Source organism: Streptomyces sp. NPDC031554, from assembly GCF_055580685.1.
Genome location: NZ_JBVIKX010000006.1, coordinates 145,292 through 258,537, shown reverse-complemented (window position 1 = coordinate 258,537; position 113,246 = coordinate 145,292). Strand labels below are relative to the sequence as shown.

Genomic DNA, 113,246 nt, shown 5'->3' with positions numbered 1-113,246 from the left:
ACCGGCTCGGGCAAGACGATCGTCGGCGAGTTCGCCGTCCACCTCGCCCTGCAACAGGGCAAGAAGTGCTTCTACACGACACCCATCAAGGCGCTGTCGAACCAGAAGTACTCCGACCTGTGCCGCCGCTACGGCGCCGACAAGGTCGGTCTGCTGACCGGCGACAACAGTGTCAACTCCGACGCCCCGGTGATCGTGATGACCACCGAGGTCCTGCGGAACATGCTGTACGCCGGCTCGCAGACCCTCCTCGGCCTCGGTCACGTGGTGATGGACGAGGTGCACTACCTCTCCGACCGCTTCCGGGGCGCCGTGTGGGAAGAGGTGATCATCCACCTTCCCGCATCGGTGACCCTGGTCTCCCTGTCGGCGACCGTGTCCAACGCCGAGGAGTTCGGCGACTGGCTCGACACCGTGCGCGGCGACACCGAGGTGATCGTCTCCGAGCACCGGCCCGTGCCGCTGTTCCAGCACGTGCTGGCCGGACGGCGGATGTACGACCTCTTCGAGGAGGGCGAGGGCCACCGCAAGGCCGTCAACCCCGACCTCGCGCGGCTGGCCCGCATGGAGGCGAGCCGGCCGTCGTACCAGGACCGCAGGCGCGGCCGGAACATGCGCGAGGCCGACCGCGAGCGCGAGCGCAGACAGCGGTCGCGGGTGTGGACGCCCGGACGCCCCGAGGTCATCGAGCGGCTCGACGCCGAGGGCCTGCTGCCCGCGATCACCTTCATCTTCAGCCGTGCCGCCTGCGAGGCCGCCGTCCAGCAGTGCCTGTACGCCGGGCTGCGGCTCAACGACGACGACGCGCGCGAACGGGTCCGGGCCCTGGTGGAGGAGCGCACCGCCGCCATCCCCCACGAGGACCTGCACGTCCTGGGCTACTACGAGTGGCTGGAGGGCCTGGAGCGGGGCATCGCCGCCCACCACGCGGGCATGCTGCCGACCTTCAAGGAGGTCGTCGAGGAGCTGTTCGTCCGCGGCCTGGTCAAGGCCGTCTTCGCCACCGAGACCCTCGCCCTCGGCATCAACATGCCCGCCCGCTCGGTCGTGCTGGAGAAGCTCGTCAAATGGAACGGCGAACAGCACGCCGACATCACCCCCGGCGAGTACACGCAGCTCACCGGCCGCGCGGGACGCCGTGGCATCGATGTCGAGGGACACGCCGTCGTGCTGTGGCAGCGCGGCATGAACCCCGACCACCTGGCCGGTCTGGCCGGTACCCGCACCTATCCGCTGCGCTCCAGCTTCAAGCCGTCGTACAACATGGCGGTCAACCTGGTCCAGCAGTTCGGCCGGCACCGCTCGCGCGAGCTGCTGGAGACCTCCTTCGCGCAGTTCCAGGCCGACCGCTCGGTCGTCGGGATCTCCCGGCAGGTGCAGCGCAACGAGGAGGGACTGGAGGGCTACAAGGCCTCCATGACCTGCCACCTCGGCGACTTCGAGGAGTACGCGCGGCTGCGCCGCGAACTCAAGGACCGTGAGACGGAGCTGGCCAAGCAGGGCGCGGCCCAGCGGCGGGCCGAGGCGGCGGTGGCGCTGGAGAAGCTGAAGCCGGGCGACGTCATCCACGTGCCCACCGGCAAGTACGCCGGACTGGCACTGGTCCTCGATCCGGGCCTGCCCGCCGGCCGGGCCAACGGCCATCGCGGCTTCGACCACCAGGACGGACCGCGCCCGCTCGTGCTGACCGCCGAACGGCAGGTCAAGCGGCTCGCCGCGATGGACTTCCCGGTGCCCGTCGAGGCGCTGGAGCGGATGCGCATCCCGAAGACGTTCAACCCGCGCTCGCCGCAGTCCCGCCGGGACCTCGCCTCCGCGCTGCGCACCAAGGCCGGGCACATCACGCCCGAGCGCGCCCGCAGGGGCCGGTCCCAGGCCGCCGACGACCGCGAGATCGCCCGTCTGCGCGCCGCGCTGCGCGCCCACCCCTGCCACGGCTGCTCCGAGCGCGAGGACCACGCCCGCTGGGCCGAGCGCTACCACCGGCTGCTGCGCGACACCTCACAGCTCGAGCGCCGCATCGAGGGCCGGACGAACACCATCGCCCGCACCTTCGACCGGATCGTGGCCCTGCTGACCGAACTGGACTACCTGCGCGGCAACGAGGTCACCGAGCACGGCAAGCGGCTCGCCCGGCTGTACGGCGAGCTGGACCTGCTGGCGAGCGAATGCCTGCGGGCCGGCGTCTGGGAGGGCCTGACACCGGCCGAACTCGCCGCCTGCGTCTCGGCGCTGGTGTTCGAGGCCCGCTCCGGCGACGACGCGATGGCGCCGAAGCTGCCCGCGGGCAGGGCCAAGACCGCGCTCGGCGAGATGGTGCGGATCTGGGGCCGGCTGGACGCCCTGGAGGAGGACTTCCGGATCAGCCAGACCGAGGGCGTCGGCCAGCGCGAGCCCGACCTCGGCTTCGCCTGGGCCGCCCACATGTGGGCCTCGGGCAAGGGCCTCGACGAGGTCCTGCGGGAGGTCGAGATGCCGGCCGGGGACTTCGTGCGCTGGTGCAAGCAGGTCATCGACGTCCTCGGACAGATCGCGGCGGCCGCGCCCCCGGAGAGTTCGTCGGTGGCGAGGAACGCCCGCAAGGCGGTCGACGCGCTGCTGCGGGGCGTCGTGGCGTACTCGTCGGTCGGCTGAGCGGGAGCGGACGGCGGCCCCGGCCGGGGCGACGGCTCCGGCCGGGGCCGCACCTGTGCCGCCGCCCGAGCGGGCCGGGCCCGTGACGGGTACCGCCCGCCCGAGCGCAGGCGCCACGTCGCTGAGTGGGACGGCGGCGGGGCTCCGTCGACGGTCCGTCACCGGGGCCGCACGGCGGGCACGGCGCCCGTTCCGGTGAGCGCCTTCCCCGGCACCGACCGCGTGCGCGGGCGCCGTCCGGCCCCGGCCCGGCCCCGTCGTCGGGAGGCCCGGCGGCTCCGCCCCGCCGCCGGGCCGCCGCACTCGTCCGCGGGGACGGGACGCCGGATGCCGGCGAGGCCGCCCGCAGGACCCGGGGCGGGTCCGCGACACGGAGGAGCCGTGGCCGCGCGTACTTCGGGGACGTCGGCACGACGCGTACGACGCGTACGACGGCACGGTGCGTACGCGGGGGCGATCGGTGTCCGGACCCGGTCGTCGGCCGGTCGGCGCCGAGCTCGGACGGCGGGCCTGATCTCCCTTTCCCCGCACCGTACTTCGCGCTGACGGCACCCCACGGTGACCCCGCGTCCCGAGGGTGCCCCGCGGCAGCCCCGCACCCCCTGATTCACCTGTCCAGGTGAAGAGTTCCGTACGCACGTTCGTCGTCACTCGGTGTGTGCGAACGAATTCCGAGCGTGCGAAACGCCCGAGGTTACTCCAGGTACGGGTGTGGTTTCAGGCGGTTGCCGAATACGAAGCGGCGATGATCCGGTCGGACTAGGCTCGCCCGCGGCGCACCGGCTTGAGGCGTATTCGTGCGCTTGTTCCCGATGTCCCGATGATGCCGACAGATCCCCTACAGAGGGTGCCCACATGGTGAGTGTTCAGTCCCCACCCGGTCGCCGTGAACTGGCCTACATCCGGACGGTGTTGCTGCCGGCGACAGTGATGGCCGCGGCGACCGGAGCGGCCGTCGCCCTGGTGGCGGCCCCGGCCCGGACGGCCGTCGGCGTCTGCGGAGCCGTCGCCGGCCTCCTGGTGGTCCTCGCCGGCACCGAGTCGGCGCGTCGCGGCCGTCGACTGGAGGAACTGCGCGCGGAGAAGGACCGCCGGATCGCGAACCTGGAGCGCCGGGTCGCCGGCCACGAGGAACAGAACCTCCGGCTCGCCGACTTCTTCGTCCCCCAGGCGGTGGCCTGGCTGCGCGCCGGCAACTCGCCCCGGGAGGTGATGCTCCACTTCACCGACGTGGACGCCGACTACCGCGAACTCGGCGAGGGGCAGCGCAAGGTGGTCAAGACGATCCTCGAGATCGTCGACCACGAGGAGGCCCTGCGCGACTCCGCCCAGCGCTCGTTCGTCAGCGTCGCCCGGCGCGTCCAGGCCATCGTGCACCAGCAGGCCGCGGAACTGAGGGAGATGGAGGAGGACCACGGCCGCAACCCCGAGGTCTTCGACGACCTCCTGCGCATCGACCACGGCACCGCCCTGATCGGCCGGCTCGCCGACTCCATCGGCGTGCTCGGCGGCGGCCGCCCCGGCCGCAACTGGCCCCAGCCCGTGCCGCTCTACAGCGTGCTGCGCGGCGCCATGTCCCGCATCCTGGAGTACCGCCGCATCCAGCTCGACTCCATCGCCAAGGTCAACATCCGCGGCCTGTCCGTCGAGCCGCTGATCCACGCGCTCGCCGAACTCCTCGACAACTCGACCCGCTACTCGCCGCCCACCAGCAAGGTGCACGTCAACGCCGTAGAGGTGCAGACCGGCATCGCGATCGAGATCGAGGACGCCGGCGTCAGCCTCAGCGCGGAGGCCCGCGCCAAGGCCGAGCACATGCTGGAACAGGCCATGGCCGGTGTCGACATCCAGGACGTCGGCGGCACCCCGCGCCTCGGGCTCGCGGTCGTCGGCCGCCTCTGCACGGCGTTCGACATGCAGGTCTCCCTGCGCACCTCGGCCTACGGCGGCGTCCGTGCCGTACTGATCGCGCCGAGCGAGATGGTCACCTCCGACCCCGCGCCCGGTTTCGCCCACGGCATCGGCGCCACCGCCGTACCCCAGATCGACCTGGGCGACATCGAGGGCCCGAAGCGGCCTCCGAAGAGGCGCCGCCCCACCAACCCGAGGATCCCGGCGGGTGTCTCCCTGGACGACGACGAGGTGCCCGAGGTCACCGAGTGGACCGACAAGGGCCTGCCGCAGCGCCGCAGCAAGACCACCGTCCCGATCAGCCAGCGCTACCGCGAGGCGTACGCCGCCCAGGCGGCCGCACGCGCCGGCGAGCCGGACCCGTTCGCACGGCCCGCGCCCGAACCCGAGCCCGGCGTCAAGCGGCAGGAGCCCGGCGTCGCCTTCGAGGCGTTCTGGGAGGGCCTGAAGAAGGAGGCCCCTCCCGGGCACCACCCGACGGACTTCACCCGCAACCCCACCGCATACCTGCATCTGCTCAAGGACAAGACCGGGCTCGAGGCCGACGACGAAGGGGACCTCACGTGATCCAGCAGCGCCAAAACTTCGACTGGCTGCTCAAGGAACTGTACGACGGGGTTCCGGGCATCGAGATGATCGTCGTGCTCTCGGCCGACGGGCTGCGCATCGCCCGCTACGCCGGTGATCCCGACGCCGCCGACCGGGTCGCGGCGGCCTGCGCCGGCCTCCAGAGCCTGGCCAACGCCGTCGCCCAGGAGATCCACTCCAGCGACGGCGAGATGAACCTGGTCATGATCGAGCTGAACGGCGGCTACTTCTACATGATGTCCGCCGGCGCCAACGCCTACCTCGCCGTCCTCGCCGACGTGCGCTGCGAGGCCGGCCGGATGAGCGCCATGATGCGCGACCTCGTGGTGCGGATCGGGGCCCATCTGACCAGCCCGCCCCGGCGGAACGGGCAGAGCGTATGACGCCTCCGCAACGCCGGCGGCGCGACCCCGCCCCGGAACCGCCCCCGCCGAAGGAGCCGAAGGAAGGGGAGGGCAAGAACCCCGAACGGCTGTACATCATCACCGGCCCGGACGGCGAACGCGCCCCGCTCGACCTCGTCACCCTGATCGTGGCGCGCGCCGAACCGCTCTCCTCCGCCGCCCCCGAGCAGTCGGCGGTGCTGCGGATGTGCCGGGCCCCGCTGTCGGTGGCCGAGGTGTCGGCCTACCTCGGCCTGCCGTTCAGCGTGGTGACGGTGCTGCTCACCGAGATGCTGGCGGCCGAACTCGTCCAGGCGCGCGCCCCGATCGTCCGGCAGCACCTCCCCGACCGTTCCCTCCTCGAAGCGGTGATGCATGGACTTCAACGGCTCTGACACCCTCCCCGGCCCACGCGCCGAGGACCACCTGCCGCAGACCACCACGGCGGCGGCCAAGATCGTCATCGTGGGCGGCTTCGGCGTCGGCAAGACGACCATGGTCGGGTCGGTCAGCGAGATCAAGCCGCTGACCACCGAGGAGACCATGACGCAGGCCGGTATCGGCGTCGACGACGACTACGGCTCCGACAGCAAGACCGCCACCACCGTCGCCATGGACTTCGGCCGCATCCGCATCACGGACCAGGTCGTGCTCTACCTCTTCGGCACCCCCGGCCAGGAGCGGTTCTGGTTCCTGTGGAACGGCCTGTTCGAAGGCGCCCTCGGCGCGGTCGTCCTGGTCGACACCCGCCGCCTGGAGGTCAGCTTCGAGGTCATGGGCCGGCTGGAGGAACGCGGCGTGCCCTTCGTGGTCGCCGTCAACTCCTTCCCCGACGGCCCCCGTTACCCGCTGGAGGACCTGAGGGGCGCCCTCGACCTGCCGCCCGAGATCCCGATCGTGGAGTGCGACGTGCGCCGCCGGGCCTCCAGCCGCGACGTGCTGATGACGCTGACACGTTTCCTGCACGACCTCGTGCGGACCGGCAGCCTGACCTGACGCCCGCCCGGCCCGACCTCTGCGGCCCCTCCCGGACCTCTTCCCCGGCCCCTTCCGGACCCCTTTCCCGGCCCCTTCCGGACCCCTTTCGGAGCGACCCAGTGACGCCTGACCACCCCACGACGACGACCGGTCCGCACGACCTGGCCCCGGCCCCGCCGCCCGGCTGCCCCGCGCACGGCCGCGGCCCCGGCGGACTGCACCGGCTCTACGGGCCCGGCGCGGAGGACCTGGACGGCCTCTACGAGCGACTGCGCGAGAAACACGGCCCGGTGGCCCCCGTACTGCTCCACGACGACGTGCCGATGTGGGTGGTCCTCGGCCACGCCGAGAACATGCACATGGTCCGTACGCCCTCCCAGTACAGCCGCGACAGCCGCATCTGGACGCCCCTGGTGGACGGCGCGGTCAAGCCCGACCACCCGCTCATGCCGCACATCGCCTGGCAGCCCATCTGCTCCCACGCCGAGGGCGAGGAGCACAAGCGGCTGCGCGGCGCGGTCACCGCCGCCATGGCGACCATCGACGACCGCAGCCTGCGCCGGCACATCTACCGGTCCACCCAGCGCCTGGTCAACCGCTTCTGCGAGCGGGGCCGCGCCGAGCTGGTCGGCCAGTTCGCCGAGCACCTCCCGATGGCCGTGATGTGCCATGTCCTCGGTATGCCCGAGGAGTACGACGACCGCATGGTCCACGCCGCCCGGGACGCGCTCAAGGGCACCGGGACCGCGATCGCCAGCCACACCTACGTCATGGAGGCGCTGAACCGGCTCACCGCCCGCCGCCGCGCCGCACCCCAGGACGACTTCACCAGCCATCTCGTGCTGGACCCGGCGGGGCTCACCGACGACGAGGTGCGGGAACACCTGCGGCTGGTGCTCTTCGCCGCCTACGAGGCCACGGTCAACCTGCTCTCCAACGCCCTGCGGATGGTCCTCACCGACCCGCGGTTCCTCGCCCGGCTCAACGGCGGGCAGATGACGGTGCCGGAGGCGGTCGAGCAGTCCCTGTGGGACGAGCCGCCGTTCAGCACCGTCTTCGCCTACTTCGCCAAGCAGGACACCGAACTGGGCGGTCAGCGCATCCGCCGGGGCGACGGCCTCCTCTTCGCCCCCGCTCCCGGCAACGTGGACCCGCGGGTCCGGCCCGACCTGTCCGCCGGCATGCAGGGCAACCGCGCCCACCTCGCCTTCGGCGGCGGCCCGCACGAGTGCCCCGGCCAGGACATCGGGCGCGCCATCGCCGACGTCGGCGTCGACGCCCTGCTCACCCGCCTGCCGGACGTCCAGCTCGCCTGCGCGGAGGAGGACCTGCGCTGGACGACGTCGATCGCCTCGCGGCACCTCATGGAGCTGCCGGTCCGCTTCGAGCCGAAGTCCCCGCAGGACGTCATGGTCAGGCCGTCCCACGGTGCGCTCCCGCCGCCGCGTCCGATCGTCCCGGTGACCCCCGGCGCCACCTCGGCGCCCGGTGCCGTACCCGCCGCCCCGCCTCCGGCCACCCGCCTGCCGCCGCCCGCCGAACCCCGGCCGGCGGGCGTCCCCCGGCCCCGGTCCCAGCCGCAGCCCCGGCCGGAGTCCCGGCCTCAGCCGGAGTCCCGGCCCCGGCCCGCGCCGGCTCGCACCTCCGAACCGGTCCGCCGGCCGAGCGCCTGGCGGCGCCTCCTCGACTGGTGGCGCGGCTACTGACCCCCGGTGCGCCCGCCGCCCCGGCCGTCGGGCGCCGACCAGGCGGCCAGCGTCCGCCGGCTCCGTAGCCGGTGCTCCACCCCCGTCACCGGATCGGTGAACTCCAGCTCCCGCGCCAGTAGTTGCAGCGGACGCCGGAAGTCGCCGGCCGGTCCGGGGGCGGTCACCTCGGGGTAGAGGGGGTCACCGAGGACGGGCAGGCCCAGCGCGCTCATGTGCACCCGCAACTGGTGTGTCTGCCCGGTCAGCGGGACCAGCCGGTAGCGGGCGAGCCCGTCCGGCCGGTGCCCGACCAGCTCGACCCGGCTGACCGCGTTGGGCTCGCCCGGCACCTCGCGGGCGGTCAGCGTCCCGCGTTCCTTCACGATCCGGCTGCGCACGGTCACCGGCAGGGCCAGCCCCGGATCGTACGGAGCGACGGCCTCGTACACCTTGCGGACCAGGCGGTCGCGGAACAGGGCCTGGTAGGCGCCGCGTTCCTCGGGGCGCACGGTGAACAGCACCAGGCCCGCGGTGAGGCGGTCCAGGCGGTGGGCGGCGCCCAGCGCGGGCAGCTCCAGCTCCCGCCGCAGCCGGGCCAGCGCGGTCTCGGTGACATGGCCGCCGCGCGGTGTGGTGGCGAGGAAGTGGGGCTTGTCGGCCACGACGACGTGCTCGTCGCGGTACACGACCTCCAGCGCGAACGGCACCGGCTCCTCGGCGGGCAGGTCCCGGTGGAACCAGACGAACGTCCCCGGCACGTACGCCGTGTCCGCCGCCACCGCCCGCCCGTCGGCCCCGACGACCCGCCCCGCCGCGAACAGCGCGTCCACGGCCCCGGCCCGCTCCGGGCCGAAGCGCTCCGCCAGATGCTCCCGCACGGTCGCCCAGTGACCGCCGCCCGGCAGCCGCACCCGGACCGGATCGACCCCTTCGCGCTGCGGGAGGGGGGACGGCGGGGGAGGGGTGCGGCGTCTCATCGGGATCCACCCTACGGCCGCCGCGAAAACCCGTTGGCAGGCTCCCGCCCGGTGGGCAGGATGCCGGTCATGCCCTTCCTGACCGGTCCCGTCCTGCCCGCCGGCACCCTCGCCCTGTCCCCGCAGCCGGTCCTGTCCACCGGCGACGGCCTCCTCCTGCGGCCCTGGCGGGCCACGGACGCACCCGCCGTCCACGCCGCCTTCCAGGACCCGCTGCTGCACCGGTGGCACCTGCGGTCCGCCGACTCCGTCGCCGAGGTCACCGGCTGGATCGAGGAGTGGCGGACCGAGTGGGCCGGGGAACGGACCGCCCAGTGGGCCGTCGTCGACGCGGACACCGACGCGCTGCGCGGACGCGTGGCGCTGCGCTGCATCGAACTCGGCGACGGCGAGGCCGAGGTGGCCTACTGGACGACGGCGGCCGCCCGGGGCCGGCGGGTGGCCGCCCGCGCCACGGGCACCCTGGCGCGGTGGGCCCTCGACGAGATCGGCTTCCAGCGCCTGGAACTGCTGCACGCCACGTCCAACGAGGCCTCCTGCCGCGTGGCCGCCCGGGCCGGCTTCCTCCTGGAGGGCACCAAACGCGGCGCGGGCCTCCACCAGGACGGCTGGCACGACATGCACCTGCACGCCCGGGTGCGGGGCGACTGACCGGTCCCGGTCCGGCCTTTCGACGGTCACCGCCCTCGTCCGGGACACGGACCCCGCCCGTGACGGCGGTCCGCCGGCGTTCGCCGCGGCGGCCGTGCGGCTCTCGATCCGCACGGCCGTGCCTGCCGGTCCGTGCGACCGCGCGGCGCCTCGTGCCGCGGCACGGCGTCGGGGACGGAGGACCGCCCCGACGCGGGCAGCCGCCACGGTGTCAGGCGGTTGGAGCGGCGTTCTCCTGCTCGGCCTCCACGCGCGCGTTCCACTCCCGCTTGCCGGCCTGCCAGCCGTCCTCGTCGTGGCCGAGCCGCCAGTAGCCGGAGACCGACAGGTCCTCGCGGGGGACCTGCAGCTCGACCCGCAGCAGCTTGCGCAGCTCCTTCACGAAGGTGGCCTCGCCGTGCACGAAGGCGTGCAGCCGGCCCGCGGGGAACTCCAGCGCGCGGACGGCCGCCACGAGCCGCTCGCCGACCGGACGCTCGCCGCGGTGCAGCCAGACGACCTCCACGTCGGAGTCGATCTTCTGCTCCTCCTCGGGGCCGGAGACCTCGATGAAGGCGTGTGCCACGGCGCCGGCGGGCAGCGACTCCAGCGCCGCCGCGATGGCGGGCAGCGCGCTCTCGTCACCGGCCAGCAGGTGCCAGTCGGCGGCCGGGTCGGGGGCGTAGGCGCCACCGGGGCCCAGGAAACGGACGGTCTCGCCCGGCCGGACGCGGGCCGCCCACGGTCCGGCGAGGCCCTCGTCGCCGTGCAGCACGAAGTCCAGGGTCAGCTCGCGGTGCTCGGTGTCCCAGTGGCGCACCGTGTACGTCCGCGTCACGGGCCACTGCTCACGGGGGAACTCCGCGCGGATGCGCTCCAGGTCGAAGGGCTCCGGGTAGGTCACGCCCGCGGGCCCGAACAGCAGCTTCACGTAGTGGTCGGTGCAGGTGCCGGCGGTGAACTCGGCCAGCCCCTCCCCGCCGAGGACGACGCGCTGCATGTGGGGGGTGAGCCGCTCGGTGCGGACGACCTGCGCGGAATGGGGCTTCCGCGGCTTCCGTGCCGGACGTTCTGCCATGACGGCCTCCCAAGCCTCTGTTGGTTAGGTTTGCCTAAGTTAGCACCTCGCGCCGTCGTGGTGCGCCGCCGCGGGCCGCCGGCCGCCCGCGGGGCCGGCGCCTACCCGCCGAGCGTGTCCAGCAGCCGCTGCAGCGACCCGCCGAGCCCCCGGCTCTCCGCCAGTTCCCGCAGCACCGCGGGTTCCCGCGCGGCACGCGGGAGGCGGGTCGACACCGCCGGCAGCGGCACGTCGTCGGCGACCCTGACCACCTTCGGCGCGACGGCGAGGTAGGGCCGGGCCCCGTCGAGCCGCTTGCGCTGCGTGGGCGTGAGCCTGGCCGCCGGATCGTCGACGGCCGCCAGGATCCCGGCCAGGTCGCCGAACTCGGCCAGCAGCTTGGCCGCCGTCTTCTCGCCGATGCCCGGCACGCCGGGCAGGCCGTCGCTCGGGTCGCCGCGCAGCAGCGCCAGATCCGCGTACCCGCGCCCGTCGACGCCATACTTCTCGCGCAGCCACGCCTCGTCCGTGGTCTGGAGCGTGCCGACGCCCTTCAGCGGGTACAGCACCCGCACCCCGCGCGCGTCGTCCACCAGCTGGTACAGGTCGCGGTCGCCGGTGACGATGTCGACCGGGCCCTTCGCGCGTGCGGTGAAGGTGCCGATCACGTCGTCCGCCTCGTAGCCGGCGACGCCGACGCGGGCGATGCCCAGCGCGTCCAGGACCGCCTCGATCACCGGCACCTGCGGTGCGAGCGTGTCCGGCACCTGCTCCTCGTCCGGGCCCGCCCCGTGCTCCTCGGCGACCCGGTGCGCCTTGTAGGAGGGGATGAGGTCGACCCGCCACCGCGGCCGCCAGTCGGCGTCCATGCAGGCGACCAGGTCGTCGGGCCGGTGGTCCTTGACCAGGCGGTCGATGAAGTCCAGCAGCCCGCGCACGGCGTTCACCGGCATGCCGTCCGGGGCCTTCACGGACTCCGGGACGCCGAAGTAGGCGCGGAAGTACAGCGAGGCGGTGTCGAGGAGCATCAGTCGTCCGGTCACGCCACGCATCATGCCGCACCTCCCCGCCGGGGAGCCGCCGCGGTTCACTCGCGTGGCAGGTGTGAAGGGTCTGTGAACTGGCCCACGGGCGTGTTTGCCCATGTCGGCCCTGGGCAGGTGCCGCGTCGGAGCGGCGCCGGTTGCACATTCAACTGATGTTGTCTCCGGCGGGCCGCACCCCGGCCCCGCCGCTCCCGCCCCTGCCCCCGACCCGAGAAGGTATGTGTGTCCTCCAGGCTTCAGGCCGACCGCCTCTACAAGGTGTTCGGCAGACGACAGGACGAGGCGGTCGAGCGACTGCGTCACGGCGCCGACCGGGAGGAGCTGCGGACCGACGGCACCACCGCCGCGGTGATCGACGCCTCCTTCACCGTGGACCCCGGCCAGATCTTCGTCGTCATGGGCCTGTCCGGCTCCGGGAAGTCCACCCTGCTGCGCATGCTCAACGGACTGCTGGAGCCCACCGCGGGACGCGTCCTCTTCGACGGTGAGGACCTCACCGCGCTCGGCGACCGCGAACTGCGCGAGGTCCGCGCCAGGAAGATCAGCATGGTCTTCCAGCACTTCGCGCTCTTCCCGCACCGCAGCGTCCTCGACAACGCCGGCTACGGCCTCGCCGTGCAGGGCGTCCCGCGCGCCGAACGCGAGGAGCGCGCCGGCGAGGCCCTGCGGCTGTGCGGTCTGGCCGGCTGGGAGAAGTCCTGGCCGGACGAGCTGTCCGGCGGCATGCAGCAGCGGGTGGGTCTCGCCCGCGCCCTCGCCACCGACGCCGACCTGCTCCTGATGGACGAGTCCTTCAGCGCGCTGGACCCCCTGATCCGCCGTGACATGCAGGACCAGCTGCTCACGCTCCAGAAGACCCTGAAGAAGACGATCGTCTTCATCACCCACGACCTCAACGAGGCCATGCGCCTGGGCGACCGCATCGCCGTCATGCGCGACGGCCGCATCGTGCAGAACGGCACCGCCGAGGACATCCTCGTCCGCCCGGCCGACGACTACGTCGCCTCCTTCATCCAGGACGTCGACCGCTCCCGCGTGCTGACCGCGTCCGCCGTCATGGACACCGCCGTCCGCGGCGACGAGGCCGACTGCGGCTGCGCCACCGCGGACCCCGACACCCCGTTCACCGAACTGTGCGCGCTCAGCGCCCGCACGGCGCACCCGGTCGCCGTCGTGGACGCGCGGCGCGAACTCGTCGGCGTGGTCCCGCGCCGGCGTCTCGTCGGCTTCCTCGGCGACGAGCACGGGGAGCCCGCCGCCTGCGCCGACCCGCGCGACGAGGGGAAGGTGACCGCCCGTGCCCAGGCTGCACCTCGGTGACTGGGTCGACTCCGGCGTCGACTGGCTCGTCACCCACATGTCCTGGCTGTTCGACGCCGTCAAGGCGGTCGTCGAAGGCATGTACGACGGCATCGACGCCGTCCTGACCGCCCCCGAGCCCCTGCTGCTCGCCGGCATCCTCGCCGTCCTCGCCTGGTGGCTGCGCGGCCTGGTCGCGGGCGTCCTCGGCTTCGCCGGCTTCGCGCTCGTCGACTCCCTCGACCTGTGGGAGGAGGCGATGTCCACCCTGTCGCTGGTGTTGGTCGCCACGGTGATCGCCCTGGTGATCTCGGTCCCGCTGGGCATCTGGGCGGCCCGCTCCAAGACCGTGAGCGCCGCCCTGCGGCCGGTCCTGGACCTGCTCCAGACCATGCCGTCGATGGTCCTGCTGATCCCCGCGATCCTCTTCTTCGGCATGGGCGTGCCCGCCGGTGTGATCGCCACCCTGATCTTCGCGCTCGCCCCCGGCGTGCGCATGACCGAGCTCGGCATCCGCCAGGTCGACGCCGAACTCGTCGAGGCCGCGGAGGCCTTCGGCACGACACCCCGCGACACCCTCTGGCGGGTCCAGCTGCCGCTCGCCCTGCCCACGATCATGGCGGGCGTCAACCAGGTCATCATGCTCGGCCTGTCGATGGTCGTCATCGCCGGCATGGTCGGCACCGGCGGCCTCGGCGGCTCCGTCAACGAGGCCATCGGCCGGCTCGACATCGGGCTCGGCTTCGAGGCCGGCCTCGGCATCGTCGTGCTCGCCATCTACCTGGACCGCATGACCGGCGCCCTGGGCACCCGCATCTCCCCGCTCGGCCGCCGCGCCGCCGCCAAGGCCCGCCCCACCGTGTGGAGCCACCGTCCCCGCCCGGCCGTGGCCGTGGTCGGCGTGGTCGTCCTCGCGCTCGTCGCCGGCGGCATGGGCGTCTTCGGCTCGAACTCCGGCACCGCCGAGGCCTCCGCCGCGAACGTCGGCGAGGGCGAGGAGATCACCATCGGCTACATCCCCTGGGACGAGGGCATCGCCTCCACCTACCTGTGGAAGGAACTGCTGGAGGAACGCGGCTTCGAGGTGAAGACCACCCAGTACGCCGCCGGCCCGCTCTACACCGGCCTCGCCACCGGCCAGATCGACTTCCAGACCGACTCCTGGCTGCCCACCACGCACGCCGAGTACTGGAAGAAGTACGGCGACCGGCTCGACGACCTCGGCACGTGGTACGGCCCCACGTCCCTGGAGCTGAGCGTCCCGGCGTACATGAAGGACGTGAACACCCTCGCCGACCTGAAGGCCAGGTCGGCCGAGTTCGGCGGCCGGATCACCGGCATCGAGCCCAGCGCCGGGATGATGGGCCTGCTCAAGGACAAGGTGGTCGAGGAGTACGGCCTCGACGGCTACCAGGTCGTCGACGGTTCGACCCCGGCGATGCTCGCCGAGCTGAAGCGGGCGTACGCCAGGAAGGCCCCGATCGTCGTCACGCTCTGGTCGCCGCACTGGGCCTACAGCGAGTACGACCTCAAGAAGCTGAAGGACCCCCGGGGCGCGTGGGGCAAGGGCGACGGCGTGCACACCCTGTCCCGCGAGGGCTTCGCCGCCGACCACCCCGAGGTCGGAGCCTGGCTGAAGGACTTCTCCATGACCGAGGAGCAGCTCACCGGTCTGGAGGCGCGGATCCAGAAGTCCGGCAAGGGCAAGGAGCAGGACGCCGTCCGCGCCTGGCTGAAGGAGAACCCCGGCCTGCTCGACCGGTGGGCACCGGTCGACGGCGCGGGGCGGGAGAGCAGGGCGGCCGGGTGACCTGACAGCACCCGGGCCGTCCCGCGCGGGGCGGGCCCCGGCAGACGTCCGCGAGACGTGGCCGGGGCCCGCCCCGCGCCGCCGTTCGCACGGCACGGATCCGGCCAACCGCGCAGCGTCACGTCCGGGCCCGGACCGGCGGTCGTCCGGCCGCCGGCGCCGGCCGTTCCACCAGCCGGATCACGCCGCGCGAACGGCACGGGAACACCAGGGGGACGCCGGGCATTGAACCGAAGGACACCAGGAAGCGGCACCGCCCGCGGATGATCGACTGGCGCGAACCGTCAGTTCCCGTGCGACGACGGATGCCCTCGATGTGACGGGCTCGTGAAACGGTTTGCCGAACATGCGTAGGGTGCAAGAGAACTCATCAGAGGACATGCGCCCGCGACGGGGCACTCGGCAGTCGGACCGACGAGCACAGGAGGGAGCCGGAGCGATGGGCGACCACAAAGAACAGCCTCTGCGGGTGGGCGCGGCCGTCCGGCGGCGGCGCCGGTCCCTGGACCTCACGCTCGCCGTCGTGGCCGAGCGCAGCGGCCTGTCGGTCCCGTTCCTGAGCCAGATCGAGAACGACCGGGCGCGGCCCAGCACCGGTTCCCTGGAGAAGGTCGCCGACGCCCTGCGCACCACGGCCGTCGAGCTCCTCGCGGCCGCCGACCCGGCGTGCAGCGTCGACGTCGTGCGCGCCGAGATCACCGGGCCCGCGCCCGGTCCGCGCTCCCGCTCGCTGGTGCGCGGCCACCACCAGATGCACGCCTCGGAGTTCACCGGCGACCACGAGGCCGGCCGCGAGTTCCAGTACCGCAACGACCAGTTGATGTACGTCGCCGACGGCGCGGTGGAGATCGAGGCCGAGGGCCGGGCCTACCGTCTCGGCCGCGGCGACACCCTGTACCTCACCGGCGGGGTGCGGCACCGCTGGCGCGCGACCGTGCCGGACACCCGCGTCGTGGTCGTCGCCGTGGCGGAGCACATCGAGGCGGTCCGCGACCGCAAGCGGTAGTGCGGGCCGCCTCCCCGGTGCCCTCGCTCACGGAGGCGGCGGCCGCGACCCTGGCCAGCGTCCTGGCCGGCGCCCCCGACCGGTGCACCCACCCGGCGGGCCTCGACGTCGCCCGGGTGGGCGGCACCGAGAACCCCGTGACCGACCGGATCGCCGCCCTCGCGCCCGACCTCGTGATCGCCGACGAGGAGGAGAACCGCGGGCCCGACCTTTCCGCCCTCCGGGACGCCGGCACCGAGGTCCTGGTCACCGAGTGCGCGACGTGCCGCAGGCCTTCCGGGAGCCGGCCCGCGTACCGGCGGTCCGCGGGGCCCGCTCACGCCCCCGCCGGCTCGACGACGCCGAGGAGGCCTGGAGCGCCCCGCGGTCGCCCGGCCGTCGTGCCGCCCGGCCGTCGTGCCGCCCGGCCGTCGTGCCGCCCGGCCGTCGTGCCGCCCGGCCGTCGTGCCGGTCCGGCGGCGGCCGTGGACGGTCCCGGGCCGCGACATATTCGCCGGGGACGTCCCCGCCCGCCTCGGGGTGGACCACCCGCACACCGGCCCACCGGGACCGCCACCCCGAGGTCACGGCGCGGGAACTGCGGGCGGCCGCCCCGGACCTGGTCGTCCTCCCCGACGAGCCCTACCGCTTCACCGCCGACGACGGCCCGCAGGCGCTCCCCGGACTGCCGTGCGCCCTCGTCAGCGGACGGCGCCCGACGTGGTACGGCCCCTCGCTCACCGAGGCTCCCCGCGTGCCGGCCGGGGCGCTGTGAGCAGCTCACCGCTGACCAGCCCCCGCACGGTGCGCGCGGCACCAGTGGGGCCGGGACGGCGGACCGCGGCGGCGCGCGGGCGCGGCCGCGGGCCCGCGACGGAGGCGGAGGAGGGGCGGGGGAGGGGGCGGGCCGGACTGCGGTGACCGTGATCCCACCGTTTCGCCCGCGGACGCCCGCGACCAGGGACGATGTGTCCATGAGGGCATAAGCTGACCTTATGAGCGGCGACGAGACGACGCACGAACCCCCGGGGGAGCGGCCCGGCGGCTCGATCGCGCACCGGGTCCCCGACCTCGGGGCCCTGGAGCTGCTGCTCGCCGTGGCCCGGCTCGGCAGCCTCGGGGCGGCCGCCCGTGAGCTGGGCATCACCCAGCCGGCCGCGAGCAGCCGCGTCCGCACGATGGAGCGCCAGCTCGGGGTGGCCCTAGTGGACCGTTCCCCGCGCGGCTCCCGGCTCACCGACGCCGGAGCGCTGGTCACCGACTGGGCACGGCGGATCGTCGAGGCGGCGGCGGCCTTCGACGCGGGCGCGCAGGCCCTGCGCGACCGGCGCGATTCACGGCTGCGGGTCGCGGCGAGCATGACCATCGCCGAGTACCTGCTGCCCGGCTGGCTCCTGGCGCTGCGCGCGCAACGCCCGGACACGGCGGTCTCGCTGCTCGCGGGCAACTCGACGGCGGTGGCCGAACGCCTGCTGTCCGGCGACGCCGACCTCGGTTTCGTCGAGGGGCTCAGCGTGCCGACGGGCCTGGACTCGACGGTCGTCGCCCACGACCGGCTGATCGTCGTCGCCGCGCCGGCACACCCGTGGGCGCGGCGCCGGCGGGCGGTGTCCGCACCGGAACTGGCCTCGACGCCGCTGATCCTGCGGGAGGAGGGCTCCGGGACGCGACAGGTCCTCGAGGCGGCCCTCGGCGGGCCGGCCCGCCCCCTGATCGAGCTGTCCTCGACGACGGCGGTGAAGGCGGCCGCGGTCGGCGGCGCGGGGCCCGCGGTCCTGAGCGAGCTGGTGGTGAGGGAGGAACTGGGCCTGCGGCGCCTGGTGTCCGTCCCGGTGGACGGCGTCCGCCTGGCCCGGGACCTGCGGGCGGTCTGGCCCGCGGGCCACCGCCCCACGGGCCCGGCCCGCGACCTGCTGTCGCTGACGCGGGGGTAGGGGAGACCCGGAGGGCAGGGGAGACCCGGGGCGGGGCAGAGGCCCGGCCCGGCCGCGCTCATCCCGCCGCCGTCACCAGCCCCCGCATCACCCGCAGGTCCTGCCCCATCTCCGGATGCCACTGCACCCCCAGCACCCACCGTCCGCCCGTGGACGGGAGCTCGACGGCCTCCACCGTCCCGTCCCCGGCGTACGCGGACACCACCAGTCCCGCCCCCAGCCGCTCCACCGCCTGGTGGTGGAAGGTGGGCACCGAGGCCTCCTCGGGCACCAGAGCGGCGTACCGGGTGCCCGGCACGGGCTTCACCGCGTGCCGCCCGACCACGCCGGGCGCCGCCGCGTGCCCGGGCAGGTGCTGCACGAGCGACCCCCCGAGCGCCACGTTCAGCAGCTGCATCCCCCGGCAGATCCCCAGCAGCGGGAGTCCCGCCTCCAGCGCCGCCCCGATCAGCGCCAGTTCCCAGACGTCCCGCTCCGGCGCGGGCGGTCCCGTCCGGGGGTCGCGCTCGGCGCCGTACCGCGCGGGCTCGACGTCGGGCCCACCCGCGATCACCAGCCCGTCCAGCCGGGCCACGGCGGACGCCGCGTGCCCGGGCGCGTCCGGCGGCAGCATCGCCGCCAGCGCGCCCGCCCGCTGCACGAGCCGCGGGTACCCGGCCGGCAGCAGCGCCGCCTCCAGCTCCCACCCGCCCCACCGCGTGCGGGCCTCCAGATAGGTGCTGACGCCGATCAGCGGCCTGCCCGTCCCGTTCGCCACGCCCCGCCCTCCGTCCCGCCGCCCCACACCGGCCCCCGCCTCCGCAGGAACCCAATGGACCGGGCGTGAACCATTGAACACGTCCGCGGGTCAGGCGAGGAAGCCCCGCAGCAGCGCGGCCGTCCCGGCGCAGTGCTCGCGCATGATCTCCCGCGCCCCGTCCGCGTCGCCGTCCAGCACCGCCCCCACCAGCGCCGTGTGCTGGCGCTGCGAGTGCTCCAGGTTGCGCACCAGCAGCGGGATGCAGTCCAGCAGGTCGTTGAGGGTGGCCCGGACCGCCGCGTACTGCGCCGCCAGCGACGGGGAGCCGCACAGCTCGGCGAGGGTGAGGTGCAGCATCGTGTCGCGGCGGCGGTAGTCCGCCGGCGGGGCGTCCCCGGTGCGCGCCAGTGCCGCCCGCAACCGCTCCGCCCGCTCCGCCGTCAGGCCGTGCGCCGCGCACAGACCCGCCGCGCCGACCTCCAGCACCTCCCGGAACCGGAGCACGTCCTCCATGCCGGCCTCGGTGGTCCGCCGGCGCAGCGCGTCCCCGCCGGCCGCCTCCGCGCGCGGCAGCACGAACGTCCCGCCGTACCTGCCCCGGCGGGACTCCACGAGCCCCTGGTCCTGGAGCACCTTCAGCACCTCGCGCAGCGTCACCCGGCTGATCCCGAGCCGTTCCGCCAGGTCCCGTTCGGCCGGCAGCCGTTCGCCGCCCGGCACCAGGCCCAGCCGCACCACCTGGAGGATCTGCTGCAGCGCCTCCTCGAAGCCGTTCCCGGCCCGCACCGGCCGAAGCACCGGTGTCAGCCGGTCCGCCGGTCCTTCCTCGGCGTCCGTCGGCATCCGGTCGCGCCCCCTTCCCAAGCAAAGGTCCCCCGGAATACCTTATGGCTCCCGGTCGCCCGGCACAGCCCCGGCGGCCAGCACAGCCCCGGCGTCTGACACAGCCCCGGCGGCCGTGGCAGCCCCGGCAGCCGGCGCCCCGCAGCCGGGGCGACAGCCCCCGCGGCAAGCCGTGGCAGTCGAGCAGTCGAGCAGTCGTAGCAGCCGAGGAAGCCTGAGGAGGCCCTCCCGTGGCAGACCGCACACCCCCGCTCGGCGTCGAGGAACTGCACGCCCTCGTCGCCGGCGGTGAGATCGACACCGTCGTCCTCGCCTTCCCCGACATGCAGGGACGTCTCCAGGGCAAGCGCTTCGCCGCCCGCTTCTTCCTCGACGAGGTCCTCGAACACGGCACCGAGGGCTGCAACTACCTCCTCGCCGTCGACACCGAGATGAACACGGTCGGCGGTTACGAGATGTCCTCCTGGGAGCGGGGCTACGGCGACTTCGCGATGCTCCCCGACCCGAGCACCCTGCGCCGCCTGCCCTGGCACCCCGGTACGGCGATGCTCCTCGCCGACCTCGCCTGGGAGGACGGCTCACCCGTGGCCGCCGCCCCCCGGCAGATCCTGCGCCGCCAGCTGGAACGCCTCGCCGACCTGGGCTGCACCGCCCAGGTCGGCACCGAGCTGGAGTTCATCGTCTTCAAGGACACCTACGAGCAGGCCTGGGACGCCCGTTACCGGGGACTCACCCCGGCCAACCAGTACAACGTCGACTACTCGATCCTCGGCACCGGCCGCGTCGAGCCCCTGCTGCGCCGCCTGCGCAACGACATGGCCGGCGCCGGTCTCACCGTCGAGTCCGCCAAGGGCGAGTGCAACCCCGGCCAGCACGAGATCGCCTTCCGCTACGACGAGGCCCTGGTCACCTGCGACCAGCACGCCGTCTACAAGACCGGCGCCAAGGAGATCGCCGCCCAGGAAGGCGTCTCCCTCACCTTCATGGCCAAGTACGACGAGCGCGAGGGCAACTCCTGCCACATCCACCTCTCCCTCGCGGACGCCGACGGGACCAACGTGATGGCCGGGCCGGACGGGATGTCCGAGACCATGCGGTACTTCCTCGCCGGACAGCTCGCCGCGCTGCGGGACTTCTCCCTGCTCTACGCCCCGCACATCAACTCCTACAAGCGGTTCCAGCCGGGCTCCTTCGCCCCGACCGCCGTCGCCTGGGGACACGACAACCGCACCTGCGCCCTGCGCGTCGTCGGCCACGGCCGCTCCCTGCGCTTCGAGAACCGGCTGCCCGGCGGCGACGTCAACCCGCACCTCGCGGTCGCCGCACTGGTGGCCGCCGGGCTGCACGGCGTCGAGCGGAAGCTGGAACTGCCCGAACCCTGCGCGGGCAACGCCTACACCGCCGACTACGCCCGCGTCCCCACCACCCTGCGCGAGGCCGCCGACCTCTGGGAGAACAGCGCCATCGCCCGGGCCGCCTTCGGGGACGAGGTCGTCGCGCACTACCGCAACATGGCCCGCGTCGAGGTGGAGGCCTTCGACGCGGCGGTCACCGACTGGGAGCTGCGCCGCTCCTTCGAACGCCTGTGAGGCCCCTCTTGCCCGACCAGCCCGCGTCCGACCAGCCCGCGTCCGACCAGCCCGCGTCCGGCCGGCCCGTGTCCGGCCGTCCCGCTTCCGGAGGGTCCGCGTCCGGCGACTCCTCCGCGGACCTGCTCCGGGTGATCAACCCGGCCACCGAGGAGGTCGTCGCCACCGTCCCCGCCGCCACCGGGGCCGACGTCCACGCGGCCGTCGCGCGCGGCACCCGGGCCCAGTCCCGCTGGGCCGCCCTCGCGCCCGGCGACCGCGCCCGGCTGCTGCGCCGGTTCGCCGCACGGGTCGACGAACACCTCGAGGAACTCGCCCGGCTGGAGGTCCGCGAGGCCGGACACACCCTCGGCAACGCCCGCTGGGAGGCGGGCAACGTCCGCGACCTGCTCGACTACGCGGCCGGCGGGGTGGAACGACTGACGGGACGTCAGATCCCGGTCGCGGGCGGCCTCGACGTCACGATCCTCGAACCGCTGGGCGTCGTCGGCGTCATCGCGCCGTGGAACTTCCCGATGCCGATCGCGGCCTGGGGCGCCGCCCCGGCGCTCGCCGCGGGCAACGCGGTGATCCTCAAGCCCGCCGAGACGACCCCGCTGACCGCCCTGCGGCTGGCCGAACTCGCCCTGGAGGCGGGCCTGCCGGAAGGCCTTCTCCAGGTACTGCCCGGCCGCGGCCCGGTCGCGGGCGACGCCCTGGTCGAGCATCCGGGCGTCGCGAAGATCGTCTTCACCGGGTCCACGACCGTCGGCAAAAGGGTGCTGGCGAAGGGCGCCGGCCTGCTCAAGCGCGTCACCCTGGAGCTCGGCGGCAAGAGCCCCAACATCGTCTTCGCCGACGCCGACATCGAGGCCGCCGCCGCGGCGGCCCCCATGGCCTTCCTCGACAACGCCGGGCAGGACTGCTGCGCCCGCACCCGCATCCTCGTCCAGCGTTCCGTCCACGACCGCTTCCTGGACCTCCTCGCCCCCGCGATCGAGTCGGTCACGGTCGGCGACCCGGCCGACGAGAGCACGGACATGGGCCCGCTGATCTCCGGCGCCCAGCTGGACCGCGTCCGTTCGTACGTGCCGGACACGCCGGCGGGCATCCGCGGCGAGGCCCCCGACGGCCCCGGCTTCTGGTTCCCGCCCACCGTCCTGACCGGCGTCGACCCCCGCGCGCGCGTCGCCGTCGAGGAGGTCTTCGGTCCGGTCGCCGTCGTCCTGCCCTTCGAGGACGAGGCGGAGGCGGTGGAACTCGCCAACGCCACCGACTACGGCCTCTCCGGCTCCGTCTGGACCTGCGACGTCGGCCGCGCCCTGCGCGTCTCACGGGCCGTGCGCGCCGGGAACCTGTCCGTCAACTCCCACTCCAGCGTCCGCTACTGGACCCCGTTCGGCGGCTTCAAACAGTCCGGCATCGGCCGCGAACTCGGCCCGGACGCCCTGACCGCCTTCACCGAGACCAAGAACGTCTTCATCAGCACGGAGGGCTCCGCACAGTGACCGAAGAGATCATCTGCCGCCGGCTCGTCGGCCGCACCGCCGTCGTCACCGGGGCCGGCAGCGGGATCGGCCTCGCCACCGCGCGCCGTCTCGCCTCCGAAGGGGCCCACGTCGTCTGCGGCGACATCGACGAGACCCGCGGACAGGCCGCCGCCGAGGAGACCGGCGGCCTGTTCGTGAAGGTCGACGTCACCGACCCCGACCAGGTGGAGGCCCTGTTCAAGGCCGCCTACGACACCTACGGCAGCGTCGACGTCGCCTTCAACAACGCCGGCATCTCACCCCCCGACGACGACTCCATCCTCGACACCGGGCTGGAGGCCTGGAAACGCGTCCAGGAGGTCAACCTCACCTCCGTCTACCTGTGCTGCAAGGCCGCCATCCCCTACATGCGGCGCCAGGGCAGGGGCTCCATCATCAACACGGCGTCCTTCGTGGCGAGGATGGGCGCCGCCACCTCCCAGATCTCCTACACGGCCTCCAAGGGCGGCGTCCTCGCCATGTCCCGAGAGCTGGGCGTGCAGTTCGCGCGGGAGGGCATCCGCGTGAACGCCCTCTGCCCCGGACCGGTCAACACCCCGCTGCTCCAGGAGCTGTTCGCCGAGGACCCCGAGCGGGCGGCCCGCCGTCTCGTGCACATCCCGGCCGGACGGTTCGCCGAGGCCGACGAGATCGCCGCCGCCGTCGCCTTCCTGGCCAGCGACGACTCCTCCTTCGTCAACGCCGCCGACTTCCTCGTCGACGGCGGCATCTCCGGGGCGTACGTCACCCCGCTGTAGGCCGCACCCCGCAGCGCCGGGACGAGCACGACGCCCCTGCCCCCTCGGCCGACGCACCACGTCCGCCTGCGGGTCACGACCGCCGAGGGGCCCGGCGGCCACGTCCGGTCCCCGGTCCTCCCCTCCAGCGCGGGCACCGAGGCCCCCGTCCTCGTCCGGTACGTCTTCGACGCGGGCGACGACGGGCCGCCGCTCGCCGACACGGACCGCATCACCGAGGGCAGCCGCCCGGCCGGCGACGCTGACACGGGCGGCGGGGCCGGCCGGCGGCATCGGACGGACGCGGTGAACCGCGCGGTCCGCGGGACCACGTCCAGGGCGTGTTGCGAAAGTCCCTCCCCCAGAGGGGGTGCCCCCAGCCCGGCGGCGTCTGGCACGCGCGCTCGCCGCGTTGTCGGGATCACCCCGATACCACCAGTATCGGGGCGACCCTCCGCCTTGCGATCGCACGCACCAGACGCCGCCGGGCCTGCCCTTCGGGCAGACGACGCCACTTTCGAAACGCGCCCTAGAGGAACGTCCGGCCCTCGCCCCGGTACGTCGGCACGGTCGCCGTCACCCGGTCGCCCTCGACCAGGTGCAGGGCCTCGAACCGCTCGCACAGCTCACCGGCCTTGGCGTGCCGGAACCACACCTTGTCGCCGATCAGCAGATCGTCGGCGGGGGAGCCGAGCAGCGGGGTCTGCACCTCGCCGGGTCCCTCCTGCGGGTCGTAGCGCAGCCCCTCCGGCAGGTACGGCACCGGCAGCCGGTCGCGGCCGGCCGCACCGGAGGCGGGGTAGCCGCCGCCGAGCACGGTGACGACGCCGACGCCCGGCCGCCGTACGACGGGCTGGGCGAACAGGGCGGCCGGACGGCCGCTGAACGACGTGTAGTTGTCGAACAGACGCGGCACGTACAGGCCCGAGCCCGCCGCGATCTCGGTGACCGCGTCCTCCGCGGCCGTGTGCTGCACACTGCCCGTGCCGCCGCCGTTGACGAACTCCAGGTCCGGCACCACGGCCCGCACCGCGCGCACCACCGCGGCGCGCCGCTCGACGAGTTCACGGCGGGCGGCGGCCTGCATCAGCCGGACCGCCCGCGACCGCAGGGGCCGGCCGGCCACCGAGTCGCCCACGCCCGCGATGTGCCCCTCGTACGCCATGATCCCCACCAGCCGGAACCCCGGCCGCCGGGCCACCGCGCGCGCCACGTCGGCGACCCGGGCCGGGGAGTGCAGCGGCGAGCGCAGCGCGCCGACCCGCACCCGGCCGCCCAGCAGCCTCAGCGAGGTGTCCAACTCCAGGCAGACCCGCACCACTTCGCCGCCCCCGCCGCGCGCGGAGTCGATGAGGTCGAGCTGGGCGACGTCGTCGACCATCACGGTGACGGCGGCGGCCAGCTCGGGGTCGCCGGCGAGTTCCGCGAAGCCGGAGCGGTCGGCCGAGGGGTAGGCGAGCAGGACGTCGTCGAAGCCCGACCGGGCCAGCCACAGCGATTCGGCCAGGGTGAAGGACATGACGCCCGCGAAACCGTCCCTGGCCAGGACCCGTTCCAGCAGGGCCCGGCAGCGGACGGACTTGCTGGCGACCCGCACCGGCTTCCCGCCCGCCCGGCGCACCAGGTCGTCCGCGTTGGCGTCGAACGCCTCGAGGTCGACGACGGCGAGGGGGGCATCGAGAAGGGCGGTGGCCCGGTCGTACCGGGCCCGGTCGGCGGCGCGCGCAGTCATGGACGCAGCCTGCCAGACCGGATTACCGCAGGGTAGGGGGACGTTCCGGGCAGATGCCCCCGCGGGCGTGGACTGGTTCCCGTCCGCGCAGGAACAAGCCGTAGAGTGACGCGCACGCACGGAGGAGGGCTCCGGCCGGTCACCCGTGCCGGGATGCCGGTCCGCCCGTGCGGGTATGCGTGCCCAGGGGGACCGGCGGGTCCGCACCGGGGCCGCCGGGCCGAGAAGACCGGTCCGCGCAGGACGACGACGGCGCGGGCACGAGGAAACGGGGGGCGCATGAGCACGGAAGCACGCCGCGCCTCGATCCCCCCGCGTCCGACGGCGCCCCCGCCCCCGGCGACCCCGCCCCGACCGCCCCACCCACCGGCGTCCGCGGACCGGGACCCGGCCCCCCGGGCGCCCGAACCGCCGCCCGCGGGGCCCCCGTCGTTCCGCACGGTCCCGCAGCCGCCGCCCGCGGTCCCGCCGGGCCCGTTCGCGTCCTCGCACCGGGTTCCCGAACCGCCCTCCACCGCGCCGGGTCCCCCGCACCTGCCGCCCGGCCCCGCGCACCCGGACCGCATGCCCCCGCCCCCCGCGTCGGCCCGCTTCCCGGACGGCCCGCCCCCCGGCGGCGGGACCGGCGGGAGCGACGACGACCCGTCCCGGACCGGGGCGCGCGGACCGCAGGACGGCCCCCGGCCGGCGGCCGCCGACGGCGGCCGCCGCGCCGCCCCGGAGGCCACGCGCCCGGCGGGACCGGCGAAACAGCGGGCCCCGCGCTCGGACGGTTTCCCTCCGGCCACCGGTCCGGACGGCGCCGCCCCCGTGACACCGGACCGCGCCACCGGCACCGGAGCGCCCGGTGCCGGTCCGGCGCGCCCCGGCGTCCCGCGCCCCGCCCGCCTGGACGGCACCCGCCCCCCGCACCCGGCCCCCGCCACCGGTCCGCAGGCGCCCCGCCCGGCCGTCCGCCGTCCGGCACGGCTGGACGCCGCCCGTCCCACGGACCCGGCCGCCGCACCCGCGGACACCCCCCGCCCGGCCGCCCCGGAGGCCACCGACCCGGACCGGACCCCCGCCCCGCCGGGACCCCCCGCCGCCCCCCGTGAGCGCGCCGCCGACCAGCCCCGCCCTCCCGCCCCCGGCACCGCCTGGACCCCCCTCCCGCGTTCCTGGGCGCCCGCGCCCGGACAGCACCGGGACGGGCTGTCGACCGCCGTTCCCGGGCGGCACCCCGAAGCGGACGCGCCGCCCGCCTGGAGCCCCGCGACACCCCTGCGCCATCCCGGCTTCGACACCCCGTCCCCGGCCGCCGGGGCCGGAGTCGACCCGGCGCTGTCGTGGAGTGCCCCGGGGCCGCCGGGCGCCACACGGCACGTCGTGACGTTCGCCGCCCCGGAGGGGTACGGCGACGTCCCGCGCGCCGGACGTCGCGGGCTGCGCGGCCGCACCGTCGCGGCGGCCGCCTGCGCGGTCCTCGGACTCGGCCTCATCGGCGGTGCCGTCACCGGCAGCTGGCTCGTCGGCGACCCCGCGGACGCGGGGGAGCGGAGCGTCTACGCCACCGCGGGCGGCCTGTGGCACAACGTGCCCGTCGACCGGCTGTTCCCCCCGGCCGTGGACGGACAGGGCGCCGGCCCCGGAGGTGCCGACCGCACCTGGACGCGGATCGCCGTCGCCCCCGACAGCGGCTGCGCCGACGCCTTCGACCCGCTGCTCGCGAAGGCCCTCGCCCCGGTCGGCTGCGCCCGCCTGCTGCGCGCGACCTACACCGACGCCACCCGCAGTTTCGTCACCACCGTGGGCCTGCTGTTCACCAAGGCCGACGCGGCCGGCATGCGCGCCCTCGACACCAGGTTCGACAAGGAGGGCCTGGCCGGCCGCACCGACCTGATGCCCCGCCCGTACGGCGCGAAGGGCACGCTCGCCGCCGCCTTCGGCGACGCGCAGCGCGCCTCGTGGACGGTGTCCGTCCTCACCGACACCCCCGTCGTCGTCTACGCCGTCTCCGGCTGGGCGGACGGCCGTACGGTCGCCGCCGCGCAGTCCGCCGTCGAGGCCACCGCCTCCGGTGCCACCACCGCCGTGGCCCAGGCGGGTGCGGGCCACGAGGCGAAGGGCCTCGCCGACCGCATCGAGCGCGGTCTGCGCAAGACCGCCGTGTCGCCCTCGGAGCCGCCGTCATGAGCGGGCGCGGAGCCCGCCGGGCCGGGGTGCTGAGCTGCCTGCTGGCCGCCGCGGTCGCCCTGGTGCCGCCCACCACCGCGTACGCGGACGGCATCCGGGCCAAGCAGTGGGGGCTGGAGGCCCTGCACACCGAAGAGGTCTGGCGGACCACCAAGGGCGCGGGCATCACCGTCGCCGTCCTGGACACCGGCGTCGAGGCCGACCACCCGGACCTCGACGGCAACGTCCTGGCCGGCCGGGACATGGTCGGTTTCGGGGCCGGCCCCGGCGACCGCGCCTGGGCCCGCCACGGCACCGCGATGGCCGGCATCATCGCCGGTCACGGCCACGGCGACGGCAACGCCGAGGGCGTCATGGGCATCGCCCCGGAGGCGAGGATCCTGCCCGTTCGGGTGATCCTGGAGGACGGCGACCCGTCCCGCACCAAGGCCCGCAACACCCGCGGCAACGCCCTCGCCGAAGGCATCCGCTGGGCCGCCGACCAGGGCGCCGACGTCATCAACCTCTCCCTCGGCGACGACTCCGCGTCGGCCCACCCCGAACCCGCCGAGGACGAGGCCGTCCAGTACGCGCTGGCGAAGGGCTCGGTCGTCGTCGCCTCGGCCGGCAACGGCGGCGAGAAGGGCGACCACATCTCCTACCCGGCGGCCTACCCGGGCGTCATCGCCGCGACCGCCGTCGACCGCTACGGCACCCGCGCCTCCTTCTCCACCCGCCGCTGGTACGCCACGGTGAGCGCCCCCGGCGTCGACGTCGTCATCGCCGACCCCGACCACAAGTACTACGAGGGCTGGGGAACCTCCGCCGCGGCGGCCTTCGTCTCCGGCGCGGCCGCCCTCGTCAGGGCCGCCCACCCGGACCTGACGCCGGCCCAGATCAAGAAGCTGCTGGAGGACACCGCCCGCAACGCCCCCACCGGCGGCCGCGACGACTCCCGCGGCTTCGGCCTCGTCGACCCGGCCGCCGCGGTCCGGGCCGCCGCCGGCCTCGAACCCGAGGGCCTGCGGGCGGCGGCGTACGGCGACGAGTACTTCGGCCCCGGCCCGGACGGGAAGAGGACCGGGGACGACGCCTCGGGGTGGGCCGGCCCCCTCGCGGGCGGCACCGGGGCCGTGCTGCTGGCGGCCGCCGTGATCCTGTGGCGGGGCCGCCGCACCCGGGACCACGAGGACGGACAGCGGCGGTACGACGTCCCGTAGGCCCCGTACCGCCGCCGTCCGTCCTCGTTCCGCCCGCCGGACCGGTCCCCTCAGGCGTCCGCGAACGCCGACAACGCCGCCCCGGCCGCCGCCTCCACCAGTGCGATCCCCTCGGCCTGCGTCCCGTTGCCGTCCGACAGCACGGCCACCAGGTACTCGCGCCCGCCGGACGTCACCCGCCCGATGCTGTTGACGTCCCACAGCCCCGTCGCCGTACGCGGCAGCCAGCCGTTCTTCAGCGCCCACGCGGACCCGTCGGCGACGGCCGAGACCCCCCAGCGCTGGCCCGCCGCGATCTGCCCCATCAGCCCCTGGAGGTACGTCCGCGAGGCCTCGCTCAGTTCCGACCCGGTGCCGAACACCTGGCCCAGCAGCGTCAGCTGGTCGGCGGCCGTGGTCCGGGTCAGTCCCCACAGCGCGCCCTCGCCGCCCCGGGTGGCGGTGAGCCCGAACCGCAGGTTCGCCGCGTCGAGCCCCGCCGCCCCGCCGATGGAGTTCCACAGCGCGGTCGCGGACGCGTTGTCGCTGTTCTCGATCATCGCGGTCGCGTACGCCTCCTCCCGCTCCGTGAGCCGCCGGCCGGTGTCCTGCGTCTGCAGGAGCAGCGCCGCCAGGATGTCCACCTTGACGATGCTCGCCGTGTCGAAGGCGCCGCTGCCGTGGACGGCGCTCTGCCCGGACTCCACGTCGAGCACGGCCACGGAGACCGCGGCGGCGTCCGGCACGGTCACCGACGCCATCGCCTCCGCCAGCAGCGCCCCGCGGTCCACCGCGGCCCCCGATCCGGTCCCGGCCTTCGAACCGGACGCGGACACGGACCCGATCACGGACTCCACCGATGCCTCCTCGCCCGCCGCCGAAGCCGACGGTGCCGCCGACGATACGGCGCCCGGACCCGCGTGCGCCTGCGTCTTCACGTACACCGTTCCCGCCGCCGAGGCGCCGAGCACGGCCACGGAGGCGAGGACGCAGGAGAGGAGGCGGCGGCGCCCGGACGGACGGGCGCGGTCGGCACGGTGTGCTCCGGAGGACTCCATGCCCGTGATGCTGGGGGTGCCGGCTGTGCGCCGCGTCGGACGGGGATGAGAGGCGCGTCAGGGCTGTCTGAGAAACCCGTGAAAGCGGTCACCGCGGTGTTCCCGGCCCCGCACCGACCCGGCGGCTTCCCCCCGATAGGGTCGGTGACCGTGGCGAACAAGAACATTCCCGACCCCGGTTTCTCCGACGACGACGGCTCCGCCGACCCCGTGCTCGGTGCGGCGCTCGCCGCCTGGGCCGAGGACCGCACCGCCGTGGGACCCGTGCTGGAGGCGCTCGAGGGCGCCCGGCTGCTCGTCCCCGTCGTCGCCGTGCTCGGGGAGGTGGAGGAGGACAGCGAGCAGGGGGGCGGGCTGCGCCGCGAGAAGACCAGCGACATGGCCGTACCGACCCTGAGGGCGGGGGACCGCACGGCGCTGCCGGCCTTCACCTCCACCGCGTCCCTCGCGCGCTGGGACCCGCAGGCCCGCCCCGTGGCCGTGCCGCTGCACCAGGCCCTTCAGGCGGCCGCGCACGAGAGGGCCGACACGATCGTCCTCGACATGGCCGGGCCGGTCACCTTCGAACTGACGGGGCCCGTGCTGCGGGCACTCGCCGAGGGCCGCACCACGACGGACCCGCTGGCCGACCCGGCGGTCGTCGAGGCGGTGCGGGCCGCGGTGGCCGCCGAACCGGCCGTCCTGCGCGCCCATCTGGTGCCCGGCCGGGCCGACGGCACCCTGGCCCTCGTGCTGGCCCCGGACGCCGCTCCCGCCGAGACCGCGCAGGCCGTGGCGGAACGCATCGCCGCCGACGAAACACTCAGGGCCCGCCTGGTGCGCGGCCTCGACCTGGCACTCCTGCCGGCCGGAACCACCCCTCCGGGCGAGCCCCTCCATCTGCGCGACTGACGGGCTCTAGCCGTAGACCGGCCCGGTGTACTTCTCGCCCGGGCCCTGGCCCGGCTCGTCCGGGACGATCGAGGCCTCGCGGAAGGCGAGCTGGAGCGACTTCAGGCCGTCGCGCAGCGGCGCCGCGTGGAAGGAGCTGATCTCGGTCGTGCTCGCGTCCAGCAGGCCGGCGAGGGCGGTGATCAGCTTGCGGGCCTCGTCCAGGTCCTTGTACTTGTCGCCCTCCTCGGTGAGGCCGAGCTTCACGGCGGACGCGCTCATCAGGTTGACGGCGACCGTCACGATCACCTCGACCGCCGGGACCTCGGCGATGTCGCGGGTCATCTCGTCGAAACCGGCGGTGCCGGAGGGCTCGGGGCTGTCCGAGGGGGAGGTCTCACTCATGCCCCACACGATAGGGCCCGCCGCACGCCCCCTTGACAGCAGGAGGCGGGAGACACCGGATTCGCGCACGCGTGAACGAGCTGCTAACCTCGTGTAACGACCGGCCGGACACGCGTGCCCCTCAGCAGGCGGGCCCGGCCCACAAGTGGAGGCTCCGAACTCCCACCCGACCACCCTCCGGGGCGGCGGGTCACCCCGGTCAGGCGGCCACCATCGTTCCGTACGGACGATGGAGTCGCCCGGTAGTGCGCCCCGCGTTCCTCGCGGCGGTGCTCCGGTAGTGCTTTGGAGCCCCGCGTGTGATCGTTCGGGGCATTTTTTGTGCTTCGGCGTGGTTGTCGACCAAACGAACACAGACGTTACGCGGCCGTTCGCCAGACTGCCGTGTGGTGCTACCGAGGAGGATCCATCAGCGCCGAGCCCCGCATCAACGACCGGATTCGCGTTCCCGAGGTGCGACTTGTCGGTCCCAGTGGCGAGCAGGTGGGCATCGTCCCCCTGGCCAAGGCACTGGAGCTTGCGCAGGAGTACGACCTGGACCTGGTCGAGGTCGCGGCTACCGCCCGCCCGCCGGTCTGCAAGCTCATGGACTACGGGAAGTTCAAGTACGAGTCGGCCATGAAGGCCCGTGAGGCGCGCAAGAACCAGGCGCACACGGTCATCAAGGAGATGAAGCTCCGGCCGAAGATCGACCCGCACGACTATGACACCAAGAAGGGTCACGTCGTCCGGTTCCTCAAGCAGGGCGACAAGGTCAAGATCACGATCATGTTCCGTGGTCGCGAGCAGTCCCGGCCCGAGCTGGGCTACCGACTGCTGCAGCGTCTGGCGGAGGACGTCCAGGATCTCGGGTTCATCGAGTCGAACCCGAAGCAGGACGGCCGCAACATGATCATGGTTCTCGGTCCGCACAAGAAGAAGACCGAGGCGATGGCCGAGGCACGTCAGGCCCAGGAGGCCCGCAAGGCCGAAGCGAAGGCCAACCCGGGCCGCTCGCAGAACGCCGCGGACTCCGACGCCGTGAACGCCGAGGGATCCGGGGACCCCGTGCAGGCCGAGTCGGCCGAGGCTTCCACCGAGGCGTGACCGCCGGGACGTCAGTCCCAGGACGTAACCGATACAAGCGACGCTCCACCCGTGCCCGGTTTCACGACCGGGCACCGGAGCGCCACCGACGAGGAGAGAACGGCGCTATGCCGAAGAACAAGTCGCACAGCGGTGCCAGCAAGCGCTTCAAGGTCACCGGCTCCGGCAAGGTGCTCCGCGAGCGCGCCGGCAAGCGCCACCTGCTCGAGCACAAGTCGTCGCGCCTGACGCGTCGCCTCACCGGCAACGCCGAGATGGCCCCGGGCGACGCCAAGAAGATCAAGAAGCTTCTCGGCAAGTGACGTACGGGCGCCCTGCCGCCGTACGTACGTCTGAACCGGGACCCAATCGTTTCCGGGCCGTGTGAGTCCCACCGCGGCCCCGCTACAAGGAGTTAAAAAGTGGCACGCGTCAAGCGGGCAGTCAACGCCCACAAGAAGCGCCGGGCGATCCTCGAGGCGGCCTCCGGCTACCGCGGTCAGCGTTCGCGCCTGTACCGCAAGGCCAAGGAGCAGGTCACCCACTCGCTGGTCTACAACTACAACGACCGCAAGAAGCGCAAGGGCGACTTCCGGCGGCTGTGGATCCAGCGCATCAACGCCGCTGCCCGCGCCAACGGCATCACGTACAACCGCTTCATCCAGGGTCTGAACGCCGCGAGCGTCGAGGTCGACCGCAAGATCCTGGCCGAGCTGGCCGTCAACGACCCGACCGCGTTCGCCGCGCTCGTCGAGGTCGCCCAGAAGGCGCTGCCGTCGGACGTGAACGCGCCGAAGGCTGCGTGACACCACGCCGGCTGAGCCGGAAGTGACATGACTCGGACCCGCAGGCCACCCGCCTGCGGGTCCGAGTGCGTCCGCCCCGAGGGCGAGAACACCGGGCCCCGTCCCGACCCCCGCCGACCCACCGAAGGTGAACCCCGATGTCCCCCGCCACCCCCGACCTGATCTCCCCCCGTTCCGCCCGCGTCCTGGCCGCCAGGCGCCTCGCGCGGCGCAACTTCCGGGGGAAGGAGCGGCTGTTCCTCGCGGAGGGCCCGCAGGCCGTGCGGGAGGCGGCCGCGCACCCGGACACCCTCGTGGAACTGTTCGCCACCCCCGAGGCCGCCGAGCGCCACGCCGACATCGTCGGCGAGGCCCGGGGCGCCGGCGCCCGCGTCCACCTCGCCGACGAGCGGGTCGTCGAGGACATCTCCACCACCGTCACCCCGCAGGGCCTCGTGGGCGTGTGCCGCTTCGTCGACACCCCCTTCGACGACGTCCTCGCCGCCCGCCCCCGGCTCGTCGCCGTCCTCGCGCACGTCCGCGACCCCGGCAACGCCGGCACCGTCCTGCGCTGCGCCGACGCGGCCGGCGCCGACGCCGTCGTCCTCACCGACGCCTCCGTCGACCTGTACAACCCCAAGGCCGTACGGGCCTCGGTCGGATCACTGTTCCACCTGCCGGTCGCCGTCGGCGTCCCCGTCGAGCGGGCCGTCGCCGGGCTGAGGGACGCCGGGGTGCGCGTCCTCGCCGCCGACGGCGCCGGCCCGGACGACCTCGACGCCGAACTGGACAAGGGCACCATGGGCGGGCCCACCGCCTGGGTCTTCGGCAACGAGGCCTGGGGACTGCCCGAGGAGACCCGGGCCCTCGCCGACGCCGTCGTCCGCGTCCCGATCCACGGAAAGGCCGAGAGCCTGAACCTCGCCACCGCCGCAGCCGTATGTCTCTACGCGTCGGCCCGTGCACAGCGCGCCTCCGGAGGGTGCCGCTCCGTGACCGACAGCTAGTAGGGTGACCAGCTCGGGGGGCCTCTTCCGGGAGGACGGGAGGTGAGGTACGGGGATGAGTGTCGGCACGAGCAGCGCACCGGGAGCCAGGGGACCGGAGCGCCCGCCCGCGGCCCGACCGGCCGGTGACCTCGCCGGACTCGGCATCGACCCCGACGACCTGCCCGACGGGCTGGTCGTCGCCGACGAGCACGGGTACGTCGTCTGCTTCAACGCCGCCGCCGAGCGCATCACCGCCGTCCCCGCCGCCGAGGCCCTCGGGCAGCGCCTCGACAAGGCCCTGCCGCTGGAGGACCTCGAGGGCCGGCGCTGGTGGCAGCTGACCGACCCGTACCGAGGGCTCGCCATCCGGGTGGGCCAGCCCGAGCGCAACCTGCTGCTGCCCGGCGGACGCGAGGTCCTCGCCTCCGCCCGGTACGTCCGCGGTGAACCCGCAGGCCCCGTCCGCCGCGTCGTCGTCTCCCTGCGCGACACCGAGGCCCGCCGCCGTACCGAGCGCAGCCACGCCGAGCTGATCGCCACCGTCGCCCACGAACTGCGCTCCCCCCTCACCTCCGTGAAGGGGTTCACCGCCACGCTCCTCGCCAAGTGGACGCGGTTCACCGACGACCAGAAGCGGCTGATGCTGGAGACCGTCGACGCCGACGCCGACCGCGTCACCCGCCTCATCGCCGAGCTCCTCGACATCTCCCGGATCGACTCGGGGCGGCTGGAGGTGCGCCGGCAGCCCGTCGACATGGGCGCCGCCGTCGGCCGCCACATCCAGGCCTACGTCGCCGCCGGGCAGCCCGTCGGCCGGTTCCTGCTGCGCATCGAACAGCCGCTGCCCGCCCTGTGGGCCGATCCCGACAAGGTCGACCAGGTGCTCAGCAACCTCATCGAAAATGCGGTGCGGCACGGCGAGGGAACCGTCACCATCGACGTCACGCCCGCCCCGTCCCCCCGCGAGGGGGAGGACACCGGCACGTCGGTCATCGTGAGCGACGAGGGCACCGGAATCCCGGATGAGTCCATGAACCGCGTCTTCACCCGCTTCTGGCGGGGCAGCAAGCGCGGTGGCACGGGCCTCGGGCTGTACATCGTCAAGGGCATCGTCGAGGCCCACGGCGGCGTCATCACGGTCGGCCGCGCCCACGGCGGCGGCGCCGAGTTCCGATTTACGCTGCCCGTGGCGGCCCCGGCCTATCTGGCCTAGCCACCGCGGGCGCATCCGCACGTCCACACCCCGTTAGACTCGGCCTTTGGCACCTTCGTGTCCCATGGACGGCCCTCCGAGTGAGTCGGTGACGGGGACATTCAGCCTGGGGGCACCTCTCAGCGGTAGCTGGGGGACAATCGGAAGCACGGGAAGAGATGTCGGCACCGAACAAGTCGTACGACCCTGTAGAGGTCGAGGCCCTGAAACCGGAAGAGATCGAGCGCATGCGGGACGAGGCGCTCGCCGCCTTCGCCGCCGCGGACTCCCTCGACGCACTCCAGGAGGCCAAGGTCGCCCACACCGGCGGCGCCTCCCCGCTGGCCCTCGCCAACCGCGAGATCGGCGCACTGCCCCCGCACGCGAAGGCCGCCGCCGGCAAGCTCGTCGGCCAGGCCCGCGGCGCGGTGAACAAGGGCCTCGCCGCCCGGCAGACCGAGCTGGAGGCCGAGCGCGACGCGCGCGTCCTGGTCGAGGAGGCGGTGGACGTCACGCTGCCCCACGACCGGGTCCCGGCCGGCGCCCGCCACCCGCTCACCACGCTCTCCGAGCGCATCGAGGACGTCTTCGTCGCCATGGGCTACGAGGTCGCCGAGGGCCCGCAGGCCGAGGCCGAGTGGTTCAACTTCGACGCCCTGAACATCGGCCCCGACCACCCGGCCCGCGGCGAGGCGGACACCTTCTTCGTCCAGGGCGCCGAGGGCGGCACCGGGTCCGGTGTGGTGCTGCGCACCCACACCTCGCCCGTGCAGATCCGCTCGCTGCTCAGCCGTGAGCTGCCGGTGTACGTGATCTGCCCCGGCCGCGTGTACCGCACCGACGAGCTGGACGCCACGCACACCCCCGTCTTCCACCAGGTCGAGCTGCTCGCCGTGGACGAGGGCCTGACCATGGCGGACCTCAAGGGCACCCTGGACCACATGGTCCAGACGCTGTTCGGCGAGGGCATGAAGACCCGGCTGCGCCCGAACTTCTTCCCCTTCACCGAGCCGTCCGCCGAGATGGACATGGTGTGCTACGTCTGCCGCGGCGAGTCCGTCGGCAACCCCGACCGGCCCTGCCGCACCTGCTCCAGCGAGGGCTGGATCGAACTGGGCGGCTGCGGCATGGTCAACCCCAAGGTGCTGACCGCCTGCGGCGTCGACCCGGAGAAGTACAGCGGCTTCGCCTTCGGGTTCGGCATCGAGCGGATGCTGATGTTCCGCCACAACGTCGAAGACATGCGAGACATGGTCGAGGGTGACGTCCGGTTCACCCGGCCGTTCGGGATGGAGATCTGATGCGGGTCCCGCTTTCCTGGCTGCGGGAGTACGTCGACCTGCCGGCCACCGAGACCGGCCGTGACGTCCAGGCCAGGCTCATCTCGGCCGGCCTCGAGGTCGAGACGGTCGAGCAGCTCGGCCACGACCTCAAGGGCCCCCTCGTCGTCGGCCAGGTGCTGACCATCGAGGAGCTGGAGGGCTTCAAGAAGCCGATCCGCTTCTGCACCGTCGACGTCGGGCGGGCCAACGGCACCGGCGAGCCGCAGGAGATCGTCTGCGGCGCCCGCAACTTCGCGGCCGGCGACAAGGTCGTCGTGGTCCTCCCGGGCGCGGTCCTGCCCGGCGGCTTCGCCATCGCCGCGCGCAAGACGTACGGCAGGACCTCCCACGGCATGATCTGCTCCAGCGACGAGCTGGGCATGGGCGACGACGGCACCAAGGGCATCATCGTGCTGCCGCCGGAGACCGAGGTCGGCAAGGACGCCGTCGAGCTGCTCGAACTCGTCGACGAGGTCCTCGACATCGCCGTCACCGCCAACCGCGGCGACTGCCTGTCCATCCGCGGCGTCGCCCGCGAGACCGCCATCGCCTACGGCCTGCCGCTGCGCGACCCGGCCCTGCTCGACGTCCCCGCGCCGAACGCCTTCGGCTACCCCGTCCAGGTCCTCGAACCGGCCGGCTGCGACCGCTTCACCGCCCGCACGGTGACCGGCCTCAGCCCCGAGGCGCGCTCCCCGATCTGGCTGAAGCGCCGGTTGCAGAAGGTCGGCATGCGCCCGATCTCGCTCGCCGTCGACGTCACCAACTACGTGATGATGGAGCTGGGCCAGCCCCTGCACGCCTACGACCGCAACCTGGTCCAGGGCACCATCGGCGTCCGCAGGGCCGAGGAGGGCGAGAAGATCGTCACCCTCGACGGTGTCGAGCGCACGCTGCACGCCGAGGACCTCGTCATCACCGACGAGCGCGGCCCCATCGGCCTCGCCGGCGTCATGGGCGGCGCCGACACGGAGATCGCCGACCACACCGAGTCCGAGGGGACGACCGACGTCGTCGTCGAGGCCGCGCACTTCGACGCGGTCTCCGTCGCCCGCACGGCCCGCCGTCACAAGCTGTCCTCCGAGGCGTCCAGGCGCTTCGAGCGCGGCGTCGACCCGCAGGCGTCGTCGGCGGCCGCGCAGCGCACGGTCGACCTGCTGGTGCTGCTCGCCGGCGGTACCGCCGAGGCCGGTGTCACCGAGGTCGTCGCCCCGTCCGCGCCGCACACCGTCACCATGCCCGCCGACCACCCGGACAAGGTCGCGGGCGTCGTCTACGGCCGCGAGACCGTGGTGCGCCGGCTCCAGGAGATCGGCTGCGACGTCCACGGACAGGACGAACTGATCGTCACCGTGCCGTCCTGGCGGCCCGACCTCGGTGAGGTCAACGACCTCGCCGAGGAGGTCATCCGGCTGGAGGGCTACGAGAACCTGCCCTCCACGCTGCCCAAGCCCCCGTCGGGCCGCGGCCTCACCCACCGTCAGCGGCTGCACCGCCGGGTCGGCCGCGCGCTGGCCGGTGCCGGCTACGTCGAGGCGCTGAACTACCCGTTCGTCGCCGAGCAGGTCTTCGACCAGCTCGGCCTGGCCGCCGACGACCCGGCCCGCCGCGTCGTCAGGCTGACCAACCCGCTCAACGACGAGGAGCCCGCGCTCCGCACGTCGCTGCTGCCGGGCCTGCTCGCCGCGCTGCGGCGCAACGACGGCCGCGGCTCGCATGACCTGGCCCTCTTCGAGACCGGGCTGGTCTTCCTCCCGCGCGACGAACAGCACGCCGCCGGTCATCTGCCGGTCGACCGCCGGCCGACCGCCGAGGAGATCGCGGCGATCGACGCCGTGCTGCCCGAGCAGCCGCGCCACGTCGCCGCCGTCCTCGCGGGAGCCCGCGAGCAGGCCGGCTGGTGGGGCAAGGGCCGCCCGGCCGACTGGGCCGACGCCGTCGAGGCGGCGCGGACGGTCGCCCGTGAGGCGGGCGCCGAACTGAGCGTCCGCAAGGGCCAGTACGGACCGTGGCACCCGGGCCGGTGCGCCGAACTGTTGGTCGTCGCCGACGGCGCCGAGCGGGTCGTCGGCCACGCCGGCGAGCTGCACCCGCGCGTGCTGAAGGCCCTCGGCCTGCCCGCGCGCACCTCGGCCATGGAGCTGGACCTGGACGTCCTGGAGCGGGTCGGCCACGACACGCCCCAGGCGCCGGGCATCTCCACCTTCCCCGTCGCCACGCAGGACGTCGCCCTCGTCGTCGACCTCCACGTCCCGCACGCCGACGTCGAGGCCGCGCTGCGGGAGGGCGCCGGCGAACTCCTCGAGGGAATCCGGCTGTTCGACGTCTACGAGAACGCGGAGCAGCTGGGCGACGGGCGCAAGTCGCTCGCGTACGCCCTGCGTTTCCGCGCGGCGGACCGGACGCTGACGGTGGACGAGGCCTCGGCCGCCCGGGACGCGGCGGTCGCCCTCGCGGGCGAGCGGACGGGCGCGGTGCTGCGCGGCTGACGTGCCGTGCGGCCGAGGCGGGTGCGGGGGCACGGTCCCCGCACCCGCCTCTCGTCCGTTCGGGTGAGTTCTCCCGGCGCCCGCACCGTCCGGCCCGGGCACCGACGCCGTCGGACCGGCCTCTCGGGGCCGGTCCGTCCGTGCTGCAGGGGGCGTGGACGCTTGGACGGGAAGCCGCCCGACGCCGTCCGGCGCCCCGGCGGGCGGACCGCAGGACGGCGTCGCGCCGCTCGCAGAGCACGACCGGCGATCGCGGCGGCCGGGCGGACGACGGCCCGGCCCGCGGAGCGAACTGCCGGGCCGCCGTTTGATGAGGGGGAGCCGGCGGCCCGGCCGGCCTCTCGCGAGGCGTTTCAGTCAACCGGACCGCGATGCCGAGCGACAGCGCGCGCACGGTACGGACGCGTGCGTCCGGTTCACACCCCGTGTGAGGACGCACCCGCTACCGTGAGTGGCGCCGTCGGCACCGAACCACCCGGGGGGCACCTCATGCAGCCCAACACCCTGCTCGACGCGATCCTGGACGAGGCGGGCGTCTCGCACGCGGGCCTCGCCGCGCACGTCAACCAGGCCGGCCGCGCCCGCGGGCTCGTGCTGCGCTACGAACACACGGCCGTCGCCCGGTGGCTCAAGGGCCAGCGCCCACGCGGGCAGGTCCCCGACCTGATCTGCGAGGTGCTCGCCCGCCGGCTGCGACGGCCCGTCACCCTCGACGACATCGGCCTCGGCGTGCCCGGCGGACACGCGGCCCCGCACGGCACCTCGCTGTCCGGGTTCGTGGAGCGGGCCACCGCCCTGTGGCGCTCCGACGAGCAGCAGCGCCCGCACGTCCTGGGCGCCCCCGCGGTCACCGGCACGCCCGCCGTGATGCCGGTGTGGGAATGGGAGAACCCGCCCGAGGACGTGGACGTCTCCCGGGGCGGCCGGCACCGGGTCACCGCCGCCGACATCGAGACGCTGCGCGCGGCCCGCGCCCACTACGAGCAGATGTACCGCAAGGCCGGCGGCGTGGCGACCCGCAGCCGCATCGTCGGTTTCCTCACCGCCGAGGCGGCCCCGCTGCTGCGCGGCGGCTACACCGACGCCACCGGCCGCCAACTGCACCGCGCGACCGGCGCCCTGGTGGCGATCGCCGGCATCTGCGCCTACGACTCCGACGCGCACGGGCTCGCCCAGCGCTACTTCCACCAGGCGCTGCGGCTCGCGAAGGCCAGCGGGGACCGGGGACTCGGGGCGTACGTCATCGCGCTGCTGGTCAACCAGTCCCTGTTCATGCGGGAGTTCCGGCAGGCCGTCGCCTTCGCGGAGGCCGCGCTGCGCACGGTCGGCAAGGACGTCACCCCCGCCCTCGCCTCCGACCTGCACGCGATGCAGGCGAAGGCGTACGCCCACCTCGGCGACGGCGCCGGCGCCCTGTCCTGCATCCGGCGGGCCGAGGCCGCCGCCGACCGCATCCGGCGCGGCACCGAACCGGACGAGACCGGCTATGTCCAGCCCGGGCTGGTCAACGTCCAGGTCGCGGAGGCCCTGTTGAGCCTCGGTGACGTCGCCGCCGCCGCGGAGCACGCCGCGGCCGCCGTGTGCACGCCCGCCCACGACCGGGGCCGGGTGCACCGGCTCGCCATGCTCAGCACCGTCGAACTGCGTCAGGGGGACGCGGACAAGGCGGTGGTCACCGCCGTGCTGATGGCGGAGCAGGCGCGGGGCATGGAGTCCCAGCGGCTGCGCGACAGACTCCGGGCGGTGCGCGAACACCTGGTGCGCAGCGGCTGCGCGGGCACGGCGGAGGCGGCCGAACTCATCGACGGCGCGCTGCGCGTACCGCTGTAGCGACCGACGCGCCTCGTCCCTGCTGCGATATTGCCCCTTACTCGACGGAAGGTGGCAGAACCGTGCAGTGGACGAAACAGAACGAACGAACTGTGTATGAAAACCGCTGGTTCCGCGTCAACCTCGCGGACGTCGGCCTGCCGGACGGCCGGCACCTCGACCACTTCCTCATACGGCTGCGGCCCGTCGCGGCGGCCACCGTGGTGAACGAGGCCAACGAGGTGCTCCTGCTGTGGCGGCACCGCTTCATCACCGACACCTGGGGATGGGAACTCGCCGCGGGCGTCGTCGAGGACGGCGAGGACGTCGCCCGCGCGGCCGCCAGGGAACTGGAGGAGGAGACCGGCTGGCGGCCGGGCCCCCTGCGCCATCTGATGAGCGTGGAACCGGCCAACGGCCTCACCGACGCCCGGCACCACATCTACTGGTCGGACGAGGGCGAGTACGTCGGGCACCCCGTGGACGACTTCGAGTCCGAGCGCCGGGAGTGGGTCCCCCTCAAACTCGCGCCCGACATGGTCGCCCGGGGAGAGGTCCCGGCCGCCGGCATGGCGGCCGCCCTCCTGCTCCTGCACCACCTCAGGCTCGGCCACGACACCGGGCGCTGACGATCCCGCGGGGTGAACGGTCCCGCGACGTGGACGGGCCCGGCACCGGGTGGGGTGCCGGGCCCGCGCGACGGGCGCCGGGGGTCAGTAGGTGTAGAAGCCCGAGCCGGTCTTGCGGCCCAGGCGGCCGGCGTCGACCATGCGCTGGAGCAGCGGGGGAGCGGCGTACAGCGGCTCCTTGTACTCCTCGTACATCGACTGCGCGACCGAGGCCACCGTGTCGAGCCCGATCAGGTCGGACAGCTTCAGCGGGCCCATCGGGTGGGCACAGCCCAGCTCCATGCCGTTGTCGATGTCCTCGCGGCTGGCGATGCCCGTCTCGAACATCCGGATCGCGGAGAGCAGGTACGGGATCAGCAGCGCGTTGACCACGAAGCCCGAGCGGTCCTGCGCGCGGATGGCGTGCTTGCCGACCGTCTTCTCGGCGAACTGCTGCGCGCGGTCGAGGGTGCTCTCGGAGGTGGTCAGCGCCGGGATCAGCTCGACGAGCTGCTGCACCGGGGCCGGGTTGAAGAAGTGGATGCCGACGACCTGGTCGGGCCGCGAGGTGGCGACCGCCAGCTTCACCAGCGGGATGGAGGAGGTGTTGGAGGCCAGGATGGCGTCCGGGCGGGTCACCACCTGGTCCAGGACCTGGAAGATCTCGGTCTTGACCTGCTCGTTCTCCACGACGGCCTCGATGACCAGGTCGCGGTCGGCGAAAGCGCCGAGATCGGTGGTGAAGCTGAGGCGCGCCTGCGTGGCGTCCCGCTCCTCCTCGCTGATCTTGCCGCGTTCGGCGGCCTTGGCCAGGGAGTTGAAGAGCCGGGTGCGGCCGAACTCCAGGGCCTCGCCGGTGGTCTCGGCGACCTTCACGTCCAGTCCGGCCCGCGCGCAGACCTCGGCGATGCCCGCCCCCATCTGGCCGCAGCCCACCACTCCGACGCGTTCGATGTCGGTCACATCGGTCCCTTTCACTGGCTGACTCCGGTCACTGCGCAGGTCTCCCGGGTCTCGGCAGGCCTGCTCCGATCGTGCACGTTACTAGCAAGTATCGATGATCGATCGCCGGGGTGGGGGCATCCTGGACGAGGAACGGTCCGTGACCGAGCGGATCCGCGGTGTATGGGGTGATGTGTGCGATGGGGCGACTGACCCGGCGGGCCTTCGCGCTGGCCGCGCTGTCGGCGTTCACGACGACGGACGCGGCGGCCCGCCCGGCGGGGGCCCCGTCCGGACGGGGCGGCGGGCAGGGGCGGGCGGCGGCGGAGATGCGGGGCGTGTGGCTGGCCACCGTCGCCAACCGCGACTGGCCCTCGCGCCCCGGACTGACCGCGGCCCAGCAGCGCTCCGAACTGCTCGGCTGGCTCGACCTGGCGGTCCGGAGCCGTCTCAACACGGTGATCTTCCAGGTCCGGCCCACCGCGGACGCCCTGTGGCCCTCGCCGTACGAGCCGTGGTCGCACGTGCTCACCGGTACCCAGGGCGAGGCACCCGGCTGGGACCCGCTGGGGACCGCCGTGGCGGAGGCGCACGCCCGCGGACTGCAGCTGCACGCCTGGTTCAACCCCTACCGGATCGCCGTCCACGACGACCCGGCCGGACTCGTCGCCTCCCACCCCGCGCGCCGGCACCCCGACTGGGTGGTGCCGTACGGCGGGAAACTCCACTACAACCCCGGTCTGCCCGAGGTCCGGGCGTTCGTGCAGGACGCGATGCTCGACGCGGTGCGCAGGTACCCGGTCGACGCCGTGCACTTCGACGACTACTTCTATCCCTACCCGGTGCCCGGCCAGACCTTCGACGACGACGTGGCCTACGACGCCCACGGCGGCGACTTCACCGACCGGGCCGCGTGGCGCCGCGACAACATCGACCGGCTGGTGCGCGAGACCGCCGCCCGGATCAAGGCGGTGCGGCCCGCCACGCAGTTCGGGATCAGCCCCTTCGGGGTGTGGCGCAACGCCTCCACCGACCCGCGCGGCTCGGACACCCGGGCCCTGCAGTCGTACGACGCCGTCCACGCCGACACCCGCAGATGGGTGCGGGAGGGCTGGATCGACTACGTCGTGCCGCAGCTGTACTGGAACATCGGACTCCCCGCCGCCGACTACGCCGCCCTCGTGCCCTGGTGGGCGGAGGTGGCGCGGGGCAGCCGCACCAGGCTCTACCTGGGGGAGGCGCTGTACAAGGCCGGGGATCCGGCGCAGCCCGCGGCCTGGCAGGACCCGGCCGAGCTCTCCCGGCACCTCACCCTCGCGGCCGGCCGGCCCGAGGTCCGCGGCCACGTCTTCTTCGCCGCGAAGGAGCTGCGCGCGGACCGGGCCGGCGCGATGGCGCGGGTCGTCGCCGACCACTACGCGCAGCCGGCGACGCCCCCGAGCTGACCCGCCGTCGTGTCCCGGCCCGCCGTCGCGCCGTGGCCTGTCGGCCTTCCGTGCGCGGCCGCCCTACCGCCGTTCCTCGTCCTTGTGGCGGATCTCGGTGTCCGGGCCGGGTGAGCACACGCCCTCGTGCCCGTCCGTGAAGCGGACGCGGTAGGGGGGACTGCCCTCCTGCCCCATCACTTCGACGATCTCGCCGACCTTGTCGTGTTGGCCGACCACCCTGCCGTGCTGGACAAGCTGGTCGCCCGTGGTCGCACGCATCTGTGGGACCTCCTCACCGTGTGCGGGAGCAGCGGTTCGTGTCCTGGAGTCGTCCCGGGATTCGTACGCGGTACGCGGAGCCCTCCCGGAGTCCTCCTCCCGTCTGCGGCGCGCCCACCGGCCGGACCGGCGCGCGGCGCCCTCGGAGCCTCCCGTTCGAGACCTAACCGCGCGCCCGCTGGGTGACGGCGATGCAGACCAGGACGGCCGCGGCCGTCAGCGGAGCGGCGGGCGTGAGGTGCTCGCCCAGCAGCAGCACCGACCACACCAGTGTGAGCAGGGGCTGGGCCAACTGCAACTGGCTGGCCTTCGGGATGCCGATGGCGGCCATGCCCCGGTACCAGACCACGAGGCCGAGGAACTGCGAGCCCACCGCCACCCACAGCAGCCCGGTCACGCTGTGCGCGGTCAGCCGGACCGGCTCGAGGGCGAGGGCGACGGCGGCGGCGGGCGCGGCGAGCGGCAGGCAGAACACCAGTGCCCAGCCGATGACCTGCCAGCCCGGCATCACCCGCGCCAGCCGGCCGCCCTCGGTGTAGCCGGCCGCGCACACCAGCAGCGCCCCGAACAGGTACAGGTCGGCGGTGGTGAGGGCGCCGCCGCTCTGCTGCACGGTGAAGGCGAGCACCGCGGCGGCGCCGACCAGCGCCGCCGTCCAGAAGGTCCGGGAGGGCCGGGACCCGACGCGCAGGGCGGACAGCAGCGCGGTCGTCAGGGGCAGCAGACCGATCACGACGGCCGCGTGCGCGGTGGACGACGTCTGCAGGGCGAGGGTGCTGAGCAGCGGGAAGCCCACGACGACCCCGGCGGCCACGACGGCGAGCCCCGCCCGGTCCCGGCGGGCGGGCAGCGGCACCCGCAGGGCGAGGAGGCAGCCGCCCGCGACGAGGGCGGCCAGCACGCTGCGCACGGCGACCAGCGACCAGGGGCCGAAGCCCTCCAGGCCCCAGGCGGTGGCGGGGAAGGTGAGCGAGAAGGCACCGACGCCGAGGGCGGCCTGGAGGGTGCCGAGGCCACTCGTCCCCGGGGCGGTCACCGCTATCGCGGGGAGGGCAGTAGCGCTACTCTGTGTCTTCATGCATGAGCGTAGCAGTGTCGGTGAACTGGCGGATCGGCTCCGAAGGGAACTGGACCGCTACTCTCCTGGTGGAAAGCTTCCGTCGAGCCGGGCCCTCGTCGAGCGGTTCCGGGTGAGTCCCGTGACGGTCTCGCGGGCCCTCGCGCAGCTGGCCGCCGAAGGGCTGGTGGTCACCCGGCCGGGCGCCGGGGCCTTCCGGGCCCGGCCACGCTCCGCCTCCGCGCCGGCCGGCGACACCTCCTGGCAGGAGGTCGCGCTGAGCGCGGAGGGCGCCGACCTCGTGCCCCGCTCGGTGGACGCCTCCGGAGTGACCGTCTCCCTCGCGGCTCCACCGCCCGGCGTCGTCGAGTTCAGCGGCGGCTACCTGCACCCCTCCCTGCAGCCGGAGCGTGCCATGTCGGCGGCCCTGGCCCGGGCCGCACGGCGCCCTGGCGCCTGGGGGCGGCCGCCCGTCGAGGGCCTGCCGGAGCTGCGCGAGTGGTTCGCGCGCGCCATCGGCGGCGCGGTCACCGCCGCCGAGGTGCTCGTCAGCGCCGGCGGCCAGACCGCGCTCACCACCACCCTGCGGGCGCTGGCCCCGCCCGGCGCCCCGGTGCTCGTCGAGTCGCCGACCTACCCGGGCATGCTGGCGATCGCCCGCTCGGCGGGACTGCGCCCGGTGCCGGTGCCCGTCGACCCCGACGGCGTCAAGCCCGAACTGCTCGCCGACGCCTTCCGCGCGAGCGGCGCCCGGGTCTTCGTCTGCCAGCCGCTGTTCCAGAACCCGACCGGCGCCGTCCTGGCCCCGGCCCGCCGCGCCGAGGTGCTGCGCATCGCGCGCGAGGCCGGCGCCTTCGTGGTGGAGGACGACTTCGTACGGCGGCTCGCGCACGAGGACGCCGGGCCGCTGCCCCGCCCGCTCGCCGCCGACGACCCCGACGGCGTGGTCGTCCACGTCGGCTCGCTCACCAAGGCGACCTCGCCGAGCTTCCGGGTCAGCGCCCTGGCCGCCCGCGGCCCGGTCCTGGAACGCCTGCGCGCCATCCAGGTCGTCGACACCTTCTTCGTGCCCCGCCCCCTGCAGGAGGCGGCGCTCGAACTCGTCGGCTCGCCCGCCTGGCCGCGCCATCTGCGGACGATCGCCGCCGAGTTGCGGGCCCGCCGCGACACCCTGACCACCGCCCTCGCCCTGGACCTGCCCGAACTCGCCCTCCCGCACGTCCCGTCCGGCGGCTACCACCTCTGGCTGCGCCTGCCCGACGGCACCGAGGAGCCGGCGTTCGCGGCCGCGGCCCTGCGCGCGGGCGTCGCCGTGACCCCCGGCCGCCCCTACTTCAGCGCCGAACCCCCGGCCCCGCACGTCCGCCTGAGCTTCGCGGCCGCCGCCGGTACCGAGGAGATCGCCGAGGGGGTACGGCGGCTGCGGTCGGCCTGCGACGAGGTGCTCGCGGAAACGGTTCGACACCGGGCACCCCGTCTGTGAGGGTCCCCCCATGACCTCCACCCCGCCGCCCCTCGCCGAGGGCTACGAGATCTCCGCCGACACCGACCGGATCGACGTCGCACGGGTGCACCGCTGGCTGTCGACCGACGCCTACTGGGCGCTCGGCCGGGAGCGCGAACGGCAGGAGCGGGCCGTCGCCGGGTCGCTGAACTTCGGCGTGTACGAGACGGTGTCCGGACAGCAGGTCGCCTACGCGCGCGTGGTGACCGACCTGGCGACCTTCGCCTGGCTGTGCGACGTGTACGTGGACCCGGCGGTGCGGGGCAAGGGCATCGGGACCTCGCTCGTCGCGGCCGTCCGGGACCACCTGCGCCCGTACGGCCTGCGCCGCGTCCTGCTCGCCACCCACGACGCGCACGGCGTCTACGAGAAGATCGGCTTCGAGGCGCTGGAGCGGCCCGAGCACTGGATGGCGCTGATTTTCGAGAAGCTTTCACACGGCGGCTCTTGACCCGCCCCCGCGCGCGTCCCACCATCACCGCATGGCACTCCGGGTCACGTTCGTCGCCGCGGCGCGCGGCTCCGCCCCGCCCGCCGAGCGTTTCGAGGACGACCGGCCGCTGGACCAGGCGGGCTGGGACGAGGTGCAGCGGGTGGCCGGCGATCTCCTGCCGCTGGCGGCGGCCGAGCTGCGCTACTGCTCGCCGACCCCGCGCAGCCGCGCCACCGGCGACGCGCTCGGCTACGCCCCGCTCGTGCAGCTCGCCCTGCGGGACTGCGACATGGGGCGCTGGCGCGGACTGACCCTGGCGGAGGCGATGGCCAGGGAGCCGCAGGCGGTGGACGCCTGGCTCGCCGACCCGCGGGCCACCGTGCACGGCGGTGAGCCGCTGCTGGCGTTCATCTCCCGGGTGGGCGGCTGGCTCGACACCCGGCCCGTGGAGGACGGCTGCCGGATCGTGGCCGTCGCCGAGCCGAGCGTGATCCGGGCCGCCCTGGTCTACGCGCTCAAGGCGCCGCCGTCGACGTACTGGAACCTCGACGTGCGCCCGCTGTCGACGACCACCGTCACCGGGTACGGCGGGCGCTGGAACCTGCGCTTCGAGGGGAGCGCGGTTCAGGCCTCGCGAGGGTAGCCGGCGGCCTCGCGCACGGGGCCGGCTGCCTCGCGCACGGGTCCGGCGGTCTCGTCCGCGGAGCCGGTGGCCTCGCGCAGGTAGTCGGTGGTGAGGACCAGGTCCTTCGCGGGGCCGCGCACCCGCCAGACCGTCCGCCAGCGGTCGGTGTCCCGGACGGTGAACTCGCCGCGGTAGAGGTCCGCGGCGCACGGGTGGTCGGCCACGTGCAGCCCGCTCGTCAGATCGAGGTCGTGGAAGGGCCGCCCGTCGGCGAACGTGACGTCGGCCGTGCCCGGCACCCGCCCCGGCAGGAACCGCAGGGTCCGCCCGGCGGGCCGCGGCACGCCCTGCCAGGTGAACGTCCCGGACTCCTCGTGCAGCAGGCCGCCGCCCTCCAGCGGGCCGAAAACCGCCGTCCCCTCGAAACGCCCCGCCCCGTCGCCCGCCAGGTCCCGCACCGACCGCTCCACCCGCCAGCGCCCGGCGAGGAACGCCATGGCGTCCGGCACCGGCCAGAACTCGCCCATCGCGCGCCGCCCTCCGTCCCGTCCGTCGTTGCGCGACCCATTGACGCGCTCCGTCCCCCTCCCTATCTTGCCGTTCGAAGTGCTGATCAAGGTCCGATATTTCGAACATCTGTGTACAGAGAGCCGCGGAGTATCCATGTCACCCAGCACCACCCGCACCCCGTCGCGCGGCGGCACCGCCGTCCGCCGCGGACGCGGGCTCACCGCCGCCGCCCTGCTGGCGGCGACCGCCCTCCTCCCCGTCCCGGCCCACGCCGGGGACGCCACCGACTACACGATCACCGTCGACCCCACCACCAGGGGCGCGGCGATCGACGACACGATGTACGGCGTCTTCTTCGAGGACATCAACCGGGCCGCCGACGGCGGCCTCTACGCCGAACTCGTGCAGAACCGGTCCTTCGAGTACGCCGCCACCGACAACCGGGCCCACACCCCGCTGACCTCCTGGACGGTCGACGGCACCGCGCAGGTCCGCGACGACGCCGGCCGCCTCAACGCGCGCAACCGCTCCTACCTCTCCCTGGCCGCCGGCTCGTCCGTCACCAACGCCGGCTACAACACCGGCATCCGCGTCGAACGGGGCGAGAGGTACGACTTCTCGGTGTGGGCCCGCGCCGAGAACGGCACCACGCTCACCGTCGGCCTCCAGGACGCCGACGGCACCCTGGCGACCGCCCGCAAGGTGGCGGCGAGAGGCGGCTGGGCCAAGTACCGGGCCGCCTTCACGGCCACCCGCACCAGCAGCGACGGCCGCCTGACGGTCGCCTCCTCCGCGGCCGCCGCCCTCGACATGGTGTCCCTGTTCCCGCGCGACACCTACAAGCACCAGCCGAACGGCCTGCGCAAGGACCTCGCCGAGAAGGTCGCCGCCCTGAAGCCCGGCTTCCTGCGCTTCCCCGGCGGCTGCCTGGTCAACACCGGCTCCATGCAGGACTACAGCGAGGCCTCCGGCTGGCAGCGCGCCCGCGCCTACCAGTGGAAGGACACCACGGGTCCGGTCGAGGAGCGCGCCACCAACGCCAACTTCTGGGGCTACAACCAGAGTTACGGCCTCGGCTACTACGAGTACTTCCGCTTCGCCGAGGACGTCGGCGCGATGCCGCTGCCCGTCGTCCCCGCCCTGGTCACCGGCTGCGGCCAGAACCGGGCCGTCGACGACGACGCGCTGCTGAAGCGGCACATCCAGGACACCCTCGACCTCATCGAGTTCGCCAACGGCCCCGTCACCTCCACCTGGGGCGGGAAACGCGCGCGGATGGGCCACCCCGAGCCCTTCCGCCTGACCCACCTGGAGGTGGGCAACGAGGAGAACCTGCCGGTCGAGTTCATGGCCCGGTTCCGGCAGTTCCGCGCGGCCGTCGCGGCGAGGTACCCGGACATCACCGTGATCTCCAACTCCGGCCCGGACGACGCCGGCACCACCTTCGACACGGCCTGGCGCCTCAACCGCGACGAGAACGTCGCCATGGTCGACGAGCACTACTACAACAGCCCGCAGTGGTTCCTCCAGAACAACGACCGCTACGACTCCTACGACCGCGGCGGCCCCGACGTCTTCCTCGGCGAGTACGCCTCCCAGGGCAACGCCTTCCGCAACGGCCTCGCCGAGGCCGCCTTCATGACCGGCCTCGAACGCAACGCGGACGTCGTGAAACTCGCCTCCTACGCGCCGCTGTTCGCCAACGAGGACTACGTGCAGTGGCGCCCGGACCTGGTGTGGTTCAACAACCACGCCTCCTGGAACTCCGCCAACTACGAGGTCCAGAAGCTGTTCATGACCAACGTCGGCGACCGCGTGGTGCCCTCGTCGGCCACCTCCACCCCCGCCGTGAGCGGCCCCGTCACCGGTGCCGTCGGCCTGTCGACCTGGGCGACCAGCGCGGCGTACGACGACGTGTCGGTCACCGACGCCGACGGGAGGACCCTGCTCGCCGACGACTTCTCCGCCGGCGCCGGGCAGTGGACCCACACGGGCGGCGGCAGCTGGAGCGTCCAGGACGGCCAGTACGTGCAGACCGACGGCGCCGCCGAGAACACCATGGTCTCCGCCGGCGACCCGGCGTGGCACGACTACGACCTGCGGGTGAAGGCCACCAAGAAGTCCGGCAAGGAGGGCTTCCTCGTCGCCTTCGGCGTCAAGGACACCGGCAACTACTACTGGTGGAACCTGGGCGGCTGGAACAACACCCGATCCGCCGTCGAGCAGGCCGTGGACGGCGCGAAGTCGACCCTGCTCACCAAGGCCGGCAGCGTCGAGACGGACCGTGCCTACGACCTCCACGTCAAGGTGCGGGGCCGCCAGGTCACCCTCTACCTCGACGGCCAGGAATGGGGGAGCTTCACCGACGACAAGCCGGCCGAGCCGTTCCGCCAGGTCGTCACCGAGGACAGGAGGACCGGTGACCTGATCCTCAAGGTCGTCAACGCCGGGTCCGCCGACGCGCGGACGGCCGTCGACCTCGGCGGCGCCAGGGTCTCCGCCCGGGCCCGCGTGACCACGCTGGCCGCCGCGCCGGACGCGGTCAACTCCGAGACCGCGACCCCGGTCGCGCCGGTGACGTCCACCTTCACCGGCGTGGCCGACAGGTTCACGTACACCTTCCCCGCGAACTCGGTCACCTTCCTGCGGATCGGGCGGAAGTAGGCGCACGGAACCACGGGGAACACCGGGAGCCGGCCGCTGCCCCGCGGGCAGCGGCCGGCCTCTGGAAAGCCACGTGACATCTCCCGTTTCCCCGCCGGTGCGGGGCGGGTGCCAGGCTCGCCGGCATGCTCGCCGTACCACGGCTGCCGGCGCCGGCCCGGCTGAGGCGGTCCCCGTCCCTTCTCGCCGCCCTCCTGACCGTCACGGCGTTCTGCGCCTCCGACGCCGTCGCCCGCAGCTTTCCCTTCGGCCCGCGCACCCGCGCCGTCAACGACCTGGGCAACCAGTACCTGCCGTTCCACGCGCACCTGTGGGACCTGCTGCACGGCCGGGCCGACGACGGCGTGCTGTTCAACTGGCGGTCCGGTTACGGGGCGGGCTTCCTGCCCGACCTCGCCACCTACCTCACCAGCCCGTTCGCCCCGCTCGTCGCGGTGTTCCCGCGCGACCGGATCGACCTCGCGGTGTACGCCGTCACCGTGCTGAAGCTCGCCTGCGCCGCCGCCGCGATGACCCGGCTGCTCCGTGACCTGCGGCCCGGCCGCTGGTGGGCGGCGGGACTGCTCGGCGCGTCCTACGCCCTGTGCGGCTGGACCCTGTCGAGCGGCACGTACAACCTGATGTGGCTCGACGGTCTCATCGCCCTGCCGCTGCTGTGCCTGGTCGGCGAGTGGGCCCTGGCCGGACGGCGTCCCTTCCTCGGCGTGGGGATCGTGGCGGCGGCCTGGACCGCCAACTTCTACACCGCGTACATGGCCACCCTCGCCGCCGCCCTCGTGCTGCTCCTGCGGCTGTGGCTCTGCGGCCTCCCGCGCCGGGAAGGCCTCGCGGCGGCGGGCCGGGCCGCGCTGACCGCCGCCCTCGGCGCGGGCCTCGCGGCGCCCCTGGTGACGGTCGTCTACTTCGGCAGCGCCCACGCCTCCCCGGGCAGGTTCACGGGGTTCACCCCGGTGGCGGGCGAGGACCTCCTGGCCCGCCTGTTGCCGACGACGTACGGCTTCGGCTCGCCCGCCCTCTTCGTGGGCACCCCCGCGCTGCTGCTCGCCCTCTCGCTGCCCTTCGTGCGACCGGCGCCGGTACGGGTGCGCGCCGGCTGGAGCGTGCTGGTGACCGTGGTGACGCTGTCGACGCAGTGGGGCCCGACCCAGCTGCTCTGGCACGCCTTCGCCACCCCGCAGGGCAGCCCGTACCGGCAGACCTTCGTGGTGTGCGCGCTCCTGGTGATCGCGGCCTGGCACGCGCTCTCGTACGGCCCGCCCGACCGGCGCGCCCTGACCGCGGCGGCCGGGCTGCTCGCGCTGATCGCCGCCGTCGCGAGCCGCAGCGACCTGGTACGCCCCGTGACATGGCCCGTGCTGCTCCCGGCCGTGGCGGGCACGCTGGGCGGCCTGCTCCTGCTCGGCCGTGCGGGCACCGGGCGCCGTACCGTGCCGGCCGTGTGCGCCGTGGTGCTGTTGCTCGGCACACAGTTCGGCGAGGCCACCGCCACCGCCGCCGTGGCCACCCGCACGCGGCTCGGGCACATGGACGACTACGCGCCCTGGGGACAGCGGCAGCAGCGGCAGGCGGACGCCGTCGCCGAGGCCGACGACTGGCCCCGCCACCGCACCGACCCGGGCCGGGAGCAGACCGTGGGCAACGACCCGCTGACGGTCGGCGGACAGGGCGCCCAGTACTACAGCAGCCACACCTCCGACGTGCTGTTCCGTACGCTCACCGCCCTCGGCGGCGGCTGGACCTCGGGCGGCCGCAGCCTCCAGAGCCTGGACAACGCCGTCACCGACGTCGTCTTCTCCGTCGGCGCCCGGGTGCACTCCCCGCCGGACCCGCACCAGAACTGGTTCCCGCAGGACGGCAGCGGTGTGACCGTGTCCCGGCGGAAGGTGCCGCCCCTGGTCACGGTACGGCCCGCCGCGGCCGGCGCCCCCGCCTTCGGGCCCTCGCCGTACCGCAACCAGGAACTCCTGCTGGGCACCCGCGTCTACACCGTGCCCCGCCTCGCCGTGCGGACCGGCGACGGGACGGCACCCCGCCGGACCGGGGGCGACCGGCCGGGCACACGCCTCGACGCCCCCGGCACGGGAACCGCCCCCGGCACGGGAACCGCCACGGGCCGGCCGACGATCACGGCCGCATGCCCGGCGGGCGGCGAGGCGTACCTGTGGGCGCCGCGCTTCTCGGGCACCGCGCGGCTCGCCGGCGCCCCCGCCGGCGCGCCGACCGGCCGGTTCCGGTCCGACTCCGTCAGCAAGATCGCCGCCATGCAGCGGCTGGGCACCGTCCCGGCGTCCGGACTCCTGCGCGTCGACCTGTCCCCGGACCGGCCGGGCACCGTCCCGGACGGAGCCGTCGGCTGCCTGGACACCGCCCGCCTCGACGCCGCCGTCGAGCGGCTCACGGCCACCGGCGCCACCGAGGTGAGCGTCTCCGACGGCACGGTCCGCGCGGAACTCCCCGAAGGCAGTACCGGGACCGCCGTCGTCGCGGTGCCCCGGACCGCCGGCTGGCGCTGCGCCACCGGCGACGGCCCCGCCGTGCCCGCCGGTGACCACCACGGTCTGATCGCCGTCCCCCTCGACGGCTCCTCGACCCGCCTCACCTGCACCTTCCACCCGCCCGGCCTGCGGCTCGGCACGGCCCTGGGAGGCGCGTCCCTGCTGGCGGTGTCCCTGCTCGGCGTCCGCGCCGCCGTCCGGCGCAGGCGCGCGGCGGGCCGTCCCTCCGGGGAATGGATTGTATAAACGTGCATAGCGACGTATAGTCATGCCATCCAAGAGGAGGGTGGACATGGCGATACGTGCGGCGGTGGCCGGAGCGAGCGGGTATGCGGGCGGCGAGGCGCTGCGCCTGCTCCTCGCGCACCCCGAGATCGAGATCGGCGCCCTCACCGGCAACTCCAACGCGGGACAGAGGCTGGGAGCCCTCCAGCCGCACCTGCTGCCCCTCGCCGACCGCGTGCTGCGGGAGACCACCCCCGAGGTGCTCGCCGGCCACGAGGTCGTCTTCCTCGCCCTCCCGCACGGACAGTCCGCCGCCGTCGCCGAACAGCTCGGCCCGGACGTCCTCGTGATCGACATGGGCGCCGACTTCCGGCTCGCCGACCCGGCCGACTGGGAGCGGTTCTACGGCTCCCCGCACGCCGGCACCTGGCCCTACGGCCTCCCCGAACTGCCGGGCGGCCGCGTCGCGCTGGAGGGGTCCAAGCGCATCGCGGTGCCCGGTTGCTACCCCACGGCCGTCTCCCTCGCCCTGTTCCCGGCGTACGCCGCGGGCCTGGCCGAGCCCCAGGCCGTGATCGTCGCCGCCTCCGGCACCTCCGGCGCGGGCAAGGCGGCCAAGCCGCACCTGCTCGGCAGCGAGGTCATGGGGTCGATGTCGCCGTACGGCGTCGGCGGCGGGCACCGGCACACGCCCGAGATGATCCAGAACCTCAGCGCGGCCGCGGGGGAGCGGGTCGGCGTCTCCTTCACGCCCACCCTCGCGCCGATGTCCCGGGGCATCCTCGCCACGTGCAGCGCCGCCGCCAAGGAGGGCGTCACCGCAGAGTCCGTGCGCGCGGCCTACGAGAAGGCCTTCGCCGACGAGCCCTTCGTGCACCTGCTGCCCGAGGGCCGCTGGCCCGCCACGGCGTCCGTCCAGGGTTCCAACGCCGTTCAGGTGCAGGTCGCCCTCGACGAGGCGGCGGGCCGCATCATCGCGATCAGCGCCATCGACAACCTGACCAAGGGCACCGCGGGCGGTGCCGTCCAGAGCATGAACATCGCCCTCGGGTTCCCCGAGGCACTGGGCCTTTCCACGATCGGAGTCGCACCGTGAGCGTCACGGCAGCCAAGGGATTCACGGCGGCGGGCATCGCCGCCGGGATCAAGGAGAACGGCAACCCGGACCTGGCCCTCGTGGTCAACACCGGGCCCCGCCGCGCCGCCGCGGGCGTCTTCACCTCCAACCGCGTCAAGGCCGCGCCGGTGCTGTGGTCCGAGCAGGTCCTCAAGAGCGGTGCCCTGTCCGCCGTGATCCTCAACTCCGGCGGCGCCAACGCCTGCACGGGGCCGAAGGGCTTCCAGGACACCCACGCCACCGCCGAGAAGGTCGCCGAGGTCCTCGGCCTGGGCGCCGGCGAGGTCGCCGTCGCCTCCACCGGGCTGATCGGCGTCCTCCTCCCCATGGACAAGCTGCTCCCCGGGGTCGAGAAGGCCGCCGAGGCGCTCAGCGAGCACGGCGGCGAGAAGGCCGCCATCGCCATCAAGACCACCGACACCGTCCACAAGACGTCCGTCGTGACGAAGGACGGCTGGACCGTGGGCGGCATGGCCAAGGGCGCGGGCATGCTCGCCCCCGGCCTCGCCACCATGCTCGTCGTCCTCACCACCGACGCCGACGTGGACGGCGAGACCCTGGACCGGGCGCTGCGCGCCGCCACCCGGGTCACCTTCGACCGCGTCGACTCCGACGGCTGCATGTCCACCAACGACACCGTGCTGCTGCTCGCCTCCGGCTCCGCCGGGGTCACCCCCGGGTACGCCGAGTTCGCCGAGGCCGTCCGCACCGTCTGCGACGACCTGGGCCAGCAGCTCATCCGCGACGCCGAGGGCGCCAGCAAGGACATCAAGGTCGAGGTCGTGGGCGCCGCGAGCGAGGACGACGCCGTCGAGGTGGGCCGTTCCATCGCCCGCAACAACCTCCTCAAGTGCGCCGTCCACGGCGAGGACCCCAACTGGGGCCGCGTGCTCTCCGCGATCGGCACCACCGCGGCCGCCTTCGAGCCCGACCGGCTGAACGTCGCCATCAACGGCGTCTGGGTGTGCAAGAACGGCGGCGTCGGCGAGGACCGCGACAAGGTCGACATGCGCTACCGCGAGGTCCACATCGTCGCCGACCTCGCCGCCGGTGACGCCACCGCGACCATCTGGACCAACGACCTCACCGCCGACTACGTCCACGAGAACAGCGCGTACAGCTCATGAGCTCGACGAGGAAGCACACCGCACTGCCCAAGGCCCAGATCCTCATCGAGGCGCTGCCCTGGCTGACCCGGCACAACGGCAGGACGGTCGTCATCAAGTTCGGCGGCAACGCCATGATCGACGACGACCTCAAGGCCGCCTTCGCCCAGGACGTGGTGTTCCTGCGCCAGGCCGGCCTCAAGCCCGTCGTCGTGCACGGCGGCGGCCCGCAGATCAGCGCCGCCCTCGACCGGCACGGCATCGTCAGCGAGTTCAAGGCCGGCCTGCGCGTCACCACCGAGGACGCCATGGACGTCGTACGGATGGTGCTGGCCGGCCAGGTCCAGCGCGAACTGGTCGGACTGCTCAACCAGCACGGCCCGCTCGCCGTCGGGCTCACCGGCGAGGACGCGCACACCATCACCGCCGTCAAGCACCGGCCCGAGATCGACGGGGAACCGGTCGACATCGGGCGGGTCGGCGAGATCACCGCGATCGACACGGGCGCGATCGAGGCACTGCTCGCCGACGGCCGGATCCCGGTCGTCTCCTCGATCGCCCGTAGCCAGGACGACGGACATGTCTACAACGTCAATGCTGATACGGCGGCTGCGGCACTCGCTGCTGCTCTGGGCGCCGAGACCCTCATGGTCCTCACGGACGTCGAGGGCCTCTACGAGGACTGGCCGAACTCCGACGAGGTGATCAGCCGCCTGACCGCCTCCCAACTGGAGAAGCTGCTGCCGGAACTGTCCTCCGGCATGGTGCCGAAGATGGAGGGCTGTCTGCACGCCGTCCGGGGCGGCGTCACCACCGCCCGCGTCATCGACGGACGCGTCCAGCACTCGATCCTGCTGGAGATCTTCACCGACGAAGGCATCGGCACGATGGTCGTGCCCGACGAGAAAGAGGGGGAGTCGTCATGAGCCACGCCGTCACGGGCAACGAGGAACTGACCGCGCGCTGGCAGGGCGCGCTCATGAACAACTACGGCACCCCGCTGCTGCCCCTGGTCCGCGGCGAGGGCACCCGGCTCTGGGACGCCGACGGCAACGCCTACCTCGACTTCGTCGGCGGCATCGCGACCAACGCCCTCGGCCACGCCCACCCGGCCGTCGTCGAGGCCGTGACCCGGCAGATCGGCTCCCTCGGCCACATCTCCAACTTCTTCCTGGCCGAACCGACCGTGGCCCTCGCCGAACGGCTCCTGGGGCACTTCGGCCGGGAGGGCAGGGTCTTCTTCTGCAACTCCGGCGCCGAGGCCAACGAGGCCGCCTTCAAGATCGGCCGGCTGACCGGGCGCACCCACGTCGTGGCCACCGAGGGCGCCTTCCACGGCCGGACGATGGGCGCCCTCGCGCTCACCGGGCAGCCCGGCAAGCGCGACCCCTTCCTGCCGCTGCCCGGCGACGTCACCCACGTCCCCTTCGGCGACGCGCAGGCGCTGGCCGCCGCCGTCACCGAGGAGACCGCGCTCGTCGTCATCGAGCCGATCCAGGGCGAACTCGGCGTCGTCGTCCCGCCCGCCGGCTACCTCAAGGCCGCCCGCGCCATCACCGCCGCCACCGGGGCCCTCCTCGTCCTGGACGAGGTGCAGACCGGCATCGGCCGGACCGGGCACTGGTTCGAGTACCAGGCCCACGAAGGCGTCCTGCCCGACGTGGTCACCCTCGCCAAGCAGCTCGGCGGCGGGCTGCCGCTCGGCGCCACCGTCGCCTTCGGCCGGGCCGCCGAACTGCTCCGGCCGGGCCAGCACGGCACGACGTTCGGCGGCAACCCCGTCGCCTGCGCCGCCGGACTCGCCGTCCTCGACACCATCGAGAACGAGGGGCTGCTGGAGAACGTCAAGCGGCAGGGCGAGCGGCTCCGCGACGGAATCGAGGGTCTCGGCCACCCGTTGATCGATTATGTCCGGGGCGCGGGGCTCCTCCTGGGTATCGTGCTCACCGAGCCGCTCGCGCCCCAGGTGCGCCAGGCGGCTCAGGAGGCCGGTTTCCTGGTCAACGCGCCCGCCCCCGACGTCGTACGGCTGATGCCACCGCTGAACCTCCGCGACGACGAGGCGGACGCGCTGCTCGCGGCGTTGCCCGGCATCCTCCAGGCAGTGCACGGGGACGGACGATCCGGGGAATGAGACGACGATGAGCCAGGCGCAGGACCACGAGCAGACGGCGGCCAACGGGCCCGCCGTGCCGCAGACCCGCACCGCCCGCCACCGCCGGATCGTGGACATCCTCAACCGGCAGCCCGTGCGCTCGCAGAGCCAGCTGGCGAAACTGCTCGCCGACGACGGGCTGAGCGTCACCCAGGCGACGCTCTCCCGCGACCTGGACGAGCTGAACGCGGTGAAGATCCGCAACAACGACGGCGACCTGATCTACGCGGTGCCCAGCGAGGGCGGATTCCGCACGCCGCGGGTCCCGCTGGGCGGGTCGGCGAAGGAGGAGCGGATGCGGCGGCTGTCGCAGGAACTGCTCATCTCCGCCGAGGCCTCCGCGAACCTCGTGGTCCTGCGCACCCCGCCGGGCGCGGCCCAGTTCCTCGCCTCGGCGATCGACCAGGCGGAACTGCACGACATCCTCGGCACGATCGCCGGCGACGACACGCTGCTGCTCATCAGCCGGGATCCGACGGGCGGCCAGGCGCTGGCGGACCACTTGCTGAGGCTGGCCCAGAACACGTGAGACCCCGCCGGCCCGGCCGGTCCCGCTCACCCGTCGGCGCGGGGTCGGCGGGGCGGTGCGGTCACCCGTGTCGCCACCGGCCGCCTGCCACCTGCCACCGGCCGTCGGTCACCTGCCACCGGCCACCTGTGACCGTCCGCGGGTGGGCGCGGACGGCGCACGCCGGCGCCGGACCGCGCGATCCGCGCCCCGGGGGACGGCCGGGGCCGGTCAGCCCAGCCGGCGCGCCAGACCCCCCGTGCACCGCACCTCGTCCCCGGCCGTGATCAGCAGCGCCTCCACGTCGGGAAGCGACTCCAGCCACCGCAGCCCCTCCCGCGACCCCATCGCGAAGGCGGCCGTGGCCCAGCAGTCCGCCCAGGTCAGCCGGGGCGCGACGACGGTCACGGAGACCAGGTCGGTCACCGCCGACCGCCCCGTGCGCGGGTCGACGATGTGCGCCCCGCGCTCCACCGTCCCCGACGTGGCCACCGCCAGCTCGTCCGCCCCCGCCGCCGAGACCACCGCCGCCAGCCCACCGGGCCGCAGCGGGTCCGACACCCCGACCCGCCAGGGCCGGTCGGGACCGGGCACGCCCAGCACCTGCACGTCGCCGCCGCCGTTGACGCTCACCCCGCTCACCCCCGCCGCGGCGATCACCCGCGCCGCCCGCTCGGCCGCCCACCCCTTGACGATCCCGGTGGGGTCGAGCCGGCCGTCCCGGTAGCGCATGCTGAACCAGCCCTGGCTGGCCCGCTCCGCCTCCGCGCCCAGGTCCAGCACCTCGGCCACCTCGGGGCCGCACTCCCCGACGGTCAGCTCGCCGCGCGCCAACCGGGAGACCTCACTGTCCTCCCGGTAGGTGCTGAACACCTCGTTCACCCGGTGCAGGCCGGCGACCGCCTCGTCGAGGGCCGCCCGCACCGCTGCGGGGTTCCCGCCGCGGACGTCGAAGGAGAAGACGGTCCCCATGACCTCCTCCGCGTGCCGCACCACGCCGGGTGCCTGCGACGACTCGGCCATCGTGTCAGCCCCCGGCCCGGTCCAGCGCCGACTGGAGGGACTCCTTGTATCCGGCGCTGGTGTAGGTGGCGCCGGACACGGCGTCGATGTCGGCGCTGCCGGCGGCCACGGCGGCCTGGTTGAGCCGGGGGACGGCGTCGGCGGTGACCTGGTCGCTCCGGCCGCCCTTGGGCGCCTGGACGGCCTCCGCCTTGGTGATCCTTCCGCCGCTGACCGTGATCCGGACCTGCACGGCGCCGTACTCCGTCCGCGCGGCCTCCCCGGTGAAGGTGCCGCCCGCCCGGGCGTTCCCCGAGCCTTCCGGTGCCTTCGAGGCCTCCGGCGCCTTCGACCCCTGCTGGGCCCCCGAACCCTGCGCCCCCGCGCTCGCGTTGGCCTTGTCGATCGCGGACTGGAGGGACTTCTTGTAGCCGGTGCTGGTGTAGGTGGCGCCGGAGACGGCGTCGATGTCGGGGCTCTGCCCGGTGACGACGGCCTGGTTGAGCCGGGGGACGGCGTCGGCGGTGACCTGGTCGCTCCGGCCGCCCTTGGGCGCCTGGACCGTCTCCGCCTTGGTGATCCGGTTCTTGCTGACGGTGATCCGGACCTGCACGGCGCCGTACTGCGTCTGCGCGGCGTCCCCGTCGAAGGTGCCGGACACCTGGACGGCGCCCGCCCCCTGGGAGGCCCCCGCGTCCGCCTTCATCCTGTCGATGGCCGACTGGAGGGACTTCTTGTAGCCGGCGCTGGTGAAGGTGGCGCCGGAGACGGCGTCGATGTCGGCGCTCTGCGCGGTGACCGCGGCCTGGTTGAGCCGGGGGACGGCGTCGGCGGTGACCTGGTCGCTCTGCCCGCCCTTGGGCGCCTGGACGGCCTCCGCCGCGGTGATCCGGCCGCCGGCGACGGTCAGGCGCACCTGCACGGCGCCGTACTGCGTCTGTGCCGCGTCACCGGTGACCGCCCCGGCCGCGGCCGCCCCGCCCCGGGCGGCCTCCTGGGCCGCCGCGCCGGCGGCCTGGGCGGCTCCGGGGTCCGTCGCCGGCTTCAACGACAGCAGCAGCACGATCCCGGACACGGTGGCCGCGCCCGCGAGGACGACGCGCCGTAGAGGGTGGTTCTTCTTCATCGTTCCTGGTTCCCGTCGCTTCCCGTTGCTTGCCGCGGATCCGTGGGGGCGCGTCGCTCACATCTCGAACGACTCGTGGTGGATCCGGCGAGTGGGCACTCCGGCGCCGCGCAGTGCCTCGTACACGTTCTGGGCGAAGCCGGCCGGCCCGCACATGAAGACGTCGTGCTCCCCGATGTCGGGCAGCTTGCGCTGCAGGGACTCCGCCGAGATGTCGGGGCGTTCCCCGTCGGGGCTGTTGACGGCGTACATCAGCCGTGCCCCCCGCTCGTCGGCGATCTTCGCCAGCTCGTCCCACAGCGCCAGGTCCTGCGTACTGTTGGCCCGGTAGAGGAGCGTGATGTCGCCGGCCGCGCCGGGCAGCGTCTCGAACAGCGCCCGCATCGGCGTGATGCCGACGCCGCCGGCCACCAGCAGCACCTTGCCCCGGCTGCGCCGGGAGGCCGTCATCGCGCCGTAGGGACCCTCCGCCCACACCTTCACGCCGGGCTTGAGGCCGCGCAGCGCGGAACTGTGGTCGCCGATCGCCTTGACGGTGATGCGCAGCAGTTCGGGACGGGGCGCCGCCGACAGGGAGTACGGGTGGGAGCTGAAGCGCATGCCCGGCGCCATGAACCGCCACCGGAAGAACTGCCCGGCCTCCGCGCCGATCCGGTGCAGCTTGCGCCCGCCGATCAGCACCGACACGATGCCGGGCGTCTCCTCGATGACCGCCTCGACGTACATGCGGTGGCGCAGGTTCAGCCGGATGGGCGTCAGGACGCGGTACCAGACCACCAGCGCGGTGACCGATCCGTACAGCGCGTACCAGACGGTCTTCGCGGCGGGCTCGACGGCGAAGTCGTTGCCGGTGGTGATCTGGTGCCAGAACGTCAGGAACACCGCGGCGTACGTCAGGAGGTGCACGTGGTACCAGGTGTCGTACGGCATCCTGCGGCGCACCGGGCCGATCGACACCAGGCCGACGACCACCAGCAGGGAGGTGCCGACGGCCGCCTTGCCCATGTCGGGCAGCTGGTTCACGGAGTCGACCGTCTGCCGCACGATGTCGCCGAGGGACCTGCCGGACTGGAGCGCGTACCCCCACATGATGAGGAACACGTGCGCGAAGGTGAGGCTGAGCGTGTAGCGGCCGGTCATCGCGTGCCAGCGGGCGACCCGGTCCGAGCCGACCCGGCGCTCCAGCGCGGGCACCCGGGCCATCTGGAGGACGACGAGGGCCATCAGGTACCCGGCGAGCAGACCCGTGATCCGGCCGGCGTTGAGGATCTTGCCGTCGGTGTCCGCGATGGAGGCGGTGTTGTCCCACCACAGCCACAGCACGCCCGCGGCGCCCGCCCAGACCGCGAGCAGCAGCGGGACGGCCGGGGAGCGGCGCGGACGGATGCGGCGCATCGTCTGGCGGCGGGCGGCACGGCCGCCGGCGATCGTCGTGGTCACTGTTCCTCCGTGGTGCGGACCCTTGGCCCACAGATACGGGCCGCGGCCCCACAGTGTTCAGCGCCGTACCGAGTCGTCCGCCGCCGGACGGCGCCCGTGGGACGGGAGTCCGCGCGGGTCTCCGCGCCGGTCTCCGTGCCGGCTCCTCGGGACCGGTCCGGGATCCGGGCTCAGTAGCGGGTGACCGCCGTCCTCCCGCCGGCCGTCCCGATCGCGATGTGCGGCCGCTCCCGGGGGCGGGCCCACGCCAGGATCCGCCGCATCGCGTCCCGCGGGACCGACACGCAACCCGCCGTCGCCCCGCGCCCGTCGACGTGCAGGAAGATCCCCGCCCCGCGGCCGCGCACCGGCCGGTGGTAGTTGAACCCGATCACCAGGGCGTGCGCGTACTGCGTCCGGAAGTCGATCAGGTGCTCGGACTCGGCGGCGCGGCAGTCGGCCGCCCGCGGCCCGGTCCACCGGTTGTAGGAGCGGGACGCGGGGTCCTGGCACCACCAGGAGTCCTCGCGCACCCGACGGTGGGCGTACGCCGTCCCGCGGGGCGGCGCCCGGACGCCGAACGCGAACGGCAGGTCGTACAGCCCGGTCGGTGTCGTGTCGGTGCCCTGCCGGCGCACGGCTCCCTCGACCAGTCCGTTCGCCCCGAACCGGGCCGGCGCGGAACCGGCCCGCGTCCACCGGCCGTCCCGCAGGTCCCACCAGGTCAGGGTGCCCGTCGTGGCGCCCGTCCCCGGGGCGACGGCGGTGACCAGCTGGGTGCCGCCGCCGGTGTCCGCCATCCACGCGGGGAGCGGGGACGGCCCGCCGGTGCCCGGCGCTGCCCCGAGCAGCGGCAGGGACGCACAGACGAGGGCGGTGGCGAGGACACGAGGACGCATGGGACGCATGGGGCGCATGGTCAGACGCTAAGCGGCGTCGGCGGCCCCGGCAGGCCGGGTGGGCCGACCGTGCGGGACCCGGTCGTTCCGCCGCCCGCCCTCCGCCCGCCCGTCCGCGTCAGACCGGAGGCACCGGAGGCAGGGGCAGGGGGAGTCCCGGGAGGCCGTCCATGCTCGTCGCCACGTGCTCCTTCTTCGCGAAGTACGCGCTGAGCGAGGCGTCGTCCTCGCGCGCGAACCGCTTCCCGTGCAGATCCCGGTCCTCGTCGTACGTCATGAAGGGCACCGCGTATCCGCAGGTGTCCCGGACCAGTTCGGCGTGCACGACGACGACCGCCCGCAGCCCGTGCGGGGCCGGGTCGATGTCGGGGAAGCGGGCGAGGAGGTCCGGGAAGCGGGGGTCGCCGCGGAAGACCGGTTCGCCGCGGCCGTGCACCCGCACGATGTTCGGCGGCCCCTGGAACGCGCACCACATCAGCGTGATGCGGCCGTTCTCCCGCAGGTGCGCGATCGTCTCGGCGTTGGAGCCGGCGAAGTCCAGGTAGGCCACGGTGTGTTCGTCGAGGACGGCGAACGATCCCCTGAGGCCCTTGGGGGAGAGGTTCACCGTGCCGTCGCCGGACAGCGGCGCGGTCGCGGTGAAGAAGAGGGGCTGCTCCTCGATGAACGTGCGGAGGCGGCCGTCGATGTGTTCATAGGTCTTTCCCATGCCGATGATTGTTGGGGAAAGCCGTTCGTGCGTCCGGGTGTTGTCCGACCGACGTCGTGAGCGGGTGCCGCGGTGGCCGCCCCGGCCGGCGTTCCCCGGGGCGGCCACCGCGGCTGTCACGTCACTTGTTCAACGTGCAGGGTGCGAGTGCGTCCAGGCCCTGGGGCTTGGCGGCGGTGCGGCCGATGGCGGTCGCGATGCGGTTGACGGTGGCGACGCGCTTGTCCTTGAGGGGGCCGAGGATGGCGTTCTGGACGAAGTTGGGGCCGCCCTGGCCGACGGTGTCGACGAGGCGCTTGTCGGCTTCGGCGATCTGGGTGTCGAGCAGGGCGAGGTTGCGGTCGACCTCGGCCTTGGCGGTGGCGGGGATCGCGGGGAGCCGCGAGGTCACGTCCGGGCAGCTGATCGTTCCGGCGGCGCCGGTGTTGCCCGCGTTCCCGTTGTTCCCGGTGTTGCCCGCGTTCCCGTTGTTGCCCGTGTTCCCGGCGTTCCCGTTGTTTCCGGCGTTTCCGTTGTTCCCGGCCTGCTGACCGGGTGCCGCGGCGCCGCCGAGGGCGCAGGGTGCGAGTGCGTCCAGGCCCTGGGGCTTGGCGGCGGTGCGGCCGATGGCGGTCGCGATGCGGTTGACGGTGGCGACGCGCTTGTCCTTGAGGGGGCCGAGGATGGCGTTCTGGACGAAGTTGGGGCCGCCCTGGCCGACGGTGTCGACGAGGCGCTTGTTGGCTTCGGCGATCTGGGTGTCGAGCAGGGCGAGGTTGCGGTCGACCTCGGCCTTGGCGGTGGCGGGGATCGCGGGGAGCCGCGAGGTCACGTCCGGGCAGCTGATCGTTCCGGGGGAGGCGAGCGTCCGGGCGTCCGTGCCGCCGTCCTTGGACGACTCCCCGGCGAGGGCGGAGTTCACGACCACCGCGCCGGTCAGTGCCAGAGCGGCGGCGCCGCCGATGAGCGCCACGCGACGCTTGTTGTACTTCGGAAGAGCCCTGGACATGCTGATGCCTCACTTGGGTCAGGGACGAGTGGGTCGGACGCGGCGCCTGCGTCCAGCGGTGAGTACGGGCAAGCGGTTGCCGTTGTTCAAAGGCGTTGCGAAAACATCCGCGGGACCGGCGGTGGCCGGCCCCGCCGCCGAGTCGATTGACGAATCATGCAGGACACTGCATACTCATGCATGAGTCAGCCTGTGAAGAGCACCGGTCGGCCTGCGAAGACCCGAGTTCGCCCACACCCCTCTAGGAGCAACGCAAGTGAGCAGCAACAGCGGTGACGTACGGCTCTGGGGCGGCCGGTTCGCCGACGGGCCCGCCGAGGCCCTGGCGAAACTGTCCGCGTCCGTCCACTTCGACTGGCGGCTCGCGCCCTACGACATCGCCGGTTCGCGTGCCCACGCGCGCGTGCTCCACAAGGCGGGCCTGCTCACCGACGACGAGCTGACGGCCATGCTCGCGGGTCTGGACCGGCTGGCCGCGGACGTGGCCTCGGGGGCCCTGGTCGGCACCGTCGCCGACGAGGACATCCACACCGCCCTGGAGCGGGGCCTGCTGGAGATCCTCGGCCCCGACCTCGGCGGCAAGCTCCGCGCGGGGCGCTCCCGCAACGACCAGGTCGCCACCCTCTTCCGGATGTACCTGCGCGACCACGCCCGGATCATCGGCGGCCTGATCGCCGATCTCCAGGACGCGCTGATCGGCCTGGCGGAGGCCCACCCGGACGTGGCGATGCCCGGCCGCACCCACCTCCAGCACGCCCAGCCGGTCCTCTTCGCCCACCACGTCCTCGCGCACGTGCAGCCCCTGTCCCGGGACGCGGAGCGGCTGCGCCAGTGGGACGAGCGCACGGCCGTCTCGCCGTACGGCTCGGGGGCGCTCGCCGGCTCCTCGCTCGGCCTCGACCCGGAGGCGGTCGCCGCCGACCTCGGCTTCGAGCGCGGCAGCGTCGGCAACTCGATCGACGGCACGGCCTCCCGCGACTTCGTCGCCGAGTTCGCCTTCGTCACCGCGATGATCGGTGTGAACCTCTCCCGGATCGCCGAGGAGATCATCATCTGGAACACGAAGGAGTTCTCCTTCGTGACCCTGCACGACGCGTTCTCCACGGGCTCGTCGATCATGCCGCAGAAGAAGAACCCGGACATCGCGGAGCTGGCGCGCGGCAAGAGCGGCCGCCTGATCGGCAACCTCACCGGCCTCCTGGCCACCCTCAAGGCCCTGCCCCTCGCCTACAACCGCGACCTCCAGGAGGACAAGGAGCCCGTCTTCGACTCCTGCGAGCAGCTGGAGGTCCTGCTCCCCGCCTTCACCGGCATGATCGCCACCCTCACCGTCCACCGCGAGCGCATGGAGGAACTGGCCCCGGCCGGCTTCTCCCTCGCCACCGACGTCGCCGAGTGGCTCGTCAAGCAGGGCGTGCCGTTCCGGGTGGCGCACGAGGTCGCCGGCGAGTGCGTGAAGGCCGCCGAGGCCGAGGGCAAGGAGTTGGACGAGCTGACCGACGAGCAGTTCGCGAAGATCTCCGCCCACCTCACCCCCGAGGTGCGCTCCGTCCTCAATGTCCCCGGCGCCCTCGCCTCCCGCGACGGCCGCGGCGGTACGGCGCCGAGCGCGGTCGCCGTCCAGCTCGCCGAGGTGAAGGCGGACGTGGCCCTCCAGCACCGGTGGGCCGGCGCCGAGAAGTAGCGGCTCCGCCGCCGTCGGGGCGTCGCGGGTTACGTTGGTCGCCAGCCGTACCGGAGCCGACCCGATGGAGCCCGCGATGCCCTTCGCCCGCCTCGCCGCAGCGACGACCCCCACCTGCCACATCGGCCTGGGCCTCGCCGCGGTCGGCCGCCCCGGCTACATCAACCTCGGCCGGGACCGGGACCTCGGGGACGACCGCGGCGTCGAGGCGCTGCGCGCCCGCACCCACGAACTCCTCGACGCCGCCTACGCCCAGGGGGTCCGTTACCTCGACGCGGCCCGCTCCTACGGCCGCTCCGAGGAGTTCCTCGCCGACTGGCTGAGGTCCCGCCCCGACGTGTCCGACGTCGTCGTCGGCAGCAAGTGGGGCTACACCTACACCGCCGGATGGACCACCGACGCCGAGCGGCACGAGGTCAAGGACCACAGCCTCACGACGTACGAGCGCCAGCGCGCCGAGACGGCCGCTCTGCTCGGTGACCGTCTCGACCTGTACCAGATCCACTCGGTCACCCCGGACAGCCCGGCCCTGACCGACAAGGAACTCCACGCCGAACTGGCCGAGGCCGCGGCCGCAGGCCTCACCGTCGGCTTCTCCACCAGCGGTCCCGCCCAGGCCGACGCCGTCCGCGCCGCCCTCGCCGTCGAGGTCGACGGAACCCCCCTCTTCCGCACCGTCCAGTCCACGTACAACGTCCTGGAGACCTCGGCCGGCCCGGCCCTCGCCGAGGCCCACGAGGCCGGACTCACGGTGATCGTCAAGGAGGGCATGGCCAACGGCCGTCTCGCCGGGCCGTACGCACCGGACGCCCTGAGGGCGGTGGCCGAGGAGACCGGCCTCGGCTGTGACGCGGTCGCCCTCGCGACGGTCCTGCGGCAGCCGTGGGCCGGGGTCGTCCTGTCCGGCGCCGCGACGCTCACGCAGCTCTCCTCCAACCTGCACGCGGCCGTCGTCGACCTCGACGAGGACCGGCTGGCCCGGCTCGCCGTCCTGGCGGAGGAGCCGGCCGCCTACTGGGAGCGACGCGGCCGTCTGCCCTGGCACTGAGGGATCTCCCCGGGAAGCGCCACGAGAGACGCGCGTGCCGCCAATGAGACATTGATGTCTCATATGGGTTAGGCTCGTCTCATGGCTGTCGATCGTGACCACGTGCTGCGCAGTGCCGCGGCCCTGCTGACCCGCAGATCCACCGCGACCATGGACGAGGTGGCCAGGGCCGCCGGGATCAGCAGGGCCACCCTGCACCGGCAGTTCGCCGGACGCGACGCGCTCGTACGGGCGCTGGAGGAGCTCGGCATCCACGAGTGCGAGGCCGCCCTGGACCGGGCCCGCCCCGACGACGGCCCGGCGAGCGACGCCGTCCGCCGCCTGGTCCGCGAGATCGAACCCGCGGCCGCCCTGCTGGCCTTCCTCTACAGCGAGAACCAGCTGTTCGAGGGAGAGGGACAGAACGAGGGCTGGACCAGGATCGACGACCGTGTCGCCGCCCTGTTCCGGCGCGGCCAGGCCGACGGCGAGTTCCGCATCGACCTGAGCCCGGCCTGGCTCACCGACGCCCTGTACGGCCTGCTGGCCTCCGGTGCCTGGGCGGTCGCGGAAGGCCGCGTCGCCCGCAACGACTTCACCCACATGATCGTCGAGCTGCTGCTCGGGGGCGCGCTGAGGAGGCGGGAACCGTGACCGGCACGCTGCAGCCGGTGAACCCGGACGAGGCGGTGAAGCGCCCCGGCCGCTGGCTCGCGCTCTGCGTCCTCGTCCTCGCCGTGCTGCTGGTCGCCGTCGACGCGACCGTCCTCGGCCTGGCCACCCCGTACATCAGCGAGGATCTGCGGCCCTCGGGGACCCAGCTCCTGTGGATCGGCGACGTGTACTCGTTCGTCATCGCCGGTCTGCTGGTCTCGATGGGCAGCCTGGGCGACCGGATCGGCCGCAAGCGCATCCTGCTCGTCGGCGCCACCGCCTTCGGCGCGACATCCGTGCTGAACGCCTACGCGACGACCCCCGAGATGATGATCGCCGCCCGCGCGCTCCTCGGCGTCGCCGGCGCGACCCTGATGCCCGCCACCCTCGCCCTGATCCGCAACCTCTTCCACGACCCGCGCGAGCGGAGCCTGGCGGTGGGAATCTGGGGCGCCACGGCCTCCGCCGGCACCGCGATCGGGCCGATCGTCGGCGGCTTCCTCCTCGAGCACTTCTGGTGGGGCTCGGTCTTCCTCATCAACCTGCCCGTGATGGCGGTCCTCGTCGTCGTCGGCATCCGGACCCTGCCCGAGTCCCGCAAGCCCGATCCCGGCCCGTGGGACCTGGGCAGCGTGGCGCTCTCCCTCATCGGCATGATCGCGGTCGTCTACGCCGTCAAGGAGGCCGCCGCCCACGGCCTCACCCGGGCCACGGCCGGCGCCGCCCTGCTGGGCGCGGCGGCCCTGTACGGCTTCGTCCGCCGCCAGCTGACCCTGCCGGTGCCGCTGCTGGACATGCGCCTGTTCCGCAACCGCGGCTTCAGCGGCGCGGTCCTGGCCGACCTGCTGACCGTCCTCGGCCTGTCCGGCCTGGTCTTCTTCCTCTCCCAGTACCTGCAGCTGGTGCAGGGCAGACGCCCGTTGGAGGCGGGACTGGCCGAACTGCCCGCCGCGGTCGGCGCGGTGGCGGCCGGTCTGGTCGCCGGCCACGCGGCCCGGCGCCTCTCGGTGCGGGCGGTCGTCTCCGGCGGTCTCGCGGCGATCGGCCTGGCGCTGGCCACCCTGACGGTGATCGACGAGAGCACCGGCTATCCGCTGCTCGGGGCGTCCCTGCTGGCCGTCGGCGTGGGCGCGGGCTTCTCGTTCACCGTCACGGCCGACGTGATCCTGTCCTCGGTGCCCAAGGAGGAGGCCGGCTCGGCGTCCGCGGTCTCGGAGACGGCGTACGAACTGGGCGCGGCCCTCGGCATCGCCGTCCTGGGCTCGATCGTGACGGGCGTCTACCGCGGCTTCCCGGCCCCGCCGGGCACGCCCGCGGGAGCGCACGAGTCGCTGGGCGGGGCGGTGGAGGCGGCCTCGGGCCTGCCCGCGGACACGGCCGGGGAACTGCTGGCGTCGGCACGCGGGGCCTTCGTCGACGGCCTCGCGATCGCGGCGGGCGCGGGAGCGGTGGTGCTCCTGGCGACGGCGGTGGCCGCGTGGTTCATGCTCCGGGGCCAGCGGCTGGACAGCCGGCCCTGACGGTCGTGGAGCCGTGCCGACGCGCGGCTCCACGGCGTGGGCGAGCGGCCGCCCGCGGGGCGGCCGCGCGTCCTCAGGCGGCCTTCGCCTTCGTGGCGTACATGTCCACGTACTCCTGCCCGGACAGCCGCATGACCTCCGTCATCACGGAGTCCGTCACCGCGCGCAGCACGTACCGGTCCCGGTCCATGCCCTCGTACCGGGAGAACTCCATCGCCTCGCCGAAGCGGACCGTCACCTTCGAGGGGCGGGGCATCCCCGAGCCGCCCGGCTGGATCTTGTCGGTGCCGATCATCGCGAAGGGCACCACCGGCGCACCGGTCATCAGGGTCAGGCGGGCGATGCCCGTACGCCCCCGGTACAGCCGGCCGTCGGGGGAGCGGGTGCCCTCGGGGTAGATCCCGAAGACCCGGCCCTCCTCCAGGATCCGGCGGCCGGTCATCAGGGCGGCGACCCCGCCCTTGCCGCCGTCGCGGTCGACGGGGATCATGCCGACGCCGGTGAAGAACCAGGCCATCAGCCGGCCCTTGAGGCCCTTGCCGGTGACGTACTCGTCCTTGCCGATGAAGAAGACCTGCCGGTCGCAGACCAGCGGCAGGATCATCGAGTCGATGAAGGTCAGGTGGTTGCCGGCCAGGATGACCGGACCGTCGCCCGGGATGTGCTCCACGCCTTCGACCCGGGGGCGGAACATCAGGCGCATGACCGGTCCGAGCACTGCCTTGATGAGCGCGAAGCGGGACAACGAGCCCTCCGATGTCAAGGGATAGCGGTATGAGTCTGTGCAGGTGAGGACGATACTCGCGCCGCCGGGGGCGGCGCACATCGGGTTCACCGAGGTCTTACGCACTGTTGACCTACGTTTACCTGCACGGCCGATCCGCCGCGGGCCCGACACACGGACGGGACGATGTGACGGACATCGCGCTCCGAAGGCCCGCGGGCTCCCCGCGGCCTCCGTGCCGGTGGCCGGGTGCGGCCTCGGCCGGTGACGGTCGCGTACCCCGTCCCGCGCCGGCGAACCGGACGATGCGTCAAGTCGTCGTACGGCAGGCGCCATCCACCGTCGGCCGGGTGTTCGGGTCGCGGTCTCCCGGCGGCCATGTCCACCCCCCTACGATCGGCGCGCACGGGACGAGCCGATGGCAGGAGGACCCTCATGGTGTCGCAGGAGTCGCAGAACTCGAACGCCCGGACGAGCGGAACCGGACGGCGGGCGTTCCTCGGAGCGGCCGCCGCGCTCGGCGCCGCCGGAACGACCCTGGGACTCGCCGGCCCCGCGGCGGCGACCGGGACGCGGCACGAGGGCAAGGGTGTCCGCGGTCTCCCCGTGCCGACGATCATCGGCCACCGCGGTGCCAGCGGACACCGGCCCGAGCACACCTTCGGGTCCTATCAGCTCGCCCTCGACCTCGGCGCCGACATCGTCGAGGCCGGCGACCTCGTCCCCACCAAGGACGGCCACCTCGTCTGCCGTCACGAGCCGGAGATCGGCGGCACCACGGACGTCGCGAGCCACCCGGAGTTCGCCGGCCGCCGCACCACCAAGCTCCTCGACGGCGTCTCCACCACCGGCTGGTTCACCGAGGACTTCACGCTCGCCGAGCTCAAGACGCTCCGCGCGACCGAGCGCATCCCCGCCAACCGCCCCCGCAACACCCTCTACGACGGCCGCTGGGAGATCCCCACCTTCGAGGAGGTCCTGCGCTGGCAGGACGAGCAGACCCGCAAGCGCGGCAAGCAGGTCTGGATCTACCCCGAGCTCAAGCACCCCACCTACTTCCGCAAGCTCGGCCTGAACCTGGAGGAGCGCGTCGCCAGGCTGCTGCGCAAGCACGGGAAGGACGGCAGGAACGCGCCCGTCATCCTCCAGTCCTTCGAGCCGACCAGCGTCCGGCGCCTGGACAAGATGGTCGGCAACCCGCTCGTCGTCCTGCTCTCGGGCGCCGGCACCCGCCCCTGGGACTTCGTCGAGACCGGCGACCCGCGAACGGTCGCCGACCTGGTCACCCGCGAGGGCCTGCGCGAGATCGCCGGCTACGCGCAGGGCATCGGCCCCACCCTCGACCTGGTCATTCCCAGGGACGCGGCCGGCAACCTGACCACGCCGACCACCCTGGTGAAGGACGCCCACGCGGCCGGCCTGATCCTGCACCCCTACACGCTGCGCAACGAGAACCCCTTCCTGCCCGCGAACTTCCGCAGGGGCACCGGCGCGGACGCCTACGGCGACGTGTTCGGCGCGTACCGGGCCTACTTCGCGACCGGGATCGACGGCGTCTTCACCGACCAGCCGGACACCGGCCTCCTCGCCCGCGAGGACTTCGTCAACGGCTCCTGACCCCGCCGGGACTCCTGACCCCGCCGAGGTGACGACCGGCCGCCCGGGCGATCCGCCCCCGGGCGGCCGCGTCGCACCGCACACGACGTACGACGAGCCCGCCGACCCGCCGACCCGCCGCCGCTCACGGTGGCGGCCGGGGGCGGGCTCCACGCACACCGCCGGGGCAGAGCCCGCCGACCTCGGACAGGCCGTCCGGCCACGCCGTGCGGAGCGCCCCCCACCGACGGCCCGCCCCGGGGCTTTCGCGGGGACCGGCGACCCGCGGGACCGGCCGCGCCGCGCGGGCCGGGCCGCGCCGGGTCCGCCGCGCTGCCCGGCATGGCCGCCGCACCGCCCGGCGGGACGTCCCGCCGTCGCCGCGAGGCCTCGGGTACCGGGGGATCGCGGGGGAGTCGGGTATCTCACAGGGAAGTCCCGGACCGGAACGTTCCAGATGCCCGGCATGTCTGCGACGTCCGTCCCGACCGGAGGTTGCGGCCCGTGGAGCGCGGGGATAGGAGTGTAGGACCACAGGCGATCAGGTGAGCGGGAGGCGTGCGCACATGGGCATGAGCGTGACCATCTCGGCGGGGGCCGAGCAGGATGCCGAACAGATCTTCAGGCTTCAGTACCTGTGCTTCCAGGGCGAGGCGGCGCTGTACGGCAACTACCGCATCGCCCCCCTGGTGCAGACCCTCGACTCCGTCCGGCAGGAGCTGGCCTCCGACTGCGTCTACGTGGCGCGGCTCGGTGAGGAGGTGGTCGGCTCGGTGCGCGGCACGATCACCGAGGACGGCACGGCCTCCATCGGCAGGCTCTGCGTCCACCCCCGCCTCCAGGGGCACGGCATCGGCGCCAGGCTGCTGCGCGCGGCCGAATCGGCGCTGGCCGAGGAGCGCGGCGCCACCAGGTTCCGTCTCTTCACCGGCCACCGCAGCGAGGGCAACCTGCGCCTGTACCGCCGCGTCGGCTACCGGACGGTGGGCACGTCCCAGGGGTCGGACGGTGTTCCGATGATCGTCCTGGAGAAGACGGCGGACGAGTTCGCCGCCACGGCCTGACCCTCCGGGCTCAGCCGGCCCGCCGCGCCCTCCGCAGCCAGAAGAGCGCGGTCAGGGGCAGCAGCACCGGGATGAACACGTAGCCCATCCCGTAGTCCGACCACACGGTCGAGTCCGGGAAGGCGTCCGGGTCCACCAGGGTCCAGGTGCCCACGGCCAGCACGCCCGCCAGCTCGGCGGCGCAGCACACCTGCGCCGCCCTGCGCGCCCTCTCCCCGCCCCGCACCAGCGAGTACGTGATGAAGCCGTACGCCAGGCCGGCCACCGCGGACAGCGTGTACGCGAGCGGGGCCCGGTCGAACTCCGTCGCGATCTGGTACGCCGACCGCGACACCGCCCCGACCACCATCACGCCGTAGAACCAGACCAGCAGCAGACCGGGCCCGCCGATCAGCCGCGCCGGCTTCTCCTTCACGGCCGCCATCTCAGCCTCCCCAGATGTCATACAGCCGCACCTCCAGGACCGCGAGCACGACCCCGCCGGCCGCGACCGTCACCGAACCCCACCGTGTCCGCTCGGCCAGCGACATGAACCCCGCCGCCGGCACGCACGCGAAGGCACCCAGCAGATACGCCACGAAGATCACCGTGCCCTGCGCCGGGTCCTCGCCCCGCGCCAGCAGCACGATCCCGACGACCAGCTGGACCAGCGCCAGCACCGAGACCACGGCCATCCCGATGAAGTGCCAGTCCTTCGTCGGCTGGTCACGGTAGGCGGCCCAGCCGCACCAGGCGGCGAGCAGCAGCGCGGCGACACCGGTCGTCAGCGTCAGGACATCGAGCATGCAGTGACCCTATTACGGCCGTATGCGGCCCCCACGGCCGGGCCCGCGCCCGATCCGAACCGGGTCCGCGCCCGGTCCCGGCCCTGCCGGCGGCCGTGGCGGCGGCCGTGGCGTTGGCCACAACCCGCCCCGGCCGCGGACCCGGGGCCGGGGCGGCGGGAGGACCCGGGCCCCCTTGTCCCCCCCTGGTCGGAGGCGGGGGAGCGGCGAGAGGGCGGAAGGCCCCGTCCGTGCGTGCGCACTGTCCACGGCTGTCCAACATGTGGACGGTTCGTCTTGGTCAGGACCGTAGGTCTGCTTTACTGATCGCATGACCACGACGAGCAGCCGCACCCTTGCGACCGAGGCGACCATGACGCCCGGTGCTCGTTGTACGTGTCGAATGTGCGCCTTCTAGAGGGCCCCCGCACCACCTCCCGAGCTCGCGCCCCGAAGCGAGACACCGTGGCACGTCCGTACGCCCCGCGTACATGACGAGGCACCTCCCCCACTGCCTGGACGGCGCGGGGAGACCCATCGCGCACATGTTCTCCCCCGGTTCCCTCGCCACCGCGAGAACCGTGTCGCGTCCCTGACCGAATGCACCCGTGCCCGGGCACACCCACGCCCGCGCACTCGACAGTGACGGAAACCCACGTGATCACCACCACGGGCCTGACGAAAATCTACGGGGCCGACCGCTCACGCGGCCGTGAGGTCACCGCCCTCGACGGCGTCGATCTGCACGTCCGCGAAGGTGAGGTGTACGGCGTCATCGGCCAGTCCGGCGCCGGCAAGTCCTCGCTGATCCGCTGCGTCAACCTCCTGGAGCGCCCCACCTCCGGCACGGTCACCGTCGCCGGCCAGGACCTGACCGCCCTCGCCGGCCGCGGCCCGCGCGCCGGCCGGCAACTGCGCGAGGCGCGCAGCCGCATCGGCATGGTCTTCCAGCACTTCAACCTGCTGTCGTCGCGGACCGTGCGGGACAACGTCGAGCTGCCGCTGGAAATCCTCGGGAAGTCGGGGAAGGAACGTTCCCGCAAGGCGCTCGAACTGCTCGACCTCGTCGGTCTCGCCGACAAGGCGGGCGCCTACCCCGCCCAGCTCTCCGGCGGCCAGAAGCAGCGCGTCGGCATCGCCCGCGCCCTCGCCGGCGACCCCAAGGTGCTGCTCTCCGACGAGGCCACCAGCGCCCTCGACCCGGAGACCACCCGCTCGATCCTCCAGCTGCTGCGCGACCTGAACCGCCAGCTGGGCCTGACGGTCCTGCTCATCACCCACGAGATGGGCGTGGTGAAGTCGATCTGCGACTCCGCCGCGCTCATGGAGCGGGGCCGCCTCGTCGAGTCCGGCACCGTCAGCGAGCTGCTCGCCACCCCCGGCTCCCGGCTGGCCGCCGCGCTCTTCCCGGTGGGCGGCGAGGCGACCGGCGACGACCGGACCGTCGTCGACGTCACCTTCCAGGGCGAGGCCGCCACCCAGCCGGTCATCTCCCAGCTGTCGCGCACCTACAACATCGACATCTCGATCCTGGGCGCGGCCATCGACACCGTCGGCGGCCTCCAGGTCGGCCGGATGCGCATCGAACTGCCCGGCCGCTACGAGGACAACGTGGTGCCGATCGGCTTCCTGCGCGAACAGGGTCTTCAGATCGACGTGCCCGGCGCCGCCGACGAGCGGCCCCCGCTGGTGAAGGACGGTGCCAAGTGACCTGGTCCGAGATGCAGCCCCTGCTGGAGCAGGCGTGTTGGGACACCCTCTACATGGTGGGCTGGTCCACGCTCATCGCCGTCGTCGGCGGTCTTCCGCTCGGGATCCTCCTGGTCCTCACCGACCGGGGCGGCCTGCTGCAGAACGTCGTCGCCAACAAGGTGATCGGGCAGGTCGTGAACGTCGCCCGCTCGATGCCGTTCATCATCCTGATGGTCGCGCTGATGACCTTCACCCGCTGGCTGACCGGAACGACCATCGGGCGTGAGGCCGCCATCGTGCCGCTCGCGATCGGTGCGATCCCCTTCTTCGCGCGCCTGGTGGAGATGTCCGTCCGCGAGGTCGACGGCGGACTCGTGGAAGCCGTCCAGTCCATGGGCGGCAGCACCTGGAAGATCGTCCGCAGCGTCCTCGTCCCCGAGGCGCTGCCGTCCCTGATCTCCGGCGCCACCACGACCGTCGTCGCCCTCATCGGCTACTCCGCCATGGCCGGCACCGTCGGCGCGGGCGGCCTCGGCGACATCGCGATCCGCTACGGCTACCAGCGCTTCGAGACCGGCCTAATGTGGATCACCGTCGCCGTCCTGGCCGTCGTCATCTCCCTGCTCCAGTTCGGCGGCGACCTCGCGGCCCGCTCCCTGCACCGGCGCACCGGCAAGGGGACCCCGCTGCTCCTCTTCAGGCCGCTGCGCGGCGTCCTGCCCGGCACGGTCGCCACCGACGCCGTCAAGAAGAGCTGACCGGCACCCGCACCCCCGGACCACCTCCCTCCGTTCTCCCCCGCACACCCACCGCGGGGACGCACCACCTCAGGAAAGGCACTTTTCGTGCGTAACACCGTCAAGATCACCACCGCCGTCCTCGCCACCGGAGCCCTCACCCTCGGACTCAGCGCGTGCGGCTCGGACAAGGACTCCGGCTCCGCCGACACGAGCGGCCCGCTGATCGTCGCCGCCAGCCCCGTCCCGCACGCCGAGATCCTCACCTTCGTCAAGGACAACCTGGCCAAGGACGCGGGCCTCGACCTGGAGGTCAAGGAGTTCACCGACTACGTCACGCCGAACACGGCGACGGAGGACGGCTCGGTGGGCGCCAACTACTTCCAGAACCAGCCCTACCTCGACGACTTCAACAAGAAGAACGGCACCCACATCGTGCCCGTCGTCACGGTCCACCTGGAGCCGCTCGGCCTGTACTCCAACAAGTTCAAGAGCGCCGACGACCTCAAGAGCGGCGCGACCGTCGCCGTCCCGAACGACACCGTCAACGAGGCACGCGCCCTGAAGCTGCTCGCCGCGAACGGCCTCATCACGCTCAAGGACGGCGCGGGCAACTCGGCGACCCCCGCCGACATCAGCAAGAACCCGAAGAACCTCAAGTTCAAGGAGCTGGAGGCGGCCCAGACCCCGCGCTCCCTGGACGACGTGGACGCCGCCGTCATCAACGGCAACTACGCCATCGAGGCCGACCTGAAGCCCTCGAAGGACGCCCTCGTCCTGGAGTCCGCCACGGACAACCCCTACGGCAACTTCCTCGCCGTCAAGGAGGGCAACGAGGACGACCCGCGCGTGAAGAAGCTCGCCAAGCTCCTCACCTCCGCCGAGGTCAAGAAGTTCATCGAGGACAAGTACGCCGGTTCCGTCATCGCGTCCTTCTGACGCACGAGCCGACACGCGAGCCCCCGCGGGAGAACACCGCCCGCGGGGCCTTCGCGCGGTGGCGTCCTCCCGCCCCGACGACCGCCGCACACCCCGGGGTCCGCGCCGCCGGCCGGCGCGGACCCCGTGGTGCGACCCGGTGCTTTCATGCTGCATGCTGGGCAGTTCAGCGGGCCTGACGGTCGAACAGATCGGACCCCGACGGTTTCGAAGGTTACGGAGCGGCGCATGACGAGCACCTTCCCCAACATCTCCATCAGCACGGAGCGGTTGGTGCTGCGTCCCCTCGACGAGGACGACGTGCCCGCGCTGGCCGAGATGATGAACGACGAGCAGGTCACGGCCTGGACCTCCGTCCCCCACCCCTTCACCGCCGAGGACGCCCGCGCCTGGATCACCGGCCACGCCCCCGCCGAACGCACCTCCGGACGCGGACTCCACCTCGCCGTCACCGAGTTCCTCACCCAACGGCTCGTCGGCGTCGTCCGGCTCGGCGGGACCGACCGCCACGTACGGTCCACCGAGCTCTCGTACATCATCGCCCCCTGGGCCCGCGGCGAGGGCTACGCCTCCGAGGCCGCGCTCGCCACCGCCCAGTGGCTGTTCACCGACCAGAAGCTCGAACGCATCGAGCTGCGCACGGCCGCCGACAACACCGCCGCGCAACAGGTCGCGCAGAAGATCGGCTGCATCAGCGAGGGCGTCCTGCGCGGCGCCTGCATAGCGCGCGTGCGTGCCGACGACGGCACCTGGAGCGAGGCGCGCACCGACTTCATCGTGTGGAGCCTCCTCCCGGAGGACATCGAGGGCGCGGGGGAACACCTCACCGAGAGCGGCGGCTACCCGTCGTACGACGACTGGAACTGATCCCGGGGCGCCGCACCGCCGCCCACCCCGCACGACCGGGTACTCTCACGGAGCCCCGCCAGCCCCGCCAGCAGCGCAGACCCACGGGAGACAGACGACGATGGCCGACCGCGTCACGGTGATCGGCTGGGACGGCTCGCCGCTGACCGCCGCCGCCCGTTCGGCCCTGGGCGCCGCCACCCTGGTGGCCGGTGCCGCCCACCACCTGGCGCTGCCCGAGGTGCCCCCCACCGCCGAACGCATCCGCCTCGGCAGCGTCGCCCTCGCCGCCCGCCGCATCGCCGGCCACCGCGGCACGGCCGTCGTCCTCGCCGACGGCGACCCCGCCTTCTTCGGCGTCGTACGCACCCTGCGCGCACCCGAGTTCGGCCTCGAGGTCGAGGTCGTCCCGGCCGTCTCCTCCGTCGCCACCGCGTTCGCCCGCGCCGGCATGCCCTGGGACGACGCCCAGGTGGTCGTCGCCCACCGGCGCACCCTGCGCCGGGCGGTGAACGTGTGCCGGGCCCACCCCAAGGTCGCCGTCCTCACCTCGCCCGGGGCCGGCCCCGCCGAGCTGGGACTGCTCATGGAGGGCGTCCACCGCACCTTCGTCGTCTGCGAGGAACTCGGCACCGACCGCGAGCAGGTCAGCGTCGTCACCTCCGAGAAGGCCGCCGACCACACCTGGCGCGACCCCAACGTCGTCATCGTCATCGGCGGCACCACCGGCACCCCGCCGGCGGGCGACGGCGGCTGGATCGCCGGCCGCGACCCGGCCGCCGGCCCCCGCGGCTGGACCCTGCCCGCCGGGGAGTACGGCGGCGGACTGGGCGAGGGGGAGGCGGAGCTGCTGCGGGCGGCCCAGCTCGCCCGGCTCGGACCGCGGACGGGCGACCTGGTCTGGGACATCGGCTGCGGCAGCGGCGCCTTCGCCACCGAGGCCGCACGGGCCGGGGCGGCCGTCATCGCCGTCGACCGCGCCCTGGAGGCGTGCGCCCGCACCGACGCCGCCGCGCGCCGCTTCGGCGTCCAGCTCCAGATCGTCCGCGGCGCCGCCCCGCACGTCCTGGAGGACCTGCCCGAACCGGACGTCGTCCGCGTCGGCGGCGGGGGAGCGGCCGTCGTCTCGGCGGTCGCCGACCGCCGTCCGCAGCGCATCGTCACCCACGCCATGACCCGCGACGCCGCCGAACGCGTCGGCCGCGACCTGACCGAGCACGGCTACCGGGTGGAGTGCGCCCTCGTGCAGTCCGTCGAACTCGACACGCGGGCCTGGACGGAGACGGAGCGGAGCGTCGCGTTCCTGCTCAGCGGGGTTCTCCCGGACCGTTCGGACCGACCCGGTCCGCCCTCCCCGTGATCCCCTCGTCCCGCGGCGCGCGGTAGGCTGGCCGATCGTCGTACCGCATTCGGACGCCCGGCTTTTCGTCGGTCAATGTCCGGAAAACGCATTCGTTTTGGGGTGGGTGTGGTACGGCAGAACCTGAGGGCGCGCAACGTGGCGCAGTCCACAGCGGAGCGTCGCGGATCAAGCTGTCGCGACGCGGCAACGGCCGCGACAATGCCACTGAATGGCTTTGTCGTCTTTTCCGGGCGGGTCGTTCGTGCCGCTGGGCGCGGACGCTCGTTCTTCACTACGGGGCGGTCGGTGCGCCGTCCCGGGTGAGCTGGTCGTAGGAGCACTAACCGATGGGCGAGGGGTACGCATGACCGACACCGGCCAGGTTCCGGGCGAGGGACTGCCGGAGAACGCAGGCATGGTGGAGCAGCAGGGCGCCCCCGCGCCCGGCGCGTACACCTACCTCTCCGAGACCACCGCCCAGGACGAAGACCTGTTGCTGCTGCCCGGCGCCCAGAGCGCCTGGGGCAACGAGGTGGCGCCGCCCGCGCCGGAGCCCGTGGTCGAGGCGGTGCACGAACCCGGACCGCACGAGACGGCGGGCCGCGACACCGGCTCCGTCGACCTCGGCGCCGTCCGGCTCCCGAACCCGTCGACGCCGCCCGCGACACCGCGGCGCCCCCTGCACCTCGGCCCGCCCCTCCCCGACACCTCCGCGAGCCCGGTCCGTTCCCTCGCCGACCGGGGCCCCGCGGGCGCACCGGTGCGTCACCCGGGCACACCCGCCCCCGGACCGGAACACCTCGACGTCCAGCACCCGCGCGACACGCCTCCGCAGGCCGCCGCGCCGTGGGGTGCCCAGCCTGCCGTCCAGGCGCAGGCCACCGTCCAGCCGCAGGTCGCCTCAGGGGCGGTCGCTGCGGAAACGGTTGTGCCGGAGGCCCGGCAGCAGGGCGCGGCCCAGGCGGTCATGGCCCGCCTGGCCTCGGAGACGGGCACACCGCGGCCCGAGGACCGCACGGAGGTGCTCCTGACACCGGAGGCGGCCGAGTCCGTGCCCGCCGGAGCGGGCGCCGACGCGGCCGTGCCCGCGACCCCGGAGCCGCAGCCGGCGGCCCCGACCGCCGACACCGTGTCCGGACCGGGCCCGGAGCCGGTGGCACAGGTTCCCGGGCCCGGGCGCGAGCCCGGGCTCGCGCCGGACGCCTCGGCGCCCGAGGCCCTTGACGCGTCCCCCGCCCTTGACGCGTCCCCCGCCCTTGACGCGTCCCCCGCCCTTGACGCGTCCCCCGCCCTCGACGCGGCCCCCGCGGACGAGGCGGTGCCGCCCGTCGAGGCGCCCGGGGCACCCACGGAGGTGCCGGCTCCCGAGGCCGTCCAGGTGCCCGGGGCCCCGGCCCCCGCCGAACCCGCCGTCGAGGTCGCGCCGGCTCCGCAGGCCACCGAACCCGCCGAACCCGCCGTACCCGCCGTCGAGGTCGCGCCGGCTCCGCAGGCCCCGGAGGCCACCGAAGCTGCCGAACCCGCCGAAGCCGTCGCTCCGCAGGCCGTGGAAGCACCCGCGCCCGCCGCCCCGCAGGCCCCGGAAGTCCTCCAGGTGCCCGAGGCCGCCATCACGCCGGATCCCGCGCAGGAGCCCCGGTCCGGCGCGGTCCCGGACGCCCTCGGGGCAGCCGGTGCCGTACCCGCCCCGGACCCGGTGCCCGAGCACGCGGCCGCGGCCCCCGAAGCGCCCGCCGCTCCGGAGGAGCCCGCGCCCGCGCCGGAAGCGGCCACGCCGCTGCCCGACCCGGTGACCGTCGCGCCCGCGCCGGAAGCCCCCGCGCCGGAAGCCCCCGCTCCGGCGGCGGATATCGCCGCGCCCGCGCCGGTCGCCCCGGCCGCCGGGACCCCCGCCCCCGAGGCCGCCCCCGCCGAGCCGGCCGCCGTCCACCGGCCGGCCGAGCAGGCGGCCCACCAGCAGGGTGACCAGGTGGCCCGGCAGCCGGATCCGGGGCCGACGGTCCCGGAGCAAGCCGGGACGGAACCGTCCGTCGAACCCGTCCCTGCCGCCCCCCTCACCCAGCCCGTGCAGGACGTCCACCCCGGCCCGGCCCCGCAGCGGGAGCAGGAGCAGGAGCACCCGCAGGGTCCGGCCCATCCGGTGGACCCCGCGTCCCGTGTCCCGGACGCCTCCGGTCCGGTCGCGGCGGTGACGGCCCAGGACGCACCGCAGGCGGACCCGGCGCCCGCCGCCCCCGACACGGCGGTCCTCCCGTCCGCCGAGGCCGTCCCGTCCCCGGAGCACCGGCCGCTGGGCAGGTTCGTGCCGGTGGAGGGCACGGTGCCGACCACCCCGCACCTCGCCCCCACCCCGCCGCACGCCCTCGTGCTCCCCGCCGACGAGCCGGCGCCCCCGCACACCGCGCCCGAGGCGGCGGCCTCCGCGGCGCCCGTGGCCGGGGAGGCGCCCACGACCGAGGAGGCGCCCGTGACCGAGGAGGCGCCCGTGACCGGGGAGCTCCCGGCCGCGCCGCCCGCCGTCGCCCCGGCGGCGGACGTCCCCGCCCCCCGAGAAGCGGCCCCCCTCGCCGTGGACCCCGCCACCCCGGCCCCCGCCGCCGCCGAGGAGTCCGGACCCGTGCGGGAAACCGACCCGCACGTCGCGCAGAACGCGGAGGACCTGGACACCAGGGTCGCCGACCAGGAGGAGAGCACGGCCGCAGTGGAAGACGCACGGGAGTCCACCGGCCCCGCCGCCCCCGCGTACGACGACGCCGAGCGCGAGGCCGTCCTGAAGGTCATGCGCGAACGCCGGGACATCCGCAACGGCTTCCGCGGCGACCCCATCCCGCACGAGGTGCTGCTGCGCGTCCTGGAGGCCGCCCACCACGCGCCCTCCGTCGGCCACTCGCAGCCCTGGGACTTCGTCGTGATCCGCTCCGCCGAGACCCGGCGCGCGATGCACGAGCTGGCGATGCGGCAGCGGGACGCCTACGCGAAGTCCCTGCCCAAGGGCCGGGCCAAGCAGTTCAAGGAACTGAAGATCGAGGCCATCCTCGACACCCCGGTGAACATCGTCGTCACCGCCGACCCCACCCGTGGCGGCCGCCACACCCTCGGCCGCCACACCCAGCCGCAGATGGCGCCGTACTCCTCCGCGCTCGCCGTGGAGAACCTGTGGCTGGCGGCCCGCGCCGAGGGCCTCGGCGTCGGCTGGGTCAGCTTCTTCGACGAGCGCGAGATGGTCCGCGCCCTCGGCCTGCCCGAGCACCTCGACGTCGTCGCCTACCTCTGCGTCGGGTACGTCGACGAGTTCCCGGACGAGCCCGAGCTGATGCAGGCCGGCTGGGCCAAGCGCCGCCCCCTGTCGTGGGTCGTCCACGAGGAGACGTACGGCCGCCGCGCGCTGCCCGGCGAGGACCCGCACGACCTGCTCGCCGAGACCGTCGCCGGGATCCGCCCGCTGGACGCCAAGGCGCTCGGCGAGGCCTGGGAACGGCAGAAGCGCATGACGAAGCCGGCCGGCGCGCTCGGCATGCTGGAGATCATCTCCGCGCAGCTGTCCGGGCTGTCCCGCCAGTGCCCGCCGCCGATCCCGGAGCCCGCGGCCGTCGCGATCTTCGCCGGCGACCACGGGGTGCACGCCCAGGGCGTCACCCCCTGGCCGCAGGAGGTCACCGCGCAGATGGTGGCCAACTTCCTCGGCGGCGGCGCGGTCTGCAACGCCTTCGCGAGCCAGGTGGGCGCCGAGGTCTGCGTCGTGGACGTCGGCGTCGTGGCCGACCTCCCGGCCACCCCCGGTCTGCTGCCCCGCAAGATCCGCGCGGGCACGTCCGACATGACGACCGGCCCGGCGATGTCCCGCGAGGAGGCCAAGCAGGCCATCGAGGTCGGCATCGAGACGGCCCGCGACCTGGTGGCGGCCGGCAACAAGGCCCTCCTCACGGGCGAGATGGGCATCGCCAACACGACGGCGTCCGCGGCCCTCATCGCGGTCTTCACCGGCGCCGACCCGGCCGAGGTCACCGGCCGCGGCACCGGCATCAACGACGAGACCCTCGCCCGCAAGACCGAGGTCGTCCGCCGCGCCCTGGAGGTCCACCAGCCCGACCCGGCCGACCCCGTCGGGGTCCTCGCGGCCGTCGGCGGCTTCGAGCACGCGGCGATGGTCGGCCTCCTGCTGGGCGGCGCGTCCCTGCGCACGCCGGTGATCCTGGACGGCGTGAGCGCCGGCGCCGCAGCGCTGGTCGCCCGCGCGATCGCCCCCGAGGTCCTCGCGGCCTGCATCGCGGGCCACCGCAGCGCCGAGCCCGGCCACGTCGCCGCCCTCAACAAGCTGGGTCTGCGCCCCCTGGTCGACCTCGACCTCCGCCTGGGCGAGGGCACCGGCGCCCTGCTGGCCCTTCCGCTGGTCCAGAGCACGGCACGGGCGATGCACGAGGTGGCGACCTTCGACTCGGCGGGAGTGACCGAGAAGTAGGACACCCCCGGGGCCGGCGGGCATGCGCTCCTGCATGCCCCCCGGCCCCGCCGTACGCTGAACGCACCTCTAAAATGCGCACGTCAGGGCTGCTCCAGAGCCGCAGCGCCCGCCTCCGCCCGTTCGAGGAGCCGCCCCTCATGGCCGAACACCCCGCCTACCCCGTAGGCCTCCGCCTCACCGGCCGCCGTGTGGTCGTCGTCGGCGGCGGCCAGGTCGCCCAGCGACGCCTGCCGGCCCTGATAGCCGCAGGCGCGGACGTCCTCCTCGTGTCCCCCGAGGCGACCCCTTCCGTCGAGGCGATGGCGGACGCGGGTGAGATCACCTGGGAGCGGCGGGCCTACACCGTCGGCGACCTCGCCGACGCCTGGTACGCGCTGATCGCCACCGGCGACCCCGACGCCAACGCCGCCGCCTCCGCCGAGGCGGAGCGCCACCGCGTGTGGTGCGTGCGCTCCGACGACGCCGACGCGGCCACCGCCTGGACCCCCGCGACGGGCCACAGCGAGGGCGTCACCGTCGCCGTCCTGACCACGGACGCCAAGGGCCGCGACCCCCGGCGCACCGCCGCCATCCGCGACGCCGTGGTCGAGGGCCTGCGCGACGGCACCCTGGTCGCGCCCCACCACCGCACCCGCACCCCCGGCGTGGCCCTCGTCGGCGGCGGCCCCGGCGACCCCGACCTGATCACGGTCCGCGGCCGCCGCCTCCTCGCCGAGGCCGACGTCGTCATCGCGGACCGCCTCGGCCCGCGCGACCTCCTCGCCGAACTCCCGCCGCACGTCGAGGTGATCGACGCGGCGAAGATCCCGTACGGGCGGTACATGGCCCAGGAGGCCATCAACAACGCGCTGATCGAGCACGCCGAGCAGGGCAAGTCGGTCGTCCGGCTCAAGGGCGGCGACCCGTACGTCTTCGGCCGCGGCATGGAGGAACTCCAGGCGCTGGCCGAGGCCGGCATCGCCTGCACGGTGGTCCCCGGCATCTCCAGCTCGATCTCCGTCCCCGGCGCGGCCGGCATTCCGGTCACCCACCGCGGCGTCGCCCACGAGTTCACCGTGGTCAGCGGCCATGTCGCCCCCGACGACGAGCGTTCCCTGGTCGACTGGCCCTCCCTCGCCAAGCTCACCGGCACGCTGGTGATCCTGATGGGCGTCGACAAGATCGGGAAGATCGCCGAGACGCTGATGGCGCACGGCAAGCCGGCCGACACCCCGGTCGCGCTCGTCCAGGAAGGCACCACGGCGGCCCAGCGCCGCGTCGACGCCACCCTGACGACGGTCGCCGAGACGGTCCGCACCCAGGAGGTCAGGCCTCCCGCGGTCATCGTCGTCGGCGAGGTCGTCGGCGTCGGCCTGCCGGCACCGGCGTGACCACCTGCATATAACCCCCGGTAACACGCTCCCGCCAAGCCGTTGGCACCGCACTCAGGACAAGGCGGTATCACCCCCGTGGCCGATCTCATCACCGTCGAGGACCCCGACGACCCGCGCCTGCGCGACTACACCGGCCTGACCGACGTCGAGCTGCGCCGCCGGCGCGAGCCCGCCGAAGGCCTGTTCATCGCCGAGGGCGAGAAGGTCATCAGACGGGCCAAGGAGTCCGGCTACGAGATGCGCTCGATGCTGCTGTCCGCCAAGTGGGTCGACGTCATGCGCGACGTCATCGACGAGCTCCCGGCCCCGGTCTACGCCGTCAGCCCGGAGCTCGCCGAGCGGGTCACCGGCTACCACGTGCACCGGGGCGCCCTCGCCTCCATGCAGCGCAAGCCGCTCCCGACGGCCGCCGAGATCCTGCGGACCGCACGCCGGGTCGTGATCATGGAATCGGTGAACGACCACACCAACATCGGCGCCATCTTCCGGTCCGCCGCGGCCCTCGGCATGGACGCGGTCCTGCTCTCCCCGGACTGCGCCGACCCCCTCTACCGCCGCAGCGTGAAGGTCTCCATGGGCGCGGTCTTCTCCGTGCCGTACGCCCGCCTGGACACCTGGCCCAAGGGCCTGGAACCGGTCCGCGAGGCCGGTTTCACCCTGCTCGCCCTCACCCCCGACGAGAAGGCCCGCAGCCTGGACGAGACGGCGCCCCACACCATGGACCGGGTCGCGCTCATGCTCGGCGCGGAGGGCGACGGCCTCTCCACCCGGGCCCTGGCCGCCGCCGACCAATGGGTCCGCATCCCCATGTCCCACGGCGTCGACTCCCTCAACGTGGGCGCCGCCGCAGCCGTCGCCTTCTACGCCGTCGCGACGGGCCGCCCGTCGGCATAGGCTCCGCCCGCCCCCGCGGCCGCCCGCCCACCGGCATCCCGCCCCACGTCCGCCTGCGCCTGGTGCGCGGGCCGTACGACGTCGTGTCCGTCGCCGAGACCTCGGGCCGCGCCCTGGCAGCCCTGGACGACCGCGATGCCGAGCGCCACGAGCAGCGTCACCACCACGAAGACGAACAGCCGCTGCCGCAGCAGCCGCGGATTGGCGGGCCGCAGCCCGGTGCCCGTGGTGCGCGGTGTCCGCCGGCCGGTACCGCCGCGCGGCACGGGCCTGCTGCCGCTGCCGGAACGGGTGTTGCGGGAGGAGCCCGTGTTGCGGGAGGCCGGGGTCGGCCGGGCCCCCGGACGGGACGAGGGGGTGCCGCCGCCGCGTGAGGCGCTGTCACCGCGCGCGGGCGTCCCGCCCCGGGGGGACGCGGCCCCGCGCGAGGACGGCACCCCGCCGCGGGACGGCGGCGGTCCGGGCTGCCGCAGCGTGCGCTCCGGGTGAAGGGTGTCGGCCGGCCGCCCGGTGGCCCGGTCGGCCTCCCCCGCGCGCGGTGCGGGCGGCCGCACCTCGGTGGGACCCTGGGCCTCGCGGGCCGCGATCTCCTTCAGCCGCAGCGAGAGGTCGAGCGTGCTGGGCCGCTCCTGCGGGTCCTTCGCCAGACAGGCCCGGATCAGCGGGGCCAGGGCGTCCGGTACACCGTGCAGATGGGGCTCCTCGTGCACCACCCGGTACAGCATCACCTCGGAACTGCCGTGCCCGAAGGGGGAGTCGGCCGTCGAGGCGTAGGCGAGGGTGGCGCCGAGCGAGAAGACGTCGGTGGCCGGGGTGACGAGCGCACCGCGCACCTGCTCCGGCGCGAGGAACCCGGGGGAGCCGACCGCCGTACCGACGTGCGTGAGGGTGGAGGCCCCCGTCGCCCAGGCGATGCCGAAGTCGATGATCCGCGGACCCTTGGGGGAGAGCAGGATGTTCGAGGGCTTCAGGTCCCGGTGCACGACCCCGGCCTCGTGGACGGCGACGAGCCCTTCCGACAGGGCGGCCCCGATCGACGCCAGCTCGGCCGCGCCGAGGGGACCGTCGTCGGCGACCCTGTCGTGCAGCGAGGGGCCGGGCACGTACTGGGTGGCGAACCACGGCCGGTCGGCGTCCAGGTCCGCCGCCACCAGCCGGGCGGTGCACCCGCCCCGGATCCGCCGTGCCGCCGACACCTCACGCGCGAACCGCGAGCGGAACTCCTGGTCCTCGGCCAGATCGGGCCGGATCACCTTCAGCGCGACCCGCTGCCCCTTCTTGTCGGAACCCAGGTAGACGACGCCCATCCCGCCCGCGCCGAGCCGTCGGTGAAGCTTGAACGAGCCGACGACGCGCGGGTCCTCGCGCCTCAGGCGCATCATCGCCATGTCCATCCCCGCTGCCCGGTCCGTGTGACGTGGCACAGCTTACGTTTCCGCGGCCGTTCGCGCGCAGAGGCCGCGCCCTCTCGGTCCCACCGATTGTCCCTGCCGGGAGGGGCACGTGAAGTGTGGTCAGGGGCCCGCGAAGCAGGCGCACTTCGCTTTTCCCCTGATCACAACCGCCAATGGACGAAGGGGGGTTGGTCCCGCGAGGGGTGACCGGGCGGAGAGGGCCGTCGTCGCCGGGAGAGCGGCGCGCGCCCGGGGCGGGGCGACCGGCCGGGAGGGCCGCCGGAGGGGGACCGGGGCGCGCGGAGGCGGCGGAAGTGAGCGAAGTCACCAGGCGGGGACAGTTGGGGAAAACCGGCCCGCACCGGGCACCCCCTTCCGGGAAGACCCCGAGACCCCGGACCCCGTCTCCACCCAGGGGAGTACTCCGCAGGTCACGGCTCATCCTCCGGGAGGCCCGGCAATCGGTACGAGGGCATGACGCCCGCAGGCCGCCACACCCCTAGATTTGAGGTCGAGCGGCGGGTGCAGCACTCGTCCCCCGAGGTCAGACGCCCGCCGCTTGCCAAGGACAACGAAAGAACGGTCAGGAGAGGGACCATGGCCCACACGGCACCGCGGACACAGCTCCGCACCGCACGACCCCGCCGTACGGGCCGCCGCCACCCCCTGGTGGCGACGGTCATGGCCCTCCCCCTGGCGGTCCTGCTCCTCGTCGTCTTCGACGGCTGGGAGACAGTGGCCACACAGGCGTCGTCCGTGGGTGTGATGCTGGGGCGCTGAGCGGCGACCCCAGGCCCGGAAGAGCGGTCCGGGCGGGGACATCCATCCATGAAACCCCGTGGGGACGGGGGTACGGCGGACGGCAGAAAATGCCGGCGCAGCTGGGGAGCTGCGCCGGCATTGCCCTTTCCCGCCGCGGATCGGGCCGATCCGGCCGTCCGGCCCGTCCGGCGTCCGAGGACCAGGCCGTTCAGGCCGAAGCGGGGATCCGGGTGCGGCAGTCCCCGGGGCCGGGACCGGAAGGGGCGGCGGGGCGAAACCCCCGCACCCCGCGACAGCACCGGCCCCGAGCCCGCCTCCGACACCCCCGATACCCTGCGGAGCAGACCCGCACCGCCCCAGGGAGCCCCGTGCCCACCCACCCCCTGCTCGCCGGACTCGCCTCCCGCGCCCGAGCCCACGCGCACACCCGCGGCCCCGCCTGCCCCTGCGGGACGGCCCCCCTCGCCGACCGTCCCGACGCCACCCTCGCGGACCGTCCCGACGCCACCGTCGTCCGTCACGCCGGCACCGTCGCCAAGGCCCACGCCCCGGACACCGACCCCGCCGCCCTCGTCCTCCGCCTCACCACCGCCACCCGCCTCCCCGAGATCCTCCTGCCCCCGCTCACCCCGACGCCCACCGTCCTCGACACCCGGCTCGTCACCCTCTGGCCGTACGGCGACCCCGTGGACCCGCAGGACCCGGACGCCGCTCCCTGGGAAGCCGCCGGCCACCTCCTCGCCCGCCTCCACCGCACCCCCGCGCCCACCCCGCTGCCGCCGATGCGCGGCCCCGCCAAGGCGGCCCGCGCCGTGGCACGCCTTCGCGAGGCGGGGGACCGCCCCGACGCCGCCCCCGTCCTGAGCGCCTGGAACCGCCTGCCCGCCTGGGCCCGCGGCGAGGCCCCGATGCCCGACGGCACCACCCTCTGCCACGGCGACCTCCACCTCGGGCAGCTGGTCCGTCACCCCGCCCCCGACGGCCCCTGGCGCCTCATCGACGTCGACGACCTGGGCGTCGGAGCCCCCGCCTGGGACCTGGCCCGCCCCGCCGCCTGGTACGCCTGCGGGCTGCTCCCGCCCGAGGAGTGGACCCGCTTCCTGACCGCCTACCGGCGGGCGGGCGGCCCCGCCGTCCCCGCCGACGGCGACCCCTGGCCCGCCCTCGACGTGCCGGCCCGCGCCCTCACCGTCCAGACCGCCGCCCGCGCCCTCGGCAAGGCCCTCGCCGACGGCAGGGAGCTGGACGAGGTCGAGCGGGCCCTCGTCGACGCCTGCGCGCGCATGGGACCGGTGACGGCCACGCCGGCCCCGCACTCCGCGAAGTAGGGTGCAACCGACCGCAGCGGGACAGAGTCTGTCCTGGTGATACGCGAAGCAGGACCGACCGGCGAGGAGTTGAGCCGAATCATGCAGTGTCCGAAGTGCCACGCCCAGATGCACACGTACAACCGCAACGGCGTCCAGATCGAGCAGTGCAGCAACTGCCGGGGGATCTTCCTCGACTACGGCGAGCTGGAGGCGCTGACCCGTGTGGAGTCCCAGTGGACCCAGCAGGCCCCGCCGCCCCCGCCCGCCCCGCAGGCGTACCCCGCCGCCCCGGCCGCTCCCGCCTGGGGCGCCCCGCACGGCGGTCACTACGGTCACAAGCGCCACAAGAGCTTCGGGCACATGCTCTTCTCCAGCTGAGCCGGGCACGAAGGAGCCCCCGACCGCGCTGGGCGGCCGGGGGCTCCGGTGTGTGGACGATACTGGGATTGAACCAGTGACCTCTTCCGTGTCAGGGAAGCGCTCTCCCGCTGAGCTAATCGTCCTCGGGATGATCACGGCCGGGGCCGTGGATGCTGCGTGCGCGATACTGGGATTGAACCAGTGACCTCTTCCGTGTCAGGGAAGCGCTCTCCCGCTGAGCTAATCGCGCGGGGGATCCGAAGATCCAGTGGACGATACTGGGATTGAACCAGTGACCTCTTCCGTGTCAGGGAAGCGCTCTCCCGCTGAGCTAATCGTCCTTGGAGGTGGAGACGGGATTTGAACCCGTGTAGACGGCTTTGCAGGCCGTTGCCTCGCCTCTCGGCCACTCCACCAGGAGTGCAGGGAACCGGGAAGTCCCCTTCTTCCTTCGAGCGGACGACGAGGCTCGAACTCGCGACCTCAACCTTGGCAAGGTTGCGCTCTACCAACTGAGCTACGTCCGCCTGTCGTTTCGGTCCGCTCTCGCGGCCCGGCGACGAGTTGAACTCTAGCGGATTCCGGGGCCAGTACAAAAACGCGTTTGTGCAGCGTGCTGCGCTGCGTCCCGCCGAGCACCCGCCCGGGCCACCGCCGGGACGTCCCCGGGCCACCCCCGCGACACCCGTCCTAGACTCGACACCGTGCCCGACCTCCCTGCTCTCGCCCGCTTCGGCGACCGCGTCGCCACCGGTCTCCTCGACGTCACGGAAGACCCTCAGGCCCTGGACTCCACCGGTTTCTGGGCCGTGTCCGCCGATTTCGAGGGCCGTCTGGTCTGCGCCCGTTTCGCCGACGTACGGGTCGAGCCGGTGCCCGCTCCGGTGCCGGGCGGGTGGCGGGGCCCCGCCACCGGCGACTGGACGTCGTCCCTGGACCGGGCCGCCTACACGGCCGGCGTGCGCCGGATCCGTGACCGCATCGCGGCCGGCGAGGTCTACCAGGCCAACCTGTGCCGGATCCTGTCGGCGCCGCTGCCCCGCGGCGCCGACCCGGACGCGCTGACGGCCCTGCTCGCCCGCGGCAACCCGGCGCCCCACGCCGGAACGATTCGGCTGCCGGAACACGGCGTCGAGATCGCCACCGCGTCCCCGGAACTGTTCCTGCGGCGCGACGGGCGGGTCGTGGAGTCCGGGCCGATCAAGGGGACCGGACGCACCGAGGCGGACCTCCTCGAGAAGGACTACGCCGAGAACGTGATGATCGTGGACCTGGTCCGCAACGACATCGGCCGGGTCTGCGCCGCCGGCAGCGTGACCGTGCCCGACCTGTGCGCCGTGGAGAAGCACCCGGGCCTGGTCCACCTGGTGTCCACGGTCCGCGGCGAACTGCGCGAGGACGCCGGCTGGTCCGAGCTGCTCGCCGCGGCGTTCCCGCCGGGCTCCGTCACCGGCGCCCCCAAGTCCAGCGCCCTGCGGATCATCGACGAGCTGGAGACCGCGCCGCGCGGCCCGTACTGCGGCGGCATCGGCTGGGTCGACGCCGACCGGGGCACCGGCGAGCTGGCCGTGGGCATACGCACCTTCTGGATCGACCGCGGGGCCGGCGCCCTGCGCTTCGGCACCGGGGCCGGCATCACCTGGGGCTCCGACCCCGAGGCGGAGTGGCGGGAGACCGAGCTGAAGGCGTCCCGACTGCTCGCGGTAGCGTCGGGGGCGTACGAGGTGAGTGGAGAGGGACTGACGTGAAGATCTGGCTCGACGGCGGGCTGCAGGACGCCGAGTCCGCCCGTGTCTCCGTCTTCGACCACGGCCTGACCGTGGGCGACGGCGTCTTCGAGACCGTGAAGGCGGTGGACGGCGAGGCGTTCGCGCTCACCCGGCACCTCGACCGGCTGACCCGCTCCGCGCGCGGTCTCGGCCTGCCCGATCTCGACCTCGACGAGGTCCGCCGCGCCTGCGCCGCCGTCCTGGCCGCGAACCCGATGCCGCTCGGCCGGCTGCGCATCACCTTCACCGGAGGTCACGGGCCCCTCGGCTCCGACCGCGGCGAGCACGGCCCGACCCTCGTCGTCGCCCTCGGCGGGACCGCCCGCCGCCCCGACTCCACGGCCGTGATCACGGTGCCCTGGACCCGCAACGAGCGCGGCGCCCTCACCGGCCTGAAGACGACGTCGTACGCCGAGAACGTCGTCGCCCTGGAGCGTGCCCACCGACACGGCGCCACCGAGGCGCTGTTCGGCAACACGGTCGGCCGGCTCTGCGAGGGCACCGGGTCGAACGTCTTCGTCGTCCTGGACGGCGAGATCCACACCCCGCCACTGGCCTCCGGCTGCCTCGCGGGCATCACCCGCGAGCTGACCGTCGAGTGGACCGGGGCGAAGGAGACCGACCTGCCGCTGGACGTGCTGGAGCGCGCCGAGGAGGTCTTCCTCACCTCCACCCTGCGGGACGTCCAGGCCGTGCACCGCGTCGACGGCCGCGAACTGCCGGGCGTCGCGGGGCCCGTGACCGCCAAGGCGATGCGAGTCTTCGACGAACGGGCGGCCGACGACCTGGATCCCTGAGTTCCGGCCGCCGTCCTCCCCGTGCTCCCCGTCCGCCCCGTTTATTCGGCTGACCCGGGGCGTTGCAGCGGGTAGAACACCCGTGATGACCACGACTCTGCGGCCGACCGAGCCGCTCCAGCGCAGCGCCGACGGGGCGCTGTCCCGCCGCTTCCAGGTGTGCGTGAACAGCCGCCCCGTGGGCGCGGTGCACCTCTCGACCCACCCCGACTTCGGTCCGGCGGTCGCCCGCATCGACGACCTGCGCGTCGAGGAGGCCGACCGCGGCCGTGGCCGGGGCGCGGTCGCCGCGCTCGCCGCCGAGGAGGTGGCGCGCGGCTGGGGGTGCCGCAGGATCGAGATCCGGGTGCCCGCCGACGCCGGGGCCGCCCTGCGACTGGCGCACGCGCTCGGGTACGTCCACCGCAACCGTGGGATGGAGAAGCCGCTCGGCGCGGTCCCGCCCCGGCTGCCCGACGGGAGCCGGGCCAGGCCCATGACCGAGGCCGAGTTCGGGCCCTGGCTCCGGCGGGGCGTCGTGGAGTACGCCCGGGAGTGGATCGACCGCGGTGTCCCCGAGGAGGAGGCCTGGGCCAAGTCCCGGCGGGACAACCGGCTGCCGCGGGGCGTGGCCACGGAGGACATGCTGTTCGTCGTCCTGGAGCACGAGGGCGGCCGGGTCGGCACGCTGTGGTTGTCCTTCGCCGGCGAGAAGGCCTTCGTGTTCGACGTCGAGACCGACGAGCCCTTCCGCGGCCGGGGCCACGGCCGCACCCTGATGCTGCTGGCCGAGGCCCGGTCGGTCGCCGCCGGCAAGACCGTCATCGGCCTCAACGTCTTCGAGGGGAACACGCCCGCCGAGCGCCTCTACGCATCGCTCGGCTACGTCCCGGTGGGGTACTCCCTCTACAAACAGTTGCTCTGAGCCGTCTCAGCCCTGCTCGGCCAGCAGCCGGTCCGCGATCTCCCCGATCCGCTCGCGCAGCCCCTCCTGGCTCTTGCCGCCGTCGAGACGCTCGCCGCCGATGACGTACGTCGGAGTGCCGGTGACGCCGATCGCCTTGCCCTCGGCCTGATCGGCGTCGACGATCAGGATGTGCCGCCCGTCGACGAGCGCCGTGTCGAACTCCTCGGCGTCCAGGCCCAGTTCCCGCGCCACCTCGACCAGGAGGGGTTCTCCCGCGCGCTCCAGTTCCTCGGCCCGCGCCAGCACCGCCTCGACGTACGGCCAGCCCCGCCCCTGCTCCGCGGCCTCCTCGGCGGCCTGGGCCGCGGCGAAGGCGTGCCGGTGCTTCTCCAGCGGGAAGTGCCGCAGCCGCGGCTCCAGCCGGTCGCCGTAGCGCTCGCGCAGGGCGCGCAGATCGGCCAGGGCGGTACGGCAGTCCGGGCACTGGAGTTCGCACCAGACGTCGAGGACGACGGCGGGACGGGCGGATTCGGGCGCCGGGGCGTCCGCGGGGGAGGAGTCGCTCATGCCCCCAGTCTTCCAGCCCGCGCCCCGGCGCCCGCACCCGGACGGCCCGCACCGCCGCGCCGTACGGCGCCCACCGGCACCTGGGGAGGAGCCGACCCGGAGATGTCCCTGATGTCCGGCTGAGGCATGGCCCGGCGGCCACTCGCAGGTGCAGGATGGAGGGGCGAAGCACCGCCCCGCGGTGGTGCGGAGCCGTGGAGTCACCGCCCGGGTGCCGTGTGTCTGGAGGACCGGATGATTGCCGAGACCGTGTGTTCCGCCGTCGCCGCGGCCGGCCTGGGCATCGCGGCCGTCACGGCGTACCGCAGACGTTTCCTGGCGGCGGCCCGGACGGCGGCCTACGCGCTGGTGCCCCTCGGCCTGGTGATGACGGGGGTCGTCGAGTGGGCCGCCGACACCGCCTTCAGCCCGACGGCCTGGGCCGGCTTCGGCGTCCTCGGCGCCGCCTGGGCGCTGTTCGCGACCACCCGCGCGGTCGAGCGCCGCAGAGGTGGCGGCACCCGCAAGGAGCGCAGGGAGGCGGCGCGCTCCGCACGGACCGGCGCCGTGGCGCCGACCGCGTCGGCACCCTCGCTGGGGCAGGGCGCCCGGCCCGCGTCCCGCCCCGCCGCCGCGCCCCGCGCGACCCCCTCGGACGACTTCAGCGACATCGAGGCCATCCTCAAGAAGCACGGCATATGAAGCGGTGCCGGAGACCGGCGACGGCCCGGCACCCCTGCGTCACCGCAGCTGACGGCGTCTCGCGCGCCAGGACCGCCCCACGGCGGAAACGACACGGTCGGGCTCCCCGCGCGCGGAAATGATCACGGGTGGAAAGCGACATCACGGAATTCAGTGAACAACCGCTCAATCCGGGCATGCCGATCGCGTGCGGTACGCCGCCTGCGTCATCATCGCCCGCGAGATGCTGGACACGACACAGAGTGATGCCGCGCCCTCTCAGGACGAGCCGCGCGGATGTCTCTTCGCCCTTTCCCAGCCACCGCTGATGATCTTCCTGGCGGTGATCGGGTGTCTGCTGCTCATGGCCTCGCTGCATGACCTGCTGCTGCTCTGAGCCGTACCCGCGGTCCCCGGCGTCACCCGTCGGGGCCGCGTCGGCGTCGAGGGCCCGGGCCTCAGCCCGCCGCCTCCTTGCGGCGTGCCCGGTAGGCGGCCACGTGCAGGCGGTTGCCGCAGGTGCGGCTGTCGCAGTAGCGGCGCGACCGGTTGCGGGAGAGGTCGACGAAGGCGCGCCGGCAGTCCGGGGCCTCGCAGCGTCGCAGGCGCTCCTGTTCCCCGGCCACCACGAAGAAGGCCAGGGCCATCCCGCAGTCCGCCGCGAGGTGGTCCGCGATCGAGGCGCCGGGGGCGAAGTAGTGGACGTGCCAGTCGTAGCCGTCGTGGTCGGTGAGCCGGGGGGTGGTGCCCGCGGCGGCGATCAGCTCGTTGATGAGCGCGGCGGCGGTGCGGGGCTCCGGCGCCGCGAAGATCCGGGCGAACCGTCCCCGGACCTTGCGCACCGCGGACAGGTCGAACTCGGAGAGCACACCGACATCGCTGATCTCGTGCTTTCGCACGAAATCCCCGAGGGTGGCGACATCCGGCAGCCCGTCCGGGGCGGTGTCGTCCTCCGGTGCGGTGTTCACCAGATCCACCACGGCGTCGAGCGCACACCGGGTGTCGTGGGTGATCAGCACGTTTCGCTCCCTGGCCTGGGGGGTCGGGCGGGCGCCCGCCGATGCTGGCCGATGGTAGCCGTACCGGGCCGTGGGGCCACCGGTCGGTGGAGGCCGGAATCGTCGCGCCGTCGTCCGCCGTCGTCCGCCGGCGGCGGCCGCGGGACGGGGCGCGCACGCCGAAGCCGCCCCACGGAGAACCGTGGCGCGGCGTCGGTGCGTGCCCTATGCGGTTGTTGTCCGAGCCCGAGCCGTCTCCCCGAGTGGACGGCGCCGGGCGCCTCGGTGGGAGCCCTCTCCCTAGCTTTCCGCCAGGATGTGCGAGAGCTCCTGATCGAGGTCGAAGTGACGGTGCTCCGTGCCCGGGGGCACGGCCGCGTCCGTCCGCTTCAGGAAGGATTCCAGGGCCCGCGCCGGGGCCTCGAGCAGTGCTTCCCCCTCCGGGGAGCTCAGGGCGATGCAGACCACCCCCTGACCGTGACTGCGCGACGGCCAGACTCGGACGTCGCCGGTGCCCGTGGGCCGGTGCAGGCCCTCCGCGAGGAGGTCGCGGGCGAACACCCACTCGACGGTTTCCTCGGCTCCGGTGTGGAAGGTGGCGTGCACGGCGTAGGGGTCGGCCGTGTCGTACCGCAGGCCTGCGGGGACAGGCAGGGAGGACTCGCTCGACACAACGAGGCGCAGGTGCAGCTCGCAGCTGACCGTGGTGTTCATAAGCGCCAGGGCCTTTCGCTCAGTGTGCGCTCGGGGATTCGCACGTCGGCGAAATCGACATGCCACCTACGGTGCCGTTGTAAACCCCTCTGCGTGGTTTGCGTGCGTTTACGTAACTCTTCCGGCCGAGGGTGGTGATCGCGGAGTACCACCATTACGGTGACTCGAATCTCTCGGGTAGGGTTTGGTCGTATGAATACGGGGAGTGACGCTCTGGGCGAGGTGGCCATGGCGACGGACGACTCGAGGTCGGACGGGGCGACGGAGCAGCAGGAACAGGCCCTCGGTTCCCGGGCCCCGGAGTTCGTCAAGGCCCGCCGGGTCCTGCATCTGAGCTGGCAGGTCGGGATCTTCGTCGTCGGCCTCGCGGTCGTGGTCGCCGGCATCATCATGCTGCCGCTGCCCGGGCCCGGCTGGGTCGTGATCTTCGGCGGCATGGCGATCTGGGCGACCGAGTTCGTCTGGGCCCAGCTGGTGCTGCGCTGGACCAAGCGCAAGGTCACCGAGGCGGCGCAGCGCGCGCTCGACCCGAAGGTCAGGCGCCGCAACATCGTCCTGACCTCGATCGGACTCGTGATCATCGCGGCCGTCGTCGGCTTCTACGTGTGGAAGTTCGGGCTCGTGATGCCCTGGAAGATCAAGGACCAGTGAACCGTCATCGGGCCGCGGGGGAGGCCCGGCCGTGGTCACGGGAACCCGCTGACATGGGGTAATGTACTTCCTGCGCCCGGGCGATTAGCTCAGTGGAAGAGCGCTTCGTTCACACCGAAGAGGTCACTGGTTCGAACCCAGTATCGCCCACCCGGCACGGCGGCCCGTCTGCGACAGAGCAGGCGGGCCGCCGTCGTGCGTGCGGGCCCTCCCGGGCCGCCGCGCCGCCCGTGAGGACGCCGTCCGCGTCGGAGGGTGCGCACGGAGCGTGAAGACGCCGTCCCGCGTCGGGGCGTGCGCACGGGGTGCGAGGGCCCCGCCCCGCGGGGGCGCGCGCGAGGTGCGAAGACCCGCGCTCCCGCCTCACGGGCGCACCTGGGCGGGGCGTGGAGGCCCCGGCCCTTCGTCGCGGGCGCACGTCGGGCGGTGCGGTCACCGACGGCTCCCCGCCCCGCCCCCGCCCCTGCTCCCACCGACCCTCCCGCCCGCCGCACCAGGCGCGTTTCCGTCGCCCCCGGTGACCGCGCGAACCGCCGATCACCGTCCGGGCGGCCGAACGCGCGCCCCCGACCTGCGCGTCCGCCCCGTCGAGGGCGAGGCGCCGGCTCCCCGGTGCGGCGGCGCCCCGTGGTCGCCGATCGAGAAATTCCTGTCCGAATCATTGACGCTCTCCCGACCCCCTCGTACCTTGTGCCAGCAAGCGCTTTCTTGAAACGATTCATGCAAGCGGCAACGACGCTGCGGGGAGGCCGGCTGTGGGAACCAGCAGGAATGTGGAGAGGCGAACGATCCTGAAGGCTGCGGGGGCCACGGCGGCGACGCTCGGCCTGGCCGCGACCACGGGCTGCGGAGGGAGCGGGGACGCGTCCTCCGACGGGACGGTGACGCTCCGTTACGCGTGGTGGGGTGGCGAACCGCGCACCATTGCGATCAAGAAGACGATCGCACTCTTCGAGAAGAAGTTCCCGAAGATCAAGATCAAGCCTGAATTCACCGACTACGAGGCGTTCTGGGAGAAGTTCCAGACCCAGGCCTCCGGCGGGAATCCGCCGGACGTTTTCCAGAACGCGGTCGGCTTCCTGCGTAAGTACGACAAGCGTGGTGTTCTGCTGGACCTCAAGTCGCAGGCGGACGCCGGGAGTCTGAGCCTGGAGAACTTCCGCAACGGCGTTCTGGCGAACGGCCAGGTCGACGGCAAGCAGATCGCCGTCCCCGTCGGCGCCAACACCATGTCGCTCGTCATCGACCTCAAGGCCTTCGAGAAGGCGGGCGTCGAGGCGAAGTTCGGCTGGACCTGGGACGAGTACTTCGACGCGCTGCAGACGATCCAGGACAAGCTGAAGATCGCCGGCGACACCGGTTACTTCAGCATCATGTACCTCTACGACCTGTACCTGCGCCAGAACGGCAAGGCCTTCTTCACCGACTCCGACCTCGGATTCACCGAGGACGACCTGACGCAGTGGTGGGAGGACGGCTACAAGCGGGTGAAGTCCGGGCTCGTCGCCGACCCGAAGAAGGTCGAGCAGGCCAAGCCCAAGTCCGCGCTCTCCGCGGGGCTCGCCGCGTCCGAGTTCACCTGGGACAACTTCTCCATCCGCTACGAGGGCGAGGGCGAGTCGGACTACGGGCTCGCGCCGATCCCCACCGTGGACGGCAAGAACACCGGCCAGTACCTCGGTTCGCTGATGCTCAGCGCCTTCTCCGGGACCAAGCACCCCAAGGAGGCCGCGCAGTTCATCGACTTCATGGTGCACGACCCCGAGGTCGGCAAGATCATGGGCTACGACCGCGGCATCCTCGCCACGACCGAGCAGTACGAGGCGTTCACGCCCGCCGACGACAACAACAAGGGCGTCAAGACGTACGAGGAGGAGGTGGCCGCGGCCGGCGTGCTCGGGAAGATCACCCCGCACCCGTCCGGCGCCGACGTCATCGAGGCGGCGTTCCTGCGGCTGGGCGGTGAGGTGGCCCAGGGCAAGTCCAAGCCGTCCGCCGCCGCCAAGGCGCTGTTCAGCGAGGCCAAGGCCGCGTTCGCGGGCTGAGGGGACGTACCGTCATGACGCTCGTCAAGGAAGCGCCCGTGCGCCCGGCGGGGAAGCGGTCCGCCGCTCCCGTCGCCGGGCGGCGCGGGCGGCGCCGCGAGAACCTCGCCGGCTACCTCTTCATGTCGCCGTGGATCGCGGGTTTCCTGCTGCTCACGGCGGGGCCGATGGTCGCGTCGCTCTACTACGCGTTCACCAGCTACAACCTGTTCACGCCGCCCCGGTGGGTGGGGCTGGACAACTTCACGACGATGTTCCAGGACCCGCGCTGGCAGAAGTCGGTGGAGGTCACGCTGAAGTACGTCGTCGTGGCCACCCCGCTGAAACTGCTGCTCGCGCTCGGCGTCGCGCTGCTGCTCGCGCAGAAGCGGCGCGGCCAGGGCCTGTACCGGGCAGCGTTCTACATGCCCTCGCTCATCGGCGCCAGCGTCTCCGTGGGGTTCGTGTGGCGGGCGCTGTTCTCGGACGACGCGGTCGTGGACCGTACGCAGAAGGTCTTCGGGCTGGACGTGGGGGGCTGGATCGGCAACCCGGACTACGTCCTCTACGCCCTGGTGGCCCTGAGCATCTGGCAGTTCGGCGCGCCCATGGTCATCTTCCTGGCCGGCCTCAAGCAGGTCCCGCGGGAGCTGTACGAGGCCGCCGAGGTCGACGGGGCCGGCCCCTTCCGAAGGTTCTGGAACATCACGCTCCCGATGATCTCCCCGGTGCTGTTCTTCAACGTGCTGCTGGAGTCCATCCACGCGTTCCAGGTGTTCGGCTCCGCCTACGTCGTCTCCGACACCCGGTGCGGGCCCGCCGACGCCACGCTCGTCTACACCTGCTACCTCTACCAGAAGGGCTTCAAGGAGGCCCAGATGGGCTTCGCCTCCGCGATGGCCTGGACGCTGGTGGTCGCGGTGGCGCTCGTCACGGCGGTGCTGTTCTGGTCGCAGAAGAAGTGGGTGCACTACGAGGAGGCCGCCAAGTGACCACTGCCACCAGCCCCGCCGCGCGTACCGCGGACGAGCGGCGGCGCACCGGATCGATCGCCTGGCACGTGGGCGCGCTCGCGCTCCTCGCGGTCGTCCTGTATCCCGTGATCTGGGTGGTCGGAGCCTCGTTCAAGCCCAGCAAGGACATCATCGCCAGCCTCGACCTGCTGCCCGCCGAGCCGGTCTGGGCGAACTTCTCCGGACTCGCCGACGGCATCTCCGGCATCTCCATCAGCAGCTTCTTCGTCAACTCGCTGATGTACGCGGTGCTCGCCGTGGCCGGTGTCGTGGTGTCCAGCTCGCTGACCGCGTACGCCTTCACCAAGATCCGGTTCGCCGGGCGGAACCTGCTGTTCACGCTGATGATCGGCACGCTGCTGCTGCCGTACCACGTCCTGCTCATCCCGCAGTACGTGATGTTCCGCAACCTGGAGCTCGTCGACACGCTGGTGCCGCTCGTCGCGGGCAAGTTCCTGGCCACCGAGGCGTTCTTCGTCTTCCTGATGGTGCAGTTCATGCGCGGGCTGCCGCGCGAACTGGACGAGGCCGCCAGGCTCGACGGCTGCGGCCACCTGAGGACCTACTGGTCCATCGTGCTGCCGTTGTGCCGGCCCGCCCTCATCACCAGCGCCATCTTCACCTTCATCAACGCGTGGAACGACTTCATGGGGCCGTTGATCTACCTCAACACCCCCGAGAAGTACACCGTCTCGCTCGGCCTGATGATGTTCCGCGACCAGGAGGGCATCTCCAACTACGGCAGCATGATCGCGATGTCGCTGGTGGCGCTGGTGCCGGTCATCGCCTTCTTCATGGCCTTCCAGCGCTACCTCATCGACGGCATGGCGACGTCCGGACTGAAGGGCTGAGGCGGTCACCATGGCGCAATCACGCGTGAAGGAGCGCGCCCCGCGCAAGGAGCGCCCGCCCAGGGAGTCGGTGTTCGGCGAGCGCTTCGCGGTGTTCGCCGAGTGCCTGCTCACCGGCGTGTGGATCGCCGTGGCCTGTCTCGGGGTCCTCACCTACCCCGCCGCCTTCGCCGCCGGCGCCCGGCATCTGCGACGGCGTACGCGCCACGAGGGCGGCGGGCGGCGGGAGTTCGTCGCGGACTTCCGGGCGGCCCTGCGCCGCGGGTGGGCCGTCGGGCTCGCCGGGTGGGCGGCGGGCGCCGCGGTCTGGGGGGACGTCCGGGCCGCGCGCGCCGGACTGCCCGGCGGACCGTTCGTCGGGGCCGTCGGTCTGTTCGCGCTGATCGGGCTGGCCGTGGCCCTGCTGCGGGCGGCGGCCGTCTGGACGCCGGGGGACTCCTGGCGGGCCCTGCTCGCGGGTGCCGGACGCCGGACGGTGCTCGACCCCGCGGGGTCCTTCCTGATCGTCGGCGGGCTGGGCGTCGTGGCGCTGTCCGCCCTGTTCGTCGCGCCGCTGGCAGTCCCCGTCCTCGGGGTCGTCGCGGCGGCGGCCGTCGCCGTCGAGGAGCGTCGCCGGCACCGCTGACGGGCGGTGCCCCCTTCCGGTCCGGCGCCCCGGGCGACGGGCCCCAATCTGTCATGCCCCTGACCAGCCCCTGCATCCCGCACGGAAGGAAAGGCAGCATCCCATGTCTCCCATCCCCCGCAGATCCCTCCTCAAGGCGGCGGCCGTCGCCGGAGCCGCCGCACAGTTCTCCTGGGCACTAGGGACGAAGAACGCCGAGGCCGCCCCCGCGACGGCCCCCGCGGACGCCGATCCGGTCACCCTGGACTGGCTGGAGGACGGCGGCCTCGGCGCCGCCCCCGGCTCCACGCTCGGCGTGCCCTGGCCGATGGGCGTCCACCGGGAGGACCAGACCTTCGCGCTGACGGACGCCGACGGCAAGGCCGTCCCCGTGCAGTCCTGGCCGATCGCCTACTGGCCGGACGGATCGCTCAAGTGGACCGCTCACGCGGTCAGTTCGGGCAACGGCAAGCTCACCCTGGCCGCCGGGGCGCCGGCCGTCCCCGCCGGCAAGGTCACCGTCGACAAGCGCGGCGGCACCATCGACGTGTCGACCGGTGTCATCACCGCGAAGATCGGCAAGTCCGGCGCCACCCTCGTCAAGTCGGTCACCCGCGGCTCCACCGAGATCGCCAGGAACGGCCGCCTGGTGCTGATCCGGCAGCCCGAGATCGAGGACGGGGACCAGGGCGCCGTCAGGACCGAGCGCTTCGACGGGGCCGTCGACGCCGTCACCGTCGAGCAGGACGGCCCGGTCCGCGCCGTCGTCCGCGTCGACGGCAGACACCGCAAGGGCAACCGCAGCTGGCTGCCCTTCTCCGTCCGCCTCTACTTCTACGCGGGCGCCGACTCCTTCCGCATGGTGCACACCATCACCTACGACGGCACGCAGGAACCCGGCAAGGCCGGTGGCGACTTCATCCGCGGCCTCGGCGTCCGCTTCACCGTGCCGATGCACGACGCGGCCTACGACCGGCACATCCGCATCGGCGGCGAGGGCACCGGCCTGCTGCGCGAGGCCGTCAAGGGCATCACCGGCCTGCGCCGCGACCCGGGCGCGGCCGTGCAGGCGGCCCAGTACGCGGGGGAGAAGCTCCCCGACCCGGCCACCTGGGACCAGCGGGTCACCACCCGGCTCCCGTACATCCCCGAATGGGGCGACTACACCCTGTCCCAGCTCTCCGCCGACGGCTTCACCGTGCGCAAGCGCACGAAGAAGGGCCACGGCTGGATCGGCGCGGGCGGCGGCAGGCGCGCCTCCGGCTTCGGATACGTCGGCGGGGCGAGCGGCGGACTCTCCTTCGGGCTGCGGGACTTCTGGGAGAAGTTCCCCGCCCAGCTCGACATCCGCCACGCCCAGACCGAGGAGGCCGAGGTCACCCTCTGGCTCTGGTCGCCCGAGGCGCAGCCCATGGACCTGCGCTTCTACCACGACGGCATGGAGCAGAACACCTTCGCCGAACAGCTCGAGGGCCTCAACATCACCTACGAGGACTACGAGCCCGGCTTCGGCACCCCCTACGGCATCGCCCGCACCTCCGAACTCCTCTTCTGGGCCAACGAGTCGACGCCGACCCCCGCACAGCTCGCCGAACAGGTCGAGGCCGTCCGGGTGCTGCCCCAGCTCGCCGCTCCGCCCAAGCAGTTCATCAAGGCCCAGGTCTTCGGCCCGGGCCTCTACTCCGAACCCGACCGCTCCACCCCGGCCAAGGCGAAGATCGAGGACCACCTCGACTTCCTCTTCACCTACTACAAGGACCAGGTGGAGCAGCGCCGCTGGTACGGCTTCTGGGACTACGGCGACATCATGCACACCTACGACACCGTGCGGCACCAGTGGCGCTACGACATCGGCGGCTACGCCTGGGACAACTCCGAACTGTCGCCGGACCTCTGGCTCTGGTTCGCGTACCTGCGCAGCGGCCGGTCGGACATCTTCCGCTTCGCCGAGGCGATGACCCGGCACACCGGCGAGGTGGACGTCTACCACCTCGGCCAGTGGGCCGGCCTCGGCACCCGGCACGGCGTCCAGCACTACGCCGACAGCGCCAAACAGCAGCGCATCGCCAACACGACGTACCGCCGCTACTACTACTTCCTCACCGCGGACGAGCGGGTCGGCGACCTCATGCACGCCAACGTCGACTCCGACGAGACGTTCCTCGTCCTGGACCCGATCCGCAAGATCCGCACCGAGCCGTACACCCCCGACCGGCACGCCCTGTCGATCGGCTTCGGCACGGACTGGAGCGGCCTGGTGTCGGCCTGGCTCACGGAGTGGGAGCGCAAGGGCCCCAAGTGGGAGAAGGCCCGGGCGCGCGTGCTGTCGACGATGGAGACGATCGCCGCCCAGCCCAACGGGTTCGTCCAGGGCACCGGCCTCTACGACCTGGACACGGGGAAGTTCGCCGTCGCCGAGCAGCCCGCCGTCGGCGTCTCGCACCTCTCGGCCGTCTTCGGCCTGAACGAACTGTGCGCCGAGCTGATCCACCTCGTGGACATGCCGAAGTTCGACGAGGCCTACTTCGACTACTGCCGCTACTTCAACGCCACCAAGACCGAGCAGGCGGCCCGCTACGGCTCCAATTTCGGCACCCTGCTGCTGTTCCAGGGCCACTCCCGCCTCGACGCGTACGCCGCCGTGCGGACCGGGGACGACAAACTCGCCGAGCGGGCCTGGGAGAAGTTCTACAACTCCGACGGCTACAAGGAGTCCGCGCCCTGGAGGACGGAGGCGCTGAGCGGGCCCACCGCCCTGGTCCCGGGCAGCGAGGCCGCCTGGGTGTCCACCAACGACACCGCGCTCTACGGCCTCGCCGCCATCGAGAACCTGGCCCTCCTCGGCGACAGGATGCCGTCGTAGGGGACCGGTCCCCGCGCCCTAGTCCATCCTGCCCAGCACCTCCCGCACCTGCCGGACGTCCCGCAGCCGCCGCTCGTACGTCGCGCCCACGGCGAGCAGCAGGACTCCGGCGAGTGCGGGGGCCACCCAGCGGGGCAGCGCGTCGGCCACCTGCACCAGGTAGGGGGCCAGTTCGTGGAGGGCGTCCAGCACCAGCACCGAGCCGCCGAGGAGCAGCGGGGCCCGCAGCCGATGCCGGGCGCCGAGCAGCGTGACCAGCAGGGCGGCCGCGCCCAGCAGCAGCGGGCGAGGCCACTGCGGGTCGCTCCACACCGCGGCGAGGCTCGGCACCAGGGTCGCCGCCAGACCGGGACCGTACGCCGTCCAGGACCCGGTCAGCGGGTCGCGGTGCCGGCGCCAGGCCCCGACCAGCAACGCCGGAACGGTCACGGGAAGGGTGTAGGCCTCCGGGGCGGTGACGTCCCGGGCGGCCAGCCCGACCCAGGCGGCCAGCAGGAACAGGGCGGCGGCCGGACAGGCGGCACGGCGGCGGTCGGGCCGGGCCGCCGTGCCCGCGGCGATCACGCCGCAGGCCGCCAGCACGGTCGCCAGCACCGGCGCGTCGGTCACCGCCAGACCCAGGGCGAGCAGTGCGGCGGCGGTTCCCGCCACCTCGACCGGCACGGTCGCCGGTGACGCGCCGAGCAGGGCGGCGACCAGGGCCGCGGCCGCGGGGACGCAGAGGACGAGCAGTGCCGTGTGGGACGGCTGCCAGCCCGCCGCGGCACCGGTCGCGACGGCCAGCGCGGTGGCGTACCCGAGGGCGGCCGGCGCCGCGACCGGGGTGAGGCGGGGCCACCGGGACGCCGCCGCGCACGACACGGTCAGCGCCGACAGGACGGTCAGGGTCGCCGACTGCGTCGCCAGGGAGAGGAACGCCAGGTGGAGCGAGCCGGCCGCCGCCGTCCACGGCGTCGGGAGGAAGGCCGCCGCCGCCGTCACGGCGCCCAGCACCACCAGGGTCGCGGGGTGGGGGAGCGCGAGCACCGCCGGGAGGGCCGCGCAGGCCGCCCAGGCCAGGACCAGCGCCCCGGCCCGCGCCCGCGGCCGCCGGGCCTCGTGCCGCACGGCCAGGAACAGCACACCGGCGACGGCCACCAGGACGAGCAGAGCCTGCCCCGCGTACGGCGGCCACGGCATGTGCACGGTGACCGCGGCGCGGGCGTCCGACGGCTCGCCCCGCCAGGGGCGCTCCGCCAGGCCGAGCGGTCCCAGCAGCGTGACGACCACCAGCGGCACCGCCCACAGCAGCGCGAGGGCCTGCACGGCGGCGGAGGCCCGGACCAGCCCCTGCCGCACCGGTCCGGGAAGCCGGTCCGCGCGCACCGCCGCCGACAGCGCGACACCGAGCACCAGATGGACCGGGACCGTCCAGCCGGCCGGCAGGAACGCCCGCGGCGGCCCGCCGGCGGCCGCCACCAGCAGCAGGCCTCCGGCGACCGCCGTGCCCGTCGCGACGCCCGGCTCCGGCAGCCGTGCGGCCGCCACCAGTGCGATCACCGCCGCGAAGGCGAGGAGCGTCGCCGCACGAGCGGTGTCCCCCGCGCCGACGGCCGTCCACGACAGCCGGCCCGCCGCCAGAACGCCCCAGCCGCCCAGGCCGTACGCGCCGACGGCGGCGGCCACCCGGACGGCACCGACGGCAGTGGCGGCAGTGGCGGCGCCGGCCGGCGGCACCAGCGCCAGGACCGTGTCGAGACCGGCCGTCACCAGCAGCGCCGTCGCGACCGCGTACGGGTCCGCGCCCGCCGCGACCGCCCAGAGGGTCAGGGGGAACTGGGCCGCCACCAGCGCGGCCGGCAGCGGCAGCCGCAGGGCGCCCAGGCCGCGGCCGTACGCCGTCCAGAGCCCGGCGAGCACCGCCGCGGCGGCCGCCGCGTAGCCCGTGCCGTCGGTGCCGGGAAGGGCCGTCTCGTGCAGGGCGTAGGCGTCCAGCACCGTCAGGGCCAGGCCGAGACCGGCCACCGACTCGGCCGTCGAGCGCAGCCCGCGCCGCAGCAACGGCAGCGGGGCGGCGAGCACCGCCAGCGTGACCGTGCCGAGCACCAGGGCCCGTCCGGCGATCCCGAGGTGCCCCCAGCTGACGAGGGTGAACGCGATCGCCGCGACGGTGAGCAGGACGCCGCCGAGCAGCAGGAGCACGTTCTGGACCCGCGGGGCGCTCGCCTCGGGGCGGGGTGCGGCCGGTGGCAGGGGCGGCGCGGCCGGACCCGCCGACCGCAGCAGGGCGACCAGCCAGGCGCGGCGCGCGAGCAACTGGGTCCGGCGGACGTCCAGTTGCCACAGCTCTGCGTCGAGGAGCCGCAGCTCCTCGGCCGGGGGCGGAAAGTGCGTCATGGAACGGAGTGTGGTCGGCGTCACGCCGTGCGGCATGAGCGTGGCTACTCAGGGCGTACTCAGATCGAGGGCGCCCCGGTCGCCCAGGTCGTCCCCGGCCCGTGGGCGGGCACACTCGGCGCATGGACCGCAACCACTACCGTTTCCTCAGCCGGTGGCCGCTGCCCGCCCCGCCCGCCGCCGTCCACGCGGCGCTGGAGCGGGTCGAGGACTATCCCCGCTGGTGGCCGCAGGTCCGCGAGGTGACCCGGCTCGACGCCACCACCGGCCTCGTCACCGTCCGCGCGTTCCTGCCGTACGACCTGACCTTCACCGCGCGCGAGGTGCGGCGGGACCCGGTGGCCGGTGTGCTGGAGATCGCGATGACCGGGGACCTCGAGGGACGGGCGCGCTGGACGGTCACCGCGCACGGCACCGGCAGCCTGGCCCGGTACGAGCAGGTCGTCGACGTCACCAAGCCGCTGCTCAGGAGGTTCGCCGTGCCCGGGCGCCCGCTGTTCCGCGCCAACCACCGGCTGATGATGAGGGCCGGGCGGTGCGGCCTGCTCCGGTATCTCGAAGCGGTTTGAACGAACCCCGAGGGGACCTGTATTGTTCAGTCCGTTCCCGGGCGATTAGCTCAGTGGGAGAGCGCTTCGTTCACACCGAAGAGGTCACTGGTTCGAACCCAGTATCGCCCACCGGGAAAGGCCGGTCCGCATCGTGCGGACCGGCCTTCTGCGTGTCCCCGCGGGCCGGCCGGACACCTCCCGTCACGCCGCCGTCGGCAGCGCCGGACGCAGCGGCCAGGAGGTGTCGACCGTCTCGGGGGTGCCGCTGCGCGCGAACCACGCCTGCAGCCCGCGGGCCTGCGCCGCGTGCCAGGACGTCTGCAACGCGTGCAGCTCGGCGGGGGACAGCCGCTCCAGCCGGGCGGCGAAACGCCGGCCCAGCGCCCGCACGACCTCCAGGGCGGCCAGTGCGTCCGCGGCCGCGTCGTGCGCCTCGTCCAGCGTCACGTCGTAGTGCCCGCACAGGTCGGTGAGCGTGCGGCGGCCCTTGCGGTAGCGGTCCAGATGCTTGTCCAGGACCCGCGGGTCCAGCACCCGCAGCGGCGCCGGCTCCAGCCAGTGCCCCAGCGTGGACGCGCGGTGCCGGCGCAGTTCGCGGTCGAGCAGCGTCAGGTCGAACGGCGCGTTCATCACCACCAGCGGCCTTCCCGCCGAGGCCTGTTCACCGAGCAGTTCGGCTATCTCGTACATCACCGGCGCCGGCCAGCGGCCGTTGCGCTGGAGGTGCTCGTCCGTCAGACCGTGCACCGCCGTCGCCCCTTCGGGCACCGGCACGCCCGGGTTCACCAGCCACCGGCTCACCCGGGGCCGGTGACCCGGCGCGTCCTGCACGACGAGCGCGGCCGACACGATCCGGTCGGTCTCGACGTCGACGCCCGTCGTCTCCGTGTCGAAGGCCGCCAGCGGGCCCTCGTACCAGCTCGTCACATCCACCAACCCCTCACTCACCCACGGCAGCTGATGTCCCGTTCCCTGCCCGTCTGGTGATACCCGGGCTGTTTGCGCCGTACGCCGCCAGGAGACAACAGGAGTACGGGTCCTGCCAGTTCAGGGGCCCGCTGCGAAGTTCTGCCGGTCCCCGGCGCGGGGATCCTCATTGCTCGGAAGGCTGTTGGGTCATGGTGACAGCGCAGCCCGAACGGGGCGGGCTGCTGCCCGAACTCACGGGCCCCCCTCGCGGATCACTCGCCGTCACGGCGTGCATGGAGACACTCCAGGTGGGTTATCTCCACGCGGTCGCCGCGGCCGCGGGCTGTTCGCTCTCCCAGCCGTTCCCGGACAACGGCATCGACTGGCACGTCAGCCACAGCGCCCCCGGTCACACCGTCGACGACGAGGTGACCGTCAAGGTGCAGCTGAAGGCCACGTACCAGCTCGCGCCCGACCCGCCGGGACGCTCCTTCTCCTTCACGCTGGACAACGACCATCTGCGCAAGCTCGCCCGCACCCCGGTGTCGGTGCACAAGATCCTCGTCGTGATGATCGTCCCGCGGTCGCGGGACCAGTGGCTGCGGGCCGGACACGACCGGCTCGACCTGCGGCACTGCTGCTACTGGGTCAACCTGGCGGGGCATCCGGTCACCGGCCGGTTCCGGACCACCGTGCGGATCCCGACCGCGCGGATCTTCGACGACCGGGCGCTGTGCGAGATCATGACGCGGGTCGGGACGGGAGGCAGACCATGACGCACCGCCCGCTGGAGGAGCCCCTGAGGCCGGTCCGGCCACACCCCGTCGACTCCTCCTGGAACCGGCCCCCCGAGGCCGCGGAGGTCGACCCCGCCGTCCTGCGCGCCCTGCTCCGCCGGCACGGCTGGCAGCGCCGCGGCGGCGCCGCCGGCCGCTACGGCCGCTGGACCCCGCCCGGACCGGGCGGCGCCGCCACCAGCCTGCTCGTCCCGGAGACCCGCGCCTTCCCCGACAGCGACGACCTGCTCGGCGAGGCCCTGCTGGCGCTGGAGCGCAGCCAGACGCCCGCCGCCCGCGAGGTGCTCCTCGCCCTGGCCGTGCCGAGCGACGAGATCCGCTGGTGGCGGGAGACCCCGTCCGGACCCGCCGAGGCGGCCGGAACCACCTCCTGGGCGGTCGAGGAACGGCTGCGCGCCGCCGCCCGGCAGATGCTGCTCGCCGGCGCGCTCGCCACCCGCGCGCGGACCGGCTACCACGGCGCCCGGCACCGGCGGTCGGCCGGCGCCCTGCTGGAGAGCGTCCTCGTCGGCACCGCCGCCGACGGCCGCCGGCTCACCGCCTTCGCCCCCGTCGGCACGGCCCGCCCCCTGGCCGTACGCCTCCACCAGGCGCTCCACGCGGTCCGCGAGGCCATCGACTACCGGCGCGCCACCGGCGGCATGGACGCCTTCGACGGCGCCGTGGAGGCCGGGGTCAGCCGCGAGCTGACCGAGGCGATCGTCGACCTGGTGCGCGGCACCGAGGGGGCCCGGATCGCCGTCGAGTGGGCGCCCGCCGCCGGGGTCCCCGAGGACTGCGCGGCCGGTGCCGGCCCCGTGGAGTTCTCCCCCGGAGACCTCACCGCCCTGCGCGAGGCGGGCGCCCGCTACCTGCGCGCGGAACCCTCCGTGCCCGTGCGGATCACCGGCACCGTGGTCCGGCTGCGCAGGTCGGGGCCGCGCGGCGAGGGCGGCGTACGGCTGCGGGTGCTCGCCGGGGCCGAGGTCCCGCACGTCCGGCTCGTCCTCGACGAGGAGGACTACCGCATCGCCGGCCAGGCCCACCTGGTCGGACTGCCGGTGCGGGTGCAGGGCCGGCTGGAGAGCCGGGGCGGGTTCCGCAGGCTGAGCGGCGCCCACGGGGTGGTCCCGGTGCAGGTCGACGACGCCGAACGGGACCGGCTGATGAAATCCCTCCAGGAGAACCTGGACTTCTTCGAGGAGGCCTGCGGAGGGGAATGATTTCGCGGAGGGCGGTCCGGGGTCGGTACGATCGCCTCTTGCGTGGCGATGGATTCCGGGCCGCGCTTCCGCCTTCAGTCAGGAGAGACCGGTGTCAGACGTCCGTGTGATCATCCAACGCGATTCCGAGCGGGAAGAGCGCACGGTGACGACGGGCACCACGGCCGCCGACCTCTTCGCCGGTGAGCGCTCGATCGTCGCCGCGCGCGTGGACGGCGAACTGAAGGACCTCGCCCACGAGCTGCGCGACGGCGTGACCGTCGAGGGCGTCGAGATCTCCTCCGCGGACGGTCTCGACATCCTGCGCCACTCCACCGCGCACGTCATGGCGCAGGCCGTGCAGGAACTGTTCCCCGAGGCCAAGCTCGGCATCGGCCCGCCGGTCAAGGACGGCTTCTACTACGACTTCGACGTCGAGAAGCCGTTCACGCCCGAGGACCTCAAGGCCGTCGAGAAGAAGATGCAGGAGATCCAGAAGCGCGGGCAGCGCTTCTCGCGCCGGGTGGTGACCGACGAGGCCGCCCGCGAGGAGCTGGCGGACGAGCCGTACAAGCTGGAGCTGATCGGCCTCAAGGGTTCCGCCTCCCACGACGACGGCGCGGACGTCGAGGTGGGCGCCGGCGAGCTGACGATCTACGACAACCTGGACGCCAAGACCGGCGAGCTGTGCTGGAAGGACCTCTGCCGCGGTCCCCACCTGCCCACCACCCGCCTCATCCCGGCGTTCAAGCTGATGCGCAACGCGGCCGCCTACTGGCGCGGCAGCGAGAAGAACCCCATGCTCCAGCGCATCTACGGCACCGCCTGGCCGTCCAAGGACGAGCTGAAGGCGCACCTCGACTTCCTCGCCGAGGCGGAGAAGCGCGACCACCGCAAGCTGGGCAGCGAGCTGGACCTGTTCTCCATCCCCGAGCAGATCGGCTCCGGCCTCGCCGTCTTCCACCCCAAGGGCGGGATCATCCGCCGGGTCATGGAGGACTACTCGCGCCGCCGCCACGAGGAGGAGGGCTACGAGTTCGTCTACACCCCGCACGCGACGAAGGGGAAGCTCTTCGAGACCTCGGGCCACCTGGACTGGTACGCCGACGGCATGTACCCGCCCATGCAGCTCGACGAGGGCGTGGACTACTACCTCAAGCCCATGAACTGCCCGATGCACAACCTGATCTTCGACGCGCGCGGCCGCTCCTACCGTGAACTGCCTCTGCGCCTCTTCGAGTTCGGGACCGTGTACCGGTACGAGAAGTCCGGTGTCGTGCACGGTCTGACCCGTGCCCGCGGCTTCACCCAGGACGACGCCCACATCTACTGCACGCGCGAGCAGATGTCGGAGGAGCTCGACAAGACGCTCACCTTCGTCCTCGGCCTGCTGCGCGACTACGGCCTGACCGACTTCTACCTGGAGCTGTCCACCAAGGACCCCGAGAAGTTCGTCGGCTCCGACGAGGTCTGGGAGGAGGCGACCGAGACGCTGCGCCAGGTCGCCGAGAAGCAGGGCCTCCCGCTCGTCCCCGACCCGGGCGGCGCCGCCTTCTACGGCCCGAAGATCTCGGTGCAGACCAAGGACGCGATCGGCCGCACCTGGCAGATGTCGACCATCCAGCTCGACTTCAACCTGCCGGAGCGCTTCGACCTCGAGTACACCGGCCCGGACGGCTCCAAGCAGCGCCCGGTCATGATCCACCGCGCGCTGTTCGGCTCCATCGAGCGGTTCTTCGCGGTGCTCCTGGAGCACTACGCGGGTGCCTTCCCGGCCTGGCTGGCCCCGGTGCAGGCGATCGGCATCCCGATCGGCGACGCGCACGTGGAGTACCTGGAGAAGTTCGCCGCGGCCGCGAAGAAGAAGGGGCTGCGGGTCGAGGTCGACTCCTCCTCCGACCGCATGCAGAAGAAGATCCGCAACGCCCAGAAGCAGAAGGTGCCCTTCATGGTCATCGCGGGCGACGAGGACATGTCGAACGGCTCGGTGTCCTTCCGCTACCGCGACGGCTCCCAGGAGAACGGCATCCCGCTCGACGAGGCCGTCGCGAAGATCGCGAAGGTCGTCGAGGAGCGCACGCAGGTCTGACCCACCGGACGCGGGGCCCCGGGGAGTCCGCTCCCCGGGGCCCCGTCCCGTCCCGTCCCGTCCTCGCGGAAGCGGACCCGCGGGACCCCGTCGTCCGGCCGTCACGCTCCCGGCGGGCCCGCGGTCTCCTCCTCCCGCTCGTCCTCGCGCGCGAAGACCTGGATCAGCCAGGACGAGAAGGAGCCGGTGACCGCGCCCAGCAGGGCCAGGCCGCACGCCATCAGCCCGACCGCGATGAACCGGCCCATGGTGGTGACCGGTGTGACGTCGCCGTAGCCGACGGTGGACAGGGTCGAGCAGGCCCACCAGACCGAGTCGCCGAAGGTGTGCATCTCCGTGCCCGGCGCCCCGCGCTCCTCGGCGTACACGGCGAGCGAGCCCGCGAACCCGAGCAGCAGCGTCGACACCCCCGCGTAGAGCATCACGCGCGCGTGCAGCGACAGCCGCGGCGCCCCGCGCCGTCGCAGCACGGCCTCGTAGAGGCGCACGATCCGCAGCGGGCGCAGCAGCGGCAGCACCACCACCAGGGTGTCCAGCGCGTGCCGCCGCACGAAGCGCAGGCCCTGTCCGCTGAGCCGCCAGCGCACCGCGTAGTCGACCACGAACAGCGCCCACGACGCGAGCAGGACCGCCAGACTGCAGTCCCGCCAGGCGTCGGCGAGGCCGGGGGCGAGGACGAGGACGGCGTACCCGGCGAGATAGACCAGCGAGGCGAGCGAGAGGGGCAGCTCGGTGCGCCGTTCCCAGCGGGTCAGGCGGCTGTCTTCGGTCATCGGCCCAGCTTGGCCCGCGGCGCGTTCCGGCTCCCCCCGCCGACACGCCGCGAACGGGCGAAGCCATATGCTGCCTAGCATGACGAGTGAGCCGGAGCAGCAGATCGGAGTGGGGACGCAGGACGCGTTCCAGCGCCTGTGGACACCCCACCGGATGGCCTACATCCAGGGGGAGAACAAGCCCACGGGCCCCGGAGCCGACGACGGCTGTCCGTTCTGCGCGATCCCGGCGAAGTCCGACGAGGACGGCCTGGTGGTCCGGCGCGGCGAGCACGTGTACGCCGTCCTGAACCTGTACCCGTACAACGGCGGCCACCTGATGACCGTCCCCTACCGCCACGTCGCCGACTACACCGGCCTGACCGGGCCGGAGACCGCGGAGCTGGCCGAGCTGACCAAGCAGGCGATGACCGCGCTGCGCACCGCGTCCGGCGCGCAGGGGTTCAACATCGGCATGAACCAGGGATCGGTCGCGGGCGCCGGCATCGCCGCGCACCTGCACCAGCACATCGTGCCCCGCTGGGGCGGCGACACGAACTTCATGCCGGTGGTCGGCCACACGCGCGTGCTGCCGCAGCTGCTGGCCGACACCCGCAAGATGCTGGCGGAGGCGTGGCCGACCGCTTGACGGCGGCGGAGCGCACATCCAGCCGGTCCGGCGCTTGAGGACGAGGCGGTCCGGGCCGGCAGCGGGGGCGGGGGGGGGGGGGGCCCCCCGGCCCCCCCCCCCCGGCCCCCCCCCCCCCCCCCCCCCCCCCCCCCCCCCCCCCGGGGGGGGGGGGGGGGTGGGGGGGGGGGGGGGGGGGGGGGGCCCCGCGGGGGGGGGGGT

Annotated in this window: 98 protein-coding genes, 7 tRNA genes and 2 pseudogenes (1 of these 107 cut by a window edge); 74 read left to right on the top strand and 33 right to left on the bottom strand. The window is 73.7% G+C overall.

The genetic code is table 11. The features are described from left to right. From ACZ5FU_RS18485 to ACZ5FU_RS18460, 6 genes are all read left to right on the top strand, one after another. Positions 1-2,634 carry the 3' portion of a DEAD/DEAH box helicase gene (locus ACZ5FU_RS18485; protein ID WP_451781332.1) on the top strand. The gene continues 219 nt to the left of window position 1, outside the view, so the window shows 2,634 of its 2,853 coding nt (coding positions 220-2,853); its start codon lies beyond the left edge, outside the window; it ends in the stop codon at positions 2,632-2,634. An 855-nt stretch (positions 2,635-3,489) separates the two neighbouring features. Next, complete coding sequence (locus ACZ5FU_RS18480) at positions 3,490-5,112, top strand: ATP-binding protein (RefSeq protein WP_451527915.1); 1,623 nt, start codon at positions 3,490-3,492, stop codon at positions 5,110-5,112. After that, positions 5,109-5,516 carry a roadblock/LC7 domain-containing protein gene (locus tag ACZ5FU_RS18475; RefSeq protein WP_356563317.1) on the top strand — a complete coding sequence of 136 codons (408 nt, stop codon included), beginning with the start codon at positions 5,109-5,111 and terminating at the stop codon, positions 5,514-5,516. The genes ACZ5FU_RS18480 and ACZ5FU_RS18475 overlap by 4 nt, the downstream gene beginning before the upstream one ends. Then, positions 5,513-5,911, top strand: a complete 399-nt coding sequence (locus ACZ5FU_RS18470; protein ID WP_451527916.1) for a DUF742 domain-containing protein — start codon at positions 5,513-5,515, stop codon at positions 5,909-5,911. The genes ACZ5FU_RS18475 and ACZ5FU_RS18470 overlap by 4 nt, the downstream gene beginning before the upstream one ends. Continuing rightward, a complete protein-coding gene (locus tag ACZ5FU_RS18465; protein WP_451527917.1) occupies positions 5,892-6,512 on the top strand; it encodes a GTP-binding protein in 621 nt (206 codons plus the stop codon). Before ACZ5FU_RS18470 ends, ACZ5FU_RS18465 begins: the two co-directional genes overlap by 20 nt. A 101-nt stretch (positions 6,513-6,613) precedes the next feature. Next, positions 6,614-8,200, top strand: coding sequence for a cytochrome P450 (locus ACZ5FU_RS18460; RefSeq protein WP_451781331.1), 1,587 nt, complete (start codon positions 6,614-6,616; stop codon positions 8,198-8,200). Here ACZ5FU_RS18460 and ACZ5FU_RS18455 read toward each other — a convergent pair. Continuing rightward, positions 8,194-9,159 carry an RluA family pseudouridine synthase gene (locus ACZ5FU_RS18455; protein WP_468646754.1) on the bottom strand — a complete coding sequence of 322 codons (966 nt, stop codon included), beginning with the start codon at positions 9,157-9,159 and terminating at the stop codon, positions 8,194-8,196. The two genes, ACZ5FU_RS18460 and ACZ5FU_RS18455, sit on opposite strands and share 7 nt — an antisense overlap. A 69-nt stretch (positions 9,160-9,228) precedes the next feature. Here ACZ5FU_RS18455 and ACZ5FU_RS18450 point away from each other — a divergent pair, with 69 nt between their 5' ends. Then, positions 9,229-9,810: a GNAT family N-acetyltransferase gene (locus ACZ5FU_RS18450; protein WP_451527920.1), complete on the top strand. Its 582-nt coding sequence runs from the start codon at positions 9,229-9,231 to the stop codon at positions 9,808-9,810. A 211-nt stretch (positions 9,811-10,021) separates the two neighbouring features. Here the strand turns inward: ACZ5FU_RS18450 and ACZ5FU_RS18445 are convergent, their stop codons facing one another. Beyond that, positions 10,022-10,867: a siderophore-interacting protein gene (locus ACZ5FU_RS18445; protein ID WP_468646753.1), complete on the bottom strand. Its 846-nt coding sequence runs from the start codon at positions 10,865-10,867 to the stop codon at positions 10,022-10,024. Positions 10,868-10,968: 101 nt separating this feature from the next. Beyond that, positions 10,969-11,898 (bottom strand): 5'-3' exonuclease, encoded by a 930-nt coding sequence (locus tag ACZ5FU_RS18440; protein ID WP_451781346.1) that lies wholly within the window; start codon positions 11,896-11,898, stop codon positions 10,969-10,971. A gap of 216 nt (positions 11,899-12,114) precedes the next feature. Here ACZ5FU_RS18440 and ACZ5FU_RS18435 point away from each other — a divergent pair, with 216 nt between their 5' ends. From ACZ5FU_RS18435 to ACZ5FU_RS18415, 5 genes and pseudogenes are all read left to right on the top strand, one after another. After that, on the top strand, positions 12,115-13,212 hold the full coding sequence (locus ACZ5FU_RS18435) for a quaternary amine ABC transporter ATP-binding protein (protein ID WP_451781329.1): 1,098 nt from the start codon (positions 12,115-12,117) through the stop codon (positions 13,210-13,212). Continuing rightward, positions 13,190-15,001 carry an ABC transporter permease/substrate binding protein gene (locus ACZ5FU_RS18430; RefSeq protein WP_451781327.1) on the top strand — a complete coding sequence of 604 codons (1,812 nt, stop codon included), beginning with the start codon at positions 13,190-13,192 and terminating at the stop codon, positions 14,999-15,001. Before ACZ5FU_RS18435 ends, ACZ5FU_RS18430 begins: the two co-directional genes overlap by 23 nt. Positions 15,002-15,440: 439 nt before the next feature. Continuing rightward, positions 15,441-16,007 (top strand): helix-turn-helix domain-containing protein, encoded by a 567-nt coding sequence (locus ACZ5FU_RS18425; RefSeq protein WP_451527924.1) that lies wholly within the window; start codon positions 15,441-15,443, stop codon positions 16,005-16,007. Next, a pseudogene (locus ACZ5FU_RS18420) lies at positions 16,007-16,761 on the top strand (helical backbone metal receptor). Before ACZ5FU_RS18425 ends, ACZ5FU_RS18420 begins: the two are co-directional and overlap by 1 nt. A gap of 220 nt (positions 16,762-16,981) precedes the next feature. Beyond that, entirely contained in the window at positions 16,982-17,920 is a 939-nt protein-coding gene (locus ACZ5FU_RS18415; RefSeq protein ID WP_451527926.1) for a LysR family transcriptional regulator, read from the top strand. Between the two features lie 58 nt (positions 17,921-17,978). Here the strand turns inward: ACZ5FU_RS18415 and ACZ5FU_RS18410 are convergent, their stop codons facing one another. Next, positions 17,979-18,677 carry a gamma-glutamyl-gamma-aminobutyrate hydrolase family protein gene (locus ACZ5FU_RS18410; protein WP_469045549.1) on the bottom strand — a complete coding sequence of 233 codons (699 nt, stop codon included), beginning with the start codon at positions 18,675-18,677 and terminating at the stop codon, positions 17,979-17,981. Between the two features lie 90 nt (positions 18,678-18,767). Beyond that, positions 18,768-19,502: a FadR/GntR family transcriptional regulator gene (locus ACZ5FU_RS18405; RefSeq protein ID WP_451527928.1), complete on the bottom strand. Its 735-nt coding sequence runs from the start codon at positions 19,500-19,502 to the stop codon at positions 18,768-18,770. Positions 19,503-19,732: 230 nt separating this feature from the next. On the opposite strand from ACZ5FU_RS18405, the gene ACZ5FU_RS18400 reads away from it, so the two are divergent. From ACZ5FU_RS18400 to ACZ5FU_RS18385, 4 genes and pseudogenes are all read left to right on the top strand, one after another. Then, on the top strand, positions 19,733-21,091 hold the full coding sequence (locus tag ACZ5FU_RS18400) for a glutamine synthetase family protein (protein ID WP_469045548.1): 1,359 nt from the start codon (positions 19,733-19,735) through the stop codon (positions 21,089-21,091). 131 nt (positions 21,092-21,222) lie between these two features. Further along, the gene (locus ACZ5FU_RS18395; RefSeq protein WP_451527967.1) at positions 21,223-22,578 is read left to right on the top strand and encodes an aldehyde dehydrogenase family protein; all 1,356 of its coding nucleotides are present in this window, start codon (positions 21,223-21,225) and stop codon (positions 22,576-22,578) included. Continuing rightward, entirely contained in the window at positions 22,575-23,357 is a 783-nt protein-coding gene (locus tag ACZ5FU_RS18390; RefSeq protein WP_451781321.1) for a 3-oxoacyl-ACP reductase, read from the top strand. The genes ACZ5FU_RS18395 and ACZ5FU_RS18390 overlap by 4 nt, the downstream gene beginning before the upstream one ends. Before the next feature lie 60 nt (positions 23,358-23,417). Then, positions 23,418-23,621 (top strand): annotated as a pseudogene (locus ACZ5FU_RS18385) (hypothetical protein); the annotation flags it as partial. Positions 23,622-23,865: 244 nt separating this feature from the next. Here ACZ5FU_RS18385 and ACZ5FU_RS18380 read toward each other — a convergent pair. Continuing rightward, positions 23,866-25,068, bottom strand: coding sequence for an amino acid deaminase/aldolase (locus tag ACZ5FU_RS18380; RefSeq protein WP_468646639.1), 1,203 nt, complete (start codon positions 25,066-25,068; stop codon positions 23,866-23,868). Positions 25,069-25,878: 810 nt separating this feature from the next. Here ACZ5FU_RS18380 and ACZ5FU_RS18375 point away from each other — a divergent pair. Continuing rightward, positions 25,879-27,240 (top strand): hypothetical protein, encoded by a 1,362-nt coding sequence (locus ACZ5FU_RS18375; RefSeq protein WP_469045547.1) that lies wholly within the window; start codon positions 25,879-25,881, stop codon positions 27,238-27,240. Then, entirely contained in the window at positions 27,237-28,439 is a 1,203-nt protein-coding gene (gene mycP / locus ACZ5FU_RS18370; RefSeq protein WP_451781318.1) for a type VII secretion-associated serine protease mycosin, read from the top strand. The genes ACZ5FU_RS18375 and mycP overlap by 4 nt, the downstream gene beginning before the upstream one ends. A gap of 50 nt (positions 28,440-28,489) precedes the next feature. Here the strand turns inward: mycP and ACZ5FU_RS18365 are convergent, their stop codons facing one another. After that, on the bottom strand, positions 28,490-29,476 hold the full coding sequence (locus ACZ5FU_RS18365) for a serine hydrolase (protein ID WP_451781316.1): 987 nt from the start codon (positions 29,474-29,476) through the stop codon (positions 28,490-28,492). Between the two features lie 150 nt (positions 29,477-29,626). On the opposite strand from ACZ5FU_RS18365, the gene ACZ5FU_RS18360 reads away from it, so the two are divergent. Beyond that, a complete protein-coding gene (locus tag ACZ5FU_RS18360) occupies positions 29,627-30,367 on the top strand; it encodes an SseB family protein (RefSeq protein ID WP_451781314.1) in 741 nt (246 codons plus the stop codon). Between the two features lie 6 nt (positions 30,368-30,373). Here the strand turns inward: ACZ5FU_RS18360 and ACZ5FU_RS18355 are convergent, their stop codons facing one another. Continuing rightward, entirely contained in the window at positions 30,374-30,751 is a 378-nt protein-coding gene (locus ACZ5FU_RS18355) for a DUF1844 domain-containing protein (protein ID WP_392247238.1), read from the bottom strand. 384 nt (positions 30,752-31,135) lie between these two features. Here ACZ5FU_RS18355 and infC point away from each other — a divergent pair, with 384 nt between their 5' ends. The 9 genes from infC to ACZ5FU_RS18310 all read left to right on the top strand — a co-directional run bounded on the left by infC (position 31,136) and on the right by ACZ5FU_RS18310 (position 41,031). Next, positions 31,136-31,837 carry a translation initiation factor IF-3 gene (infC, locus tag ACZ5FU_RS18350; RefSeq protein ID WP_451527936.1) on the top strand — a complete coding sequence of 234 codons (702 nt, stop codon included), beginning with the start codon at positions 31,136-31,138 and terminating at the stop codon, positions 31,835-31,837. 107 nt (positions 31,838-31,944) lie between these two features. Further along, positions 31,945-32,139 (top strand): 50S ribosomal protein L35, encoded by a 195-nt coding sequence (rpmI, locus tag ACZ5FU_RS18345; protein WP_007829094.1) that lies wholly within the window; start codon positions 31,945-31,947, stop codon positions 32,137-32,139. A 99-nt stretch (positions 32,140-32,238) separates the two neighbouring features. Continuing rightward, a complete protein-coding gene (gene rplT, locus ACZ5FU_RS18340) occupies positions 32,239-32,622 on the top strand; it encodes a 50S ribosomal protein L20 (RefSeq protein WP_319264140.1) in 384 nt (127 codons plus the stop codon). 137 nt (positions 32,623-32,759) lie between these two features. Next, a complete protein-coding gene (locus ACZ5FU_RS18335) occupies positions 32,760-33,608 on the top strand; it encodes a TrmH family RNA methyltransferase (protein ID WP_451527937.1) in 849 nt (282 codons plus the stop codon). Between the two features lie 55 nt (positions 33,609-33,663). After that, positions 33,664-34,803, top strand: a complete 1,140-nt coding sequence (locus ACZ5FU_RS18330) for a sensor histidine kinase (RefSeq protein WP_469045546.1) — start codon at positions 33,664-33,666, stop codon at positions 34,801-34,803. 158 nt (positions 34,804-34,961) lie between these two features. Beyond that, positions 34,962-36,083 carry a phenylalanine--tRNA ligase subunit alpha gene (gene pheS, locus ACZ5FU_RS18325; RefSeq protein ID WP_451527939.1) on the top strand — a complete coding sequence of 374 codons (1,122 nt, stop codon included), beginning with the start codon at positions 34,962-34,964 and terminating at the stop codon, positions 36,081-36,083. Next, positions 36,083-38,593 carry a phenylalanine--tRNA ligase subunit beta gene (pheT, locus tag ACZ5FU_RS18320; protein ID WP_469045545.1) on the top strand — a complete coding sequence of 837 codons (2,511 nt, stop codon included), beginning with the start codon at positions 36,083-36,085 and terminating at the stop codon, positions 38,591-38,593. Before pheS ends, pheT begins: the two co-directional genes overlap by 1 nt. A gap of 489 nt (positions 38,594-39,082) precedes the next feature. Next, positions 39,083-40,423 (top strand): transcriptional regulator, encoded by a 1,341-nt coding sequence (locus ACZ5FU_RS18315; RefSeq protein ID WP_451527941.1) that lies wholly within the window; start codon positions 39,083-39,085, stop codon positions 40,421-40,423. Between the two features lie 62 nt (positions 40,424-40,485). Next, positions 40,486-41,031 carry an NUDIX hydrolase gene (locus ACZ5FU_RS18310; protein WP_469045544.1) on the top strand — a complete coding sequence of 182 codons (546 nt, stop codon included), beginning with the start codon at positions 40,486-40,488 and terminating at the stop codon, positions 41,029-41,031. A gap of 84 nt (positions 41,032-41,115) precedes the next feature. On the opposite strand, the gene ACZ5FU_RS18305 is transcribed toward ACZ5FU_RS18310, so the two are convergent. Continuing rightward, positions 41,116-41,973 carry a 3-hydroxybutyryl-CoA dehydrogenase gene (locus ACZ5FU_RS18305; protein ID WP_451527943.1) on the bottom strand — a complete coding sequence of 286 codons (858 nt, stop codon included), beginning with the start codon at positions 41,971-41,973 and terminating at the stop codon, positions 41,116-41,118. A gap of 179 nt (positions 41,974-42,152) precedes the next feature. Between ACZ5FU_RS18305 and ACZ5FU_RS18300 the strand changes: the two genes are divergently transcribed. Continuing rightward, a complete protein-coding gene (locus tag ACZ5FU_RS18300) occupies positions 42,153-43,397 on the top strand; it encodes a glycoside hydrolase family 10-like protein (protein WP_468646635.1) in 1,245 nt (414 codons plus the stop codon). Between the two features lie 63 nt (positions 43,398-43,460). On the opposite strand, the gene ACZ5FU_RS18295 is transcribed toward ACZ5FU_RS18300, so the two are convergent. Together ACZ5FU_RS18295 and ACZ5FU_RS18290 are read right to left on the bottom strand one after the other, a co-directional pair. Then, on the bottom strand, positions 43,461-43,658 hold the full coding sequence (locus ACZ5FU_RS18295) for a DUF1918 domain-containing protein (RefSeq protein WP_451527945.1): 198 nt from the start codon (positions 43,656-43,658) through the stop codon (positions 43,461-43,463). Positions 43,659-43,821: 163 nt separating this feature from the next. Beyond that, on the bottom strand, positions 43,822-44,736 hold the full coding sequence (locus ACZ5FU_RS18290) for a DMT family transporter (protein ID WP_451527946.1): 915 nt from the start codon (positions 44,734-44,736) through the stop codon (positions 43,822-43,824). Here ACZ5FU_RS18290 and ACZ5FU_RS18285 point away from each other — a divergent pair. Genes ACZ5FU_RS18285 through ACZ5FU_RS18275 form a run of 3 tightly spaced genes read left to right on the top strand, consistent with a single transcriptional unit; the run spans position 44,735 to position 47,295 of the window. Beyond that, positions 44,735-46,198, top strand: coding sequence for an aminotransferase-like domain-containing protein (locus ACZ5FU_RS18285; protein WP_451527947.1), 1,464 nt, complete (start codon positions 44,735-44,737; stop codon positions 46,196-46,198). The two genes, ACZ5FU_RS18290 and ACZ5FU_RS18285, sit on opposite strands and share 2 nt — an antisense overlap. Positions 46,199-46,208: 10 nt before the next feature. Beyond that, a complete protein-coding gene (locus ACZ5FU_RS18280) occupies positions 46,209-46,670 on the top strand; it encodes a GNAT family N-acetyltransferase (protein ID WP_451527948.1) in 462 nt (153 codons plus the stop codon). 31 nt (positions 46,671-46,701) lie between these two features. Continuing rightward, a complete protein-coding gene (locus ACZ5FU_RS18275) occupies positions 46,702-47,295 on the top strand; it encodes a histidine phosphatase family protein (RefSeq protein ID WP_451527949.1) in 594 nt (197 codons plus the stop codon). On the opposite strand, the gene ACZ5FU_RS18270 is transcribed toward ACZ5FU_RS18275, so the two are convergent. After that, complete coding sequence (locus ACZ5FU_RS18270) at positions 47,277-47,804, bottom strand: DUF6314 family protein (RefSeq protein WP_451781345.1); 528 nt, start codon at positions 47,802-47,804, stop codon at positions 47,277-47,279. The two genes, ACZ5FU_RS18275 and ACZ5FU_RS18270, sit on opposite strands and share 19 nt — an antisense overlap. A gap of 136 nt (positions 47,805-47,940) precedes the next feature. Between ACZ5FU_RS18270 and ACZ5FU_RS18265 the strand changes: the two genes are divergently transcribed. The 7 genes from ACZ5FU_RS18265 (at position 47,941) to ACZ5FU_RS18235 (ending at position 58,078) form a co-directional block, all read left to right on the top strand. Beyond that, complete coding sequence (locus tag ACZ5FU_RS18265; protein WP_469045543.1) at positions 47,941-50,451, top strand: alpha-L-arabinofuranosidase C-terminal domain-containing protein; 2,511 nt, start codon at positions 47,941-47,943, stop codon at positions 50,449-50,451. 125 nt (positions 50,452-50,576) lie between these two features. Then, a complete protein-coding gene (locus tag ACZ5FU_RS18260) occupies positions 50,577-53,192 on the top strand; it encodes a YfhO family protein (protein WP_469045542.1) in 2,616 nt (871 codons plus the stop codon). 46 nt (positions 53,193-53,238) lie between these two features. Continuing rightward, on the top strand, positions 53,239-54,267 hold the full coding sequence (argC, locus tag ACZ5FU_RS18255) for an N-acetyl-gamma-glutamyl-phosphate reductase (protein WP_468646632.1): 1,029 nt from the start codon (positions 53,239-53,241) through the stop codon (positions 54,265-54,267). Then, entirely contained in the window at positions 54,264-55,415 is a 1,152-nt protein-coding gene (gene argJ, locus ACZ5FU_RS18250) for a bifunctional glutamate N-acetyltransferase/amino-acid acetyltransferase ArgJ (RefSeq protein WP_451527953.1), read from the top strand. The genes argC and argJ overlap by 4 nt, the downstream gene beginning before the upstream one ends. Continuing rightward, positions 55,412-56,320: an acetylglutamate kinase gene (gene argB / locus ACZ5FU_RS18245; protein WP_451527954.1), complete on the top strand. Its 909-nt coding sequence runs from the start codon at positions 55,412-55,414 to the stop codon at positions 56,318-56,320. Before argJ ends, argB begins: the two co-directional genes overlap by 4 nt. Further along, positions 56,317-57,528 (top strand): acetylornithine transaminase, encoded by a 1,212-nt coding sequence (locus tag ACZ5FU_RS18240; protein ID WP_451527955.1) that lies wholly within the window; start codon positions 56,317-56,319, stop codon positions 57,526-57,528. The genes argB and ACZ5FU_RS18240 overlap by 4 nt, the downstream gene beginning before the upstream one ends. A 7-nt stretch (positions 57,529-57,535) precedes the next feature. Then, the gene (locus ACZ5FU_RS18235) at positions 57,536-58,078 is read left to right on the top strand and encodes an arginine repressor (RefSeq protein WP_451527956.1); all 543 of its coding nucleotides are present in this window, start codon (positions 57,536-57,538) and stop codon (positions 58,076-58,078) included. A 210-nt stretch (positions 58,079-58,288) separates the two neighbouring features. Here the strand turns inward: ACZ5FU_RS18235 and ACZ5FU_RS18230 are convergent, their stop codons facing one another. From ACZ5FU_RS18230 to ACZ5FU_RS18205, 6 genes are all read right to left on the bottom strand, one after another. After that, positions 58,289-59,080, bottom strand: coding sequence for an FAD:protein FMN transferase (locus ACZ5FU_RS18230; RefSeq protein WP_468839723.1), 792 nt, complete (start codon positions 59,078-59,080; stop codon positions 58,289-58,291). A 4-nt stretch (positions 59,081-59,084) separates the two neighbouring features. Beyond that, positions 59,085-60,185 (bottom strand): FMN-binding protein, encoded by a 1,101-nt coding sequence (locus ACZ5FU_RS18225; RefSeq protein WP_451527958.1) that lies wholly within the window; start codon positions 60,183-60,185, stop codon positions 59,085-59,087. Positions 60,186-60,242: 57 nt separating this feature from the next. Then, positions 60,243-61,625 (bottom strand): ferredoxin reductase family protein, encoded by a 1,383-nt coding sequence (locus ACZ5FU_RS18220; RefSeq protein ID WP_451527959.1) that lies wholly within the window; start codon positions 61,623-61,625, stop codon positions 60,243-60,245. A gap of 170 nt (positions 61,626-61,795) precedes the next feature. Continuing rightward, complete coding sequence (locus ACZ5FU_RS18215; protein ID WP_469045596.1) at positions 61,796-62,503, bottom strand: L,D-transpeptidase family protein; 708 nt, start codon at positions 62,501-62,503, stop codon at positions 61,796-61,798. Between the two features lie 118 nt (positions 62,504-62,621). Then, positions 62,622-63,212, bottom strand: coding sequence for a pyridoxamine 5'-phosphate oxidase family protein (locus ACZ5FU_RS18210; protein ID WP_469045541.1), 591 nt, complete (start codon positions 63,210-63,212; stop codon positions 62,622-62,624). 121 nt (positions 63,213-63,333) lie between these two features. Further along, positions 63,334-64,200 carry a hypothetical protein gene (locus ACZ5FU_RS18205; RefSeq protein ID WP_469045540.1) on the bottom strand — a complete coding sequence of 289 codons (867 nt, stop codon included), beginning with the start codon at positions 64,198-64,200 and terminating at the stop codon, positions 63,334-63,336. A 256-nt stretch (positions 64,201-64,456) separates the two neighbouring features. Here ACZ5FU_RS18205 and argH point away from each other — a divergent pair, with 256 nt between their 5' ends. From argH to ACZ5FU_RS18185, 4 genes are all read left to right on the top strand, one after another. Next, on the top strand, positions 64,457-65,884 hold the full coding sequence (gene argH / locus ACZ5FU_RS18200) for an argininosuccinate lyase (RefSeq protein ID WP_469045539.1): 1,428 nt from the start codon (positions 64,457-64,459) through the stop codon (positions 65,882-65,884). 76 nt (positions 65,885-65,960) lie between these two features. Next, entirely contained in the window at positions 65,961-66,932 is a 972-nt protein-coding gene (locus ACZ5FU_RS18195; RefSeq protein ID WP_469045538.1) for an aldo/keto reductase, read from the top strand. A gap of 81 nt (positions 66,933-67,013) precedes the next feature. Next, positions 67,014-67,565 carry a TetR/AcrR family transcriptional regulator gene (locus tag ACZ5FU_RS18190; RefSeq protein WP_451527964.1) on the top strand — a complete coding sequence of 184 codons (552 nt, stop codon included), beginning with the start codon at positions 67,014-67,016 and terminating at the stop codon, positions 67,563-67,565. Further along, positions 67,562-69,085: an MFS transporter gene (locus tag ACZ5FU_RS18185; protein ID WP_451527965.1), complete on the top strand. Its 1,524-nt coding sequence runs from the start codon at positions 67,562-67,564 to the stop codon at positions 69,083-69,085. The genes ACZ5FU_RS18190 and ACZ5FU_RS18185 overlap by 4 nt, the downstream gene beginning before the upstream one ends. A 73-nt stretch (positions 69,086-69,158) precedes the next feature. Here ACZ5FU_RS18185 and ACZ5FU_RS18180 read toward each other — a convergent pair whose 3' ends face one another. Further along, complete coding sequence (locus ACZ5FU_RS18180; protein WP_451531180.1) at positions 69,159-69,830, bottom strand: lysophospholipid acyltransferase family protein; 672 nt, start codon at positions 69,828-69,830, stop codon at positions 69,159-69,161. A 414-nt stretch (positions 69,831-70,244) separates the two neighbouring features. Between ACZ5FU_RS18180 and ACZ5FU_RS18175 the strand changes: the two genes are divergently transcribed. Together ACZ5FU_RS18175 and ACZ5FU_RS18170 are read left to right on the top strand one after the other, a co-directional pair. Next, positions 70,245-71,426 (top strand): glycerophosphodiester phosphodiesterase, encoded by a 1,182-nt coding sequence (locus tag ACZ5FU_RS18175; RefSeq protein WP_469045537.1) that lies wholly within the window; start codon positions 70,245-70,247, stop codon positions 71,424-71,426. Positions 71,427-71,971: 545 nt separating this feature from the next. Continuing rightward, a complete protein-coding gene (locus tag ACZ5FU_RS18170; RefSeq protein WP_451531176.1) occupies positions 71,972-72,469 on the top strand; it encodes a GNAT family N-acetyltransferase in 498 nt (165 codons plus the stop codon). 10 nt (positions 72,470-72,479) lie between these two features. On the opposite strand, the gene ACZ5FU_RS18165 is transcribed toward ACZ5FU_RS18170, so the two are convergent. Together ACZ5FU_RS18165 and ACZ5FU_RS18160 are read right to left on the bottom strand one after the other, a co-directional pair. Next, entirely contained in the window at positions 72,480-72,893 is a 414-nt protein-coding gene (locus ACZ5FU_RS18165; RefSeq protein ID WP_469045594.1) for a hypothetical protein, read from the bottom strand. Position 72,894: 1 nt separating this feature from the next. After that, positions 72,895-73,254 (bottom strand): hypothetical protein, encoded by a 360-nt coding sequence (locus ACZ5FU_RS18160; protein WP_469045536.1) that lies wholly within the window; start codon positions 73,252-73,254, stop codon positions 72,895-72,897. Between the two features lie 636 nt (positions 73,255-73,890). Here ACZ5FU_RS18160 and ACZ5FU_RS18155 point away from each other — a divergent pair. From ACZ5FU_RS18155 to ACZ5FU_RS18120, 8 genes are all read left to right on the top strand, one after another. Continuing rightward, positions 73,891-74,943 (top strand): methionine ABC transporter ATP-binding protein, encoded by a 1,053-nt coding sequence (locus tag ACZ5FU_RS18155; RefSeq protein WP_469045535.1) that lies wholly within the window; start codon positions 73,891-73,893, stop codon positions 74,941-74,943. Continuing rightward, entirely contained in the window at positions 74,940-75,683 is a 744-nt protein-coding gene (locus tag ACZ5FU_RS18150; RefSeq protein WP_451531173.1) for a methionine ABC transporter permease, read from the top strand. The genes ACZ5FU_RS18155 and ACZ5FU_RS18150 overlap by 4 nt, the downstream gene beginning before the upstream one ends. An 87-nt stretch (positions 75,684-75,770) precedes the next feature. After that, the gene (locus ACZ5FU_RS18145) at positions 75,771-76,601 is read left to right on the top strand and encodes a MetQ/NlpA family ABC transporter substrate-binding protein (protein WP_451531172.1); all 831 of its coding nucleotides are present in this window, start codon (positions 75,771-75,773) and stop codon (positions 76,599-76,601) included. Positions 76,602-76,829: 228 nt separating this feature from the next. Next, positions 76,830-77,468 (top strand): GNAT family N-acetyltransferase, encoded by a 639-nt coding sequence (locus ACZ5FU_RS18140; protein WP_451780804.1) that lies wholly within the window; start codon positions 76,830-76,832, stop codon positions 77,466-77,468. Between the two features lie 100 nt (positions 77,469-77,568). Next, positions 77,569-78,807 (top strand): precorrin-6y C5,15-methyltransferase (decarboxylating) subunit CbiE, encoded by a 1,239-nt coding sequence (gene cbiE, locus ACZ5FU_RS18135; protein ID WP_451531170.1) that lies wholly within the window; start codon positions 77,569-77,571, stop codon positions 78,805-78,807. Between the two features lie 346 nt (positions 78,808-79,153). Beyond that, positions 79,154-83,248: a nicotinate-nucleotide--dimethylbenzimidazole phosphoribosyltransferase gene (gene cobT / locus ACZ5FU_RS18130; RefSeq protein WP_469045534.1), complete on the top strand. Its 4,095-nt coding sequence runs from the start codon at positions 79,154-79,156 to the stop codon at positions 83,246-83,248. Between the two features lie 140 nt (positions 83,249-83,388). Next, on the top strand, positions 83,389-84,621 hold the full coding sequence (cobA, locus tag ACZ5FU_RS18125) for a uroporphyrinogen-III C-methyltransferase (RefSeq protein WP_451531168.1): 1,233 nt from the start codon (positions 83,389-83,391) through the stop codon (positions 84,619-84,621). 78 nt (positions 84,622-84,699) lie between these two features. Beyond that, positions 84,700-85,518: a TrmH family RNA methyltransferase gene (locus ACZ5FU_RS18120; protein ID WP_451531167.1), complete on the top strand. Its 819-nt coding sequence runs from the start codon at positions 84,700-84,702 to the stop codon at positions 85,516-85,518. On the opposite strand, the gene ACZ5FU_RS18115 is transcribed toward ACZ5FU_RS18120, so the two are convergent. Further along, entirely contained in the window at positions 85,485-86,912 is a 1,428-nt protein-coding gene (locus ACZ5FU_RS18115) for a serine/threonine-protein kinase (RefSeq protein ID WP_451531178.1), read from the bottom strand. The genes ACZ5FU_RS18120 and ACZ5FU_RS18115 overlap by 34 nt on opposite strands. 597 nt (positions 86,913-87,509) lie before the next feature. On the opposite strand from ACZ5FU_RS18115, the gene ACZ5FU_RS18110 reads away from it, so the two are divergent. From ACZ5FU_RS18110 to ACZ5FU_RS18100, 3 genes are all read left to right on the top strand, one after another. Continuing rightward, the gene (locus tag ACZ5FU_RS18110) at positions 87,510-87,692 is read left to right on the top strand and encodes a hypothetical protein (RefSeq protein ID WP_451531166.1); all 183 of its coding nucleotides are present in this window, start codon (positions 87,510-87,512) and stop codon (positions 87,690-87,692) included. A gap of 350 nt (positions 87,693-88,042) precedes the next feature. Beyond that, positions 88,043-89,002: a phosphotransferase family protein gene (locus ACZ5FU_RS18105; RefSeq protein WP_468646572.1), complete on the top strand. Its 960-nt coding sequence runs from the start codon at positions 88,043-88,045 to the stop codon at positions 89,000-89,002. Positions 89,003-89,083: 81 nt separating this feature from the next. Continuing rightward, complete coding sequence (locus ACZ5FU_RS18100; RefSeq protein ID WP_451531164.1) at positions 89,084-89,362, top strand: TFIIB-type zinc ribbon-containing protein; 279 nt, start codon at positions 89,084-89,086, stop codon at positions 89,360-89,362. A gap of 53 nt (positions 89,363-89,415) precedes the next feature. Here ACZ5FU_RS18100 and ACZ5FU_RS18095 read toward each other — a convergent pair. The 5 genes from ACZ5FU_RS18095 to ACZ5FU_RS18075 form a co-directional block, all read right to left on the bottom strand. Beyond that, positions 89,416-89,487: transfer RNA gene (locus ACZ5FU_RS18095), tRNA-Val, on the bottom strand. 35 nt (positions 89,488-89,522) lie between these two features. Then, a tRNA-Val gene (locus ACZ5FU_RS18090) sits at positions 89,523-89,594 on the bottom strand. A gap of 19 nt (positions 89,595-89,613) precedes the next feature. After that, positions 89,614-89,685: transfer RNA gene (locus ACZ5FU_RS18085), tRNA-Val, on the bottom strand. Position 89,686: 1 nt separating this feature from the next. Continuing rightward, a tRNA-Cys gene (locus ACZ5FU_RS18080) sits at positions 89,687-89,760 on the bottom strand. Positions 89,761-89,798: 38 nt separating this feature from the next. Continuing rightward, positions 89,799-89,871 (bottom strand) — tRNA-Gly (locus tag ACZ5FU_RS18075). Positions 89,872-90,048: 177 nt separating this feature from the next. On the opposite strand from ACZ5FU_RS18075, the gene ACZ5FU_RS18070 reads away from it, so the two are divergent. The 3 genes from ACZ5FU_RS18070 (at position 90,049) to ACZ5FU_RS18060 (ending at position 92,814) form a co-directional block, all read left to right on the top strand. Beyond that, entirely contained in the window at positions 90,049-91,092 is a 1,044-nt protein-coding gene (locus tag ACZ5FU_RS18070; protein ID WP_451531163.1) for a chorismate-binding protein, read from the top strand. Further along, complete coding sequence (locus ACZ5FU_RS18065; protein WP_469045533.1) at positions 91,089-91,910, top strand: aminotransferase class IV; 822 nt, start codon at positions 91,089-91,091, stop codon at positions 91,908-91,910. The genes ACZ5FU_RS18070 and ACZ5FU_RS18065 overlap by 4 nt, the downstream gene beginning before the upstream one ends. A gap of 85 nt (positions 91,911-91,995) precedes the next feature. After that, positions 91,996-92,814, top strand: coding sequence for a GNAT family N-acetyltransferase (locus tag ACZ5FU_RS18060; protein ID WP_451531161.1), 819 nt, complete (start codon positions 91,996-91,998; stop codon positions 92,812-92,814). A gap of 6 nt (positions 92,815-92,820) precedes the next feature. On the opposite strand, the gene ACZ5FU_RS18055 is transcribed toward ACZ5FU_RS18060, so the two are convergent. Next, positions 92,821-93,363: a DsbA family protein gene (locus ACZ5FU_RS18055; RefSeq protein WP_469045532.1), complete on the bottom strand. Its 543-nt coding sequence runs from the start codon at positions 93,361-93,363 to the stop codon at positions 92,821-92,823. 234 nt (positions 93,364-93,597) lie between these two features. Here ACZ5FU_RS18055 and ACZ5FU_RS18050 point away from each other — a divergent pair, with 234 nt between their 5' ends. Both ACZ5FU_RS18050 and ACZ5FU_RS18045 read left to right on the top strand, forming a co-directional pair. Further along, a complete protein-coding gene (locus ACZ5FU_RS18050; RefSeq protein WP_451531159.1) occupies positions 93,598-94,044 on the top strand; it encodes a hypothetical protein in 447 nt (148 codons plus the stop codon). Positions 94,045-94,231: 187 nt separating this feature from the next. Beyond that, the gene (locus ACZ5FU_RS18045) at positions 94,232-94,420 is read left to right on the top strand and encodes a hypothetical protein (RefSeq protein WP_451531181.1); all 189 of its coding nucleotides are present in this window, start codon (positions 94,232-94,234) and stop codon (positions 94,418-94,420) included. Between the two features lie 61 nt (positions 94,421-94,481). On the opposite strand, the gene ACZ5FU_RS18040 is transcribed toward ACZ5FU_RS18045, so the two are convergent. Next, on the bottom strand, positions 94,482-95,042 hold the full coding sequence (locus tag ACZ5FU_RS18040) for a CGNR zinc finger domain-containing protein (protein ID WP_451531158.1): 561 nt from the start codon (positions 95,040-95,042) through the stop codon (positions 94,482-94,484). Positions 95,043-95,321: 279 nt separating this feature from the next. Then, complete coding sequence (locus ACZ5FU_RS18035; RefSeq protein ID WP_004002642.1) at positions 95,322-95,735, bottom strand: SsgA family sporulation/cell division regulator; 414 nt, start codon at positions 95,733-95,735, stop codon at positions 95,322-95,324. Between the two features lie 192 nt (positions 95,736-95,927). On the opposite strand from ACZ5FU_RS18035, the gene ACZ5FU_RS18030 reads away from it, so the two are divergent. The 7 genes from ACZ5FU_RS18030 to ACZ5FU_RS18000 all read left to right on the top strand — a co-directional run bounded on the left by ACZ5FU_RS18030 (position 95,928) and on the right by ACZ5FU_RS18000 (position 103,741). After that, positions 95,928-96,386: a TIGR02611 family protein gene (locus tag ACZ5FU_RS18030; protein ID WP_469045531.1), complete on the top strand. Its 459-nt coding sequence runs from the start codon at positions 95,928-95,930 to the stop codon at positions 96,384-96,386. Between the two features lie 78 nt (positions 96,387-96,464). After that, positions 96,465-96,536 (top strand) — tRNA-Val (locus tag ACZ5FU_RS18025). Between the two features lie 605 nt (positions 96,537-97,141). Further along, positions 97,142-98,431 carry an ABC transporter substrate-binding protein gene (locus ACZ5FU_RS18020; protein WP_451531312.1) on the top strand — a complete coding sequence of 430 codons (1,290 nt, stop codon included), beginning with the start codon at positions 97,142-97,144 and terminating at the stop codon, positions 98,429-98,431. Positions 98,432-98,445: 14 nt separating this feature from the next. Further along, positions 98,446-99,402, top strand: coding sequence for a carbohydrate ABC transporter permease (locus ACZ5FU_RS18015; RefSeq protein WP_451531311.1), 957 nt, complete (start codon positions 98,446-98,448; stop codon positions 99,400-99,402). Next, positions 99,399-100,274 (top strand): carbohydrate ABC transporter permease, encoded by an 876-nt coding sequence (locus ACZ5FU_RS18010; RefSeq protein WP_451531310.1) that lies wholly within the window; start codon positions 99,399-99,401, stop codon positions 100,272-100,274. The genes ACZ5FU_RS18015 and ACZ5FU_RS18010 overlap by 4 nt, the downstream gene beginning before the upstream one ends. Before the next feature lie 10 nt (positions 100,275-100,284). Beyond that, a complete protein-coding gene (locus tag ACZ5FU_RS18005; RefSeq protein ID WP_468840123.1) occupies positions 100,285-100,899 on the top strand; it encodes a hypothetical protein in 615 nt (204 codons plus the stop codon). A 103-nt stretch (positions 100,900-101,002) separates the two neighbouring features. Continuing rightward, entirely contained in the window at positions 101,003-103,741 is a 2,739-nt protein-coding gene (locus ACZ5FU_RS18000) for an exo-rhamnogalacturonan lyase family protein (protein ID WP_468840126.1), read from the top strand. 18 nt (positions 103,742-103,759) lie between these two features. On the opposite strand, the gene ACZ5FU_RS17995 is transcribed toward ACZ5FU_RS18000, so the two are convergent. Further along, positions 103,760-106,117 carry an SCO7613 C-terminal domain-containing membrane protein gene (locus ACZ5FU_RS17995; protein ID WP_469045530.1) on the bottom strand — a complete coding sequence of 786 codons (2,358 nt, stop codon included), beginning with the start codon at positions 106,115-106,117 and terminating at the stop codon, positions 103,760-103,762. A 122-nt stretch (positions 106,118-106,239) separates the two neighbouring features. On the opposite strand from ACZ5FU_RS17995, the gene ACZ5FU_RS17990 reads away from it, so the two are divergent. Next, entirely contained in the window at positions 106,240-106,686 is a 447-nt protein-coding gene (locus ACZ5FU_RS17990; RefSeq protein WP_468840132.1) for an SRPBCC family protein, read from the top strand. 39 nt (positions 106,687-106,725) lie between these two features. Next, positions 106,726-106,797 (top strand) — tRNA-Val (locus ACZ5FU_RS17985). 72 nt (positions 106,798-106,869) lie between these two features. Here ACZ5FU_RS17985 and ACZ5FU_RS17980 read toward each other — a convergent pair. Then, a complete protein-coding gene (locus ACZ5FU_RS17980; protein WP_451531314.1) occupies positions 106,870-107,595 on the bottom strand; it encodes a 3'-5' exonuclease in 726 nt (241 codons plus the stop codon). A 191-nt stretch (positions 107,596-107,786) separates the two neighbouring features. On the opposite strand from ACZ5FU_RS17980, the gene ACZ5FU_RS17975 reads away from it, so the two are divergent. From ACZ5FU_RS17975 to thrS, 3 genes are all read left to right on the top strand, one after another. Beyond that, the gene (locus ACZ5FU_RS17975; RefSeq protein WP_451780819.1) at positions 107,787-108,353 is read left to right on the top strand and encodes a DUF4365 domain-containing protein; all 567 of its coding nucleotides are present in this window, start codon (positions 107,787-107,789) and stop codon (positions 108,351-108,353) included. After that, complete coding sequence (locus tag ACZ5FU_RS17970; RefSeq protein ID WP_468840135.1) at positions 108,350-109,576, top strand: hypothetical protein; 1,227 nt, start codon at positions 108,350-108,352, stop codon at positions 109,574-109,576. The genes ACZ5FU_RS17975 and ACZ5FU_RS17970 overlap by 4 nt, the downstream gene beginning before the upstream one ends. 91 nt (positions 109,577-109,667) lie before the next feature. Next, positions 109,668-111,644: a threonine--tRNA ligase gene (gene thrS / locus ACZ5FU_RS17965; protein WP_451531303.1), complete on the top strand. Its 1,977-nt coding sequence runs from the start codon at positions 109,668-109,670 to the stop codon at positions 111,642-111,644. A 101-nt stretch (positions 111,645-111,745) separates the two neighbouring features. Here the strand turns inward: thrS and ACZ5FU_RS17960 are convergent, their stop codons facing one another. Further along, positions 111,746-112,417: a potassium channel family protein gene (locus ACZ5FU_RS17960; protein WP_451531302.1), complete on the bottom strand. Its 672-nt coding sequence runs from the start codon at positions 112,415-112,417 to the stop codon at positions 111,746-111,748. 67 nt (positions 112,418-112,484) lie between these two features. Between ACZ5FU_RS17960 and ACZ5FU_RS17955 the strand changes: the two genes are divergently transcribed. After that, positions 112,485-113,045, top strand: coding sequence for an HIT family protein (locus ACZ5FU_RS17955; RefSeq protein WP_451531301.1), 561 nt, complete (start codon positions 112,485-112,487; stop codon positions 113,043-113,045). Positions 113,046-113,246: the final 201 nt, after the last annotated feature.

What these genes read in the sequence shown, in the direction of transcription:
- ACZ5FU_RS18480 (WP_451527915.1), top strand. Translation starts at nt 3,490, where the DNA reads ATGGTGAGTGTTCAGTCCCCACCCGGTCGCCGTGAACTGGCCTACATC.
- ACZ5FU_RS18470 (WP_451527916.1), top strand. Translation starts at nt 5,513, where the DNA reads ATGACGCCTCCGCAACGCCGGCGGCGCGACCCCGCCCCGGAACCGCCC.
- ACZ5FU_RS18465 (WP_451527917.1), top strand. Translation starts at nt 5,892, where the DNA reads ATGGACTTCAACGGCTCTGACACCCTCCCCGGCCCACGCGCCGAGGAC.
- ACZ5FU_RS18455 (WP_468646754.1), bottom strand. Translation starts at nt 9,159, where the DNA reads ATGAGACGCCGCACCCCTCCCCCGCCGTCCCCCCTCCCGCAGCGCGAA.
- ACZ5FU_RS18450 (WP_451527920.1), top strand. Translation starts at nt 9,229, where the DNA reads ATGCCCTTCCTGACCGGTCCCGTCCTGCCCGCCGGCACCCTCGCCCTG.
- ACZ5FU_RS18445 (WP_468646753.1), bottom strand. Translation starts at nt 10,867, where the DNA reads ATGGCAGAACGTCCGGCACGGAAGCCGCGGAAGCCCCATTCCGCGCAG.
- ACZ5FU_RS18440 (WP_451781346.1), bottom strand. Translation starts at nt 11,898, where the DNA reads ATGCGTGGCGTGACCGGACGACTGATGCTCCTCGACACCGCCTCGCTG.
- ACZ5FU_RS18425 (WP_451527924.1), top strand. Translation starts at nt 15,441, where the DNA reads ATGGGCGACCACAAAGAACAGCCTCTGCGGGTGGGCGCGGCCGTCCGG.
- ACZ5FU_RS18415 (WP_451527926.1), top strand. Translation starts at nt 16,982, where the DNA reads ATGAGCGGCGACGAGACGACGCACGAACCCCCGGGGGAGCGGCCCGGC.
- ACZ5FU_RS18405 (WP_451527928.1), bottom strand. Translation starts at nt 19,502, where the DNA reads ATGCCGACGGACGCCGAGGAAGGACCGGCGGACCGGCTGACACCGGTG.
- ACZ5FU_RS18380 (WP_468646639.1), bottom strand. Translation starts at nt 25,068, where the DNA reads ATGACTGCGCGCGCCGCCGACCGGGCCCGGTACGACCGGGCCACCGCC.
- mycP (WP_451781318.1), top strand. Translation starts at nt 27,237, where the DNA reads ATGAGCGGGCGCGGAGCCCGCCGGGCCGGGGTGCTGAGCTGCCTGCTG.
- ACZ5FU_RS18365 (WP_451781316.1), bottom strand. Translation starts at nt 29,476, where the DNA reads ATGGAGTCCTCCGGAGCACACCGTGCCGACCGCGCCCGTCCGTCCGGG.
- ACZ5FU_RS18355 (WP_392247238.1), bottom strand. Translation starts at nt 30,751, where the DNA reads ATGAGTGAGACCTCCCCCTCGGACAGCCCCGAGCCCTCCGGCACCGCC.
- rpmI (WP_007829094.1), top strand. Translation starts at nt 31,945, where the DNA reads ATGCCGAAGAACAAGTCGCACAGCGGTGCCAGCAAGCGCTTCAAGGTC.
- ACZ5FU_RS18335 (WP_451527937.1), top strand. Translation starts at nt 32,760, where the DNA reads ATGTCCCCCGCCACCCCCGACCTGATCTCCCCCCGTTCCGCCCGCGTC.
- ACZ5FU_RS18330 (WP_469045546.1), top strand. Translation starts at nt 33,664, where the DNA reads ATGAGTGTCGGCACGAGCAGCGCACCGGGAGCCAGGGGACCGGAGCGC.
- pheS (WP_451527939.1), top strand. Translation starts at nt 34,962, where the DNA reads ATGTCGGCACCGAACAAGTCGTACGACCCTGTAGAGGTCGAGGCCCTG.
- pheT (WP_469045545.1), top strand. Translation starts at nt 36,083, where the DNA reads ATGCGGGTCCCGCTTTCCTGGCTGCGGGAGTACGTCGACCTGCCGGCC.
- ACZ5FU_RS18315 (WP_451527941.1), top strand. Translation starts at nt 39,083, where the DNA reads ATGCAGCCCAACACCCTGCTCGACGCGATCCTGGACGAGGCGGGCGTC.
- ACZ5FU_RS18300 (WP_468646635.1), top strand. Translation starts at nt 42,153, where the DNA reads ATGGGGCGACTGACCCGGCGGGCCTTCGCGCTGGCCGCGCTGTCGGCG.
- ACZ5FU_RS18295 (WP_451527945.1), bottom strand. Translation starts at nt 43,658, where the DNA reads ATGCGTGCGACCACGGGCGACCAGCTTGTCCAGCACGGCAGGGTGGTC.
- ACZ5FU_RS18285 (WP_451527947.1), top strand. Translation starts at nt 44,735, where the DNA reads ATGCATGAGCGTAGCAGTGTCGGTGAACTGGCGGATCGGCTCCGAAGG.
- ACZ5FU_RS18290 (WP_451527946.1), bottom strand. Translation starts at nt 44,736, where the DNA reads ATGAAGACACAGAGTAGCGCTACTGCCCTCCCCGCGATAGCGGTGACC.
- ACZ5FU_RS18280 (WP_451527948.1), top strand. Translation starts at nt 46,209, where the DNA reads ATGACCTCCACCCCGCCGCCCCTCGCCGAGGGCTACGAGATCTCCGCC.
- ACZ5FU_RS18275 (WP_451527949.1), top strand. Translation starts at nt 46,702, where the DNA reads ATGGCACTCCGGGTCACGTTCGTCGCCGCGGCGCGCGGCTCCGCCCCG.
- ACZ5FU_RS18270 (WP_451781345.1), bottom strand. Translation starts at nt 47,804, where the DNA reads ATGGGCGAGTTCTGGCCGGTGCCGGACGCCATGGCGTTCCTCGCCGGG.
- ACZ5FU_RS18265 (WP_469045543.1), top strand. Translation starts at nt 47,941, where the DNA reads ATGTCACCCAGCACCACCCGCACCCCGTCGCGCGGCGGCACCGCCGTC.
- ACZ5FU_RS18260 (WP_469045542.1), top strand. Translation starts at nt 50,577, where the DNA reads ATGCTCGCCGTACCACGGCTGCCGGCGCCGGCCCGGCTGAGGCGGTCC.
- argC (WP_468646632.1), top strand. Translation starts at nt 53,239, where the DNA reads ATGGCGATACGTGCGGCGGTGGCCGGAGCGAGCGGGTATGCGGGCGGC.
- argB (WP_451527954.1), top strand. Translation starts at nt 55,412, where the DNA reads ATGAGCTCGACGAGGAAGCACACCGCACTGCCCAAGGCCCAGATCCTC.
- ACZ5FU_RS18240 (WP_451527955.1), top strand. Translation starts at nt 56,317, where the DNA reads ATGAGCCACGCCGTCACGGGCAACGAGGAACTGACCGCGCGCTGGCAG.
- ACZ5FU_RS18235 (WP_451527956.1), top strand. Translation starts at nt 57,536, where the DNA reads ATGAGCCAGGCGCAGGACCACGAGCAGACGGCGGCCAACGGGCCCGCC.
- ACZ5FU_RS18230 (WP_468839723.1), bottom strand. Translation starts at nt 59,080, where the DNA reads ATGGCCGAGTCGTCGCAGGCACCCGGCGTGGTGCGGCACGCGGAGGAG.
- ACZ5FU_RS18225 (WP_451527958.1), bottom strand. Translation starts at nt 60,185, where the DNA reads ATGAAGAAGAACCACCCTCTACGGCGCGTCGTCCTCGCGGGCGCGGCC.
- ACZ5FU_RS18215 (WP_469045596.1), bottom strand. Translation starts at nt 62,503, where the DNA reads ATGCGTCCTCGTGTCCTCGCCACCGCCCTCGTCTGTGCGTCCCTGCCG.
- ACZ5FU_RS18210 (WP_469045541.1), bottom strand. Translation starts at nt 63,212, where the DNA reads ATGGGAAAGACCTATGAACACATCGACGGCCGCCTCCGCACGTTCATC.
- ACZ5FU_RS18205 (WP_469045540.1), bottom strand. Translation starts at nt 64,200, where the DNA reads ATGTCCAGGGCTCTTCCGAAGTACAACAAGCGTCGCGTGGCGCTCATC.
- ACZ5FU_RS18195 (WP_469045538.1), top strand. Translation starts at nt 65,961, where the DNA reads ATGCCCTTCGCCCGCCTCGCCGCAGCGACGACCCCCACCTGCCACATC.
- ACZ5FU_RS18190 (WP_451527964.1), top strand. Translation starts at nt 67,014, where the DNA reads ATGGCTGTCGATCGTGACCACGTGCTGCGCAGTGCCGCGGCCCTGCTG.
- ACZ5FU_RS18175 (WP_469045537.1), top strand. Translation starts at nt 70,245, where the DNA reads ATGGTGTCGCAGGAGTCGCAGAACTCGAACGCCCGGACGAGCGGAACC.
- ACZ5FU_RS18170 (WP_451531176.1), top strand. Translation starts at nt 71,972, where the DNA reads ATGGGCATGAGCGTGACCATCTCGGCGGGGGCCGAGCAGGATGCCGAA.
- ACZ5FU_RS18165 (WP_469045594.1), bottom strand. Translation starts at nt 72,893, where the DNA reads ATGGCGGCCGTGAAGGAGAAGCCGGCGCGGCTGATCGGCGGGCCCGGT.
- ACZ5FU_RS18160 (WP_469045536.1), bottom strand. Translation starts at nt 73,254, where the DNA reads ATGCTCGATGTCCTGACGCTGACGACCGGTGTCGCCGCGCTGCTGCTC.
- ACZ5FU_RS18140 (WP_451780804.1), top strand. Translation starts at nt 76,830, where the DNA reads ATGACGAGCACCTTCCCCAACATCTCCATCAGCACGGAGCGGTTGGTG.
- cbiE (WP_451531170.1), top strand. Translation starts at nt 77,569, where the DNA reads ATGGCCGACCGCGTCACGGTGATCGGCTGGGACGGCTCGCCGCTGACC.
- cobT (WP_469045534.1), top strand. Translation starts at nt 79,154, where the DNA reads ATGACCGACACCGGCCAGGTTCCGGGCGAGGGACTGCCGGAGAACGCA.
- cobA (WP_451531168.1), top strand. Translation starts at nt 83,389, where the DNA reads ATGGCCGAACACCCCGCCTACCCCGTAGGCCTCCGCCTCACCGGCCGC.
- ACZ5FU_RS18115 (WP_451531178.1), bottom strand. Translation starts at nt 86,912, where the DNA reads ATGGACATGGCGATGATGCGCCTGAGGCGCGAGGACCCGCGCGTCGTC.
- ACZ5FU_RS18110 (WP_451531166.1), top strand. Translation starts at nt 87,510, where the DNA reads ATGGCCCACACGGCACCGCGGACACAGCTCCGCACCGCACGACCCCGC.
- ACZ5FU_RS18100 (WP_451531164.1), top strand. Translation starts at nt 89,084, where the DNA reads ATGCAGTGTCCGAAGTGCCACGCCCAGATGCACACGTACAACCGCAAC.
- ACZ5FU_RS18060 (WP_451531161.1), top strand. Translation starts at nt 91,996, where the DNA reads ATGACCACGACTCTGCGGCCGACCGAGCCGCTCCAGCGCAGCGCCGAC.
- ACZ5FU_RS18055 (WP_469045532.1), bottom strand. Translation starts at nt 93,363, where the DNA reads ATGAGCGACTCCTCCCCCGCGGACGCCCCGGCGCCCGAATCCGCCCGT.
- ACZ5FU_RS18050 (WP_451531159.1), top strand. Translation starts at nt 93,598, where the DNA reads ATGATTGCCGAGACCGTGTGTTCCGCCGTCGCCGCGGCCGGCCTGGGC.
- ACZ5FU_RS18035 (WP_004002642.1), bottom strand. Translation starts at nt 95,735, where the DNA reads ATGAACACCACGGTCAGCTGCGAGCTGCACCTGCGCCTCGTTGTGTCG.
- ACZ5FU_RS18030 (WP_469045531.1), top strand. Translation starts at nt 95,928, where the DNA reads ATGAATACGGGGAGTGACGCTCTGGGCGAGGTGGCCATGGCGACGGAC.
- ACZ5FU_RS18015 (WP_451531311.1), top strand. Translation starts at nt 98,446, where the DNA reads ATGACGCTCGTCAAGGAAGCGCCCGTGCGCCCGGCGGGGAAGCGGTCC.
- ACZ5FU_RS18005 (WP_468840123.1), top strand. Translation starts at nt 100,285, where the DNA reads ATGGCGCAATCACGCGTGAAGGAGCGCGCCCCGCGCAAGGAGCGCCCG.
- ACZ5FU_RS18000 (WP_468840126.1), top strand. Translation starts at nt 101,003, where the DNA reads ATGTCTCCCATCCCCCGCAGATCCCTCCTCAAGGCGGCGGCCGTCGCC.
- ACZ5FU_RS17995 (WP_469045530.1), bottom strand. Translation starts at nt 106,117, where the DNA reads ATGACGCACTTTCCGCCCCCGGCCGAGGAGCTGCGGCTCCTCGACGCA.
- ACZ5FU_RS17990 (WP_468840132.1), top strand. Translation starts at nt 106,240, where the DNA reads ATGGACCGCAACCACTACCGTTTCCTCAGCCGGTGGCCGCTGCCCGCC.
- ACZ5FU_RS17975 (WP_451780819.1), top strand. Translation starts at nt 107,787, where the DNA reads ATGGTGACAGCGCAGCCCGAACGGGGCGGGCTGCTGCCCGAACTCACG.
- ACZ5FU_RS17970 (WP_468840135.1), top strand. Translation starts at nt 108,350, where the DNA reads ATGACGCACCGCCCGCTGGAGGAGCCCCTGAGGCCGGTCCGGCCACAC.
- ACZ5FU_RS17960 (WP_451531302.1), bottom strand. Translation starts at nt 112,417, where the DNA reads ATGACCGAAGACAGCCGCCTGACCCGCTGGGAACGGCGCACCGAGCTG.
- ACZ5FU_RS17955 (WP_451531301.1), top strand. Translation starts at nt 112,485, where the DNA reads ATGCTGCCTAGCATGACGAGTGAGCCGGAGCAGCAGATCGGAGTGGGG.